The following is a 115,343-nucleotide window of genomic DNA, read 5'->3' as shown; positions in this document are numbered from 1 at the left end:
ATGTCCCTCAGCTCTTTCACCAGTTCTTTTAATTCATATAATGTTTGATTTTCAAAAAAATGTTCGTATATAACAGCGTCTTCATTTTCCTTGAGATTCATAATATCCCGGGCACGGCCTGTCAATTCCTGAGGCGGTATTTTTTTGCCCATGCCAAGCACGGCACCTTGTCCCAATTTGATTTCAATCATGTCAGCTCTCATGATTTCGGACTCATCCTTTGCCCAATTGGCTTTGGCAAACTGTAAGATATACTTTCCGGCGGCATCTAATTCCTCCGGCAGGATGCCGCCTTCTCCGGAATTAATAGCCGTTCCAGATTTGCTTGCCGCTTTAGCCAAGGCGATTCTTGCCTGCTCACTGACTCCTACTCCATATCCCATTCCGCTGATAAGAAGAGGAATCTTAAGTTCTAAGGGTTTTTTTGCTTTTGGGCCAATGGTTACCTTCATATCCACTTCTTGCTCGCCATCAATTGGAAAAGGCGTCGTTTGCGCAGGAATAAAAGTAATGGGATCTAAATGGGGCCATTTAATATAAGAGCTGACAAGCGGACGATAAATTACTTTACCGCTTGAAGCCCGCAAGCTATTTTCAATGACATTCTGAATGCCTATATGTCGAAGTCCAGGCATTAATTCCATAATATTTTCCTGGTAGCTGTCCGTTAAGATGATTTTCCCTGTCATTTGTACGATTTTTTTCACAATCCAGCGCCAGCCAATGACAATGATTAGCACAACTAAAAGCATAAGCAATAACATCGCTATGGTCAGATAGAATAATAAAAAGTGCATATGTCACTTCTCCGCTAAAAATTTATTTCTCATTTACCCATGAATCAAATGTATAAGGGATTCCAAGAATTTGCGCAGTTATCTCATCATAAGACACGATATCCTTTTTGGATAATTCCTTTAAAGAGCGTTTCCCCATGGCTCTTAAGGCTAATTTCATTTCCTCCGAGCTTGATTTTAAAAATTGCTCCGCAGCTTTTGCACCTTCTTCTATTTTAAATTGACTTTTGAACTTCCCCTCATTCCAAACCACCTGAGTAGGAGGTTCAAAGGGAAGGGCTTTCAGTGATTGCGAATTTGAAACGGCAAAAAGTATGGCTGAACCGACATAAACAGCATCAGCACCAAGCGCCAGCATTTTCAAAAAATGTCCGGGAATTAACAGCCCCCCTGAAGCGATTAAGCTGACTTGATCTTTCATACCTCGTTTATCAAGGTGTTCAACTGCTCGGGGAATGGCATGTAAGGTTGGGATGCCCATATCATCGGAAAGAATTGGCGGGGTACCATGAGTAGCTGCCTGCCCCCCATCGATAGCGATATAATCAATTCCCATTTCAAGGACATGGTCAATATCTTCTTCAATTTTTCCGCCTGCCCCGATTTTTACACCGATCGGTACACCGCCCGTTAAATCTCGGAGCTGAACAACCAGTTCACGCAATTCCTTAAGAGTCTGGTTTTCGAAAAAATTATCATAAATCACAGCTGTTTCATTTTCTTTCAGACCCATAACTTCACGAGCGCGGCCGGTGAGATTTTCAGGAGAAATTCTTCCTCCAATTCCAAACAAAGCTCCTTGCCCCAGCTTAACCTCAATCATATTTGCCCGCCTAAACAATTCCTCTTCCTTTGACCATTCCGTCTTGGAAAATTGTAAAATATATTTACCTGCTATATTCAGCTCTTCCTGCATCACGCCGCCCTCTCCCGAGTTAATAGCCGTCCCCGCAAGGCTAGCAGCCTGGGCCAGGGCCAGCCTCGCTTCTTCACTGAGTGCGATTCCATAGGCCATCCCGCTAATCATGATGGGGATTTCGATCTCCATAGGCTTTTTGGCTTTTGGCCCTATCGTTACGGAAATATCCACTTCTTCCTCGCTATCTACTGGAAATGGACTTGTCTGCGCAGGGATAAAAGTAATGGGATCCAAATGCGGCCATTTTCGTCCGGAGCCAAGCGGCCGATGCAGTACGTCACCTGTTTCCGAGCGCAGGCTGTTTTCCAACAAATCTGCTACCCCAATATGCCGTATCCCCGGGAGCAGCTCAGAAATATTTTCATCATAGGAATCTGACATCGCTATTTTTCCATATTTCCTTACCATTAGCTTTGCAATTAGACGCCAGCCCAAAAGGATAGCAAAGAACAGAACAAACATAATTGTTACCAATATAAAAGTCATATAATAAAAGAAGATTTCCATATTTTCCTCTGCTCCAATATAGGGATCATATCCTCATTGTTGCCAAAAATTTACTTTAATACCAAAAAGGGAATAAAATTGTTCTACGCCTGCAAACTAATTATGAAAAATAATTCGGAAGGTGCTGCTATTGAAGATCTTGCAGGATATCGCTCATCGCCCTTGGCCCCTGCCATCAAGCCTCTGGAACATGCAGCAAAAATGGAGAAATCTATTATTTTGCCATTGGCCAATTTCTCCAGACATACTTAGACCGTTTATTCCTTCGTCATTGCAGCTTGACACTTTTAATCAATGGGCTTGGATCGGAATCATTGTGTTTAAAATGGAAGGAATCTATTTGCGGGGAATGCCAATCATATCTGTTGTTCCTGGGTTTGCCGAAATTAATGTGCGGACATATGTTCAATATAATGGAAAGCCAGGGATTTTCTTTTTATCGCTTGATGTAGGAGACTGGGCATCATTACATATCGCCAAAAGATGGTATCACCTGCCCTATCAGGCTTCAGACGTCATCTTCCGAACGGAAAGTCCATTGCATTATTGCCAAAGCAAGCGAAGAAGGGAACAGTCCATTCCAGCTGAGTTTAAAGTGAAATATGCACCTAATTCAGATATATTTATTCCGAAGCAAGGAACCATTGATCACTTTCTTACTGAGCGCTACTGTCTTTACAGCACAGATCTGCAAGGGAATCTCTATAGCGGGGAAATACATCATCAAGCCTGGCCGCTCCAGCATGCGGAGGCAGAAATAAGCAGCAGCACACTTTTATCCCCTTTTGGGATTAGCATTACTGATGTATTGCCCCTTTTCCATTTCTCCAAAGGTGTCAATACACTATTCTGGAATATTAAGAAACTTTCAACTTAACCATATTTTTTTGGACAAGAAAAAACCCCTTACCAAACGGCAAGGGGACATCTGTTATCCATTTATAGCTCTGGCATTTCCAAAGCGAGGAGTCCTCTTTTTTTTGGTTATGTCATGTTTTTCATCAAGCCGTTTCTCAATCATTTCCAGCTGATCACGATCTCTCAGAAGCTCTTCTTTATTCTGTTTAATTAAGTCAGTTAATGTTAATCTTTTTCTTTTCATTGTTAGCTCTCCCTTGTTGTCAATTCTGATAAGTTTTATTCAAACACAATTGTCTTATTTCCATGGACAAGAACACGGTCATCCACATGCCAGGACACTGCTTCTGCAAGAACACTTCTTTCCACATGTCTGCCGGCAACTTTTAAATCTTCAGCCGTATAGCGGTGGTTGACGCGCAAAACATCCTGCTGAATAATTGGGCCTTCATCAAGGTCATTTGTTACATAGTGAGCGGTCGCTCCAATTAGCTTTACCCCCCGGTTAAATGCTCTTACATATGGGTTGGCGCCAACAAAGGCAGGTAAAAAGGAATGGTGAATATTGATAATCCGATTCTCATATTGGGCAATAAAACTAGGCGACAGTATTTGCATATACCTTGCCAAAACAATAAAGTCGACCTTCCCATCCATTAACTCTATTGCCCTCTGTTCAGCCTCTTCCTTCGTATCATGGGTTAATGGAATATGATAATACGGGAGTCCGTAGCTTTCAACCTCATCCGAAAGATTGGGATGATTACTGATTACCATTGGAATATCGACCGGAAGCTCCTTGGATTTCCATCTCCATATCAGCTCAAGAAGGCAATGATCCATTTTTGAAACAAGAATGGCCATTCTTTTTCTCTTTTTCGTACTGCTTAATTTCCAATCCATCGAATAAATCTCTGCAATTTCATGCAGATCCTGTTCAAGCTGGTCATATGATTGATCGAAATCCTCAAGGAAAAATTCAATTCTCAAAAAGAATCTGCCTGCAAACGGATCGGTTGTATGCTGATCAAAATGAACAATGTTTGCTTTATGTTCTACTAAAAAGTTTGAAATAATGGATATCAATCCAGCCTTTTCAGGACAGGAAATTAGTAATACAGCTCTATTTTTTTTATCATTTAATACCATACACATACCACCATTCTTCGAAATATTCATGAATAGCGTTCCCATCAGCAGCCGCAAGAATGCCTTCTGCTGTCATCTGCATGCGGCCTTTGGAAATAATAAATTGAAAAGCAGCAGATACGGCAACGTTTCTCCAATAAAAAAAAGGACAGAAAAGGATAATAATTATTACCCTTTCTCTGTCCTTTTACCTGAGAGTTTAAACCCACCTAAATGGGTCCCCGTTGGTGTCGTATCAGATACGATCTCTCCAGAGACGCGTCCTGTTGTGGTTCCTCTACCTGAGAGATTTGTTCCATGGGTCTTTTCAGGAACTTGCTCCTTCGGTGGCTACTGTTTTGCACTCTCCCACAACCGTCAACCGCCCATATTGAATTTTCATTAAATTTAGAATACTAGTTAATCGGCAAAATGTCAACCTAAAAACCAAAGTTTGTGTTAAAATTCACAAATTGTTCATTATTCAGGGGGCTTTCTAATCGATTATATTAATGTTGTAGTGTTTAAGCCATATATTTATTTGCACCAGATGGGCAATTAACTGAGGACCTGTCATGAGCTGGCCAAACCATGGCACTTTGAAGGATGACCCGTCAGAATCCAGTATCTCTTCTGCCTTTTGTTTTGAAACCAGTTCAAGAATGGGGTTGCTTTTATCGTTTAGAACATTTTTTAGCATCTTCTTTACGGCAATTAAATATTCGGGGTTATGTGTTTTTGGATATGGACTTTTCTTGCGGTATAAAACATCATGCGGTAATATGCCTTCCATGGCTTTGCGCAGTACTCCTTTTTCGCGTCCATTGAGCATTTTCATCTCCCATGGAATATTCCACACATATTCAACCAGTCGATGATCTGCAAATGGAACACGAACTTCTAAGCTTGCTCCCATACTCATTCGGTCCTTTCGCTCCAGCAATGTGGACATGAACCAGATCATATTTAAATAAAACATTTCCCGACGGCGTTTTTCTAAAGTCCCTTCCCCTATTAAATGCGGTACCTCAGCTAATGTATCCATGTACCGCCCGCTGACATATCCTTTTAAATCAAGCTTTTTCTGCCAATGCGGCAAAAGCAGCTGATTTCTTTCTTCTTCAGACTTCATCCAAGGGAAAGAATTTGCTTGCAGGAGTTCTTTCCGGTAAAACCAGGGGTATCCGCCGAAAATTTCATCTGCACATTCCCCAGATAAAGCTACTGTATAGTTTTGTTTAATTTGCTCAGAAAACCATAATAATGACGAATCAACATCAGCCATCCCCGGTAAATCCCGCGCCTTAACGGCATCCTCCAAGCGTACCGCGAGAAGAGCATTATCCATATACTCAAAGTGATGCTGCACCTGTAAAAATTCAGCAACCTTTTTAATCCACGGCCCATCTGCATCAGGCTGGAATAAGCTAGTTTTAAAAAATACATCATTTTGCTTGTAATCAATGGAATACGTATGCAGGATCTCTTTTCCTTTTTCCTTGAAGTCATTGGCAGCAATGGCACTAATGGCGCTTGAGTCTATGCCCCCTGAAAGAAACGTGCACACAGGAACATCTGCCGCTGTCTGTCTAATGACAGCATCTTTTACGAGGTATTTTACCTGTTCAATGGTCTCTTCAAGTGTATACAGGTGTGTTTTACTTTCAACATTCCAGTACCTTCTGATTTTCAATCCATTTCGGTCATACCTCAATATATGTGCCGGACGCAGCTCCTTAAGCCCTCTAAAAACACCGTGGCCTGGTGTCCGGGAAGGTCCCAGCCCAAAGACTTCCTGCAGCCCTTCCCGATCAATTTCGGCCAATACATCTGGATGTTCCAAGATCGCCTTAATTTCCGAACCAAACAAGAGCGATGACCCATGCTCCTTGAAAAATAATGGTTTGACACCAAGGCGGTCTCTAGCCATAAAAAGACTTTCATGCTGATGATTCCATATGGCAAAGGCAAAAATCCCATTTAAGTGTTCCACACACTTCTCATCCCATTCGATAAAGGATTTTAATAAAACCTCTGTATCTGAATGAGATTGAAATGAATGTCCTTTGCTTGCTAATTCCAGGCGTATTTCTTCTGTATTATATAACTCGCCATTATATACAATGGTATAGACTTGCCCATCCGTCGACCTTGTCATTGGCTGGGCACCTCCAGCGGGGTCGACAACAATTAGTCTCGTATGCCCCAGCAGAGCATGCCGGGCACTAAATACATTTGCTGCATCTGGACCCCGCTTTGCCAGCGTTTGCGCCATCCTTTTAACCACAGGTACTTGCTGATGTAAATCTTGATGCCAGTCAATCCAGCCTGTAATACCGCACACGTAACATCACTCTTTCATTGGGAATTTTCCTCTGGCTTTAAGAGTCTAATATTTTAATAAAGGGTCATATACTGTTCCCTTTCCCATGGATGTACTTGGGTTCTGAAGACATCCCACTCAATTTCTTTCGCCTCAACAAAGCGATTTAGGATGTGTCCTCCTAATGCTTTTGTGATGACCTCATCGGTCTTTAAGTTTTCTATGGCATGAGCTAATGTGGACGGCAGGTCGTAAATACCATTTTCAAGCCGTTCTTTTTTTGCCATTTCGTAAATATTTCGATCAATTGGCTCTGGAGGGGTTAACTTATTTTTGATTCCGTCTAAACCTGCAGCAAGCTGAACAGCCATTGCTAAATAGGGATTCGCTGACGGATCGACACTTCGCACTTCAATCCTGGTGCTTAAGCCTCTAGATGCGGGGATTCGGATAAGCGGACTTCTATTGCTGGCAGACCATGCAATATAACAGGGTGCCTCATAGCCCGGAACTAAACGTTTGTAGGAATTTACTGTTGGATTTGTTATTGCGGTAAAATTAGGGACATGTGCTAGGATTCCCGCCATAAAATATCTTGCTGTATCGCTGAGCTGCAAATCACTGTTTTGATCAAAAAAGGCATTTTCTCCGCCTTTGAACAAGGACAAGTTACAATGCATGCCTGAGCCGTTTACGCCAAATAACGGCTTAGCCATAAAGGTTGCGTGCAGTCCATGCTTGCGGGCAATGGTTTTTACAACAAGCTTAAATGTTTGAATATCATCACACGCTTTCAAAACATTTTGATATTTAAAGTCAATTTCGTGCTGTCCTGGAGCAACCTCGTGATGTGACGCTTCAATATCAAAGCCCATTTCTTCAAGTTCTAGTACAATATCCCGGCGGCAATTTTCGCCAAGATCAGTGGGGGCTAAATCAAAATACCCGCCATTATCATTTAATTCCAGAGTCGGCTGGCCGCTTTCATTCAGCTTAAAAAGGAAAAACTCTGGTTCTGGCCCAACATTAAAGTCAGTAAATCCCAGATCATTCATTTCTTTTAGCACCCTTTTTAGGTTATTGCGCGGATCTCCTTCAAACGGTGACCCATCAGGATGATGGATATCGCAAATAAGACGGGCAACCTTCCCCTTTTCAGCCGTCCAGGGGAAAATGACAAATGTATCTAAGTCAGGAAACAAATACATATCCGATTCATCGATACGGACAAATCCCTCGATGGAGGAGCCATCGAACATCATTTTATTATTCAGTGCCTTTTCCAGCTGGCTCACTGGGATTTCAACATTTTTAATAGCTCCAAAAAGGTCAGTAAATTGCAGGCGGATAAACCGTACATTATGCTCCTTTACTAATTCAAAGATACTCTCTCTCGTATAAGACTTTTTCATAATAACTCCCCCTAATCATTTTTTGTTTAAGATAAAATCCCCATTACATATATAAGCTGCTTCGCCTCTTTTCCAAACACGGTTGTTTTTATCCCATGTTACCGTCAAATCTCCCCCTGGAAGATGAACAGTGATAGGAGCATGTTTGTCAATCAGGTTATTTAACGTTGAAGCCACCACGGCAGCACATGCTCCCGACCCGCAAGCCATGGTAATTCCTGAGCCTCTTTCCCACACACGGTATTCAATTTCCCGGCGGTTTTTCACATGAACGATTCCGACATTAACCCTATCCGGAAATAAATCAGCGTGTTCAATTACTGGGCCAATTTTCTCTAAAGGCACCCCTTTAATGTCATCTGTGAACAGGATGGCGTGCGGGTTGCCCATTGAAACACAAGTCAGATGATAGCTTTCACCTCCTATCGTTAAGGCCTCATTGATGGATGTGGAACTAGGATCACCCAGCATCGGGATTTCCCCCTTTAAAAGCTTTGGCTCTCCCATATCAACGGTCACAAACCGGACCTCACGCGTCCCATTTCCCTCAACCATAACGGTTGCGTTACCTGCCAGTGTTTCAATGTCAAAGGCAGATAAATCAGTGTACATATGATCAGATAAATATTTAGCGACACAGCGTAAACCATTGCCGCAAGTTTTTCCTTCTGACCCATCCGCATTAAAGATTCTCATTTTAAAATCAGCTGACTTAGAGGGACAAATGAGAATAATCCCATCCGAACCAATCCCGAAATTTTTATCTGAGATTTGCTTAGAAAGCTCCGAGAAGTCAATGTCCTCCATCGGTTCTTCTAATAAGTTGAAGAAAATATAGTTATTGCCTAGACCTTGCATTTTTGTGAATTGCATCTTATTCATCTCCATTTAAAAAATAAAGTCTGTTCTGCTGAGTCTAGCTTTCACCTCCTCCATAATCTGCTTTTCCTCTTCGATCCCATCAGCCTCAAAGGTAACGGAAAATCGGACATAGCGTCCTGTCTCATCCCATGGCACAGTAGATATCAAATGTTCCAGGATTAAGAATTGGCTGAATTCCTCTGCTGAGGTAAAGCCTGGGCCGTCTTTGACACCAATTGGGGCCTTTGTATATAAGAAGAAAGATCCTTTCGGTTTTACTGCATCAAAGCCGCATTCCGATAATGTCTGTGCCAGCATTTCATGCCGTCTTGCATACTTTTCTGCTGTCTGTTGAGTTATTTCTGGGTGAGACAGGGCAAATGCCGCGGCCTTTTGAATAGCCATAAACTGCCCTGAATCATTGTTGTCTTTAACTGTTGCAAACGCCTTGACCAGCTTTTCATTCCCTGCAATAAATCCAATCCTCCATCCAGTCATATTGAAGGATTTTGACAGAGAATGAAGCTCTATGCCAACCTCCTTTGCTCCCGGAATTGATAGAAAGCTAAGAGGCTTTTCGCCATCAAAAACTAAAGCAGCATAAGCAGCATCATGAACGACTAATAATCTATTTTTCTTCGCAAACCTGACTGTCTTCTCGAAGAACTCTCTGTTTGCAACAGCCCCAGTGGGGTTATTTGGATAATTTAAATAGAGCAGTTTGGCTTTTCCAAGAACTTCAGCACTCAATGAATCAAGGTCTGGCAGAAAGCCATTTTCCTCTAAAAGTGGCAAATCAATAATTTCTCCGCCAAAATACTTCGTATGTGTAGCCAAAACTGGATAACAAGGAGCTGGCATCAAGGTGACATCTCCAGGGTTAATAAAAGCGGCCGGCAGCATAGCCAAAGCTGTTTTCGACCCAATCACATGATTGATTTCTGTTTCCGGATTAAGACCGCTTACCCCGAATACCTCTTTCATATATGACGCCGCAGCATGGTTAAATTCAGCTATCCCATTGTCAGCATAAAAGCGATTTTCCTTTTTTCTAGCTTCTTCTGCCAGCTTTTCTACAACGCTCCTTGCCGCCATTTCATCCGGTTCCCCTACTCCAAGGTCAATTAATCTTACATTCGGGTTCTTTTTTACTGCCGCCCTCTTTGCCCTTTTAATCTTTTCGAATTTATAAATTGCTTCTTTTAATCCAAACTCAGCCCCGCCAATCCGATCTGCAAACAGCTGTTGGATATAATCATTTTCTGCCATATTAACTAGATCCTTTCGTTAAAGAGTTTCCTAGACTTTGCTGCAAAATTCGCTGATATTCTTTCGGTATCACTTTGACCCATTTAGACAAGTTCTCATTCCAATGATTAAGGATATAGGCTGCACGGGTACTTTCTGTATAATCATAGTGATTTTGAATGAGCTCACTAATCTTTGAAATATCCCCCTCTTCAATGATTGGTTCGATTTCAATCAGCTCATGATTGCAATGCTTATAAAATTGCTTTAGGTCATCTGCAAATACATAAGCAACGCCGCCTGACATTCCTGCAGCAAAATTTCTGCCGACCGAACCAAGTACAACCACACATCCTCCAGTCATATACTCGCATCCATGGTCCCCTACTCCTTCAACAACAGCTTGGATTCCGCTGTTTCTTACACAGAAGCGTTCACCGGCAAGACCGCGAATATAAGCTTCACCCGAGGTTGCACCATAAAATGCCACATTGCCTATAATCGTATTTTCTTCAGGAATAAATATTGACTTTTTCGATGGAGAAACAATTACCTTGCCTCCAGATAGACCTTTCCCAACATAATCATTTGCGTCGCCCTCAAGGGTGAGTGTTACCCCTTTTGGCAAGAAAGAACCAAAACTTTGCCCCGCTGAACCATTAAATTGAAGATGAATGGTATCCTTGGGGAGCCCCTGACCGCCATATCTTTTTGAAATTTCACTGCCTAAGATGGTCCCCACTGTCCGATGAGTATTTTGAATGGAAAAGCTTGCGGTTACCTTTTGTCCGCTGTCAAGTGCCGGCATGCAAACCTCTAATAATTCTTTTCTATCAAAAGAGTTCTCAAGCCTATGTTCCTGCACCTTCCGATTGTACAAGCCTGTATTTTCGGAAATAGTAGGCTTATAAAGTATCTTTGATAAATCGAGGTATTTTGCTTTCCAGTGTGACTCCGCTTTTTCGCTGACTGTGAGCAAATCCGCCCGTCCTACCATCTCATTAATTGTTCTAAAACCTAACTGGGCCATGATTTCACGTACATCCTGGGCAATGAACCGCATGAACGTCTCAACATGCTCGGGCTTTCCCATGAACTTTTTCCGAAGCTCAGGATCCTGTGTGGCTATGCCAACCGGACATGTGTTGAGGTGACATTGCCGAACGAGAACACATCCCAATACAACTAAGGCAGCTGTTGCAAAACCATATTCTTCTGCCCCCAATAATGTCGCCATAACAATATCCCTGCCGGTCATCATCTTTCCATCGGCTTCGAGTACGACCCGGTCACGCAATCCATTCAATACGAGTGTCTGCTGGGTTTCCGCTAAGCCAATCTCCCATGGAATCCCGGCATGCTTGATGCTTGACCTTGGCGCTGCCCCGGTTCCACCGTCATAACCGCTGATTAAAATAACGTCAGCTAACCCTTTGGCAACACCTGCCGCGATTGTTCCCACACCTGCTTTTGAAACAAGCTTTACGCTAATTCGTGCTTTCGAATTGGCATTTTTCAGATCGTAAATCAGCTGGGCCAGATCCTCAATGGAATAAATATCATGGTGTGGCGGCGGGGAAATTAAACCAACGCCTGGCGTTGACCCGCGAACTTCCGCAATCCATGGGTAAACCTTATGCCCCGGAAGCTGACCGCCTTCACCCGGCTTCGCTCCTTGAGCCATTTTGATTTGAATTTCATCCGCACTCACTAAATAATGACTGGTTACTCCAAATCTTCCTGAAGCGACCTGCTTGATTTTGCTGCGCTTTGAATCGCCATTGGCATCTGGGACAAAACGATCCGGGTGTTCTCCGCCTTCTCCGCTGTTGCTCTTCCCTCCGAGACGATTCATAGCTATCGCTAATGTCTCATGGGCTTCCTGGCTTAAAGAACCATAGGACATCGCCCCTGTTTTAAATCGCCGAACAATGGAATCAACAGATTCAACTTTATCGATAGGAATACTCGGATTATCAGATGTCTTTTTAAAGGCAAATAAGTCACGGATAAATATAGGCTGATTCTCATTTGCTTTTTCTGTGTATTTTTTAAATAGCTCATAATCATTTGTTTGGCAGGCGATTTTCAGCAACCGGTTTATTTCTGGATTAAAGGCATGGGCTTCGCCGCTTTTCCGATATTGGAATTCACTTCCTGGTGTAAGCGGCACCTCTTTTGCAGCAAAAGCTACCCGGTGTCGCATTAGTGTTTCTTCTGCAATGGTATCAAGCTTGATACCGCCAATAGCAGACACAGTTCCCGAAAAATATTTGTCAATGACTGTTTGATCAATGCCTATGGCTTCAAAAATTTGTGCTCCCTTATAGCTTTGAATTGTGGAAATCCCCATTTTAGAGAGAATCTTGACAATTCCATCTGAAGCTGCCTTCACATAGTTTTTAACGGCAGCCATTGAGTCCAGCTCTACTCCAAGTTCCCCATTTTCAGCCATCTCTTCAATGCTTGCTAATGCAAGATAAGGATTAATTGCATCAGCTCCATATCCTACAAGCATGGATAACTGATGAACATCACGAGCCTCACCGGTTTCAACAATAATACTTGCTTTTGTCCGTATCCCTTTACTAATTAAATAATGATGGAGACCGCTGAGCGCAAGCATTGCTGGAATGGCAGCCAAATCCTTGTTTATGCCCTTATCAGATAAGATGATTAAAGGTACGCCGCTGGCAATAGCTTTTTCCACATTTTTAAATAGCTGCTCTAATGCCCTTTCTAAAGCATTTTCCCTATTATCTGCTGGAAAAAGTATTGGAAATGTCTTTGCTTTAAATGGTTCGGTATTATATTCGCGAATCTTTGCCAATTCCTGATTGGAGATAATCGGGGTATCCAATTTTAACCTTCTGCAGCTTTGTGCCTTTGCTTCAAGAAGGTTTTCCTCATTCCCAAGAAAAGTTAAGGATGAGGTGACAAACTGTTCACGGATAGCATCAATAGGCGGATTTGTTACTTGTGCAAATAACTGTTTAAAATAGCTATATAAAAGCTGTGAATGGTTAGAAAGGACAGCTAATGGCGAATCATATCCCATTGAATGAATGGGCTCCTTTCCATCAGCAGCCATGGCTCCAATTACTTTCTTTAATTCTTCTACCGTATAGCCAAATGCTTGCTGATATTGGGATATAGGCAGACCATCATTCCCTTGTGCAGGCTGATGACTCTGTAATTGGTTAATATGAACAGTGTTTTCATCTAGCCATTCGCGATATGGATGTTCATGCGATAATTTGCTTTTCACTTCTTCATCTGGTATCATTCGCCCTTCTTTCAGATCAACAAGGAGCATTTTTCCTGGGCTTAATCTTCCCTTTTCTAAAATCCGATCCGGTTCAATATCAATGACACCTGCTTCAGAAGCAAATATAATCGTTCCATCAACAGTGACATAATAGCGTGCTGGGCGAAGACCATTGCGGTCCTGCATCGCACCAATCTGCAGACCATCTGTAAAGACAAAAGCTGCAGGTCCATCCCACGGCTCCATTAATTGACTGTTAAATTCATAAAAGGCTTTTAATGAATCATCCATGGAGTCATCTTTTTCCCATGCCTCCGGGACCATCATCAGCGCTGCCTGTGCAAGCGACCGCCCTGAACGGGTTAGGAACTCCAGGCAATTATCAAATGCAGATGAATCACTCCCATTTGCATCGATAATTGGCATAAGGCTTTTTAGTTTTTTACCAAAAACAGATGATTCCATCCTATGTTCCCGAGCGCGCAGCCAATTTATATTGCCGTTCACTGTATTAATCTCACCATTATGAATCAGCATGCGGTTTGGGTGGGCCCTTTCCCAGCTTGGAAATGTATTAGTACTGTAACGGGAATGAACAAGCGCAAATGATGATTGAAAAGCCTCATCCTGCAGATCTAGGTAAAATTCCTGTAATTGCTGCGGAGTAAGCATTCCCTTATATACGATTGTTCTTGCAGATAGACTTGAAACATAAAAGTTCTCATCCCTAGCAAGCTTTTTTTCTTTAATTCTCTTCTCGGCTAATTTCCGAATCAAATACAGCTTCCTTTCAAAGGACTCCTCATCTCTTATTTCCTTGCTTCTGCCTATAAATACTTGCCGGATAAAGGGCTGGCTTTCCTTTGCATTTTTCCCAATACAATTATTATTTACAGGAACGTTCCGCCATGTTAAAACCTCTTGGCCTTCTTCATGAATAATGTGATTTACCGCCTCTTCACATTCCTGTCTTGCCTTACAGTTTTGCGGCAAGAATAGCATTCCAACCCCGTAGCTCCCCTGTTCCTTAGCTTTCATCTCCTTACAAGCTTTTTGAAAAAATATGTGCGGAAGCTGCGTCAGAATTCCCGCTCCGTCACCCGTATCCGAATCACCAGACTGTGCTCCCCGGTGATCTAATCGGCAAAGCATCGAAATCCCCTGCTTTACTGTTTGGTTTGAAGCACCTTGATTTAAATCAGCAATAAATCCAATTCCACAGGCATCATGTTCAAATGCTGGATCGTAGAGTCCCTGTTTATTCGGTATTTTATTTCGCTGCATTCTTACACCCTTTCTCTCCGCTCCTGCGGAATAATTTTTTAATCAATCCCAATAGTCAAAATTTTTAGGGCGAAATTTGAAAGTTCTTATGGATTTTATTGTATTCGTTCGTATCCAATCTGAACAATATCGATTTTTCATAAAACCAATCTATTTTTGATATCAATAATTTTGTAACCGTTCACATTTTTGAATAATTCATCTTAAAAAAGTGATTTCATAACTGGGATGGACATTTTTAAAGAGGTAAAAGAACCATTACTGTCCTTGTATTATTTTCCCAAACCCAACTGCTGCTATTTCTGGTATAATAGATAAGCTTTTAATTCAAGCCGTGGTTCGAAAACATCCCACGATAAAAAACTAAGGAGAGAGGTTTATGAATATAAGGACTTTAGCGGGGAACGGCATACTTGCTGCGCTATATATCGCTGTTTCCATGCTCATTCAGCCGTTTGGGTTTACACAGATCCAGTTTCGTGTATCGGAAATGTTTAATCATCTTGTTGTTTTTAACAAAAAATATATTTTTGGTATGATATTAGGCGTATTCTTAACGAATTTATTTTTTTCACCGATGGTCGCCTATGATCTTATCTTCGGCGTCGGGCAATCACTTCTTTCGCTGTTAATTACCATTCTGTGCTGCAGATTTATTAAAAACCTTTGGCTGCGAATGGCTGTGAACACACTTGTGTTTACTTTTACGATGTTTTTGATCGCCTTTGAGCTCAAGCTGGCCTTTGGTTTACCATTTATGTTTTCATGGCTTACTACCGCCATTGGCGAATTTGTTGTCATGGCTGTTGGAATGCCTGTTATGTATGCATTAAATAAACGAGTGAAGTTTGAAAAATTAATATAAAAAAAATCTGATGCATCAAAAGTATGCATCAGATTTTTTGGTTATCGCATAATTACTATTTTATTGAACGGTTACTTTTGCAAAAAACTCATTATAGAGCGCTTGAACAGCCTTTTTCTCATCTACTTCTTTCACGCCAAACATCATGCTGACTTCGGATGATCCCTGGTTAATCATTTCAATATTAACGTGGGAATCGGCTAATGCCTTCGAAGCTCTGGCGGTTGTACCAATGTTATGGCGCATGCCTTCTCCAACCACCATGATTAATGCAAGACTATGCTCGATCACCACATGATCTGGATCCAGCTCGTTTTGTATGCGGGCAATAATCTCCTCTTCCACACCTTGACCAAACTGATCTTCTTTTAAAATAATAGAAAGGTCGTCAATACCTGAAGGAATATGCTCGTACGAAAGTCCATAGTCTTCCAAGATGGCTAGAAGCTTTCTGCCATAACCAATTTCCCTGTTCATCAAGTATTTGCTTACATAAATACTGCAAAAACCTTCGTCGCTGGCAATTCCAACAACCGGCCCATTTGTATTATCACGCTGATTAACAATTCTAGTACCCTGGGCAGAGGGGTTGTTCGTATTCTTAATATGTACCGGAATCCCCGCACGAAACGCTGGCACAAGTGCTTCATCATGCAAAACTGTAAACCCGGCGTAGGAAAGCTCACGCATTTCCCGATACGTTAATTCCTTAATTTCCTTAGGCTTTTCAACAATAAATGGATTAACTGTATAAACTGCATCTACATCAGTAAAATTTTCATATAAATCGGCTTTCACTCCATTAGCTAGAATGGAACCTGTAACATCTGACCCGCTTCGAGAGAAAGTGTATACTTCACCATCCCGGCTATAGCCAAAGAATCCCGGGAAAACAATGATTCCTGATTTTTCACGCAAAGAAAATAGCTGTTCATACGATTCAGGCAGCACCTGTGCATTGCCTGGTTCAGGAGTAACAATAAGACCGGCATCCTTAGGATTTACATACTGGGCTTCCACCCCCATCTTCCTAAAGAAGGCCGCTACTAATTTTGCATTATTGTCTTCCCCGCTAGCCTTAATTAAATCCATAAATCTGTCAGGATTACTTTTATCTGATGCAAATCTTTCTTGCAAATCCTGCTTGATTTCATCAATAATCTCATTTGGAATATCTAATTCTTCAGCAATTAATGCATACCGTTCCAGTACTGCATTTATCTTATCTTGAGGATTTTTATTCTTTAAAGCAAGCTCAGCACCTTCAATTAATAAGTCTGTTACTTTTTCATCATTTGAAAATCTTTTTCCTGGCGCGGATACGACAACAACCCTTCTCCCAGGATCAGATACAACAATCTGGAAGACCTTTTCGAGTTGCTTACCAGATGCTAAAGAAGATCCGCCAAACTTAACGACTTTCATCCTGACACTCCTAACTGTTAGATAACCAGCCTATTAGCTAGCTGTACTCATGCTAAATACTCGGCTTCCCCTAACTCCAAAATTTTTAAAATTATTTAACTTTGCCTAAATATATCCTCATTTTACTCCTATTCTGAAAATAATCAAGAGTTTTTCCCTCAGGTATAGACAGTTGTTCACCCATAAAAGACAAAATAGACCAAAAGGCCCGTTATAAGCACCCTTCATATGAACCAGATTTCCTTACCTATTTAGAATATGCTTATTCCTAACAACTTTGCCTAATTTTAAAATATAATAAAAGTATGTATGCCTTGATTTAACATCTGCAGATTAAAAAATTCGGATTAAATTAGCCATTGCATATTAGATTTAGCAGCTAGTTTAGGAAAGGGGGCTAATCATGGGAATTATCATTGTAGACGACAACCCGACAAACATCTTTGTCATTGAAAATATACTTAAACGCGCCGGTTATAAGGAATTTATTTCCTTCACCTCCGCAATAGATTTATTTACATATTTTGATAACAAGCCTCCGATGCAAATCGGCAGGCAAACAGATATTATACTTATGGATATCATGATGCCGGGGATGGATGGCATCGAAGCCTGCAGGCAGCTTCAGGAATTCCCCCATTTAAGGGACATTCCTGTTATATTTGTGACGGCATTAGAGGATACAAATAAAGTGGTTGAAGCACTCGATGCCGGAGGAATGGATTATGTAACAAAGCCAATTAACAAAACGGAGCTTTTAGCTCGTATTCGGGTAGCCCTAAGGCTAAAATATGAAAAGGATTGGCATATAGAGCAGGATGAGAAGATCCGGACTGAACTAGAACTCTCCATGCAGGTCCAAACAAGTCTATTAAGCGAGCCGGTCTATCAAAACAATGTCATATTAAAAGCTTCCTATTTGCCCGCTTATAAGCTTGCCGGCGATATGTATTATTGGCATAAAATTGATAACCACCGCTTTGCGGCTATCCAGCTTGACATGATGGGCCATGGCATATCAGCTTCATTAGTCTGTATGTTTATTTCATCCATTTTAAGAGATACAATCAGTCATTGCCCTGATCCGGAATATGTCATTAAAGAATTGAACCGATGGATGGATTCACTGAATTCAAGAAATAAGAAAATTCCTTATTACTTTACAGCAATTTATTTAGTCCTTGATACAAAGAATAAAACTTTGGAATATATTAATGCCGGCCACCCCAGCGGCTATGCCCTGCTAAATGGCAAAGAGCTGATAGAAATGCCAAGCAATACATGTGCTATCGGTTTTTTTGAAGACATTCGCATGGAAAAAACTATCATTCCGTATGACGACTCCATCCAGCTGCTCCTTTGCACAGACGGGGTTGCTGAGGCAGTCGAAAAAACTGACCAAAATGTCTCCCAATTCCTTAAGGAAAAAGCAGCACTATTTTGGGAGGACGCCAGGAATAAACAGCCCATTGATTACCTTCTAACCAAACAGCAGCAGATTAATGCTGATGATGACATGTGCATTGTCCTCATTCAGGCCAAATAAAAAAAAGGAAGCAAAGCGCCTATCTAGACGTTATGCTTCCTTTTTCTGTACCATTTTTCTATAAGGTTGAAGTCGTTAAAAATACCTTGTTCCGTTCTAATGGTTTCCTTGCTTCCAAGCCCGAGGAATCCCCCAGGCGTGAGGCTTTCATTGAATAATTGAATAACCCGTTTTTGGAGGTCGACATTAAAATAAATAAGCACATTCCGGCAAACAATCATATGAAATTCATTAAAGGAGCGATCTGTGACTAAATTATGCTGAGCAAAAATAACATTATCAAGCAAGTCCTCATTTAAATAGGCCGCTTCACAGTCAGCGGTATAATATTCAGAAAAGGAGCTTTTCCCGCCTGCCAGCAGGTAATTCTTTGTGTACAGCTGCATTTTTTGCAAGGGAAGCTGCCCCTTTTCCGCCTTTTTTAGGACTAGTTCATTCATATCTGTCGCATAAATTTTTATCCGGTTGCCAAGCCCCTCCTCATTCATCAGAATAGCCATGGAATATACCTCTTCCCCAGTGGAGCAGCCTGCATGCCAAATTCTGATTTCCGGCAGTTCCCTTAATAAAGGAATAATATCCTCCCTTATCGTTTTAAAAAAAGTTGGGTCACGAAACATTTCCGTTACATTGATAGAAAAGTCACTAAGCATCTTTTTTAGATATTCCTCATCATGAATGACTTTTTCCGTCAAGGCTGTGATGCTTGGAAGACGCTCCTGGTTCAAACGGTTTTGTACCCGCCTCATAATGGAGGATTTCATATACTGCCGGAAATCATAGCCAGAAACACGAAAAATAGCTAACAATAAAAGTTCGAGCTCGATATCTTCCTTATTTATTTTTAACACCCTTCATCAATCCCAATAAAAAGTTATGAAAGCCATACACGCATAACAGACAATAACTGATCTAGCTTCAATGGCTTACTGATATAATCGGAAGCTCCAGAAACTAAACATTTCTTCCGATCATAATTCATCGCTTTTGCGGTTAAAGCTATTATAGGTATTTCCTTGTATTGTTCAGTTGCACGGATTCGTTCCATCGTTTCATACCCGTCCATGACAGGCATCATGATATCCATTAATACGATGTCAATTTCTTCGTCCTTCCCCATCACTTCAAGACAGTCCATGCCATTTTCTGCAGTCAGCACCTTCATGCCTTCTTTTTCTAAGGCATTTTTTGTAGCATAAATATTCCGGTGATCATCATCTACTACAAGAACTTTTTTATTATAAAGAACTGAAAACGGATTCTTCTGCTCTTGTTCATCACCTTTATCACCTGATGCGGACTCCTCCTTAAGGGGCCTTAGATCTAATTCAACTGCAGAAGCTGCTTCATTGTTCAGCTTTTCTTTGGCCTTTTCCGGCACCCCTTCAGGGAGGCTTGGTATCAATAAGGTAAAGGAGCTTCCCAATCCTTCCTTGCTTTCTACTTTACATACCCCTCCGAGAAGAGCGGCAAACTCTTTTGTTATGGAAAGTCCGAGTCCTGTTCCTCCATATTTCCGCATTGTCGCACCATCTACCTGCTGAAACGCCTGGAAGATTTCCTCGTATTTATCGGGCGGAATGCCAATGCCTGTATCGGAGACAACCACTTTTAGCCATGCATCAGAGATCCCCGCTTGAGGCAGTTGGGCAAGATCCTCTTCTCCCGCCCTATTGAACCTGAGTGATACAGAACCCTTTTCTGTAAATTTAAAAGCATTTGACAGCAGATTTTTGATCATTTGCTTCAACCGCTGTTCATCTGTAAAAATGACTTCAGGCGTATTTTCATCAGCTGTAACTGTGAAATTAAGCTCTTTCTGTTTGGCGATAGGAATAAAGTTTCGATCAATGAGACTTGCAAACTCAGAAATAACAACCTTCTCAAAAATAATTTCAAGCTTACCAACTTCGACCTTTGATAGATCTAGAATATCATTGATCAAATTGAGCAAATCTTGCCCTGAAGAGTGAATCATCTTTGTAAATTCGATTTGTTCCTCGCTTAGACCATGATTCGGATCATCTGACAGCATCTCCGAAAGCAACAAGATACTATTCAGTGGTGTCCGAAGCTCATGAGACATATTTGCAAGAAATTCTGTCTTATATTTTGAGCTTTGGATCAGCTCTTTGGCCTTTTCCTCGAGAGCCTCCTTCGCTGCTTTAAGCTCTTCTGACTTTAGCTCAGCATCATTTGTTCTTTCTTCCAGCTGTTCATTAATCATGCGGAGCTCTTCAGCTTGTGTCTGCAATTCTTCTGATTGGGATTGCAATTCTTCTGATTGAGTCTGCAGCTCTTCTGACTGCATCTGGAGTTCCTCAGTTTTAGCTTGTGATTCCTCTAATAAATGGGCGATTTCCATTCTTCCTAATATATTTGTAACAGCAATGCCCAGTGTATCTAAGACCTCTTCCAAAAGCTTAGTCTGTACAGGGGTAAATGGTTCCAGACTGGCTAATTCTATTACTGCACTTACATCGTCTTTCATCAACACAGGCGCCATCAGTATGCTCTTTGGTTTGATATGGCCAAGTCCTGTTGAGATCACATGATATTCTTCTGGAACATCATTCAGAATAAAAATCTTCTTATCTTTGGCACATTGGCCGACAAGTCCCTCGCCAAGTTCGAAGATATCTCTTCCCGCCTCTCCTGTCTCATTAGCATAAGAGGCAGTCTTTTTAAAAATAGTTCTTCCTTCAAATTGTTCTTTCAAATAAAAGACACCCAAGCTTGCCTTCGTCACATAGGCAAGCTTATAAATAAAGTCTTTAGCAAGCCCATCAATTTCTACATGCTGGCTGTATAAATGAACAATATCTGCTGAATGTGACTGAATCCAATTCTGCTCTGAAATCTCAGCCATATATTCTGTCTCTTTTTCAACATAAGTTTCAATGGACGCAGCCATGGAATTAAAGGCTTTGGCAATATTGCCAAACTCATCCTCCGTCTTCACATCCAGCCTTGGCAGATCTAAAAGATTGTTTCCGTAATCAATTTTCTTTAATCCGTTTGTAATGGAGTAGATGCTTCTGCTTGTATCACGGATCAGCCACAGTGTCACACTCACAATTAATAATAGCGCAATGCAGACCGCCGCAATGAGCAGGATCACCAAATTGGCATGTGTATCCGTTGCCCTTTGCAGAGATTCATCCATCAATGATTCCTGATGTTTGATGAATTCTTCTAAATAAATTAATAATTGATCACGATTCGGCCTTTCCGCATCGTACAGAGGCCTTAATTCTTCTTTATCGCTAGTGGAAAGTTTGCTGAGAAATTCCCGCTCCATTTTATTATAGGAGGCGTAAGAATTCTCCACCTGTCTTAATAGCTGTCTCCCTTTGTCTGTAGTGACCGTTTTTTCCAGTTCAAGAAAACTTAGCTGTATCTGTTCTTCGTTTCCCTTAAGCGATTGTGTAATATATTCAGGCTGAACTTCCTCATTTATAATTAATATTCTAAGCAGCTGGCGGTCTGTTACATCAAAAATCCGTCTTATTTCAGAAGCCTGATTTACTTTATAGTAACGGTCCTTTACGAATTCAATCATATTAGCTTTCATAATCCCAGACATATATAAAATAACGCTCATGAGCAGAAGCATAAAGAACACAGTCAGCCCAAGTCCAAGGAATTGCTTCCTCTTAAAAGTCACCCAATCGCCCCCCTTCTTCTTTTTCTCGCAGATTTTAGCTTTGCAGCATCAGACATATTGAATATCTGTCTTTTGATTCGTCATCCATTCCTGCTGACGGAGCCTGATTTGGAAAAGGGTAAGCGGGTCACGGTAATTTTCTGGATTGGTTCTAATTTCCTTCAATGCATTCTCGTTTTGCTCAATTTCTTTTTCTGATTCCTTTACAGCTTCTACCAGGGCCTCCAGCGGCTGGCTAAAGAACATGCTTATATCTCTGTCTATGGCTCTTTCGAATAATTCGAATGGTCTAAAGACTTGTTCAGCCACCACTTCAGCTACCCCGCTATAATCCTCATTTTCTATAAACTGTTTATATTTTTTATAAAGCATCGTTTGATTTTGCCTCATTCCCCCTAAGAGTTTCCCTGCACTTTTTAATAAAAATTGTGCTGGAGAAAAATGAAGAAGAATATTTATCTTATCAATTTCTATTCCTCCTCTTGTCATCCGATCGACATCCCTCCGCCAATCATCAAGCACCCTAAAATCACAGGCAAGGACTAATCTCTCCCTTTTATATAGTTCGTTGAATCCTGCACCCAGTTCATCTAAGAAGCGCTGACTTTCATCAAATTCCTTCTCTGCCTCCATCATCCAGTGATGAATACCGTTTTGAATTCTTGGGGACACAGATTCTTGCAGGTGATTTTGAATCCGTCTGTTCATTTCTTCATTGAGTTTGGCATCAAGGCTGCTAAAGTCGCTGTTCTCTGTAATCAAATCAGAACAGCCCTTAAGGACAGCAGGAATCTCTTCAATAAGCTGTTCCTTAATATCTTCCTTCACCTGGTTAAACGCCTTTTTAATCATTCTTGATTTCGTCTCATCCATATCGCGCATCTGATTAACAGCACCATTTAATTTAGTGGAGATTTCCTCATTCCATTTAATCGTATCTATATAGCCATTCTCTAGTTCAACACGTCTCTCCAGCAGATACTTAATTGTCTTTCTAATGTAATGATGTACCTTTGTCATGCGTGTTTCATTGAGATTCCGTTTATGAATAACCTTACCAAGCAGTTCAGTAAGCTCTGTTTCTTCCCCGGAAAAACTAAACAGCCCTGTGTTTGGAAAATGCCTATGAATCTTTAATTTGATTTGGTCCATCATTTCCTGATTGGTTCCGCTGCTTTGGATAAGAAAGCTAATTGGAAGCTCTGGAGCCTGCTCGCTAATTTTTTTGGCCATCTCTAATTCCTCTTCAGAAAAGGACTTTTCTGGGTGAAGAACAAATAACATGCTGTCAGCAAGCTGCAAGTATTGAAATACATCATTTCTAAATTTGTTTAAATCGACCATTCCTGGTGTTTCAATGAGAACAAAGCTGTTTTTTCGCAATAACGGCGCATTTCTCTTATATAAAACCAGTGTTTGTTTATTACTTTGGATATCAGCCATTTCAGGAATCTGTCTGATAGCTTCCTCCGTAATTTCTGTAAGCTCTGTCTCATCTTGATCCTTAAACATTACGGATGCTGCAATCGAATCCTCAAGCACCTTTTCACCAAGCAGGGCGTTAATAAATTCAGATTTCCTTGTTCCTGCCGCACCGGCAACTAATAAATAGGGTGTATGTACCTCAAGAAGCTCTTTGACCATCCATTCAAATCTTTGTCCGATCTCGATCCCGTTCTTTTTTGTCCACGCAATAATCGACTCAAAAAGCTTATATCCTTCGTCTAGCCCATCAAATGGGAAAACTGGCTGCTTCAATTGCTGCTCCGCATGATGGATAGCCGATTCTTCAATGCTTGCCGGGAAAACCTCACACCAGGCTAAAATCGAAGAGGATGCGGCCAATTTTAACTTCGAATCAGCAATTTTCATCCAGTTCACTAAATGATTAGGTATTAAATGTGAAATATCCCGGATTAAATATTTGCCGCTGATTAATTCTAAATAAGCATCCTGATATACGGCAGACAGCTTCTTCCATTCATGCGCACTGCCGCCTTCCATTTGCAAAAGGATATGGTTAATTTCTTTTATCCAGGCAAAATATAAATCACTTGATTTATAACTGCCCCATAGAGAGACCGTTAGACTTTCAAACTTGGCCATGTCCCGTTTAAATAGGGCAGCCAATGCTTCATTAAAATAATTGGGTTCAAATTTCTTTACCTTCCCTTGTTCAACATAGGACTGAAGAGCATCAAACCACAGCAAATCCTTTGTGCGGACACCTTCGGCAACTGCAAGCTCAACGGCGTTCTTCCAATCCTGATACTCTTCGAAAAACACCTTAGCTTTTTCCGTAACATCCTCATAATCCGGGTTAAGCGAGATCGCCTCCTTAATTACATCAACGGCAGAATCCAGCTTGCCAAGGGAAACATACAATGAAAACAATTTAAGAAGGACTTCTATTTTCAGCACAGCTGAATCTGTTTGAATAGATTGATAGATCTCCTCTGCTGTTGTCAAAATCCCTAGCTCATAATAGGCGTCTGCCGTATTTTTCTTTGCCCACGGGGCAAGCTCATTGGTTAAATTCTCCCATTTAAAGATGGCTGTTTCAAAGTCACGTGCATGGAAATAAACCTCTCCCTGAGCAAAACGGATATAGGATAAGTCCGGAATCTCCTTTTGCTGTTCAGCCATGTACAGATCCCCAAGAATATTGATCGGGTGGGTACTCCGATCCCCTTCAATAAGCAATTCATGATACGTTTTATTTATTAATTCATTTTCTTTTTTCATCATGCTTCCTCCGCTGAATATTTTTTCACCGAAATGGCAATAAAAGAACTACCTTAAATGACCATTACTTATTCTTAAATTCTAATATATACTCCTATCCTTGTATTCTATCAAAATATTCTCTATAACAAGTGTTTCATTTTTAATACATTATTTGTATTCCTATTCCGTCTGTTTCATTATGGTAAAATTGCATTAAGACTTTTATTCTATAAATACCAATAAATGTACCCAAATAAACCATTCGGAGGATAAATAATTTTTATGCTCCTAAAAGGTAAAAAAAGGATTGCCATAAACCCTTTTTCGCTGTTAATTGAGTTAATTGATTTACATGGGTATTACAAGTAAAATAAGAAATAACTACATATTAAGAAAGGCTGATTCCGTTTTGGAACAAAATTCATCAAATTTTATTAAAAGTATCATGATTGACGATTTGGAGTCAGGAAAGCATAAAAAAATTATTACACGCTTTCCTCCAGAGCCGAACGGGTATCTTCATATCGGACATGCCAAATCCATTGTTATCAACTTTGGATTAGCAGACGAATTTAATGGAAAGACACATTTACGCTTTGACGACACAAATCCATTAAAGGAAGACCAGGAGTACGTTGATTCCATTAAAGAAGATGTGAAGTGGCTTGGCTATGAATGGGATGAACTTAGATATGCTTCAGATTATTTTGAAGAAATGTATAACCGTGCCGTTCTGCTTATTAAAAATGGTAAAGCCTATGTCGATGACTTGTCACAAGAACAAATCCGCGAATATCGCGGCACACTAACAGAGCCAGGGAAGGAAAGTCCTTACAGAAATCGTTCCATTGAAGAGAACCTCGACCTGTTTGAACGGATGCGGAGCGGAGAATTTGAAAACGGCAGCAAGGTGCTGCGCGCAAAAATCGATATGGCTTCTCCAAACCTTAACCTGAGGGATCCTGTTATTTACCGAATTGCTCATGCGTCGCATCATAACACAGGTGACAAATGGTGCATTTACCCAATGTATGCCTTTGCTCACCCGCTTGAAGATGCGATCGAACATGTAACACATTCCCTTTGTACAACTGAATTTGAGGACCAGCGTCCATTATACAATTGGGTTGTAGAAGAATGTGAAATGGAAAGCAAACCGCAGCAAATCGAGTTTGGCCGATTAAATATCACCAATACGGTCATGAGCAAGCGCAAATTAAAGCAGCTGGTAGAAGAAGGCTTCGTTGATGGCTGGGATGATCCGCGCATGCCGACAATTTCTGGATTAAGAAGAAAAGGATTTACACCTGGAGCCATCAGGGAATTTGTTAAGGCTACTGGTGTCTCCAAGGGATCTGGAGCAGTCGATGAAGCCATGCTTGAGCATTTTGTCAGAGAAGACTTGAAGCTTACTGCCCCTCGGACAATGGGCGTGCTAAATCCGCTTAAGGTAGTTATTACAAACTATCCGGAAGATCAGGTGGAAATGCTTGATGCGGAAATTAACCCTGAGAATCCGGAAATGGGTACAAGACAAATTCCTTTTTCAAGAGAAATCTATATTGAACAAGAAGACTTTATGGAAGACCCGCCGAAAAAGTATTTCCGTCTGTTCCCCGGTAATGAGGTTCGCTTAAAGCATGCTTACTTTATTAAATGCAATGAAGTCATTAAAGATGAACAGGGGAATGTCGTTGAGATTCATTGCACCTATGACCCTGAAACAAAGAGCGGAACTGGCTTTACAGGAAGAAAGGTAAAAGGAACCATTCACTGGGTAGAGGCAAAAAGCGCTATTCCTGCTGATTTCCGCTTATACGAACCACTAATTCTTGATGAAGAATTAGAAGCAAATGCTAAAGAAGAAGGTTCAGAGGAAAAAACCTTCCTTGACTATGTCAATGCCCATTCACTTGAAATTGTTCAAGGTTTCATTGAATCAAATATGAAGGATGTCAAACCGCAGGATAAGTTCCAATTTTTCCGTCATGGCTACTTCAATGTCGATCCAAAGTATTCGACAGCAGAAAAACCAGTCTTCAACAGAATCGTATCGCTGAAGAGCTCGTTTAAATTATAATTGGTAAAAAGGAGACTTAAGAATGGATACTCAACATAATAATCAAGAATTGCCAGAAAAGACTTGCTCGATCGAACGCCTTGTTACCCTCCCAGAGGACGTAGAAAAGGTAATCGCAGGAAAGAAAACAGCTACACGCCGAAACGGACGCTATGCGGATGTCGGCGAAATCATGGATCTCAATGGCCATAAATTTGTCGTTGAAAAGGTCTATTCCCAATCTCTTGGAGAATTAACAGATGAAGATGCCAAGCGAGAAGGATATGCATCCCTTGAGGAATACAAAAACTCCATTTTGTCCCTTCATCCTGGCATGCCATGGGTGCCTAAAATGAGAGTATGGGTACATGAGTTCCGCCCTGTTACGGAATAAGACCCGTTCTTTATGGACTTATTGTACCGATTTATCCTTTATCTTCATGTAGGCAGTGCTGTTTTATCGATCGGGCCATTTGTCATTTTAATTCTTATCGTTAAAAAGCTGCATTCCGCTAAGTATGATGTGCAGAATGCCTACCTGGAGATTATTCATTTTTCAGTCCGGCTTGTGAAACATGCCGGACACGTTCTTGTTGCGAGCGGTGCCCTGCTGATTTTGATGGGACACTGGAGATGGAATACACCCTTTATTATCGCTACATTAGCTGTCATGTTCGGTTCTGTCTTTTTTCTGGCACGTGCCTTTACACCTACAATAAAAAAGTTCCACCTTCCAGGGCAAAACCAGACAGAGCTGATCAAAAAACTTTCTGCAGCAACCTGGCTTTATCTTATACTTCTATTACTAATGCTTTGGTTTATGGTTGCTAAGCCCCCGCTATGGCAGGGACTCACCTTCTAACAAGCCAGCTCCAATGAAAGAGCTGGCTTGTTTTCATTTTTTAAGATAAGAGTTCGTTATTCCTTTCAAGTGAATTATTTTCCCATGTGCTTTATAATAGTAATTAAAGAATGTTTTTTAGAATTTTCAAAAACGATTGGAGTGTATATTGTGGGTGTAACTTTACGAAAAGGCCAAAAGGTTGATTTAACAAAATCCCATCCAGGTCTTCAGACCGTTGTTGTTGGATTAGGCTGGGATGTCAGCCAGGGCCAATCAAATTATGACCTAGATGCTTCAGCCTTTTTAACTGGCCCTTCCGGAAAAGTACAAAGTGACCTTGATTTTATTTTTTATAATAATCCTTCAGGAGCAAACGGCTCTGTCATTTACAGCGGAGATAACCGTACAGGCTCAGGAGATGCAGATGATGAGCAAATCAAAATTGAACTAACTAAGGTGCCGTCTTCCATTCACCGGATTGCTTTCAGCATTACCATCCATGATGCAGATAGAAAAGGCCAAAACTTTGGACATATTTCAAATGCCTATGTACGAATTTTTAATGCGATGACAAATGAAGAATTGATTCGATTCGATCTTGGCCGTGACTTTACAGTGGAAACAGCCATTGTTGCTGCTGAGCTTTACCGCCATAATGGCGAGTGGAAATTTAATGCCATAGCAAGCGGATTCCAAGGTGGCCTTGCTGCACTTTGCCGTAACTTTGGTGTCAATATTGACGACGAACCGCAGCCGCAGATTTCTCATCAGCCAAGCCAGCCCTACGGCGGATCTCAGGCAGCATTTGGCAGTCAGCCTTCTTATGGACATGCCCAGCAGCCTGGAGCCTCTGCTTACCAGCAGCCAAGCTATAGCCAAACACAGCCGCAAAGTCCAGCCCCTAGCCAAGGCGGATTTGGCCAAAACGGATCCTATACTTCCTACCAGCAGCCATCTTTTGGGCAGCCGGTACAGCAAACAAGCTTTAATCAGCCGTCCTTTGGACAGCCACAGTCTGCTTCCCCATCCTATGGAAATGGAGAAATTTCTTGTACACGCTGCGGATCACCAAATGTACGCACAGGCGAAAAGGGGTTTGGGCTTGGCAAGGCAGCCATCGGCGGACTAATTTTAGGCCCCGTTGGCTTACTAGGCGGATTCATCGGGAAAAACCAGCTGAAATTCACATGTAATAGCTGCGGAAATTCCTGGTCACCTAATCAGACCGATTATGCCCAATGGGCGAATGACCAAAAAAGAAAAGCTCAAGAATTATTTACGCGCTACAAAAGCCAGGATGTGCTGGATGCAATTGTTGCAGGCTGTGCCCTTGTCTCTTTGGCTGACGGAAGACTTGACCCGTCCGAGCGTCAAAAAATGATGGAATTTGTGAATCAGAGCGACGAATTAAGAGTATTTGATACGAACAAGGTTATTCAGCAATTTAATCTTTTTGTAAGCAAAATTGAACGTGATTCCATTCTTGGACGTGCGGAAGCCTTCAAAGCGTTAGGCCGTGTTAGAACTAAGCCTGAAGTTGCCCGGCTGATTGCCCGGTACTGTATTGCTATCGGCTATGCTGATGGACATTTTGATCCATCTGAAAAGCAAACCATTTCAGAAATTTGCTTTGAGCTAGGCTTAAATCCAAATGAATTTTTATCATAACGATTGAAGGCATGAGAGGGAGACAAAATGAGCAGCAGAAAGATTATTATTACCCAAGACCTGGACCAAGTCTTAATTGATTTAGTAAATGAAAATGCACCCGGGTGCGAATTGATCATCGGCAAGAATAGGGAAATATGGGGAGATCATGTGAAAGATGCTGAGATTATTGCGGGCTGGAAGGGGAAAATCGCGAAAGACCTGCTTTCAGGAAATGGATTTCCCTCTGATACCAAGCTTCGCTGGGTTCAGTCATGGACGGCAGGGATTAACAGCCTGCCTTTAAAAGAGTTAAAAGAAAGCGGTATTCTTTTAACAACAGCAAATGGCGTGCACTCCTTCCCTATTTCAGAAACAATCTTTGCATTCATGCTTGGGCTGACACGGAAAATCCCGGCATATATAAGAAATCAGCAATCTAAAACATGGAATCATTCGGGATTAAAACATGAGATACATGGAAAAACTATTGGCATTTTCGGGGTTGGCTCTATTGGAAAAGAAACAGCCAAACTTTCCAAGGCCTTTGGCATGAAGGTTTTAGGTTTTCGCCGATCAGGGAAACCAGAAGAATATGTCGATCAAATGTATACACTACAGGAAATGAACGAAGTATTGCCTGAATGTGATTATGTCGTTGTCACATTGCCGCTGACACCGGAAACCCATCAGCTTTTTGGAGCCAAACAATTTACGCTAATGAAGCCCTCTGCCTTCTTTATTAATATTGGCCGCGGTGACATTGCTGTTGAAAGTGAATTGGTTGAAGCACTTCAAAGCAAAACCATTGCCGGTGCAGGTTTGGACGTCTTTGAACAGGAGCCGCTTAGCGAGAACAGCCCATTATGGGACCTTGATAATGTCATCATTACTCCTCACACCTCAGGCTCCACCGAATACTATGACAAACGTGTCATTGAGGATATCTTTATCCCAAATCTGCGGAGCTACTTGAAGGGAGAAACATTGCCTATTAATCTGGTAGATTATGATAAGGGTTATTAATTAAATGGAACGAGGCTCGGATTCGAGCCTCTTTTCTTATTGTAATGGAGGGATGGCTACTGTGAACGAGGCTTCACGCACTGATATGAACTGGTAAGGGGGAAATTGCTTGCTTACTGTCCGAAGTTACCCTTGCTTCGGACTGCTCCAGCTAGTTTTCTTGCCTCTCTGTCCGAAGTTACACCTTCTTCGGACTGCTCCAGCTAGTTTTCTTGCTTCTCTGTCTGAAGTTGCACCTTCTTCGGAATACCCAGGCTAGTTTTCGATTACTTCTCTGTCCGAAGTTGCACCTTCTTTGGAATGCTCCAGCTAGTTTTCTCGCTTCTCTGTCCGAAGTTGCACCTTCTTCAGAATACCCAGGCTAGTTTTCTTGCTTCTCTGTCCGAAGTTGCACCTTTTTCAGAATGCTCCAGCTGATTTCTTACATCTTTGTCTGAAGTTAAAAATGATGTGTATGCCCATACTTTCTTTCCCGGCGTCTTCTATGAATCAATTCTTCAATGGCTCCTGATCCAAGCAGAACCCCCGAGATAATTAGTATTAATCCAGCAAGATGATAAATCTTAATCACCTCACTAAGTAAAAGAGCAGAGCCGACCAAGGCGAAAAAAGGATTTAAATTTAAAAAGATTGATGACTCAGCAGGACCGATTTTTTTAATAGCAGAATTATAGACCATATGACCTAGAGCTGTAGAGATAATTGCCGAGCAAAGAAAAGCTGCCCAGATGGACATTGGTGCATGAAAAATTCCGTTAAGACCGGCAGGCTCTTCCCATATGCCAATGACAAACAATAGAAGGCTTCCGATCACAAGCATGTATCCTGTCAATAGACGTGGATCCAATGTTTTTGAAGCCTTGCTGATCACGATGAAGCTGATCGCCTGTGACAGGATGGATATAAAGATATATAAGTCCCCGAACGATAAGCCCGAAACCCCTCCGTCATTGGAAAGAACAATAAACATTACGCCTGCGCTTCCTAGCAAGAATCCCAGCACTTGGATGATTGTCGGCATTTTTCTAAGAATAATACTAGACAGAATAGCTGTTAATATGGGTCCCGTCCCTAAAATTAATCCTCCATTTGTTCCAGATGTAGATGTTAGGCCGACAGATAAAAAATAGTGATGGCCAGCAACACTCGTAATGCTGCCTAATAAAATATACTTCCATTCTTTTATACTAGGCTTTCTAATTTTCTTCATCGCCGCCAAAATAATAAAAACAGTTATTCCGGCTGTAAAAATACGCAAATAGGTAATAGTAATGGGGGGAAAATGCTGAACAAGGACCTTGATGATTGGAACGTTAAACCCCCAGGAAAGCATAACACCTATTAGAAGCAAATAGGTTTGAATATTTTTCAACACAAATCCTTCTTTCCCAAAGTACAAATTAATTAAAACCTATTGTAACACCTTTAAGAATGTATGTATCTACCAAATTATTTAGAATATTAAAAAAGGGGCGCTCAACGCTGAGCGGCCCCCCTTAATGCGGTTTATTTTAAAACATCGTGATCAACGTAACGCTCGCCATTTAGCTCACTGATAATATTGATAGCGACCTTTGCGCCGTCTCCGGCAGTAATAATGGTATGCATGCTGACTCCAGCAACAGTTCCAGCTGCCCACACGCCTTCAACATTGGTTTTTCCAGCAGCATCCACATCAAGAATTGTTTTAATGCGCGGTTCTGTGCCTGGCTTTGTATTCAGGCCAGCCTTTTCTGCAAGATCCGTTGACATGCCAGTAGCAACAATAACATGCTTAGCTTCATAGCTTTGCTCTGAAGTTTGCACCGTTAAGCCTGAATCAGACTTTTCAATATTTTCAACAGTTGCAGTAACAAACTCTGCACCAAACTTTTCAGCCTGCTTCTTTCCTGTTTCAACAAGGTCAGGACCAGAAATTTCCGATACTCCATAATGGTTTTCAAGCCATGCACGTTTTGTTACACTTTTATCATTATCGACAACTAATACCTTTTTACCTGCCTTAGCTGCAAAAATAGCTGCACTTCCTCCAGCAGGTCCGCTTCCAATAATTAAAATATCATACATTCCCATTTCCTCCTTTATTTTCAATCTAAATTAGAGTTTATATCATTTAAGTATTAGTGTAAAATATTTTGATTTTTATTAAAAGACAAACACTTACAGTATTGCCTGATCAGAATATCTTCAAACAAAAAAACTCTCTTAATCAAACGTTTGATTAAGAGAGTTTTTTTACTTTTACCCCTTCATTTCAATAAGTTTTTTCCTTAGGTCATTTTCCATTGCTGTTAACTCATTTTCTGCATTTTGGCGTTTTTGCCGTCCTTCTTCCTGAATTCTTAACGTTTCTTCAAGAGTGGAGATCAGATTTTCCTGTGTCCTTTTCAATGTTTCAATATCCACGATTCCGCGTTCATTTTCCCGGGCTGTTTCGATCGTGTTTGTTTTCAGCATTTCGGCATTTTTTAATAATAGTTCATTGGTTGTTTTTGATACCTGCTTTTGGGCTTCAACTGCATGACGCTGCCTGATTAGCGTCAAGGCGATGGCTACCTGGTTTTTCCACAGCGGTATCGCCGTCATGATTGACGATTGAATTTTTTCAACTAATGCTTGGTTTGTATTTTGTATTAAGCGGATTTGCGGCGCGCTTTGAATCGTAATTTCCCTGCTTAATTTCAAATCATATAGGCGCTTATCCAGCCGGTCGGCAAATTGAATCATATCATTAACTTCCTGGAACTTCATTTGATCATTTGATTCCTCTGCTGCCTTTTTCAGCACTGGAATGGTTTTCTCATGCAGCTCTTCAAGCTTTAGCTCACCTGCTGCAATATAAACATTCAGTGCATGAAAATATTCTTTATTATTTTCATACAATTTTTCAAGCATGCCAATGTCTGATAATAGCGCATTTTTGCTGCGTTCCAGCTTGACACTGATCCGGTCGATTTGCGCTCCAGTTTTTTGATACTTAGACAGAGTTTCCTGTATGGAATTAGAAATTCTGCCAAACATACGGGCAAAAAACGATGATTTTTCTGGCTTTAAATCATCTGGATTGACCTCACTAAACCGCGCCATGAGATCGCTAATGATCTCCCCTACCTCACCAAGGTCCTGCTTTTGAACATGCTCAAGCATGGTATTGGAAAAGGACAGCAATTTTGATTGTGCTGGCGTTCCATACGAAATCATAGCTTGATGATTTTTAGGATCAATTTGGCCGGCAAGCTGGTAGGCTTTTTGCCTGTTTTCTTCGGGAATGACATCAATAAGCCGAACCTTTTTCTCCTCATTAACGGAAACCGATGGCATGGCTTGATCTTCGCCGAACGGGTTAGCAAGGAGATCATCCATTAAGTTTGCCTGACTCGCTTTGTCTAACAGGGATGGGTTGTTTTCGTTCATTTTAATCGCCTGCTTTCATCTTCAATTCGAGAATCCTTAATCATTTTTATGCGATGCTTGGCAACATCAATTTCAAAGTTCAGCTGATCAATGTCGTCAGAAATGACTTTATACAGATCCTCTTCAATCAGGCCTTTCATCTCCTCCAGCGTTTTTCGAGTATCAAACAATGAACGGTCAAGTTCGAGTGTTTTCTTTGGCTGATTGGAAAGAAACACATATTTTTCGGAAAGCTCAAGAGCAGAATCAAGGTGGGAGAAGTAGAACTGCTCCGCCTTATAAAATCGTTTCGGCTCTTTCTTTGTCAACTGATAGATTTTTCTCGCCGTTTTTGCCATTTCCATCCTTTGCTTGATGGAAGGGAAATGACGAATAGAAAACAGCGCCTTATGCAAACGTCTGATTTTATGATTGGCTTCATCAATATTCTTCTTAATGTATTGGTACTCTTTTCTTGATAGCTGCTGGCTTTTCAAAAAGCGGCGATTTTGCACGGCTTCGGTTATATAATAAGTCAATGCACCGCCGGCTAAAGCAATTCCGCCTGAAAGAAAAAATGTTTGTTCAAAAGCGATATAGCTTGTTAACCAAACAATCGAAGCTGCGGGTACCGATATTAAGATCCTAACAAGAAAAGCTAAAAATTGATTCATCATCCCATCGACTCCTGAATGAAATCTTTAATATATATACGTATGAACTTAAAGCTGGTTTCATCTTTAAAAAAACATTTTTTATCTAAAATAACAATATCATAAAGGACACGGTCCCTTCCATAGACTATAACCGTAAATCTAATTAGGACCTGAGACGTAGATGAATCCTATTAATCAAACGTTTGATTAATAGGAAGACATAAAAAAACGAACCAATTGCTTTGAATTGGTTCGTTTTTTGCATATTACTTTTTCATTCTAACAACAAGTACGTCACATTTGGCAGTTCTGGTAATGCTTTCAGCCACGCTTCCAATAATTAAACGTTCCAATGCATGCAGTCCTTCGGCACCGCAAACAATTAAATCAGCTTTGACCCTTTTTGCAATATTTTTAGTAATCTCCACCTTTGGAGAGCCAAATTCCAGAATAGTGTCAACGTTTTCGAGACCCTGTTCCAGAGCCAATTTCTTATATTTCTCCATAAGCTCTAATCCAAAGTGTTCAGCCGTCTTTTTAATGGAAGAAGTTTCTGCACCAGGATATGTTCTAATATGAGTATCAAGAATATGGACCAGATGCAATACAGCATTATTTCGTTTTGCCATTTCAACAGCCTTGTTAAATGCCCATTTTGCCTCTTCTGACCCATCGATTGCAGCAATGATATTTTTATAAACTAACCCCATCTCAAGCCCTCCCCTTTACCAAATATTAGCACAGTTTAAGTGGCTGAATTTTGTAAAAATGGTGAACTATATGACAGGTTTTTGAACTTTGTTAAACATCGTAAAACGTCCCCTGAAAGCGAAGCCCTCTCGCTGCAATCATCGGATATATTTTATAGAACTAAAAAAAGCCTCAGAAACATCTGAGGCTTGTAAAGATCTATTTCTTTTTCACCGTAATGGTCCAGGCAGCTTCGCTTAGCTGTTCAAAATTTGTTACAGCGTGGCCTTCTTCTGCAGCCCAGCGCGGGATGCTTTCTGTTGCCTGTGTACAGTCAAATTGGATGACTAATTCGTCTCCTGAATGTAAGTCTTCCATTTCTTTCTTTGCTTCAACTAATGGGAACGGGCATACCATACCCATAACTTCTAATGTTTTTTGCATTATTTATTCCTCCTATGCAGTAGTAACGTTTACAGCTGCAGATTTTTTTCTCACGGTCGGACGAACAAAAATAAAGTAAGATGCTGTCCATGTTCCTAAAATAATAAATAATAGACCAATCCAGCCCTGCCATGTCATCATAGCTGTCATGACTAAACCATTGCCAATGGAACATCCCCCAGCAATGCTTGCGCCAAACCCCATTAGGTTTCCTCCAATGAAGCTTCTGATTCCAGTTTTAGTATCTGGCATCCGAAAACGGAACTCACGGCTTGCTTTGGCTGCAATAAAGGAGCCTAGGAAAATACCCAGTACAAGGAAAACGCCCCAATTCAGAATGCTCAGATCTCCATTAACCAAAAATTGAAGAATGTTTGCTGAAGGTGTTGTAATACCAAGGCCAAACACTCTTCCAGTAGCAGCACTCAATGGCCAAGCAAGAAGTGCAATTAATCCTACAAGCACAGCAGTGAAAAATGGGTGCCAGCGTTTTTCAAATAATAAATGAGCTAGACCTTTGCGTTTTGGCTTCATTGCTGGAATCGCAACCTTTGGCTTTCTTTGCTCACGAACAACAACCCAGAGAACAATCACCGCTAAAAGTACAATAAACACCCATACAGATAGGCCAGTTGATTCAGCAATGGAATTTTTCCCAGCCTGCACGGATTGTATCGATTGATTCAGACCTGCTAATGGACCTGATTTCATGATCGCACTCATGACCATGTAGCCAAACAGGGCTATCCAGCTTCCAATTAGCCCTTCCCCGGCACGATACCATGTTCCGGTTGCACAGCCTCCGGCAAGAACAATGCCAATACCAAAAACAAATGAACCGGCAATCGTTCCAAGCCATGAGAAGGCTCCTGCCGAGTATTCAATGACTCCTGCCTGTATTAAGGCATACACGCCAATACTCTGAATAATAATTGCAATTAATAATGCATAAAACATGCGGTTGTCTTTTGCTATATACATATCTCTAAATCCGCCAGTCAGGCAGAAACGTCCTCGTTGCATAACAAATCCAAGCAAACCACCACAAAGTATCCCCGTTAGGATCATTTGTAACATATTTTTGCTCCTTTCAATAACCAAGTAATATTATAGGATTAATATTAATTACTCCACCCCTTTCTGTCAAATGAAATTCTTCCCAGTTCCATATTCCCAGCCTTATAAAATTTATTTGGATAACCATGTTTTCTACGGTAAAATAAATTGGTAGAAATATTTTTTCACGATTATATAATAATAGAGGAATATTTTTTCTCTCATGAATGGACAAATTAATAAAATAAGAAATTACGGTATTCTAAAGGAGATTAACATTCAATGGTTCATACATCCTATTATTTAGGCGTTGACATTGGGACAACCAGTACAAAAGCCGTTCTATTTGGGGAAAAGGGAACTGTTATCAGCATGCATCATGTTGAATATCCTTTATATAGCCCCGCTCCCTCGATTGCTGAGCAGGACCCAGACGAAATCTTTCAAGCTGTGATTAAAGCTATTAAAGGGGCTATGGTAAAAGGCGCAGCAGATCCAGCCAAGCTGGAGCTCGTTTCATTTAGTTCCGCTATGCATAGCCTTATCCCAGTAGATGAGCACGGCATGCCCTTAGCCAAGTGTATTACATGGGCAGACAGCAGGGCTTCCGATTGGGCTGATAAAATTAAAAATGAATTAAACGGGCTTGAAATATACAGAAGAACGGGTACCCCCATTCATCCAATGTCCCCTCTTGCAAAGATTGCCTGGCTGAGATCGGACTTTCCGGAACTCTTTCAAAAGACAAGCAAATTTATTGGAATTAAAGAGTATGTTTTCTTTAAACTTTTCGGTGAATATGTCGTCGATTATTCAATTGCATCAGCCACAGGCATGTTTCATTTGGAACAGCTTGTTTGGGATAAAGAAGCGCTTCAGGTGGCGGGGATTACAGATAACCAGTTATCTAAGCCTGTTCCTACCACCTTTTATTTAAAAGGCTTGAAACCTGAATACAGTCATGAACTCGGCCTTACATCAGACATTCCATTTATTATTGGCGCCAGTGACGGGGTACTTTCCAATTTAGGAGTCAACGCCATTGACCCAGGTGTCATCGCAGTGACAATCGGTACAAGCGGAGCCATTCGCACTGTAACAGACCGGCCAGTAACGGACCCAAAAGGCAGAATCTTTTGCTATGCACTTACTGAGAATCACTGGGTTGTTGGCGGACCGGTTAATAACGGGGGTATGACATTCAGATGGGTTCGTGACGAGCTTGCTTCTTCAGAAGTTGAAACAGCTAAACGGCTTGGTGTCGATCCTTATGAGATATTAACAGATATCGCTTCACGTGTTAGTCCTGGCTCCGACGGGCTTATCTTCCATCCCTATTTAGCAGGAGAACGGGCACCGCTTTGGAATTCACATGCCAAAGGTTCATTTTTCGGTCTCGGACTGCATCATAAAAAGGAACATATGATCAGAGCTGTATTGGAAGGTGTTATATTAAACTTATACACCGTCCTGCTTGCACTTCAGGAAGTGATTGGCGTACCGAAGAAAATCCAGGCAACAGGCGGCTTTGCAAGGTCTGAACTGTGGCGGCAAATGATGGCTGATATTTTCAATCAAGAGGTTGTCGTGCCAGAAAGCTTTGAGAGCTCTTGTCTAGGTGCGATTGTTCTAGGCATGTATGCGCTTGGAAAAATTGATGACTTTTCCATAATCTCTGATTGGGTTGGAACTACACATTCACACAAGCCTGAAGAAGAAAATACAGAGATTTACAAAGAGTTAATTCCGATTTATATTCGTGTGTCCAGACTATTGGAGAATGAATACGAGGAAATTACAAAATTCCAGGAAAAGTGGGTTAAATAGAAGAATACAAAAAACCAAGCCACTCAAAAGATTGGCTTGGTTTTTCTTCTATCATCAGTTTTTCTCTACACTATGACCGCCGAATTCATTTCTTAAAGCTGCTACCACCTTACCGGTAAAGGTATCCTCTTCCAAAGAACGATATCTCATCATCAAAGCAAGGCTGATAACAGGAACCGGTACTTGCAGGTCTAACGCTTCCTCCACTGTCCATTTCCCTTCGCCAGATGAATGCATAACACCTTTAATACCTTCCAGATTTGCGTCCTTTGAGAAAGCATTCTCTGTAAGCTCCATCAGCCATGAACGAATGACGGATCCATTATTCCAGTTCCGTGCAACTTTCTCGTAATCATAGTCAAAATCGCTCTTATTCAATACCTCAAAACCTTCTGCAATGGATTGCATCATGCCATATTCAATTCCATTGTGGACCATTTTAAGATAATGCCCGCTTCCGGTTTTTCCTGTATATAAATATCCGTTCTCCACGCATATATCTTGAAAGATCGATTCAATCGTCTGGAAAACTTCTTTGTCTCCGCCTATCATCATGCAAGCACCACTTCTTGCTCCAGATGTTCCCCCGCTTGTACCTACATCGAAAAAGTGAATTCCCTGTTCACTCAATTGGTCCGCTCTTTGGATTGAATCCTTATAATGGGAATTTCCCCCTTCAATGACTATATCGCCTGGTTCAAGAATTCCATTTAATTCAGCTATTACATCATTAGTAATAGCGCCAGCGGGCACCATGACCCAAATAATTCTTGGACTGGCTAATTCTAATACCAGTTCTTTGATGGAGTGGACACTCTTCCCTCCTGCTTCGTTAAGTTTATCTGCTGCTTCTTTATTAACATCATAGGCAATAACCTCATGCTGATGATCTATTAAATTTAAAGCCAGGTTAAATCCCATCTTCCCTAAGCCAATCAATCCTATATTCACAATAAAACCCCTTTTCGAAAAAAAATTTCTTTCCAGCTCATATTATACGAAAAAAATTTCGATAATAAAAGTTAATGAAAAAATATTTTTTCATTTGATATACTATACCTATCATTCTTATTGGAGATGAGACTCTAATGTCGCAGAATTGTCTTGGGAAAATCAGATCTTACTATGCTCGTTTAAGTGAAAAAGAGAAAAAAATTGCTGATTATATTTTAAGTAACCCTGAAGGAATTATTCACAGCACCATCAATGGAGTCGCTGAAGATTTAAATGTTGCAGATGCTACTGTTTTTCGCTTCTGCAAAAGAATTGGTTTCAAAGGTTACCAATCCATGAAAATTGCTCTTGCCTCAGAGGTTATCACGCCAATTCAGCAAATACATGAAGAAATTAACGAAACAGATGATGAAAAGACGATTACTAAAAAAATTTTTCAATCAAACATTCAAACCCTGGAAAATACATTACATCTATTAGATGGCTCATCCATAAAAAATGCGGTAAATCTGCTCACCCAGGCTAATAAGATTGAATTCTATGGCACCGGGGGATCATCGGTTAGCGCAATGGATGCCTTCCACAAGTTCATCCGAACCGGCACCAGAGTGTTTGCCTTTATTGATTCGCATTTCCAGTTAATGTCTGCCTCCCAGCTGACAGAAAAGGATGTTGCTGTTGTCATTTCTCATTCTGGAACTAACAAAGATACCATCAATATTTTAAAAACAGCCAAAAGAAATGGGGCAAAAACCATTGGCATTACAGGTTACCCAAAATCGCCGCTGGGACAGGACGCAGACGTGTCTTTATATACCAGTTCAGAAGAAACAGAATACCGCTCGGAAGCACTTTCTTCAAGAATTGCCCAATTAAGCATTATAGATGCCCTGTATGTTAATGTCATGATTATGAAAAAAGAACAAGCCAAACATTCCCTAGAGCGTGTCAGAGACGCCATTTCAGAAACGAGAATGTAAAAAGACTCTCTTTTTATTGGGAGTCTTTTTACATTCAAATCTACTTTGGAGCCTGCTAGAGTTAAACAAAAATATCAAGAATGAGCGCACCGGCAAAGGCGGTGAAGGATAGGACAGTTTCCAGCACAGTCCACGTCTTAAAGGTTTCGTTAATGGATAGCCCCAAGTATTCCTTCACCATCCAGAAACCCGCGTCATTCACATGCGAGAACATCAATGAACCAGCACCTGTGGCAATAACAAGCAATTCAAGATTAACCCCAGACATATTTGCAATAATTGGCGAAACAATCCCAGCGGCTGTTGTCAATGCTACAGTTGCCGAACCTGTCGCAATCCTGATTAATCCGGCAATTAAAAACGCGAGAATAAGCGGAGATAGCGCTATATTTTCTGACATATTGGCAATCGTATCTCCAACACCGCTATCAATTAAAACCTGCTTAAAGCCCCCGCCAGCACCAATAATTAAAATAATGGATCCGACCGGCAAAATACATTCCTCTGTAAAATCCTTGATCTTTTGTTTTGTCATGCCTTGACGGAAGCCAAGGAAATAAAACGCAAGGAAACAGGAAATGAGTAAAGCAATCAGAGGACTTCCAATAAAAGTTAAAAACGATTGCCCCCCAGCTGGAAGCGGCAGATATGGTGCAGCTGTTCCAAGTATCATCAAAATAACCGGCATAAGGATAGAGAGAAAGGATACACCTGTTCCAGGAATAGAATTCTTGTCCGATGTGTCCTCTACCTTAACAAGCTCTGGCTCGCCTTCAGGTATCACCCGTTTGTGAATCCAATTGGCAAAAAGCGGTCCGCCAATAATGCCTGCAGGAAGAGCAATAATTAACGAATATAGCAGTACATGCCCAAGATTGGCCCCATATATGCCTATGGCTGCAATGGCACCTGGATGAGGCGGCACCAGCCCATGTACAATGGAAAGCCCTGCAATTGCAGGCAAAGCAATTAATAAAATATTTTTCTTGGTTGCTTTTTGAACGGAAATCACCAATGGCAGCAGAATCAAAATTCCAACTTCAAAAAACACCGGAATGCCGATAATAAATCCAGAGAAAAACATAGCCCAAGGAACGCGTTTTTCACCAAATACCCTGACAAAATAGTTGGCAATTTGTAAACCTGCCCCAGATTCCGAGAGCATTTTTCCTAAAATAGTCCCCAGCGCTAAAATTCCAACCAGGTGTCCTAAAACACCGCCGACACCGGTTTCATACGCGCCGACAATTTTATCCCAGGACATTCCCGCGAGAATCGCTAAGAATAGACTTGCAACAGTTAAACTAATAAACGCATGCCACTTAAACCAGGATACACCTAATATAACGATGACAATTGATAATAGCGTAATCAATAATAAATATGCGTCCACGAAAATGCCGCCCTTCTTGTTAGTATTTTATTTCATCCATATAATGAAAGCACTTTCAGCACCAATAATTATACGAAAAAATATTTCTTAATACAATGTAATTTTAGAAAAAAAAATTCACCCACTGCCTGCATCCTCTCTTTTTTCTATTTAACCTGCCCAATTGAATGGGATACCTTGCGTATCTGCAAGAAGGATTAATTAAATTTGGCAAAAAAAATAAATCCACCCTAGAAAATGGATGAATTCATTCTTAAAGCTTTATATTAATGAACTGTTAATTGCCTGCTCAAATGCAGAAATAATGTCTTGTTCATGTTCAATACCGACTGAGATTCTAACAACCTCCATGGTAATGCCAAGCGCTTCGCTTGTCTCTTTTGGCAGTGCCCGGTGCGAAGTGGTCAATGGATGAGAAACTGAAGTTTCAACCCCTGCAAGCGTCGGAACAATCTTTACCCATGAAAGGTTTTTAAAAAATTGGCTGACATCAACCGTGTTTGCAAGCCTGATGGTTACCATTGCACCGTAGCCTGACTCTGTTTCGTTAAATGGATAGTAAACCTTTTCAATATGAGAATTATCGTTTAAAGCTTCAGCTAATATCCTAGCATTTGAGGACTGGACTTTCATTCTTAAAGCAAGTGTCTTTAATCCGCGGCATGTCAGCCAGGCTTCAAATGGGCTTACATTTGCACCAAGGTTGACAATTTTGGCTTTGGCCTTTGCTACTAAGCTTTCGCTGCCAACAACGACCCCTGCGGTAATATCACTGTGTCCCCCAATATACTTCGTTGCACTGTGAACAACTAAATCAACGCCAGTAAGATATGGAGTACAATGGAATGGTGTAGCAAATGTATTATCAACAATTGTAGCAAGGCTATACTTTTTAGCTAATTGAACGACAGACTCTATGTCTTCCACCCGCAAAAGCGGATTGGTAATGGATTCGGTATAAAGGAGTTTTGTATTTTTTTGAATCGCCTGCTCGATTTGCTGAAGGTCAGCAAATGAAACAAATGACGAGGAGATGCCGAACTGTTCAAGTTCTTCCTGAAGCATATGGAAGCTGCCTCCATAAATATCATCTGCAGCAACGATATGATCACCGCTTTTTACAACGGAAAGAATCGCAGCCATAATTGCCGAAAGTCCTGATGAGGCTGCAGCTCCGGCTGGCGCCCCTTCAATCGCAGCAACAGCTTGTCCGAGTTCATCCGTATTCGGATTCCCTACACGTGAATATAAATAATTGCCTTCCCCATGATAATAGGCTTCCATATCATCAAGGTCCTCAAAGGTAAATGCAGAGGTTTGATAAATTGGCGTCACTTTGCTCTTAATGGGCTTTTTATGTTTTAAGCCGCTGTGTAAAACCATTGTTTCAAATCTTTTTTCCAAAATAAGCACCTTCTTTGTGTTATTAGCTATGGAGAATACAACTTATTTTAACTCAAAATGCACAATATTCCTATAAGTATTATAAGTTAAATATATTCAGGAAAATTCTTGACAAAAAAAGGTTCGTTCTTTAATATTTCCTATAAAACCAATCGGAATTAGAAGGGTGAATCCACAGGAGGGATCTACGTGCTTCAATTATTTATAAATACAGATTTTCAAAAAGCCTGGCTGGAAAAATTATTTGAAAAAGAGGCGTCATTCAAAGAAAGAGCACCTGAAATTGATGAACATGCCGTCTTTCCTAAACAAAATATTCAGGAGCTTATCGATATGGGATACACAAAGCTTACACTTCCGCAATCTTACGGCGGTGATGGAGCGAGAGTGACCGATATGATTCTCTTTCAGGAAACATTAGCAAGCTTTGATGCTAATACAGCGCTATCCATTGGATGGCACCTTGGCGGTACAGGAGATATTTTTGAAGAAAAGCTATGGAAGGAAGAGAGCTTACGCTTTTTTGCTGATGAAGTCCTTAAAGGAGCCCTTGTCAACCGGGCTGTCAGCGAAGCACAAACTGGAAGCCCAACAAGAGGCGGGCGCCCTGGTACACAGGCCATCCGCAGGAACGGGACCTGGGTCATCTCCGGCCGGAAAAATTTCACCACCATGTCGCCTGCGCTAACGTATTTCTTAACCTCTGCATGGATTGAAGAAAAGCAATCAATTGGATTTTTCCTCATTCATAAAGATTCAGAAGGACTTTCCATTGAGGAAACATGGGATGTTATTTCCATGAGAGGTACTGGAAGTCATGATCTTGTACTTGAAGATGTGGCCGTAGAGGATGAAATGCTTGTAGAAATTCCCGATGGTGCAAGGGGAAACAAACCAAATGGCTGGATATTGCATATACCTGCAGCTTATTTAGGCATCGCTCAGGCTGCAAGAGATTATGCCATAAAGTTTGCCAATGAACATTCTCCCAACAGCATAAAAGGCCCTATCAGCCAGTTGCCGAATGTCCAGCATCACATAGGTGAAATCGATTTAGAATTAATGCGCGCTAGGCACTTTATTTACAGTGTAGCGCAAGCCTATGACGACCCAGCAAGAAGGCCATTTATTACAAATGAGCTCGGTGCCGTTAAGCATACTGTCACCAATGCAGCCATCAATATTGTTGATAAGGCTATGAGACTTGTAGGTGCAAAGAGCCTGCAGCGGACGAACCCGCTGCAGATGTATTACAGAAATGTAAGGGCAGGCCTTCATAATCCGCCGATGGATGATATGACCATCAGCAAATTGGCCATGACAGCAATCGAGCAAGCGAAAAACAAATAATAACTTTTTTCGGAGCATACAGCTGTAAGGCTGATGCTCTTTTTTTTATGATTTTACTATTTTTATCTTATAAATTTTCAAAATTGGTTGACATCCTAAGGGCACGAGACTATTATAATTAATAACCAATTTAACCAAGTGAAATACTATGAATTAAAATTATTAGATAAGGAGATTGGTATACATGAAAAGAACAAGATTTTTCAAATTTGCTGCAGCAGGTTTAACGGTTTTAACTCTGCTGGCAGGGTGCGGGTCAAGCGATACTTCTAGCTCAAGCTCGACTGGTGATGACGGCACAGATGTCAGAAAAGTAAAAATTGCCTACGACCAGGCCTCAAAGCCAATTTCCTGGCTGGATGAAAGCGGCAATCCAACGGGATATGACGTGGAAGTGATGAAGCTTGTTGATGAAATGCTTCCAGAATATGAATTCGAATATGTCGGCACAACAAGCGATGATCTTCTCATCGGTGTTCAGCAGGGCAAATATCAAGCAGGTGTAAAAAATGCCTTCTGGACAGAGGAAAGAACGAAAAACTTTATCTACCCTAAAGAGTTCCTAGGACTTAGCAGCATTGGGCTTGTCTTAAAAAAGGAAAATGAGAACATTAAAACTCTTGAGGACTTTGCATCAGCTGGATTAACATTAGCGCCAATTGCCGCAAACAATGCCCAATATACGGTTATTGATGAATACAATCAGAAAAACCCTGACAACCCTGTAAAACTTCAAGCCGGAGATCAGTTCTCTGTAGACGTTGTTCAATGGGTTAATGAAGGACGTGTAGATGGCGGTGTACAGATTGAAGGTCCTTTTAAGAAACAGGTACTTGATGAAGAGGGCCCCTATCATAACCTCGCTGGCGAAGTTGTCTATAACGAGTTTAACGTAATAAAAACATGGCCTCTATTCAATAAAAAAGAACAGGAATTTGCAGATGCTTATGATGAAGCGATCAAAAAGCTAAAAGAAGAGAAAAAGACAAATGAATTAAGCGTTGAGTTTTATGGCAGAGATTTATTCGAAGTTTTGGATAAAGTCTCTAGATAAAATAGGTGGAGATGTAAATGGAGAAGTACTTCGATGCGTCCTATATTTTTGAAGCACTGCCGATGCTAATCCCCTTCCTAAAGGTAACCTTTTACGTTACTGTTTTATCCGTACTTTTCGGATCGATCATAGGGCTAATACTCGCCATTATGAAACTTGGAAAAAATAAGATTGGCCAAAAGATTGCTAATGGCTATACAACGATTCTGAGATGTACACCATCTATCGTTCTCTTATTTCTTGTTTATTATGGCGTTCCAGCCCTTGCCGGAAGCTTTGGCATTGACCTGAATTCCTTAGACACATCTGTATTTGTTATCATCACCTTCTCCCTGCAATTTGGGGCCTATATGTCAGAAGTGATCAGAAGTGCCTATGAATCTATTGATAAAGGACAATATGAAGCTGCTGTAAGCGTTGGACTAAGCCCTGTTCAAGCTTACTGGAGAATTATTTTTCCACAGGCTTTTGTCGTTGCCCTGCCAAACTTCGGCAACAGCCTGCTGGAATTAATGAAAGAAGGATCTTTGGCATACACGATTGGTTTAATTGATGTCATGGGTAAAGCCAATCTCATTATTGCTGGCAACATCAATGCCCATGCTCTGGAAATCTATATTGCGCTTTCCTTAATTTATTGGGTTCTATCGATTGCCATTGAACAATTCTTCTTTAGATTAGAAAAGTTATTTAGTAAAGGAAAGCAAGTGATTAAAACGACATAAGGTGGTAAAAAAACATGTCGGATGGTCTGGATTTTGAATTTTTAATTGATACATTTTTCGTAGCTCTATCGGGAGTGCCTATCGCCTTATTGATTACGGTTGTTTCCTTGCTGATTGCACTCCCTCTCGGCTTTTTGCTTGCGTTAACGAGAATTAACAAGATACCTGTTTTAAACCGATTTGCCCAAGTATATGTTTCTTTTGTCAGAGGAACGCCTGTCATCGTGCAAATTTTCATTATTTACAACAGTGTTCCCCTATTGCTGTCTTCTATTTTTAAAGAGTACGGCATCAACATAAATGTATACGAAATTAATCCCATTTGGTACGCGTTTATCGTTTTTTCGTTAAATACAACGGCTATTCTAATCGAGGTCTTTCGTTCCTCCATTAGTACGGTCAGCAAAGGGCAATTGGAAGCAGCCCAGTCAGTCGGTCTGACAAATGTGCAGGCCTTCAGAAGAATTATTATACCGCAGACACTGGTTGTGGCCTTGCCAAATATTTGTACGGCTACAGTTAACCTCATTAAAGCAACATCATTAGGGTATGCCCTATCGCTTCATGAAATTACACTGCGTGCCCAAGTAGCGGCAAATGCCAGCTACAATTATGTTGAAGCCTATTTGGATATATTTATCGTCTATTTGATTATTTGCAGTTTAGTAGAGTACTTATTTAAAGTTTATGAAAAAAGGCTGACAAAATATAAAGCAGCGGCTGCCTAAGAAGGGAGTTGAAAACATGCTGGAAATTAAAGATATCCGAAAATCCTTCGGGAAGAATGAAATTTTAAAAGGGGTAGATTTAAAGATTGATAAAGGAGATGTGGTTGTTATCCTTGGTCCGAGCGGCTCAGGAAAAACCACCTTGCTCCGGTGTATTAACTTCCTTGAAAAGGCTGATTCCGGCAGTGCCCTCTTTGGTGAAACGGAGGTCAATCTCGGGTCAGCTTCGAAAAAACAAATCTATCAAATCAGAAAAAAAATCGCCTTTGTGTTCCAGAACTATAATTTATTTAATAACAAGACTGCTTTGGAAAATGTAACCGAGGGATTAATCATCGGGAGAAAAGTTCCAAAAAACGATGCAATTGAAATCGGCAAGAAGGCATTGGATAAAGTCGGGCTTTCAGAGAAATACGATGCCTATCCAAGCGAGCTTTCCGGCGGACAGCAGCAACGGGTTGGCATCGCCAGGGCGGTTGCTTTAAACCCGGATATCATTCTCTTTGATGAACCTACCTCTGCCTTGGACCCGGAACTTGTCGGCGAAGTTTTAGAGGTTATGAAGAATATCGCCAAAGAAGGAACAACGATGCTGGTTGTTACCCATGAAATGTCCTTTGCCAAGGATGTCGCCAATCGCGTGATTTTTATGGACGGAGGAGTCGTTGTCGAGGAAGGAACACCGCAGGAAATTTTCGTCACTCCAAAGGAAGAGCGAACACAGAAGTTTTTAAAAAGAGTACTGCCGGAGGATTATACGTTTTATATTTAATGTAGAACTGCCCGCTTTCAGCGGGCAGTTTTTGTTTCATTTTATTCTTATCTGTTTTTTCACTGGTCGGGCATCGTTCTGCCTCTTCGATTCCCTCATCCTCTGTTTTTTCGATGGTGTGGGCATCGTTCTGACTCTTCGATTCCCTCATCCGCTGTTTTTCTGCTGGCGGGGGCATCGTTTTGACACTTCGATTCCCTCATCCGCTGTTTTTCTGCTGGCGGGGGATCGTTCTGCCCCATCAATTCCGTTACCCTCCAGAAGCTATTATTAGATAATGCCCAAGGTCCCTAAAAAGACCACGATAATAGTAATCGGGACAATCCACTTCATAAGAAAACTCCATGTCTGAAATAAACCTAGAGGCAAAGAGTTGCTTAAGGTGAATTCCTCTTTTACCAGCTGTTTGTTCATTCTTAAAGAGATAAATAACGCTATCAGCAGGCAGCCTAATGGGAGCATGATGTTGCTGACAAGAAAATCTGTTGCATCAAATACTGTTTTGTCAAAGAGCTTAAAGTTCTCCAGCAGGCTGAACGAAAGAGCTGCCGGAATGCCGGCGACAAAAACAATAATGCCGGACATCCATGTAATCTGCTTTCTTGAATATCGTCGGCTTTCTGTAAATGCTGAAACAATGATTTCCAGCAAACTGAAAGATGAAGTTAGAGTAGCAAATAGGAATAACACTAAAAAGATAGCCAAAAAGAATTCGCCGAACGGCATCTGTGAAAAAACGGCTGGCAGAACGATAAACAATAGTCCAGGTCCTTCCGTCGGTTCAAATCCGAAGGCAAATACGACTGGAAAAATAGCAAGCCCTGCAAGAAACGATACAAAAATATTCATGGCGACCACGGTTCCCGCAGAAGATGGAATGCTGACATTTTTCTCTAAATAGGAGCTGTATGTAACCATACAGGAAAACCCTACAGCCAGAGCAAAAAAGGATTGCCCCAAAGCATATAAAGCCGACTCGCCTGTCATTTTCGACAAATCTGGGGTTAGAAAAAACTTAATCCCTTCCATGGCTCCGTCAAGGGAAACAGATCGTATCACAAGAACGATAAAGAAAATAAACAGAAGCGGCATCATATATTTATTAGCCTTTTCAATTCCATTCTGAATTCCAAAAGAAATGACAACGACATTAATCAGGAGAAACGCAGCTAGACCAATTAAAGTTATATAAGGTGTTGCTGTAATGCTGCCAAATAAATCAGGATAGCTGGTATTGGCCTGAATAACCGTTCCTCCAACGGCCATGATGCTGTATATCAATACCCAGCCGCCGACAACAGCATAAAAGGACAAAAGCAGAAAACAGCCAATGACCCCTAACGGGCCAGTAATGACCCAAATACTGTTCGGAGCAAGCTTTTTATAAGCTGAAACCGCCTCCTTCTGTGCTCCGCGGCCGATAATAAACTCAGACACCAGCATAGGAAAACCAATTAAAATCGTAAAAATAACAAAAAGAAGAAAAAACGCTCCTCCCCCGCTCATCCCTGTCACATAGGGAAACTTCCAAATGGCCCCCAGGCCAATCGCTGCTCCCGCAGAAGACATAATAAAACCAAACTTCGATGACCAATGATCTCTCTCATTGTCCAAAAAAACCCCCCCTTACCTAAAAAAATGCTCCTTACCACATTAACGCGTTACCATATCGAGGGCCTGACCCCCATCGCGTTAATGCGGTGCCGCGTCGGGGGTCAGGCCCCCAGTGCGTTAATGCAGTGACACGTTTACTTTTTATACCAATTGGCGTTTTTGTCCATATGCAGGAATGGAATATCGGTGTCGATTTCTCCTATTATCCGGTTTTGTTCCAGGTTTTGTCCTTGCAGCCAGCTGGCAAAGGCGAATTCAGTTGGCTCCCTGTCTCCGCCTAAGGAAATCCATGCCTTCATTTCTTTTGGCAAATAGGCAGTTGTGTGAATGGTTCCTGCCCAGCTGCCGTAAAGGTCGGAAAAGACACCTTTGTCAGTGTCATTCAACAAGCGAAATGCCTGGTAAGCTTCCTTAACGGTTTCCTGATGATCTTGTAAAATACCTAGCCTGCGTTCTGAATCACCTAAATGATTTCGGTTTTCGTGCTTCATAATTTCAAAGTGGTTGGTGCACGCAATAGTCTGCCGCACTTCAACCCCTCTTGGCGAAGCCTCAACGGCATAGGCTTTTCCACTTTTGTCATAGACGACGTATGTAAAGGAATGCCTGTGCGGAATTTCCTTTAGCATTTCTGAAGCTTCGTCGATATTTGCACATGACTCAAGAATCAGCCGGCCAATCATGCAGCAAATAAAGCCAATTCCCGGGTTTTTCCGATGCATGAAGTTATATCCGATCACAAGCCCCTTCTCATTCATTCCATCCATTCGTCCAGTCACCCTTTGACTTGGTCCAATAATGGCATATCCTTGATCTGAAGGCTGAAAGAAAACATAGCGTCCCTCATAGGTCTTCGGGTGATAATCATAATTGCGAATTAAATAATTTTCCCCTGTTAGTATCGAGCACCCTGAGCGGACATAATTCAAACGATAACCGCCAAACTCCTTTAATACCCTTTCCATTGGCCATTCCAACGCATCCTGAAGTCCAATCAATTCATCCCAAACCCCAGGGGCAAATCGGGTAATGGCTTCCTTAGCTTCATTTATATCGATTGAAAACCTAGGTTTTCTTACCTTCCATTGATCCTCACGGTTTCTCACTGAAAGGGAATCCCGTAATATCTCCCCTTGCAAATAGCCGAAGTCATAATGTGTCCCGCGAAATTGTATAATATCACTGTAAATCTGTTTCAAAATAAACTCCCTCTTTTTTACTGAGTAATATGTTAAGAATACTTAAATGAAGGAAAAAAATAAAGCCAAAGAAAAAAAGGCCCGCCCGGACAATGCCAGGAAAGCCTTCATCAGTTATTATTTTGTCATCCAGTCAGGTTTGCCGAATCCTTTAAATTCTTCGTCAATCACCTTTTCAAATCCCTCTGATTCAACAACTTCTTTAATATCCTTGGATAGCTGTGAATCCTTGTTAGCTGTTTTTACAGCAACAACATTTCGGTATTTATCATCCATATCCTCAAGGGCAAGTGCGCTAAGCAGGTCCATTTTCGCTGCTAGTGCAAAGTTTCCTGGAACAGCAGCTAAGTCTGCACTTTCTACGGAACGTGGCAGCTGTCCTGCTTCAATTGGCTGAAATACTAGGTTTTTCTTATTTTCAGCAATGTCCTTTTCAGAAACAGTTAGCGGATCTGCACCTTCATCTAATTTAATTAATCCTTGATCTTCAAGTGTATTAAATGCACGTGCAGCGTTTGTTGGATCGTTAGGTACAGTAATTGTCGCACCATCTTCTATTTCATCTATAGACTTATAAGTGTTAGAGTAAATTCCCATTGGAGCAGTTGGGACCGAAATTAATCCTGTTAAATCCATCTTATTTTCTTTTGCAAAGTTTTCTAGGTAAATGGTGTGCTGGAACAGGTTTGCCTGAATGTCGCCATTATCCAGTGCTTTGTTTGGCTGGATATAATCACTAAATTCAATGACTTCCACTTTATAGCCTTTTTCCTCAAGTCCAGGAATGATTGCCTTTTTAAGCATGTCACTGTATGGGCCGGCTGTTGCACCCAGTTTAATTTCCTTTGATTCTTCACCTGTTGCACCTTCACTTGATTGATCCTTGCTGTCAGAGCCGCCGCAAGCTGCTAATGCGCCCACAGCCAATAATAAAATAATTGCTAAAAACCATTTTTTCATGTTAACTCCCTCTTTCCTATTTATCGTTTATCTACTATTTTGGCAACGAGGTCACCAATAATCTGAATAGCTTGTACTAAAATTATTAATATAAGAACAGTTGCAAACATAATGGTATTATCGTAGCGATAGTACCCAAAGCGAATGGCCAAGTCACCAATTCCGCCGCCGCCGACTGTACCCGCCATTGCGGAGAAGCCAACTAAACTAATAAGAGTTAATGTTATTCCTGAAATAATCCCGGATCTTGACTCAAGAAGGAGTACATCCTTAATAATCATCCACGGAGTCGCACCGGCAGCAATTGCCGCTTCAATGACACCTTTATCAATTTCGCGCAAGGCTGTTTCAACGATTCGGGCAAAAAATGGAACAGCAGCTACCGATAGAGATACACTTGCTGCAGTCGGTCCAATCGTTGTCCCAACCAAGAAATTCGTTAAAGGAATTAAAGCAACAAGTAAAATAATAAACGGAATCGAACGAACCAGGTTAACAACAAAACCAAGTATATTCTTGACTGCACGGTTTTCCATAAAAAGCCCTTTATCGGTAACATATAAAGCAATGCCGATTGGAAGGCCGATAACCACGGCAATGATTAAAGAAATTGTAATCATATAGATGGTTTGAATGAAAGCAGTATTGATATCAGGAAGCAGTTCCATTAAATGATTGAAATCAATCCCCATTTCCTAACACCTCCACATGCGCCTCCCGATTTTCGATATAATCAAGTGCTTTATTAATTTCTTCCCTTTGGCCTCTTAGTTCCATAATAAAGATGCCAAGGGGCACATCCTGAATGTATTCAATAGAACCATGCAGAAAATTGCCTTTTACATTGTATTGCTGGAGCATGTCAGAAATAATCCCTTCCCCTGCCACTCTTCCTCTAAACATTACTTTCACAATTGGGCCTTCACAGCGATTTAAGATCGCTTCAGGGATATCAAAAGAAACAACACTAGCAATAAATTCCTTTGTTAAATCAGCCTTAGGGCTGGCAAAGATATCATAAACAGGACCTTCCTCGATAACCTTCCCATCCTGCATGATGGCCATTCGGTGGCAAATTTCTTTTACGACATCCATTTCATGTGTAATTAACACAATCGTAATACTCAGCTCTTTGTTAATTTTCTTCAAAAGATTTAAAATGGACTTGGTTGTTGTCGGGTCTAGCGCAGATGTAGCTTCGTCACATAATAGAACCGACGGATTGTTGGCCAGGGCTCTTGCAATCGCGACTCGCTGCTTTTGGCCCCCGCTCAGCTGTGAAGGGTAGACATCCCTTTTATCAGCTAAACCGACCATATCGAGAAGATTCTCTACCCTTTTTTTAATTTGATCGGAGGGAATTTTTGCCGCTTTCAAGGCAAACGCAATATTTTCAAATACTGTTTTTTGGCTGATTAAATAAAAGTGCTGAAAAATCATGCCGATTTTCAACCGGGCCTTACGCAGGCCCTCGCCATTTAGTGAAGTTAAGTCAACTCCATCAACTGTAATGGTCCCTGATGTCGGTCTTTCCAATAAATTAATGCAGCGAAGCAATGAGCTTTTCCCTGCGCCAGAATATCCGACAATTCCGTAGATTTCCCCTTCCTGAACAGTAAGAGAGACATTGTCGACACCTTTTACTTCTCTGTTTTTCGCAGTATATATTTTTGAAAGGTTCTTAATTTCAATCATGGTTTTCACCCCTTTAAGTAAAACAAAATACCCCTTTTCATCTGAAAGGGGCATCGAAATGTTCATTATCTCGACTTATCTTTCAGAATGAAATCATTCTGCAGGAATTAGCACCTTCCCAAAAAGGGGGTTGCCGGACATCATAGGGCCTAGTCCCTCAGTCTCTCTGGATAAGCAATATTTTATTTAATAAAATAGCACAATATTCATAGTACAAATCGATTAACATTTTGTCAATATAGTAAATTTTGGGCCATTTCAAATAAAACGCTTACACACCCTGCAAGATAGCCATTAGGAAAAATTTTTTTACTAGACAATTGCCTTAAAAAACTATAAAATTTGAAATTAACTCGTACAAAATTGTTGAAGGTGGATTACATGGAATATTCAGACCGTTTAAAAAATTTACCAGTCCAATTTTTCGCAAGCCTTATTGAAAAAGTGAGCAAAGCCAGCGCAGAGGGCAGAGATATCATTAACTTAGGCCAAGGCAATCCAGACCAGCCTACACCTCCGCATATCGTTAAAGCATTGCAAACTGCAGCAGAGGATCCCAGAACACATAGATACTCTCCATTTAGAGGCATTCAAGAACTTAAAGACGCTGCAGCGGAATTTTATAAAAAGCAATATCATGTTGACATTGATCCAAAGACTGAAGTTGCTGTGTTATTTGGAACAAAAGCAGGGCTTGTAGAATTGCCGATATGCCTGTTAAATGAAGGCGAGCTTATGCTTTTGCCAGACCCTGGATATCCCGACTATTTATCCGGCGTTACATTAGCAAATGTGCAATATAAAACATTCCCATTATTAGCGGAAAATAATTTCTTGCCTGATTATGATTCCATTTCAGACGAGGATAAATCTTCAGCAAAATTAATGTACCTTAACTATCCGAACAATCCAACTGGTGCTATGGCAGACCTCGACTTTTTCGAAGAAACCGTTGCTTTTGCTAAGAAAAATAACATCACTGTCTTGCATGATTTCGCTTACGGAGCTATTGGATTCGACGGAAAAAAACCTGTTAGTTTTCTGCAAGCTGAAGGCGCTAAGGAACTTGGGGTTGAAATGTATACGCTATCCAAAACCTATAATATGGCTGGATGGCGGGTCGGCTTTGCTGTTGGTAATCCAGTCATTATTGAAGCAATAAATTTAATTCAAGATCATTTATATTGCAGTCTCTTTCCTGCGGTCCAATTGGCAGCTGCAGAGGCACTCACTGGTGATCAGTCCTGTGTTGATGAACTGGTGGCTCGTTATGAAAGCCGCAGAAATGCGTTAATTAACGCTTGCAAAGAAATCGGCTGGAGTGTTACGGCTCCAAGCGGATCGTTTTTTGCCTGGCTCCCTGTGCCAAGCGGATTCACAAGTGAAGAATTCGCTGACTATCTGCTGGAAAAAGCCGATGTTGCTGTTGCAGCTGGCAACGGATTTGGAGAATTCGGAAAAGGCTATATCCGCGTCGGCCTCCTAGTAGACGAAGATCAGCTAAGAGAAGCAGTCAACAGAATAGGAAAATTGAACCTCTTTTAATATGCAAAAAAAATCGCCGTATTCGGCGATTTTTTTTTATAGAGATAGTGTGACAATGACGGCTAATAAGAAAATAATAGTTACATAATTGACAGAATAGAGAAAGGCCATTCGCGCCCATTTTTGGTTATCTTTTGCCATAAACCCGCTTATGCTAACAACGATCCATCCGATATTAAGCAAGGTGGCAATGATTAAAAATACTAGACCAAGCTGCGGGATAAGAAAAGGCAGCGGAATTAAACAGGCAGAATACACAAAGAACTGTCTCTTCGTGATGTCAAATCCATGAACAACAGGGAGCATGGCCACTCCTGCTGCTTTATACTCATCATATTTGCGAATGGCAATAGCGAACGTATGCGGCATTTGCCAAATAAACAAAATAAGAAATAACACAATCGGAACAATATGGAAGCCGGAGGAGATGGCTGTCCAGCCAATCAATGGCGTAACCGCTCCGGAAATACTGCCAATCACAGTATTAAGAGTATATCTGCGTTTTGACCACATCGTATATAAAATTACATAAGTAAACCAGCCAATAAAAGCGTAAATAGCTGATTCAACTGAGATAAATAGCAAAATGATCATTCCAAGTACTGAAAAAGCAATACCCAATGATAGGACAGTCTTTAAAGAAAAATGGCCAGTAACCGTTGGTCGTTTCTTCGTTCTTTCCATAATTGTATCAATATCAACATCGTACCAATTATTTATAACAAGTGCCCCTGCCATCACCAGTGTACTGCCAATCATGGTCAGCACAAAAACATCCCAATTAGCCATAAAAGAATCATTGGCAAAATAAATAGCCAGCCAAAATCCAGTAAATACAGGCAAGACATTAGCTACTAAAACATATGCTTTAAATAGAGATTTTAGATCTTCTAAAAGAGATATATGATCAGTCCCAACCTTCTGCAGAGAAGGTGCCCCCTCTTTATTCATCTATTTACCTCCTCTAAGAAATGGTCCAATAATATTATAGAGCTTTCATTTCAGACGCTCTTTCAATCTGCATCTTTTTGCTACCCCTTATATTAACATAGTTTCAATGATTATTTCCTATCCAAAGTCTACAAAATTGCGAACTTTATGGGAAACCATATTTTCAACGAAAAAAAGAGAGATTTGTCACAGCAAACCTCTCCAGCAATTGATATACTATTTATTTAAATGTATAATTGGCCGGTGATTTCCGCTCCAATCAACTAAGTGGTTAGAATTAACATTTGAATTATGCTTGATTAAGATAATGTTCTTCTCAAGAATTCTTTTGTCCGTTCTTGAACTGGATGATTAAATATTTGCTCTGGGCTTCCCTCTTCAGCAATGACACCTTTGTCCATGAATACGACGCGGTCTGAGACCTCTTTGGCAAAGCCCATTTCATGGGTTACGATTAACATGGTTAGCCCGCTCTCTGCAAGCTCCTTCATAACCTTCAGAACCTCTCCAACCATTTCCGGGTCAAGTGCAGATGTTGGCTCATCGAATAAAAGCACATCAGGTTCCATTGATAGTGCTCTTGCAATGGCTACACGCTGTTTTTGTCCTCCAGACAGCTGCTTTGGTTTGGCATGAACAAATTTGTCCATTCCCACTACTTTTAAATATTTCATTGCTACCTGTTCTGCTTCTTTACGTGAGCGTTTTAGCACCTTTACTTGGCCAACCACACAATTGCTTAGGACATCATGGTTATTAAAAAGGTTAAATTGCTGAAAAACCATTCCAAGCTTTGTGCGATAGGCTGCAATATCGTGGTTATCATCAAGGATATTCTCGCCTTTATAGATGATTTGACCGCCGCTTGGCTTTTCCAATAAATTGATGCAGCGGAGAAGAGTTGATTTGCCGGAACCCGATGAGCCAATGATACAGACTACCTCTCCCTTGTTCACTGAAAAATCAATATCCTTAAGCACTTCATGCGTACCAAAGGATTTACTTAGATGCTGAACTTCTATTACCTTTTCCATCCTCTCGCTCCTTTGGACTATTAGTGATCTTTTTTCTTCAATATATCGTCTGGTGTCTCTACCTGCATTTGGTTAGCATACATGCTGTAATTTTCCGGTCCATCTAGTTTCTTTTCAATGTATTGTAAAATCCTGGTTACTGTAAAAGTCATGATAAAATATAACACACAGGCAACAAAGAAGGATTCAAAATATCTGAAATTATTTCCAGCGATTGATTTCGTTTGGAAGAACAGTTCAGAAACGGAGATAACACTAAGTACAGACGTATCTTTAATGTTGATGACAAATTCGTTTCCTGTTGCTGGCAGTATGTTTCGGATGGCCTGCGGCAGCACCACATTATACATTGTTTGGAAGTGATTCATTCCTATTGCTTGAGCGGCCTCATACTGCCCTTTATCAATAGAGATAATCCCGCCGCGGATAATTTCTGACATATAGGCACCTGTGTTAATGGAAACAATAAGAATAGCTGCGAAAATACGGTCCATGTCTAAACCAAAGGCTAGAGCAGCCCCATAAAAAATAACCATTGCTTGAACAATCATCGGTGTACCGCGGAATATTTCAATATAGGCAGAAAGAAGTGCGTTGATTATTTTGAGGATCACTTTCTTTATCCCGCGTTCAGGCACGGGAATTGTGCGAACGACTGAAACAATTAGCCCTATAAGGAAGCCAATGATGGTTCCAATGATGGATATGAATAAAGTAATTCCAGCACCGCGCAAGAACATTGGCCAATTGTTTGAAACAATATCAATAACCCATTCTAGAGTCATAGTGTACCTCCTTTTAACAAAAAAGGGGACTGCCCAAAGGAAAGCCCCCTTTCGATTTTATTATTTAGCAGCTGGCTGATTTTTAATAGCAGCATCCATAATGCTTGAGCGTTCTTCTTCAGGGATACCTGCCAAGATTTCATTGATTTTCTCTGTTAATTCACTGTCTTTTGCCACACCAACGGCGATGGCTGTATCATCGTCAGATGTCTTAAATCCATCTGTAAATTCTACCATTTTAAAGTTTTCGTTAGCTGATTCAGCACTTACGCCTTCCGGACGTTCAGATACATATCCATCAATAACACCAGACTCCAGTGCAACCCTCATTGCCGGGAAGTTATCCATTGCTGGCTGTTTGCTAACCCCTTCGATTTGGTCGATCACTGAATAGTGGAAAGTATTTAGCTGCGCTGTTACTTTTGCACCGCTGAAATCTTTAATGGATGATGCTCCATCGTATTTTCCGCCTTTTTTAACAACCATGACTAAATCTGATTTATAATAGATATCTGAGAAATCAATGGACTTTTTGCGTTCTTCTGTTGGTGACATCCCAGCAATAATAGCGTCAATTTTCCCAGAAGCTAATGCTGGAACAAGTCCGTCCCATTCCGTTTTAACGATGACCAATTCCTTGCCTAAGCCTTCTGCAATTTTCTTTGCAATCTCAACATCGTAACCGCCTGCATATTCGGCGCTTCCGTCAATTTTCACTCCGCCATTAGAATCGTCGTTTTGTGTCCAGTTGAATGGCGCATACCCCGCTTCAAGGCCTACCTTAAAAGTACCTTTTTCCTCAGACGCTGCCCCATCAGAATTGTCTGAGCCGCTTTTGCTGTCACTAGTACCACAGCCTGCTAGTAACAATGCCAATGATAATGATAGTGCTAAAAGCAATGATAATTTTTTTAACATAACATTTCTCGCCCCTTTTTTTATTATTTCACAATATCGAGTATACAATTCGAACTATTTAGGTAATTCGAAAAATCAAAAAAGACCTGAGGTGAACTCAGGTCTTGTCTTGTCATCATTACCCAAATTTCATCTTCTTTCCCAAATGAGATAGCTCAACTCAATAAACCCGGGATTGTCTATTGAGACAGTCCTGCAGTTATTCACTGCAGACCCAGCCCGCAATACTGAGTATATTGCAAGCTTCGGCGATATTTCCTTCTCCCTAGCATCATTGTTTCTCAAGCTCCGCTAGAGACTAATAAACATCGCACCTCTACCTCACCTACAAAAAGATGAGGTCATATTTAATTTATTTGTAGTCTACAATATCATGTCCTATATGTCAATCGGACTATTAACCAATTTTGATAGAATAATAAATTGGTGAGTTTGGAATAAAAAACCTGACTCATTTAGAATCAGGTTTTTTAAGTTATCAATTCTCAGCTAATTTCGCTGTCATTTTTTTTTCCGTTTTTTCCTCTAATGGATCTGATGCTGGTTTCGCCCGTTTCATAAAGAAGGAAAGAATGAGTGCGACACAGATAATACCAGTTGCCACAAAGAAGGAGAAGTTAATTCCCTCTAACATAGACTTCATCATAATTTCTTGCTTCATTGCAGCGATTGCTGCCTCTGTTGGCTGTCCAGCCATGTTTTTCATGGCATCTTTAGCAAGGTCAGCTGCTGCAGACTCAGTCCTAGTGGACATTAAGGTTACTAGAAGTGCTGTACCAATCGCACCTGATACCTGGTTTAACGTGTTGTTCATAGCTGTTCCATGCGGATAGAAGCGTCTTGGCAATTGATTCAATCCATTAGTCGAAACAGGCATCATAACCATTGACATTCCAAAAGCACGGACAGAATAGACAATCATTAAATTGGCATAGGTTGTTTCCAATGTCAATTTGCTGAAAAGATAGGTTGTTACAGCCATAATGGCTAGACCCATTATCGCCAAAATACGGCCGCCAAATTTGTCAAATAATTTGCCGTTCACCGGTGACATAAACGCCATTATTAATGCTCCAGGAAGCAAGAGAAGCCCTGCATCCATCGGAGAAATCCCTCTAAGGGTCTGAACATATATAGGGAGTAAAATCATCCCTGAAAAGAGAGCCATGTTTACAATCATTGTGATCGCTGATGATAAGGCAAACATTGGATACTTATAAACACCAAAGTTTAACATCGGCCGTTCTTTCTTGGATTGGAGAACAATGAAGATAACTAAACTAATAGCCCCTAAAATGATTGTTCCGTAAACGAGAGGGCTATCCCATCCTTTATTCCCCGCTGAACTAAATCCATATAGAATACCGCCAAACCCGATACTTGATAAGGTGAGCGAGAAAACATCCAGGCGGATATTCACTTTTTCCTTTTTATCTTTAAGCATGAAGAACCCGATCAATAATACTACTATGGCAATAGGAGTAATAAAGTGGAAAAGCATTCTCCAGTCATAGTGCTCAATGATCCAGCCAGATAATGTTGGACCAATGGCTGGCGCAAACATGAGGATTAATCCAAAAACCCCCATGGCTGCCCCTCTTTTTTCCACTGGGAAACTGACAAGCATCACGTTCATTAAGAGCGGCATAAGAATGGCTGAGCCTGAAGCCTGAAGCATACGCCCTGTTAATAAAGTTGGGAAAATGTGGGCAGTACCAGCAAGTATGGTTCCTGCAGAAAATAAAATCATTGCTGATAAAAAGATTCGTCTGACTGAATATTTTTCAATTAAAAAGGCTGTTGCCGGGATTAAAATACCGTTCACAAGCATGAATCCAGTTGCAAGCCATTGAACCGTCGTTTCTTTAATATTCAGGTCCAACATAATTGAAGGCAAAGCAATATTTAATAATGTATTATTTAAAAAAGCAATAAAGGCTCCGATCATTAGAATAGCTATAATGCCATACGGCGGACGTGCCTGATTTTTTATATCGTCACCCATGTATATACCCCCTATACTTTCGGTTCATTATTTTATACTGTTATTTCACAGATTCATATCATATACCATTAGTTCAAAATTTGCAATCAAAAAATTACATGATTTATAAACGATTGTGCTGAACCTGAAAATAATATAAGATATAATTTGTACCAACGGTTCAATTACGTATTAACGGTTCAATTCCTATTAAAGGTGATTTTATGAATGATAGAAAACAGCACGTCATTACTATGGCCCATCAGCTATTTATTGAAAAAGGCTTCCAGGCGACGTCTATTCAAGATATTTTAGATTACAGCGGAATTTCAAAGGGTACATTTTATAATTATTTTGCTTCGAAAAACGAGCTGCTAATCGCCCTTATTAAAACCTTACTAAAAGAGGTTGAAAAAAAACGGGATGAATTGCTTATTGGTCAGGATCCTTCTAATATAGAAGTTTTTAGTAAACAGCTTGAATTACAATTTAAGGTGAATAGAAGAAATAAGCTATTATCCCTTTTTGAAGAGGTCATTTCGTTAAACGATGCAGATCTTAATAAATTTATTCGGCGCGGTCATTTTCAATATCTCCACTGGCTCTATGTCCGATTTCTAGATCTCTTCGGAGAAAGCAAGAAGCCTTATTTGCTTGATTGTGCCATTATGTTCATGGGTATTTTGCACCAAAATATTAAATATAGAGAGATGGAGCTTAAATCTCAGGCAAACATCCATGAAATTGTCAGTTATAGTGTAAAACGGCTGGTAAAGATGGTAGAGGATGTGTCAGAATCAGGAGACCAGCTAGTCTCGCCAGAACTTCTAGAGAAATGGCGGCCGGCATACAGCAATGACGAAATAGATGCACAAAAGAAAATAAATAAGACCATATTAATCCTAAAAAAAAGGCTTACACACAAAAGCGACCAGTCCAGATACTTTGAATTACTGGACTTTATCCAGGAAGAGCTTCTGCATTCCAAAGAACCGAGAACCTACCTGATCGAAAGCACCTTAGCAGCCTTAAAAAAGCGCAGCGATCTATTCGACCAGAATGAAATTGAAAAACTCGAACAGCTCGCTAAGATACTTTAGCACTTTAAACAATCGGGGGTCAGTCCCCCATCGCTTTAACGCGATGAGGGACTGACCCCGTTTTTATTTGCTAGTTTTAAGATCTTGTTTTCGTAGTAGCGTGCTTTCTTTTTGTTATGGTTGGCATTGAAAAAGGCAATGACATCGAGCATAGCATTTTCATACAGCTCCTGATCCCCGGCCTGTTCAAGATAGCGGAGTCCATTTTCGTAATGCATGCCCGCCTGCGCCTTATTTGGCTTTTCCTTATGTTCTAAGCAATACGCATACTGCATATAGATCATTCCCAGTTTCCTGTTCGTTATACCGTGATCTTTATCTTTATGGTAGATCGCTATCGCCTGTTCATAGAATGGTAGGGCTTCATTAATCTTGCCTAAATCAAAACTGATATACCCTAATTCTGTTAGGACTTCGGCATGAATCAGCGTATCTTTCAAAACGGAGTCTGCTAAAAGGATTAGAGCATTAGTTAGATAAACCGCAGCTTCTTTGCCTTTTTCAATCTTCCCATAAATGGCGCCAAGTGCTGCCAGCATATGTATGCTTGCTTCTTCCTGATCCCCGGCTAACTCAAGGCCTTTCTCCAAATAACCAATCGCCTCTTCATTCCTGTCAAGATTGGCCGATAACATTCCAAGTTTAAAATACAAAATTGGAAGCATCTTAAGATCTTCTTTCTGATCCTCATTCATACAGGAAATGGCCCGCTGATAGTATTTAATGGCCCTTGGCAGTTTTTCCAGCTTTTCTTCCGCTTCAGCAAGCAAAAGGAAAGTCTTTTTCATTATTAAATCTGAAACATCATCTTTTCCCTCAAATTTATTTGCTGTTTCGGACACGATTCTTCGCGCCAATTTCAAATCTATCTGTATAGTCAATTCGCCTAGAAAAAGCAGTTTTTCGTAATCATCTTCTGCGATGAGCGGATAAAGCTCCTGTATGCACCTGCGGGCATTTTCCCGCATTCCCATTTGAAGATAGCTCACAAGCTCTAAAAAAAGAAGCTCTTTCATCATTTCCCCATGGTTTAATGTCTTTTTTGCCAGCTCAATTGAACCAATGGCATCAGAATACCTTTCCTCTTGAAAAGATTCCAATACATTCTGTATATCCTTGTTATCCGCATAATTCCTTAACAAATCCAGCGATGGATTCAAATCAAACTCCTGTAATCCTTCCATACAATCTCCTCCCTCCTTATACATTATAGATAAATAGAATACACCTTAAACATTTTTCCGCTTTAAAGCAATGGGGGTCAGTCCCCCGCCGCTTTAAAGCGGCATAGGGACTGACCCTTTTTTTTCTTCCATTGGCAATTAAGTTATTGAGTTTTAAATTTGTTTATCATTATCAGCAATTCTTCAGACATCGCAGATAAGGATGCGGCAAAGGAAAAGATTTCTTCAATTGATGCAGTCTGTTCTTCTGTGGATGCAGATACTTCCTGTGTCCCTGAAGATGTTTCTTCTGCAGCTTCAGAAATAAACTTCATCGTTTGTACGACCTGCTCAGCGCCGGCGGCCATTTGCTCAACAGCAACTGTCACCTCTTGAATTTGCGAAGTTACTTCATTAATCGCAGTTTCTATCTGTGAAAAAGACTCTCCTGCCTGATTAACTAAACCTATTCCCGCAGCTACTTCACCTGTTACTTCGTCCATAGCCTGAACAACATTTCTGGTTTCGTTTTGCATGGACCCCACCAAATGCGATATTTCCTTCGCTGAATGGGCTGATTGTTCGGCGAGTTTACGAACCTCATCGGCAACAACCGCAAAGCCTTTTCCATGCTCCCCAGCCCTGGCCGCTTCTATTGCAGCATTTAAAGCTAGTAAATTGGTCTGTTCAGCTATTCCTGTAATCACCTCAATAATTTTTCCAATCTCACTTGACCGGTTGCCTAATTCCTGTACCTCCGTTGACAAACGCGTGAATTTTTCATTAATAAAATTCATCTGCTCTATAGCTGTATGTACAGAGTCATTACCAGATAGCGCTTTGTTTGAAGCTTCCATCGACAGCGATGAAACATTACCTGTACGATCAGCAATTTGCTGTACGCCAATGGACATTTCATCTATCGTCTGGAAAGTCTCCTCTATATTTTGAACTTGATGGTCCACACCCATGGCAACCTGATTCATTGTTACGGCGATTTGCTTAGATACAAAATTCGTCTTCTCTGCGCTTTCAGTCAGCTGTCCGGCTGAAAATGCAAGCTTATTCGCATTTGAAGAAACTTGAAGAATAATGGCTTTAAGATTTTCAGCCATAAAATTTAGCGTATGGGCTAAGTCGCCAATCTCATCCTTATTTTTAACCTTTATGTTCTCAACAGATAAATCGCCATCAGCAACCTTTTTGGCAAACTTTATTAAAGTTGTTAACGGCTTTGTTTTTCTTCTAATAATCCAAATCGTAATGGCACAAGCAATCAGCATTGGCAAAAGTCCAAGCAGGAAACTATCCTTTACTGATGCAAAAGTTCTTTCACTAACAATTTTTGCATCAAAATCAATGGCATTTAGCGCAATGATTTCTTTATTCGGATCATGATCCTTAAAGATAGGTGCATATCCTGTAATTCTCTTCATCCCGCCGAACTCATAAATCTCTGAATACTGCGGGTGCTTTGTTTCTTTAATGGCTTTTATGACGTCATCATTAATTGGAAATTTGTCTCCAGGCTTAAATCCCTGTTCTTTCATATTCTTATCTCCAGTCAAAAACGTTCCGTCAAGAAGCAGTATGTATTGTCCTTCAAAAATTTGCTTATGCTCGGTTGTCCAATTTAACGTTTCCTGAAGTTCTATAGGATTCTTTTCCCCATTAATCATCTTCTCAATTTCTTTAGGATCAATTAATCCCGTCGTAATGTTTGCACATCCAACAGCCTCTATGCCAGCTGCCTCATATGTTTTGTCATAGCTGACGCGGTAGTTTGAAACAGATGTAATGATCATCGAAGCGAAAATGACCGCTACAATGATAATCCCCAGCTGCCCTGCAATAGTTTTCCTCAAATTTCTTTTCCCCCTGGATTTTCTAATCTATTTACCTTCTATATAGTAATAATTACCTGCATATTATATCAAAAATCACTTTTACTTTTGACGAACTTTTTGAATAAAAAATGAATTAATCTGTATTTTTTAACCAAAAGATTATAATAATGATATATGAAATCGTAAGGGGAAGATTTAATTGCATATTTATTCAAGCCAGCAAATAAAGGAGATTGATCAAGGCGCGACTGAGAAAGGGATGTCTTTATTTTCGCTTATGGAAAATGCGGGAAGCGGTTTGTTTAGAGAAATCTATCCGCTGCTTCAAAAGTCAAATACGATATTGATTCTTTCAGGGAAAGGAAATAACGGCGGGGATGGGATTGTACTTGCACGGTATTTAAAAAATTATGGCTTTCAGGCTGAGTTAGCCTTTCCTTTAGGTATGCCTCAGACAAAGACGGCACAAGAACACCTGGACTACTACCTTTCATGCGGTTACAAAATAAGCGAGTTTTCGCAGGATTGTCAGGCAGATTGGGTAATTGACGCCCTATTAGGTGTCGGGAGCACCCTTCCGTTAAGGCCTGGCGCAGCACAATTAACAAAATGGATGAATGAACAAAAAGGAAAAACGATCTCAATTGATGTGCCAACCGGTGTTTCCTCGGATGATGGAAATATAGATGAACATTGTGTAGTGGCAGACTATACCTTCTGTCTTCATGGCTATAAGCCTTCTGCCTTTCTCTTCCCTTCTTCGGATTACTATGGGGTAACATCAGCTGTCGATATAGGTCTTGCGCAAACGAGCAGCTAGAGAGTCTTGAAAGAGGAGGATGTACGGGGGGCTTGGCCAAAAAGGACAGGGAATACTCATAAAGGAACATTTGGGACAGCTTTATTACTTGCGGGCAGCGATGAAATGCCAGGAAGTGCGGCACTGGCTGCCATTGGCGCACTCCGTTTTGGAACTGGCAAGCTGGCGATTGCCACAAGCAGACATGCGGCTGCGATTATTGGCACATTTGTACCTGAAGCTACTTTTCTCTATAATTTTCATTCTTCCGAAATGACGGCCGGATACTCATGCATTGGAATCGGACCAGGTCTTCTTCCCAATACAGAGCTTGAAAAGCAGATTTCTACTATACTCAACTATTCGGTTCCCGTTGTCCTGGATGCTGGTGCATTAAGCAATAGAACATACATGAAAAGAGATGATGCTACTATTCTTACACCACATCCCGGTGAATTTAGCCGGATGATTGGAAAGTCCACAAGGGATATCCAGCGAAATAGAATATTATATGCCTCCCAATATGCCAAAGAAAATCATGTAACAGTCGTTTTAAAAGGCAAATATACTGTGATCGCTTTTCCCGATGGATCTGGCTTGATAAATCCAACCGGTAATAGAGCCCTGTCCAAGGGAGGTACAGGCGACACCCTAACAGGCATGCTCACAGCCAGCGTCGGCACCTGCAAAAACATCAAGGATGCCGTTGCCAATGCAGTTTACATACACGGCCTATGTGCAGACGAATGGCTAAAAACCAACGGTGAACAAACCATGCTTGCACACGACTTCAACCAGCTCCTGCCAAAAATCACAGCCGCTTTAGCGCAGTAAAATGATGGGGGACAGTCCCCCAATGCTTTAAAGCGGCGGGGGACTGTCCCCCGCCGCTTTAAAGTGCAAAAGAAATGATCCCTATTTTCAGTAGCTTGAGGATTCTCCATTGTTTTTTCCGCCGAAGTGAAATCCGAATTGGCCGCCGTATTTTCCAATATTGCCGCCTAACTGGGCTCCGACTCCTTTGCCGCCGCCTAATTGGCCGCCTGCCTGAACTCCAAGCCCTTTTTTCCCGCCTAGATGCCCCCCTGCATAAGCACCCAAACCATGTCCGCCTCCTAAATGGCCGCCTGCTTCAGCACCAAGGCCATATTTGCCGCCAAATGAACCGCCTGCATGCATACCAAGTCCATGGCTGCCGCCTAGCTGGCCACCTGCTTGAACACCAAGGCCATATTTACCTCCGAGCGATCCGCCCGCATGCATACCTAATACTTGACCGCCTCCTAGCTGCCCGCCAGTATATACACCAAGACCGTGCGTACCCAACATGTGACCTCCAAGATTTAACCCTGCCCCGCTGCCTGCCCCAAAGTTTCCGCCTGCATAAAGACCGCCTAGCTGTCCGCCGAGCTTCCAATATCCAGGAGGATAACTTGTATAATAAGACATAGGGTATGGATAAGTATATTGATAGTATGAAGGAGAACGGGGATCAGTTCTATAATGATGAGGACCTAATGCCATTTCCAAAACCTCCAATCAGATTGATGCTTTAGTTTATGCATCTATAGGGGGGCATGACACTTGGCCAATATGATGAAAAAGGCCAGATATGAAGCTGTATCGTTTTTAATCACATATTTTTTAAGAATATTGTCCTAATATTTCTAAATATTCATATAATTAAGCAAAACACACAGCATTGTTCATTAAAAGAAACAACATCTCTCCTAGTACAGCAAAACCTATTGGAGGTGATTATTAAAAATACGGCCCCTTCAACTTCATTTACTGTGGTGCACCGGTTTAATACCTTATAACTGCGCACGCGGGGAGGAATGTGTATGGAAAAACAGCTGGGTTTTTGGAAACTTGGAACCTTTGGTCTGCAGCACGTCTTAGCAATGTATGGCGGAGCCGTCGTTGTTCCACTCATCGTCGGTCCGGCTATCGGACTAACCGAAGCAGAAGTTGCTTATTTAATCTCCATTGACCTTTTCACATGCGGTATCGCAACATTTTTGCAAGTTGTCGGCAACAAGTATTTTGGCATACGAATGCCCATTATTATGGGGGTAGCCTTTCAGGCAGTTGGGCCAATGATTGCCATTGGTACGATGCAGGGGGTGCCCTCGATTTTTGGTGCGATCATAGCTGCTGGTGCCATTGTCATATTCCTGGCACAATTTATGGATAAGATCATCCCCTTTTTCCCGCCGGTTGTTACTGGTTCAGTTGTTGTCATCATAGGTACATCCTTAATTGGAGCCGCAATGGGAAATATAACCGGGCAGCCGAATGATCCCGGCTTTGGCAGTCTGACCAATTTATTTCTGGCTGGATTAACCCTTCTGATCATCGTCATCTTAAATCGCTTTTTCACCGGCTTTATGAAAGCGATTTCAATACTCATGTCCTTAGTAATAGGAACAGTTGTAGCCGCATTTATGGGGATGGTTGATTTTTCTTCTGTAGGTGAAGCCTCCTGGTTCCATATGGTCACGCCATTCCGTTTTGGGCCGCCTGAATTTCACTTAAGCGCTATTCTCAGCATGACACTTGTCGGCATTGTCAGCATGATGGAAGCTACAGGAGTGTATTTCGCTCTAGCAGAGGTTATTGATAAAAAAATTAATGGAAATGACGTTAAAAAGGGACTTCGTGCTGAAGGTCTTGCACAAATCATCGGTGGTATCTTCCAGGCATTTCCTTATACAACGTTTTCACAGAACGTCGGCCTTATCGCCTTAACTGGCGTCAAGCAGCGGAAAGTCGTTGTTGCCTCCGGGGTGATCTTAGTAACTCTTGGACTGTTGCCAAAGGTTGCTGCCTTGACATTGATTATTCCAAATCCTGTTCTTGGCGGCGCCATGATTGCCATGTTTGGTATGGTTATGGCATCAGGGATTCGCCAGCTATCACATGTAGATTTCCGCAAAACAGAAAATCAGCTTATCGTAGCACTTTCTGTTGGCCTAGGTTTAGGTGTTTCGATTGCTCCAGATGTATTTGCGAATGTTCCGCAAAGTATCCGTATTCTCGTAGAAAATGGTATTGTAACAGGCGGTTTCGCCGCAGTGGCCCTTAACCTTATCCTAAATGGCGTCAAAAGCGGCAGTGGAAGAGATTTGGCCAAAGAGGGTTCTGCACATATTTAGTTATACAGCAAAAACCCCATCTAAGCGATGGGGTTTAATTTTCATTTAAAACATACTAAGATCATAATTTCGCGATAATAACTCCAGGAGTCTAATCCCAGCAATACTGTTGCCTTTGTCATCTAGTGCTGGACCAAAAATGCCTATGCCAAACTTGCCGGGAACCGCTCCCATGATTCCGCCTGACACGCCGCTTTTGGCGGGAATCCCAATTTTTATGGCAAATTCTCCAGATGCATTATACATTCCGCAGGTCACCATAAATGTTTTACAAATTCGCGCAATCTTTTCTGGCATAATCTGCTTCCCATTCACAGGGTCAATCCCGTCCATCGCAAAAATCATCCCGATCCTTGCCAAATCCAAACAATTCATTTCCACCGCACATTGCTTTGTATATAAGTCCAGTAATGACTCAACATCCTCATTAATGGTTTTATGCTGCTTGAGAAAATAGCATAAAGCCCTGTTTAAGTCCGCGGTTTCAAATTCTGATGAAGCTACTTTTTCGTTATATCCAGTATGGGTATTGCCCGTCAATTCCCGGATAAAGCCTAATAACCGATTGAATCGCTCCTCCACCGAATTCCCTGCAATCATATGGGTGACCACAAGGGCCCCTGCATTAATCATCGGGTTGAGCGGTTTGGCCGGAGTCATTGTTTCCAATTTGGCAATCGAGTTAAATGGATCACCTGTAGGCTCCATGCCAACCCGTTTAAATACATAGGGAAAGCCCCTATCCTTCAATACAAGCGCTAAGCTGATAACCTTGGAGATACTCTGTAAAGTAAACTTTTTATTAATATCCCCTGCAGATATACATTTTCCATCAGGATAATAAATAGCTATCGATAAATCACTGGAATTGGCTTTGCCCAATTCAGGAATATAGTCGGCTACCTTTCCTTCCTTTGCACAGTTCCTTGCTTCATTCACTAATATTTTCAGTTCATTACTTGATTGACATGGCATTCATCATCACCATTTATAGTATGGGCGAATCTGATGCCAGTCATTCGAAATGAATAGATTATTAGCTTTGTGCTGACTCACTTTTTGAAAAAAGCTTTGCAATGGAAAATTGTTTGCTTCCATTAACAGCTAAGAATAATGCCATTGCTAAGAATGCCAGGTCTAACTCATATCCCGCTCCTTGTCCATTGCCTAAGAAGCCAGCTGCTAATTTCACCTTAATAATTGCTCCAGCCATAACCAGTACAAACAAGGATGCTACCACTCTTGTTCCTAGACCAAGCACTAATGCAATTCCGCCAACTAATTCTATAACTGCCACAACATAGGCCATAAATCCAGGTATGCCGATGCTGTCAAACCATCCAGCTGTATTTTCAATTCCTCCTTGAAATTTAGCCAGTCCATGTATAAAGAATGTCACTCCTAAAACTACTTGTAATATAATTGCACCAATTTCACTTTTTAAGTTCATTATATTTCTCTCCTTTTTATAAATCTCAATTTCCTATATTTTTAATTCAAGATATAAACCAAAAATTTTTAACTAATTAATTTATTAACCAAACTGCCAAACACTGTGACTTAAATTTCCATATCTAAAACTTCGATGCAGCAACGATGCTTTACGGCTATCATCTGCAGCTCCCATAGCATAGAAAATAGGAATAAAGTGCTCTGAACCATATGGCGGAACTGCGATTTCTGCATGTGGTGCCAAAGAATCGTATTTAAATAAGGATGGCAGATCCCATTTTTGCAGATGAAAGGCTAGCCAGCTATCAAATTCAAGTGCCCATGGATCAGCCTCGCCATGGTCAACCCATTTTATTGCTCTAAGGTTATGCACTGTACCTCCGCTGCCAATAATTAGTACATCCTTTTCCCGTAACACGGTTAAAGCTTTGCCAATGCTGTATTGCTCTTCAGGTGTTAGCCTGGAATTCACTGACATTGAAATGACTGGAATATCTGCGTCCGGATAGAGTAAACGCAGAACAACCCATGCTCCATGGTCTAACCCTCGCTGTGTCTCAATTTCATAAGGTATATTGCTCTCTGCAAATAAACCCTCAATTTCTTTAGAAATTTCCTGATCCCCTTGTGCAGGATATTGGATTTTGTATAAGGCTTCATCAAAGCCGCCAAAATCATAAATGGTGCTATATTGGTCAACCCGGCTTACTTTTTGCGCTCCAGATTCCCAATGGGCACTAAATAACACAATGGCCTTTGGCCTAGGCATTGTTTTGCCTAATTGAGCTAAAAATTGTGTATACTCATTATTTTCAATAGCAAGCAATGGTGCACCATGGGCAATAAATAATGATGGCATCATTTTGCATACCTCCTTGTCTTTTTGTTTATCTTTTTACATCCTCTATGAGCCATTTACGAAAATCTAGATAATTATTTTCAGATACAGTATGTCCAACAGGATAATTTTTAAAGGTAACAGGAAAACCTAATTTTGAAAAATATTCGCTGTTTTCCTTCCCCCAGTCAAATGGCAGAACTTGATCGTATTCTCCGTGTGAAATAAATACAGCTAACATTCCACCTGGATGAATCTCATATTCTTCCTTTACAAACAAGGGGATATATCCGCTTAGCGCAACTACACCCTTTATTGCAGGAAGCGTTAATGCAAGCGACATGGACATAATGGCCCCTTGGCTAAATCCCATCAGATAAAATTGACTTTCATCAATGGGATAATTTTGTGAAGCATACTCAATAAATTGGGTTAATCTATACATTCCCTCGTCAAATACGTCCCGGTGCGGTTTCCCATAGCCCTGAATGGTAAAAAAAGCGTATCCAGGCCCTTGGGTCAGATGGCCCCTTATACTGAAAATATAAAAGGATTCCTCTAAACCATTCACCAGCGAAAGCATGTCTTGTTCATTGCTTCCCATCCCATGCATAACAAACAATGCTGGATACTTCTTACCAGGAATAGCATTCTTTGGGGATCGAAGTTCATAGATCATTGAGGCTTCCATTATGGTGTCCCTCCTTTTTTACTGCGTATTTTATCTAAAAGATTGAATTTTATTTATATAAACAAATGTTTCATACCAAGAAACAAAAACTCAAAAAAAATAAACCGTTGTTTCTAAATATGAATCTTTGTTCTTTTTGAGAATACCACCTTAACTCTAGCATGTCAATTATTTATTTGTTAATATGAAATTAAGTTTTTAAATAAGAAACTTTAGAGGTGCTAAACATGGATATTGGATCTAAGATACGAACGATCAGAAATAGAAAAAAAATTACGATTGCACAAATGTGTGAGGCTACTGGCCTGTCAAAAGGGTTTATCAGCAATGTTGAAAATAACAATACTTCCCCGTCTATCAGCACATTACAAACCATTGCTAATTTCCTGAAAGTTCCATTGCCGTATTTACTGTTAGAAAAAGATGAACATATGACCGTTATTCGAAAAGAAGAAAGGGAATTTACTATCTCAAAAGAACCAGATTTAAAGGTTGAGCATTTAGCAACGAGAGGCGGTCTAAGCTTAAGACTAGTTGAATTTCCCCCTGGCTACTCGACAGGTGAACGAAAAGCACATGAGGGCGAGGAATGTCACTTAGTCCTAAAAGGGAAAATACTTGCAGAACAAGGTGAAGACTCCTATATCCTCGAAGAAGGGGACACCTTCAGCTGGTGTGCAAGCGTCCCCCACTTTGTTAAAAATATCGGGGATGAGACTGCAGAAGTGCTGATTGCGGTTTATACAGAAAGCTAAAATGCCAGGTATCGGGTATGTACCGATGACCTTGTTTCGCGGAATGTCCATTAATATAATAGTGAGTTAAATTTTTACAAAAATTCTTTACTTTGGAATTAAAAGCATTTACAATATATTGTAGTTCGTAATGAACAATATTTTCCAAGGGGGTATGTATGATGAAAAGATTTCAAAAGCTTTACAACATAAATTTCATAGTACAGCCCATGGGAAAAATGTGAGTCTTGTCTTTTATATTTGTGAGATTGTAGCATATATCCATTTTATTATTTGTTCATTCACAACCATGGGCTGCCATTTATCAGTCGATGGTTTTTTATTTCTAGAATGAATGTGTTCTTTGAAAAAATAAACCGTATTCGAGGCGGTTTATTTTTTTTACATTAAAATTGGAGGCGCTGCAATTGGATTTACAAATATTAGGCTGGAATTCATTTTTTGAAGAGGGCTTTAAAGAATACAAACAACAGGGATTTGAGGTTGCCAGAGTTGCTTTAGAGCATAAAAGGCTATATAGAGTTTTATCTGAACACGGAGAGTTATTGGCGGAGGTGTCCGGCAAGCTGCGGTTTCATGCATCAGAACGGCAGGATTTTCCGGCTGTCGGAGATTGGGTTGTGATTAGCGCAAGACCAGATGAACAAAAAGCAACCATTCATGGCATTTTGCCGCGAAAAAGCAAGTTTTCCAGAAAAGCGGCGGGTGATACAACCGAGGAACAAATCGTAGCCGCAAATATTGATACCATTTTTCTTGTTAATGCATTAAATGCTGACTTTAACGTTCGCCGCATTGAAAGATATGTGTTAACTGCCTGGGAAAGCGGAGCGAATCCGGTGATTATTTTAAGCAAAGCTGATTTGTGTGATGATGTACAACAAATGATTCAGCAAGTTGAGTCAGTCGCATTTGGTGTACCCATACACGCCATAAGTGCTGAAAAAAATATCGGAATGGAACAGCTTACCCCCTATTTAGACGGCGGGAAGACCATTGCGCTGCTGGGATCTTCAGGAGTGGGAAAGTCGACAATTACCAATGCTTTTTTAGGCCGAGATAAACAAGAAGTGAAAACCATTCGTGAGGGCGACGACCGCGGCCGGCATACAACAACCCATCGCGAGTTAATCGTCTTAGACAGCGGCGGAATTTTAATTGATACACCCGGAATGCGCGAGCTGCAGCTCTGGGATGCTAATGAGGGCTTGCATCAAAGCTTCTCCGATATTGAAGGACTATTCGAAAACTGCCGGTTTCGAGACTGCTCACATACAAAGGAACCTGGATGTGCTGTTCAGAAGGCACTTTCTGAAGGAATACTGGATGAGAGCAGATATGCAAGCTATGTGAAACTACAAAAGGAGCTTGCTTTTTTGGAACGAAAAAGCAACCAGCGGGCTGCACTAGCTGAAAAAGCCAAATGGAAGCAAATCTCCGGCTTCCAAAAAAAGATTAAGAAAAATAGGTAATTAGCTAAAACAAGTCAGGTCCTCAGTGCATGAAGGCACTGGGGGACTGACTGCTAAACCACGATGATTTAGTTCAATCTAGACCTTTTCATGCTGATAAATATGCTCCACTAATTCTTCATACACTTTCATTGATAACTCCGGATCTGGATCTACGCCTGGTTTCTTCGGAATATTAAACTTAGATAAATCGAAATGATACTTAGGCTTAACATCATGCCTAGCTAACGAAGCCTTACAGCATGATAGAGGACATCCATCAATAGCAATGATATCCCGTCCTGATTTTGCTGTCCTCACAAGCGGTTTAACATCTCCCCCAACACCTGCGATACAAGACATTTCAGCTAATTTTTCCCGGTCCATTTTAATAGCAATCATATTGGCAGATTGTGCTGCCGAAGAGCATCCTGAACATGAGTATACGATAGGTAAATCCGACTTTTTCACTGTGAAGACTCCCTTCCCCCATTTAGAAAATCTGCATTACAAACATCTTGGAGTGATTAACCTCTACTTTACTTGGTTTATTTTCAGAATTCTGTGAAATAAGTCACGATACCTATACATCGCCTAATTTTTCTTGTGTCACAGTGTTATATTTAAAAAATGAAGAAATCAATTTGAGTGTTCGCCTATCTGGGCAATTTGGTCTGACTCATAAATGTGGATTCCGGAGAGCCCGTTTGAGGCTGCGCGGACCATTGCCTTTGCTACAGTTTTGGCATGGATAGGTTTGTATCTCCGAAGCGGTCCCATAAATATAGGCAGAAATTTAGAAACGGATGCTGCTAACCATTCACCAAACCGAAATTCTTGACGGTTTCCAAGCAGCAGTGAAGGGTGGAAGATTTTAAGCGCGGAAAGCCCTTGTGCTACAAGCGATTCCTCAATTTCTCCCTTTACTTTTGTATAGAAAGTACGCGATTTAGAATTTGCCCCCATCGATGTTATAATTAAAAACTCCCTGGTCCCCTGTTCCTTTGCCATTCTTCCCAGTGTTAATGGATAATGGTAATCAACTTTCCGAAAAACTTCCTGGCTTCCCGCCTTTTTTATCGTCGTTCCAAGGGTGCAATACACAACTGCCCCGTTCATATTCACATCGGTTTGCTCCAACTGGTCGAAGTCAATGATAGTTTCCTGAAGTTTTGGATGCTTAATCCCCGTTGACCGACGCACAATGATAGTGACCTCACTGTATGATTGATCATCCAGCAGCAGCTGGACAAGCTCCTTGCCTACTAAACCGGAAGCACCGGCTACAACGGCCTTGTTCACTTGTCAAACACCATCACAATATTCACTAACCCCATCTTTCTTGCAGCCCCTTTCAAAAATTATTAGGTTATTAGGTTAACAAAATTTTATAATATACATATGGTCTATTATTAGTACACACTATTTATATCAAATAAAAAACAGGTGGTCCCATGCATATATTATTCTTCGCTCCCTATTTTAATCAGCCTCGAGGCAATTCAACTACCATAAAGAGGCTTGTTCACTTTTTGCAGCATAAAAATATTAGTACATCCGTCATTCCCTACCTTGAAGATGATAACTGGCATCTTTCCGAAGCAGATATCTTTCATATCTTACATGCTACCCGATTTTTACAATGGGCAAAAGAAAATAATTTCCGGATAAATCGCCCCTACCTTGTGACGATGGGTGGCACAGATATTAACATTGATCTGCAGACAAGGTTAGATGATGATATGTTTTCCTTTTTAAATGATGCTTCTTTTATTACAGTCTTTACAGAGGACGCAAAAGAAAAGGTAAAGCATCTGTTCCCGGGATGGGCAAATAAGACGATTGTGATACCTCAGGGAATTTGGATGCCCTGGACAATATCGCCAATGGTAGACCAACTCTCTCCACACATTCTGCTGCCTGCCGGGTTACGACCTGTTAAGGATGTTTTGCATGTACTTCCCGCACTTGATGGGTTAGCTTCCTATTATCCTGATATGAGTTTCACGATTCTTGGTGCCAAGCTAGATGAAAGTGTCTATCAGCAAGTGCAAAAAAAGATCGAACGATTCCATTGGATGGACTATGCAGGCGTTGTTCCCTATGAAGTGATGAAAGTATGGTACGAAAAAGCACAAATCGTCATTAACACATCTCTTTCTGAAGGCCAATCACTAGCACTGATGGAAGCTATGGCAGCGGAAAGGCCTGTGATTGCTCGTAAAAATGAAGCAAATCTCCAACTGATTCGCCACGGTCAGACAGGCTGGCTATATGAAACGATGGACGAGTTCCAAGATGCTGTTCATACTATAGTCCATCAAGCTGAGTTCCGGAAAAAAGTTATTCAGCAAGCAAGGAATTGGATGTCAGAACATCATTCACCAGAAACAGAAACACTTGCCTATATCCACTTGTATAAACAATTAAATAATGCACTCCGATAAAAACAAAAAGTGATCATCCAATTTTCTTTAGATGATCACTTTTTGTTTAAATAGGCGTTATTGATTGCAATAATTTAAATCCCCTTAGTTATTTTTTAAAGGGATATTTTACTGATCTTCCTATTGCTGCCCTTTCATCATTACGCCGCCGGATCCAGGCATACCATCATGATTGTTCTCAATATTGTCATTTATATTGTCGTGGGGGTTATCGTCACTTTCAAAATAACCACGATTGTTTCTGTTATTATCTATGCCATGATTAACGTTATTGCCGTTTTGGTTCATATCTTGTCTCCCATTCATTAGTCCATTGTTATTATTTTGATTCTCATAACGGACTGGAGAGTAGTTCGTGTTTTGATTTTGCGGTTCATTCATACGATTATTGTCAACACCACATGCAGTCATAAGACCAAGTGAAAGGCCCGCAGTAAGAACTGAAATAACTACCCTGTTTTTCATAAAATTCCCCTCCTGTTGAGTTTTGGTGCAGCAAATTTATTATGCTCCAATTCCTCTTTACATAACTGAATTAAAATAAGGGTGTTATTCCAAATCAGCTTGGATAAGGGAATTTCAGGTTATTCAAGATTATTAAGGAATTTCAATATATAGGAATAACTTCTAGGTATTCAGTTATAAACTGAGGTATAAAGGTATTTTTGTTTCTTTAAACAAAGCAATGGAGGTCATAAATCATTGAAGAAACTAGCTCAATCAATTAAAGAAAAAAAAGTAATTCTATTTGTTGGTTCCGGAGTCTCAAAAAACCTAGGATTACCCACTTATAATGAGTTAGTTGAAGAAATGGCTAAAAAATTGGGATATAGCGCTGAGTTATTTACTGCTTGGGGAAATAATGATTTCTTAATTTTAGCGGAATACTATATGCTTGAAAAAGGCTCTTTAGGTGGACTTAGAAGTTGGATGGACAGGATGTGGCATGATCAAAATATTGATATCGGCCAATCGGAAATCTATAAGCTCATTGTAGACCTTGATTTCCCCTTAATTTATACAACAAACTTTGATAGATGGTTAGAATATGCGTATGACTATTACCAAAAGAATTACATAAAGATAACAAATGTCGGTGACATTGCCAGATCAAAACCTAATGTTCCTCAAATAGTAAAATTTCATGGAGATTTTGATGACGATTCATCCATTGTTTTAACTGAATCCAGTTATTTTAACAGACTGGATTTTGAAAGCTCCCTTGACATAAAATTGCGTGCTGATTCATTAGAAAAGTCCATCCTTTTTATCGGGTACAGTCTGTCAGACATTAATATAAGATATATGCTGCATAAACTGCATAATCAATGGAAGTATTCTAAGAAGGAGAATATACGTCCAAAATCTTATATTTTTTTAGTCGATCCTAATCCCATTAAAGAAAGGATTTTACGCGAAAGAGGTATTATTCCTATCATCTATCATAAAGAAGAAGACCCTGGGATGGCACTGACAAAATTTCTTAGAGATTTATCTGTTTTGGTGGACAGAAGTGAGCCTTATTAAGTCACAACCCTTACATTTTTTTGTTAATCCCCCAATCCAACACCGTATATCAACAAAAAGCACCCCCCGATATGATGAACCCATCATACTTAGGAGGTGCCTTTTTACATATTGAGACAGCCACTCACATGGTGCTGATATCAATAACGAATCGATATTTCACATCTGAAGCTAATACCCGTTCATAGGCTTCATCAATTTGATCGGCTGAAATGACTTCAATCATTGGAGCGATATTATGTTTCGCACAGAAATCCAACATTTCCTGGGTCTCGCGGATTCCTCCAATCAATGATCCTGCAAATGAGCGGCGATGGCCGATTAAATTTCCCACTCTAAGTGATAACGGTTCTGCAGGAGCACCTACGTTGACAAGAGTGCCATCAAGAGTGAGCAGTCCTAAATAGGCATTTAGGTTAATCTTTGCACTTACCGTGTTAATAATTAAATCAAAGTTTCTGGCAAGCTTCTCGAATGTTTCAGGGTCACTCGTCGCATAGTAATGATCAGCGCCTAATTTCAGACCATCATCCTTTTTCTTCAATGTTTGTGATAAAACGGTAACCTCTGCGCCCATGGCATGTGCAATTTGGACAGCCATATGCCCAAGACCGCCCATACCAACAATCGCTACTTTCTTACCCTGACCCGCTCCCCAATGATTTAATGGAGAGTATGTCGTAATGCCTGCACAAAGTAATGGTGCGGCATAGTCAAGCTCAATGTTATCAGGAATACTAAGTACGAAATCTTCTTGTACAACAATATGGGTAGAATAGCCGCCTTGAGTAGGTTCTCCGTATTTGTCAACACCAGCATAGGTTTGGATATTTCCTTTGAGACAGTATTGTTCTTCTCCTTTACGGCAATTCTCACATTCACCGCAGGAGTCAACCATACATCCAACCCCCACCCGGTCACCGACCTTATGTTTTGTTACATTTGGTCCAACAGCTGTAACAATTCCAGCAATCTCGTGCCCAGGTACGAGCGGATAGTTCACGGGACCCCATTCACCGTGAGCTGTATGGATATCTGAATGACATATGCCAGCAAATTTAATCTCAATTAAAACATCATGCAGATCAAGATCGCGTCTTTTAATTTCAGCTGCACGAAACGGTTTATCTGGACCGTCGACAGCACGTGCTTTAGCAGTCACCATAAAAAAACCTCCATTAATTTAAACTTTTCAAGAGAATTTACTTTCTGCAGGGAAACAAAGAAATACTAATGTTTTAATTTTATCCCTTCATTTCTCTTGTAAAACAATGTTAATCCTTATAGTTAACTCGAGGTCAAGCGATTAACTTATCTAATTTTAAACTAAGCAATTACCTTGAAAAAATCGTCTCATAATATTAGAGTTAACTCTAGGTCTATATCTTTCATTAAGAAAGGAGATAAATGGTGAAGACATATTCTATCAGCGAAGCTGCTAAAGAATTGAATCTTACTGTCTATACCTTGCGTTACTACGATAAAGAGGGTCTTATGCCTTTTGTAGAACGTACAGCCGGCGGAACACGAGTTTTTAAAGAATCAGATATCAGCTCTTTAAAAATCATTGAATGTTTGAAATCTACTGGGATGCCTATTAAGGAAATTAAACATTTCATTGATTGGTGTTCAGAAGGCGATTCCACACTGCAGCAAAGATTAGACATGTTTATGGAAAGAAAAGCAAATGTGGAAGCACAAATGGAAGAACTAAAAAAGACAATTGAAATCATCGAGCACAAATGCTTATATTATAAGACTGCGCTGGAAGCTGGAACAGAAGATATTCATAAAAACAAAATATCCATTACTAATTAACATAAAGCATCCTATAAGTTCTATTACTGTTCCCCACGCCATGAGGAGTACCTGGATTTGAGCATTATCTGTGTAGTGGATGTTCAACTTTAAATGTCATCCAGCCTTCTTTATAGTCTGCACAGATACCTCCACCATGCTGCTCCACAATCCTTTTTGCAATCGCAAGTCCAAGTCCTGTTCCTTGATTTTCCTTCCTCAAGTTTTTTTACAAAAAAAGAAATGAACCCTAAATATAGGTTCATTTCTCTTCAGTAAGTTAGGTAGTATTTTACATAACCTTGGATAACCCAATTGTTTTTTCAATAATTATTAAAGCTATGATCGAAATAGCAATAAATATTACAGATATGGCATTTACACTTGGATCAAAAGTTTGCTCTATATAACTGAATGTACGAACGGGCACCGTAACTGTGGATGGTGAGGAAATAAATAAACTAATTGAAATTTCCCCGAAGGATGTAACAGTTGAAAAGACTGCACCAGCAATAATCCCCGGTTTAATTAATGGGAGTGTAACGTTAAAAAACGTTTGAACCGGATTTGCCCCAAGATTCATAGAAGCCAGCTCTAACCGTGGATCCAAATTTGACACACTTACGGCCACTGTTCTTACTACATACGGAAAACAGATAATAATATGACCAATTGCTAAAGCCGTAATGCTTCCATTGATTCCCATCATATTAAATATATATAACAGCGCAATTCCCAGGACAATTTGTGGAATCATTAATGGAGATAACACAAATGATTGAATAGCTTCCTTCCCTCTGAATTGCAGTCTTGCCAATGCATAGGCAGCCATTGTTCCCAGAATAACGGTAAGCGGGGTAACAATAACAAGCAGAATCCCACTTGTAGTTAAAGAGTCCATCCATTGAGGATTTTCAAAAACTGCATAAAACCAATTTAAAGAAAACTCTTTTGGCGGAAATTCCGGGTAGGCCTTTGGACTAAAAGCCGAAAGCCCAATAACAAAAACCGGTAATATCAAAAATAGGTATACTAATATCCCTACCGTCCAAATACAAAAATCAAGCCATTTCAATGGTTTTTTACGATGATTGTTAGCCATGCATTCTCGTCTCCCATCGTTTTAAAACAAGTCCCAGTATTCCTACAAAAATAAAAACTATGACCAATAAACTGATCGACATAGCTGCAGCAAGAGGCAAATTAAATACCTGCATGACTTGTTGGTAAATCGATAAAGGCAAAATTGGCTGCATCCGTCCACCAACCAACAATGGAGTAATATAGCTGCCTGCGGCTAAAGAGAACACAATGATTGCACCAGTGATCATCCCAGGAATCGTCAATGGAAGAGTTACCTTAAAAAAGCTTTGAATACGTCCTGCTCCAAGACTCATAGACGCATTCCGCAAATTAGGGTTTAAATCACTTAAGGAAGTTGCAATCGGGAGAACGGCAAATGGAAGCATCACTTGCACATAGGCGATTATGACAGCTCTCATATTCCATAAAAGAGATAGTGGTTCCCCTATAATATTTAACTTAATTAATATTTCATTGATTAATCCATTTTGTGCTAACAGGACAATCCAGGCAAATGTACGGATAACCACACTAGTTAGAAGGGGTGAAACTAGCATAATATAAAATAGTGCCCTTAGTTTTCTATTAGGTGCTCTTACTAGCAAATAAGCAGCAGGATAGGCAAGTACTAGACAAAGTAAAGTTGTAATTAATGCCATCCAAATGGTAGATATAATTGTTTTTACATAGATTTTAGAAGAGAAAACTTCTATATAATGTGAGAAGCTATAAGTATTGAGAACGGTTAACATACTATCGACATCTCGAAAACTAAGTACAATTAAAAAAATCAATGGCGCTACAAGGAATACACCTAAAAATAATAGAGTTGGAAGAAGCAACAGCCAATGGAAAAGTTGGTTTTTCTTTTTGGAAGATTTCCTCATGCTACTCTCCTGCTTCCAGTGGAATAATGTCTTCTGAATTCCAATAAATGTAGAAAGCATCGCCAGGTTTCGGCAGTTCATTGAACACTGGGTCCGGGGTATGAATGGTGAGCTCTCTGCTGCCTAGTTCAACATTTAGACGTAATGCATTCCCAATATAACTAATTTCTTTTAATTGAACTTTAGCATTATTGACCGTGCGTTCTAACGGGATAAAAGAAATATGAATTCTTTCTGGCCGAAGCATAAACAAGGTTTCACTATCAGATTCAGCTTCAACTTCCAATTGAAGAGGTCTATTTTTAGCTGCCTCAAACTCTTCCGCTTCATATAATACTTTGCCTTCAGGAGCCTCGCTTTGACTGACACTCTTCTTCGCTTTAATTAAATTGACTTGCCCAATAAATTCGGCAACAAATCGGTTTGCCGGGCGACGATACACTTCTAATGGACTTCCTACTTGCTGCAGATGGCCTTTTCCTAATATACCAATCCTGTCGGAAAGACTTAATGCCTCCTCTTGGTCATGAGTAACAAGAATGGTTGTAATCCCGACACGTTGCTGTATATTTCTTAGCTCAAATTGCATTTCCTTTCGCAGCTTTGCATCCAAATTACTTAATGGCTCGTCAAGTAAAAGGACAGATGGCTGAATGGCTATCGCACGGGCGATCGCAACACGCTGTTGTTGTCCCCCGCTCAACTGATGTGGCCTTCTTTCAGCAAATGAAGAAAGCTGGACAAGTGATAGAGCTTCGGTAACTCTTTCCTTGATTTCATTTCGGGAAAGTTTTTTAATTTTTAATCCATATGCAACATTCTCAAAAACAGTCAAATGCGGGAAAAGAGCATAATTCTGAAAAACCATTCCGAGATTCCTTCGATAAGCAGGAAGGCCTGTTACATCATTTCCGCCAATATAAACTGATCCAGATGTAGGCTCCAAAAATCCAGCAATGATGTTTAGGAGCGTCGATTTTCCGCAGCCACTAGGGCCAAGAAGGGAGAAGAACTCCCCTTCCTGAACTTCTAAATTAACTTCTGCAAGCGCCACATTCTCATCAAAATGACGACTTACTTGATCAATTTTAATTTTGCTCATTACTTGCCACCAAGTTCCTGTGTCCAGCGATTTGTCCAATCATTTAATTGTGGGGTAGCCGTTTCATAATCAACCCATTTTAATTGACTATACGCTTGCTCTCCTGTTTGAACTTTTCCCTTTAGAACTTCACTGTATTCAACATTTTTGTTAGTCATTCCATAATAAGACTGCTTCGAAAACTCTCCTTGTACTTCAGGGCTGATAAGATAATTCAGCAATTTATATGCATTTGCTTCATTCGGGCTTCCTTTTGTTATCGCCCAGCTAGCAGCAGCTGCAACCGCCCCTTCCTCTGGGTAAACAAAACCTAAATCCAGACCAGACTCTTGGAGTGCGAAAACACGCCCATCCCAGAAAGGAACGACCCAAGCTTCTCCTCTTTCAAGCAATGTTTGTATAGTTCCGGGATTATCGGGGTATGCCACAATGCTTGGCTTTAACTCATTAAGCTTAGTAAAAGCTGCTTCAACATCTTCTGCATTTTTTTCTTCTCCTCCCAGGGCATTTACAAGACCTGAGAAAAATTGCAGCCCGGCAGAATAACTTGGTGAAGAAATAGCTACATGTCCCTTATATTCAGGGTTCCATAAATCTAACCACTTTGTAGGCTCAACTGGAACAAGGTCTTTCCGGTAAGCAAGCCCAAGCTGTCCCATACTAAACCCAGCTGCATATTGTTTATCATTATATGTCAAACGGTCCTGCACTGAAGGATAAAGATCCGCTAAGTTTGGAACCTTTTCCTCATCAAGCGGAAGGAGCAAATCGGCAGCAACAGCACGTTGGATGGTATCTGGCTGCAAAATCAATAAATCATACTGTGGATTTTTGCCGTTTGAAGCTCGTAACTTTGTAAACCACTCAGCATCTGCTCCAGCTACAACTTCCACACTTACCCCAGTTTCTTCTTTGAATTTTTCAAGGCTTGGACGAATCTGTTCTTCCCAAGCACCCCCATATACACCGACAACTACTTGATCTGTTTCTTTTGGTTCTTCGCTATTGTTAGCAGACTCATTCTCGTTTCCAGCACCTCCGCAAGCTGTCAGTAAAAGCGCCATTACGATTGAAATAATCAAAGCTAATGAAAGTTTATTCTTTTTCATTGTCACTCACCCCATCAATGTCTGTTAATTTTAAAAAGATTTTCTCTACTGTTTCACGGCTAAGTTCCTGATCAGCATCAGCAAAATACTGATGAATTAAGTGTTTATAATGAGAGCGCTGATTGGCCGGAAGCCTTAAGAGCAATTTAGCCAAAATCGTGCTTGCTTCTGGTGACCACACAGCTTCATATCTTTCTCTTGCCGAACCAAAATCCCAGCCAGACTGTTTTTCTTTTGCCATCGTTTTACGCAAATTTTCTGTTTCATCTTTATTCAATTTAAATGTCCCAGCCGAAGTTACCATGATGACTACACCGTATTGTTTTTTAGCTAGATCAATACTTAACAATCCTGATTTTACTTCTTCTACGACAAGTTCAGGAACCCGTTCAAGAGGATTTCCCCATCCTCCCCCGCCTGGAGAAGTAATGCTAACAACTTGTCCTTTTTCAGGACGCAAAATCTCAATTTTCGGCAACTGTCTTTCATTCTCTGTATCTGGGTTAAGTCTTACGTATCCATGAGATCCTGCTTGTCCTCCTGCCAGCCCCCACGGTTGGAAGCGAATTCTTTCCATTCCACGAGCTGTTACGATGGATTCAGGTTTAACGATTTCAAAATCGAGCTGAATCGCATGACCGCCCCGATGTAATCCCGCTCCAGCAGTGTCCTTCAAAATTTCGTATTTTTTTACAAAGATGTCTATATGCTGTTCAAGACTTTCAATTGGGGTATTTTTTAAAAAGCCTGAAGCATGGTCGATTCCATCAACACCATCCATATCAAACTGGCCTCCGCCACCGCCGCCCATTGGTTCAACCACAGCTATTTTTCTTGAACCAGTTGATTCATCAGGTGTGGATAAGACGACTATCGCAGACTGACCGGCACCAGCGGCAGGAACCATATCCGGTAAAGCTTTGGCTAATGCACCTAAAATGACATTATACATTCTCATAGTGATCGAATGACGGATCCCGACTGCAGCTGGATATTCCGGATTAACTAATGTTCCTTTTGGGGCAATTACCTCTATCGGCCTTGTTATCCCACCATTTACTGGAATAAATGGATCTGTACTAATGATATAGTTAATTAACCCTTGATATAGAAAGGAATGTTTACTTCCATTTGTGACAAGATTAAAGGCTGTTTCAACCTGGGGATCACAATCAGAAAAATCTAAAGTGATTTTTCGATCCTTAATAGTGACGGTGACCGCAAGACGAATGGGAACATCAGAAACCATATCATCATCCAAATAATCAGCAAAAGAGTAAGTTCCATCAGGGATATCACGAATAATATTCCCAGCTCTCATCTCCGCTTGTTCAAGCAGGTCCTCCATCCCATCCTTTACTGCACCAACGCCAAATTTCTCCACCATATCCAGCAAGCGAATTTCCGCAGTGTTCACTGCAGCAATCATCGCATTGATATCCCCATAATTTAAGTGGGGTACTCGGCTATTGGCATTTAAAAAGGCTACAACCTCTTTATTCTCCTTTCCTGCTTTATATATTTTTACAGGAGGAATTCTTAGCCCTTCTTGGTGAACATCTGTTGCAGTAGGTGAAATGCTGGCAGGGACAAGTCCACCGACATCACTTACGTGAACAAACGCCCATGCGTAGCTAATGATTTCGCCACCTTTAAATATAGGTTTAAAAACATGAACATCAGGTAAATGTGTCGCTAACCCATCCGTTGTATAAGGATCATTTGTTATAACAATATCACCCGGTTCAAAAGGTCCGCATGCTTCAATTGCACGTTTTAAGCTTAGGCCCATAAAAATGGTTACTCCAACCGTTTTAGGATATACATAAAATTCCCCATCTGGAGTTGCTAAAGCAGTGGCAAAGTCTGCTGACTCTTTAACAAAAGTCGTAAAAGAGGTCCGTTCAATAACATGCCCCATTCCAGAAGCAATTGCATTAAAATAACTTCTTATTATTTCTAATTGTGCGGGATCCGTGCGCATTATTGTTCACTCTCCATTCGCGCGATGATTAAGTTTCCTGCAGCATCTATTTCTCCAAACCAATCAGGGAGAATGACAACTGTTGTATCATCCTGTTCTACGATAGCAGGACCTGCCACACGCTGTCCGTATGCTAAATCTGTTCGCAAATAAATTCCAGCAACATATTCTTTTCCTTTAATCATAATTTTTCTATTTGAGGTAACAGCTGGTACTGTAGTCTCTTCCTTTAATGATTCCCTAAATTCTGGTTTCGGTGTATGACCAATAATCCGGACACGTAAGTTTATAATTTCTATACTTGTTTTTGGATCACTGTGTCCATACTGCTTCTGGTGAATTTGATGGAATGCATCCTTTATTTCTTGAAAACCTTGCTGGTCAAGCCACGAAATCGAAATTGGCAACTCAATTTCGTAAGCTTGTCCTTTGTATCTTGCATCCAATGAGTAATAAATAGATGTCCCTTCTAATATAGAAAGTTCTTGCTGCTTTATCCATCGTTCAGCATCTATTGAGAGGCGAGTAAAATCTGCTTTTAACTCGTCCGCTGTTAGTTCTTCAAGTAGATCCTGACGGGATGAAACAGCATCATAAATGAAATCCGAAGTTAATGATCCTAGCGCACATAAGGTACCCGGACTTGGCGGGACAAGAATATTCTTCGCTTGAATTTCTACCGCTAGGAAGTTAGCGATCACAGGTCCAGCTCCGCCGAATGCCAGCAAGCTAAATTCCCGCGGGTCAAAGCCTTGCTGTTCCATCACACTGCTAAGCTCTGTATACATATTCGCTACAGCAACTTGAATGATCCTATCTGCCGCTTCCTGAACACCGGTTTTTAAATACTCTGCAATTTGGCCAAGTGCCTTTTCGGATTTTTCCGGGTACAGTGGAAGATTTCCAGCAGCAAAACGATCCGGATTCAAGTATTGACAAACAAGAAATGCATCTGTTAAAGCTGCTTGATTTCCTTCACCATAGCATGCTGGTCCAGGACTTGAACCCACTGACTCTGGGCCAACCTTAAGCATTCCACCATTATCAATCCATGCGATAGAACCTCCACCGGCACCGATTGAATAGATGGCAACGGATGGAATCATAATTGGTATGCCAGCAATTTCATTTGTTTGAGTAAATGTTGCCTTTCCTTGCTGAATAATCGAGATATCGGCACTTGTTCCACCAACATCAAACGTAATAACGTTCTCAAAACCTGCAGATTCAGCAACCCTAATAGACCCAATTACCCCTGCGGCTGGTCCAGAAAATAATGTTCGCACAGGAGCAGCCCCCGCTGTTTCAATATCCATCAGTCCCCCGTTAGATTGGGTGATAAACGGGATGGCTTTAAGTCCTTCCTTGGAAAGCCTTTCTTTCAATGTATCAAAGTATTTTTTCACATTTGGCTGAATATAAAGATTAGCTGATGCCATAACCGTGCGCTCAAACTCACGCATTTGTGCCCATAGTGCAGATGCCATAATAACATCTAACTCTGGGGCCCTTTCCTTTACTCTTTCAAAAGCCATTTTTTCATGAATTGGGTTTTTATAGCTGTGCAGAAACGAAATGACAATCCCCTGAATTCCTTCCGAGACCGCTTGATCCACTGCTGTATCAATTCCTTCTAAATCTAAAGGCATTCGCTCTGATCCATCATGAAGCATTCGTTCTTTGATTGGAAAAGTATACTTTCTTGGTATTAATGGCTCTGGCAGCCTCGAGCGAAAATCATATGGGACTGGCAGTCTCAGTCTTTGCAGTGAGAGAATATCTCTAAACCCTTCTGTTACAAATAAAGCTATTTTTGCTCCTTTTCGTTGAAGCAAAGTATTTAATCCTATGGTCATTCCATGAACAAAATAGGATATCTGTGCCGGTTCTATCCCATCTTTATTCAATAGGGCCAGCCCATTTGAAATCCCTTGAGCAGGGTCATGTGGGACAGTCGGAGTTTTATAATTAAAAAATTTGCCGGTCTCCGCATTTAACAAAGTTAAATCAGTAAAGGTTCCTCCAATGTCTATACCTAACCGGTATTGATTTTTACTCACGTAAATTGCTCCTAACTTTTGTAATTTTTTATTCTGAATTTTGAACGTATTTAATTATACTATACCGATAGGATTAATTATAGTCTAAATTCAATCGGTTCTGAAACCAATAATTAGGTGGTAGTGGCCGCAAGTTTTTTGCAAAAAAAAAAAGAAATGAACCCTAAATAATAGGCTCATTTCTTTTCAGTAAGTTAGGTGGATTAAATTAACCTTACTTTCACCATTCCTTCAATCTGATTGATATTTTGCTCTAGGGAAGAAGCTACTTCCTGGTATACAGCATTATCAATATCAATAATTGTGTAGGCATAATCGCCGCGGCTTCTGTTTACCATGTCTGCGATGTTTAGGTGATAACTAGATATTGCAGATGTAATTTTTCCAACCATATGTGGAATGTTTTGATGGAAAGCCGTAACACGTTTTTTCCCTGTATATGGAATGGCAGCATTCGGGAAGTTCACAGAGTTTTTGATGTTACCTGTCTCAAGGAATTCCTTTACTTGGTGAGCTGCCATGATCGCGCAATTTTCCTCAGATTCAACTGTAGAAGCTCCGAGGTGCGGAGTTGGGATGACGTTTTTCATCTTCAGTACATTTTCATTTGGGAAATCTGTCATATACTTGCCTACTTTTCCACTTTCAAGTGCAGCAGCCATATCGTTTTCATTCACTAATTCACCGCGAGAAAAGTTCAAGATATAAACATCATCCTTCATTAAGCTAAAAGTCGCTTCATTAAACATCCCTCTTGTATCATCTGTTAATGGAACATGGACAGTTATATAATCAGATTCAGCAAATAGCTGTTCGATGGTCATCGCCCGCTGGACTTTACGAGATAGCTTCCAGGCAGTATCAACAGAGATAAATGGGTCAAATCCAATGACATCCATATCTAACTCTATCGCATCATTCGCTACAAGAGCTCCAATGGCTCCTAATCCAATAACGCCTAGAGTTTTACCCTTAATTTCCTTTCCAACAAATTGCTTTTTGCCAGCTTCAACAAGCTTTGGAACTTGATCACCTTCGCCCTCTAACGTCTTAACCCAGCTTACTCCGGCAAAAAGGTTGCGAGAGGCTGCCATTAATGAAGTCAGTACCAATTCTTTTACTGCGTTGGCATTGGCACCTGGGGTATTAAATACAACAATTCCTTGCTCCGTGCATTTTTCGACTGGAATATTATTCACGCCCGCTCCTGCCCGGGCAATGGCCTTTAGTTGATTGCCAAATTCCATTGCATGCATATTAAAGCTGCGTACAACAATGGCATCAGGGTTCTCACTGTCATTATCGATGGCGAAGTTGTCTGTTTTAAAAACTTTTAAACCGCTTTCTGCAATGTTATTTAAAGTCTTTATCGTTTTTATTTTATTTACCGTTGTTGTGCTCATTTTCATTCTCCTCGTTATCGTATATTTTCAAATTAGGAATCTAACAAAAATAAAAAGAGACTGGTGTTCACCAATCTCATCAAAAAACAAATAAAATAACAAATAAAATAATAAATTTGTTATTCTTCTGTCCTTTTGCCTGAGATTTTGAACCCTTCGGCGCTGCAGTTAACCTGCAGTCTCTCCAGAAGCCGCTCCTGTCATAGTGTGACCCATAACATTCAAAGCCTTCTTCATATTTAGTTTAAAATAATGTAAGAATATTAATAATAAAATAATTACGAAAATCTGTACTTATACAATAATCCAATTTTATCACTTTATCAACCATTAATTTTGCAGCCATCCCCTCCAATAAACAGAAAGAGGCAAGGGATAAATCCCTTACCTCTGCCCAGGCGAACGGCTAATCGATACTATGTGCTCCCCCACGGTTATCCGTTTTCGCCAGTTACACATAGCCTTTAAATTGATTTCATCATATCAGATTATTTATAAATCTTCAACCAAAAATTTTTGCAAATACGCGGAGATCTCTTGTTTTGGAATAATCGGGCATCATATTTTTATAATACTTTTAAAACCTTTATCCTATCTGACTTATATAATTCTTTAGAAACATCTTTGTTCTTAAGTTTTTCGTATTGGTGAAAAATTCATCCGGGGTTCCTTCTTCGATGATTTTGCCGTCTGCCATGAAGATGATGCGATCTGCTACATTCCTGGCAAACGCCATTTCATGTGTTACGACGATCATTGTCGTATTTTTCTTAGCCAATTCCTTCATGACATGTAACACTTCTTCAACTAATTCCGGATCTAATGAAGAAGTTGGTTCATCGAATAAAATAACATAGGGGTCTAACGCAAGTGCCCGAGCAATACCTACTCGCTGCTGCTGGCCACCGGAAAGAGAAGCAGGATAGCTATTTTCTTTGTTAGATAGCCCGACCTCAGCAAGAAGGTTTTTCCCAATTTCCTTGGCTTCGTCTTTTTTCATTTTTCTTGTAACAACGAGTCCTTCCGTCACATTTTCTAATGCCGTTCTATGTTTAAAAAGATTATAGTGCTGAAAAACCATTGCTGTTTTCTTTCTTAGCGAAAAAACATCCTTATTGTTGAGATTTTCAGCATCTACTTTTGTACCATCAATTTGAATCACACCTTTTTGAGGCTGTTCGAGAAAATTTAGACAGCGTAAGAAAGTAGATTTCCCTGACCCAGAGGGGCCGAGAATCGCAATCACTTCTCCCTGATTGATCTCAAGATTAATCCCTTTTAAGACGGCATTTTCCCCATAGCTTTTGTAAAGATTTTCAATTCTAATCATTGCCATCCTCCTATCTATAAGGCTTTTCAACTTGCCATTCTACTTTGGATTGGATATAGGTGAAAATAATGGTTGCCGCCCAATATATGAGCCCGACTGCTAAAAATGCTTCTAAAAACTTATAGGTAGCCGCTGCTTCAAGCTTTGCATGTGCTAACATATCCGTTACACCTATCGTGAAGGCAAGTGATGTTTCCTTAAATAGAATGATAAAATAGTTGCCTGTTGGCGGTATGGCAATTCGGGTTGCCTGTGGAAGAACAACCCTAGTAAAAGTTTGCCAGCGTGTCATACTCACAGAAATCGCTGCTTCAGTTTGCCCTTTATCCACTGCAGTAAAGGCCGAACGGAAAACTTCAGATAGATAGGCTGCATTTCTTACACTCAATGCTAATATCACTGCCGTTACTGCATCCATCGTACTCATGGAAGGGAAAAGCTGTGGGAGTCCGAAATAAAAAATAAAGATTTGGATTAATGAAGGGACCCCTCTAAAATAGGAAATAAGCATAAGGGAAACTGGATAGAGCACTTTGACTTTATTTTTAATAATAATGGCAAACAACACACCTATTACTATTGCAAGAATAAAGGAAAAAACCGTCATATATAGAACGATTGGCAAATATTTAAGTATACTGGGAATCAGTTCTACCATATAACTAAAATCAAAATTCATGTTGACACCACCACCAATTTCTCCCGATCTTTTTTTAAATTAATAACCGATAGTTTCATAACTTATGGAGTTGTAAAATCAATTTCACTCCACTTATCTGAAATTTCCTTTAACTTCCCTGAATCTTTTAATTCCTGAAGTGCTTTATTAAACTCTTCAATAAATGCTTTGTTCTCCTCAGTTTTTACAAATGGAAAGGCATGGTCTGTAGAAAAAACAGGTTCATCCGAAGCAAGCTTTAAAGGCAAACCCTCCTTATCTATTCTAGAAACTGCTGTAATTTTGCTATCAACAAAGGCATCCAATCTGCCTAATGCCACTTCACTATATGTGCCGCTTACATCCTGATATGGTTTGATGTTTATTTCATTGCCATTCTCTTCATTCCATTTCTGTACAAATTCGTGCATATTATTTCCAAGTAAGACCCCTGCATTTTTTCCCTTCATGTCTTCAAGTGATTGGATATCATTTCGGTCATCTTTCACAACTAAGGTAACCCCAGAATATGCATATGGATCAGTAAAATCATACTTAGCTGAGCGTGTCTCCGTGATCGCAATTAAGTTTGCAATTGTATCAATTTTGCCATTATCCATCATTCCAAATAAACCAGCAAACTCAGCAACGGTCCATTCTACTTTATAGCCTAATTTTTCCCCTACTGTTTCTAACACCTCAACATCATAGCCTTCTAAATTTCCATCTTTGCCTTTAGAGACAAATGGCGGATAAATACCTGATGTTCCTACTCTTAAAACCTTCTCTTCACTAGACTTATCACTAGATCCATCTTTTGAAGTTGCAGCTGTGTCGTCATTCCCGCATGCAGCAAGTAAAAACAGTGTCAATAGTAAAAATAAATTAAGGGCATTGAATCGATTTTTTTTCATTTTTCTCAGTCACCTATCCTTCAAATTTTGTTTTAAAAAAGATCACTTTTTTCAGCGTCAAGAGGTATCACTAAATATAGATTTTCCAATCAAATTACTTGGATTTATTCCCTAAAAAAAAAGCGTTTTATTTACAGTAATCCCATCATTTAAATAGGGTTTATATGTAAAAATAAAAACATTCCTTCCACATTCAGAATGCATGAATTAATGTTTATACCCTTGTCTATGATGTAAATTACCTGCCAGTCTCTTGGCACCAACTCCTTCGGGCGATAGCTGAGACTATTTCGTGCCAATCCCACATCCCTTATGAAAAAGAAATTTTCCTCATAATTATCCGACTTTATTGAAAATTATTTGTATTTAGGATAGTACAAAATTAAAGATTGTGCAACAAATAATTTTGGAAGATCTTAGTGAGGATGCCTAGAATCGTGATATCAAATGAAAAGGCTCGAAATTAGATCGAGCAAATAAAATATAAACTTGTATTTACAATTTGTGCTTCACTTATAAATGATCGTTTAATTAACATACCCCTCCTGCAAATTACCCGTGTATTTATTCCTGATACATACAAATTTACCAATTCTAAAGATAAGTATAATTAATCAATTTACAACCAAGGACCGAAATCTCTATTCCTATTTACCTGGTATTCAAAAAATTTACACTATCTTAAAATTTATTTTGCTATATTTTTTTAGAAGCTATTACAAAAAAATATAGAAGGATGCGTGTTAAATGAAATTTAGAATCAGAAACAGGGGCAAGAAAATATTGTCCAGTACACTTGCAATTACTGTGTTAGCCACGCCATTTTTGTCTGGGAATGCCATGGCTGCAACTCCATCTAAAGGCAAGGTCCAATCACAAGTTGAGCTTCGCATCATGGAAACAACTGATGTTCATACAAATCTATTAAGCTTTGATTACTACAAAAATAGTGCAGCTCCCAAACTTGGATTGGCTAAAACTGCAACTCTAGTTAAAGAAGCAAGAGCAGAAGCAAAAAACTCTGTACTTGTGGATAATGGTGATCTTATACAAGGGAATCCTCTTGGTACATACAAAGCCAAAATTGATCCTTTAGAGGAAGGAGAGATACATCCGGCTATCAGTGCCATGAATTTAATGGGCTATGATATGGCGACACTTGGAAATCATGAGTTCAACTACGGGTTGGAGTATCTAGACGAAGTATATGATGATGCCAACTTCTCTTTTGTAAATGCAAATGTATATGTAGATGATCACGATAATGACCCAACTAATGATATTAATAAATATACCCCTTACAAAATTGTGAATAAAAAAGTTAAGGATGAATCTGGGAAAACAAATGTCATTAAAATTGGATATATCGGATTTGTTCCTCCGCAAATTAATGAGTGGGATAAATCTAATCTTGATGGAAAGGTCATAACTAAAGGCATCGTGGAAACAGCTAAAAACTATATTCCTGTGATGAAGGAAGCAGGAGCAGACGTCATTATTGCATTAGCCCACTCAGGTTTTAGCGGAAATGAAGCAAATACCGAAGATACAGTCTATGCTTTAAGTAAAGTACCGGGTATTGATGCGATTACATTTTCACACACTCACAAAATCTTTCCAGCAAATAATATAGACAGTCTAGATACATTATTCAAAGGTGCGGACGGACAGCCTCTCCCTGGAGTAGATAACGAAAAAGGAACGATTAACGGTGTTGCTGCTGTACAAGCTGGATTTGGCGGCGGATCATTAGGAATTATTGATCTTTCCTTACAAAAAGTAAAAGGAAAATGGTCTGTTTCTCATTCCCAATCCTCCACAAGACAAATAGAATCGGTTCAACCTGACCAAGCAATTGTTAATGCTGTAAAAGAGGATCATGAAGCTACATTAGAATATGTTAATACACCAATTGGAACGACAACGGATGACATCTATAGCTATTTCGCGCTTGTACAAGATGATCCATCCATTCAAGTAGTTACAAACGCACAAAAATGGTATGTCGAAAAATATATCGAGTTAAATAAGCCAGAATTAAAGGATCTTCCAATTTTATCAGCTGGTGCCCCTTTTAAAGCCGGCCGTAACGGTGTTGATGAATATACAGAAATCAAAAAAGGTGATTTGACGATTCGCAGTGCTGGTGACTTATATCTTTATGACAACACTTTAAAAGCCATTAAAGTTAAAGGTTCGGATGTTAAAGAATGGCTTGAAATGTCTGCCGGTCAATACAACACCATTGATCCTTCAAAAACAACGGAACAGCCGCTAATAAACCCTAGCTTTCCAGTATATAATTTTGATGTCATTGATGGTGTAGAATATCAAATTGATGTAACAAAGCCTGCTAAATATGCACCAAATGGGACACTTTTAAACCCGGATTCAAGCAGAATTGTGAATCTTACCTATAATGGGGAACCAATCGATCCTGAGCAAGAGTTTATAGTGGTGACTAATAATTATCGTGCTGGCGGCGGAGGGAATTTCCCTGGAGTAAAGGGCAGTGAATTAGTAGTCGATTCAGCCGATGAAAACCGTCAAATTTTAATGAACTATATTTCTGAGCTTAAAGAAATTACCCCGACAGCAGATGGAAACTGGTCTATTGCTCCAATCTCCGGAAATGTGAATGTTACGTTTACGACTTCACCAAAGGCAGAGCAATATATTATGGAAGAAAGCTCATTCTCTTACACTGGAAAAACTGATTCAAAAGGCTTTGGAATCTTTCATTTTAACTTGAATAGCCAATCGGACAACGATCCATTAAAGGTTCAGCTTTTAGGAGTCAATGATTTACACGGACAGTTAGATACGGTTACAAAGGTTGGAGATTTATCGGCTGGGCATATTGAGTACTTAGCAGCGGCATTAAAACAAGAAGAAGCCACAAATCCTCATACACTTCTTTTACATTCAGGCGATATGATTGGCGGAAGCCCATTAATTTCTGCTCTTTTCCAGGATGAGCCTACCGTTGAAGTATTAGAGAATATCGGTTTTGATGCAGGCACATTCGGAAATCATGAATTTGATGAAGGGATTGATGAACTGCTCCGTATGATGAACGGTGGAGATCATCCAAACGGAACAGCTGGCTATGATGGAATGAACTTCCCGCTTGTGGCAGCAAATGCTTATGATACAAGAAGCGGAAATTTAATTGCGGATCCTTACACCGTATTCACAATTGAAGGTGAAAAAATTGGTGTGATCGGAGTGGTAACTCAGGAAACGCCTAATATGATTGTTAGAAAAGGAAACGAAACATTAAAGATTACAGACGAAGTGGAATCCATTAACAGGTATACGGAAGAATTAAAGGGACTAGGCATTGAAGCCATCATCGTCCTGGCACATAATCCAGCTATCCAAACAGGTTATACTGATTCATTCGATGCAAGCAGAATTGCCGAACAAATTGATGATGAAGTAGATGTTATCTTTTCTGCACACAATCATGTAAAGGTAAATCGAGTGGTGGACAACAAATTAATAGTCCAAGCCTATTCTTATGGATCTGCTTTTTCTGATGTAGAGGTTGAAATTGACCGCGTTACTGGGGATATTATTAATAAATCAGCAGAGATTAAAACAGTTTACCAAAAGGACTATACGCCAGATCCAGAAGTTGCAGCGATTATGAAAAAATATACAGATAAGGCCGAGCCAATTAAAGCAACCGTTGTTGGGCAATCTTCCTCTACCCTTGAAAAAAGTTATCCCACAACAGCTAATGAAATCGGGGATTTCGCTCTTGGAAATCTCATTGCAGATGGTATGAAAGCTGCGATGAACGCAGATTTCGCTATGATGAACGGCGGCGGTGTAAGATCTCCATTAGAAGCTGGTGAAGTTACATTTGGTGATTTATTTGCCATTCAGCCGTTTGGTAATGTGTTAAATAAAGTAAAACTTAGCGGAGCAGATATAGAAACAGTGTTAAATAACCAGATTACAGATAGAGGTCTTGACTTCCATATCGCTGGCTTTAAATACACTTATACTTATGACAGCACAGCTAAAACAGGCAAGGTTGCAGACATCTTCTTACCAGATGGAAGCAAGATTGATAAAGCGAAGGAATACACGGTGGTTGTCAACAACTATATGACCGGAAACCTTAAATATGGGATTGGAGCTCTTTCTGCTGATATAGAAGTTGGTCCAGTTGATGTAGATGCAACCGTTGATTTTGTAAAATCATTACCTTCTCCTTTTGAATATAAGTCTGAAGGAAGAATTCAAAAAGTTAATTAATGAACAGAGAACGGGGCTGTCTAGAAAGTAAGTATCGACTAACTTTCTAGACAGCCCCCTTTTTTATTTTTTGCGCTGTTTAATTTGGCCGTTGATTTCAGCGCCAATCAACTAAGCGGTTAAATTCAACATTAAGCTTTAACACAGCCGTTATATATAGAATTGGTTTAAGAATTCGACGATATACCTATTAACATCTTCATTGGCCTCTTGTTGTACATAATGCCCTGAACCTGGAATAATAATTTTATCCTTAATATTGGGTACATATTGGTTCATCGCCTCTAGGCCTCGTTTATTGAATCTTGTAGCAGTGTCTAATTCTCCGCCAATAAAAAGAGTAGGCTGTATTACTTTTCTTTGACTCTCTTTCTCCAAATCTGCCCAATCATAATCTACATTTCTATACCGATTTAAAGCTCCAGTAAAACCGGTTAGTTTAAAATTATTAACAAAATAGGTTAAATCTTCTTTCTGTAACCACTTCGGCAAGGATTGAGGGTCGGGAATAGGATCTAATAATGTCGAGTCTTTCGGCAATTGCGCTACTAACTTGGCTGGCAATTCGTCAGGTGCATCACCTGAAAGTCCATAATAAATACGTCGCAACGAAGTTTCTATATCATTTTCTAATTCTGATTCTGCAATACCCTCTTCTTGAAAATACATAAGCCAGTTAAAAGAAGACGAGTTCTTTTTAATCAGCTCTGTTAATGGCATAGGGGGTCTTGGAGAAAATGGCACACTCAATGTTATTAATACATTGAATCTTTCAGGGTGCATTTGTGCACAAGTCCAAGCAATATTAGCACCCCAATCATGCCCAACAAGTGCAACTCGATCTAAATTTAATTCATTCAATAATTGAACAATATCCTCCACCATGTTTCTCATACTATAAGAACGTACATTTTCAGGGACGCTTGATTGTCCGTATCCTCTTAAATCAACAGCAATAGCCCGATAACCAGACTCAGCTAAATATGGTAATTGATATCTCCATGAATACCATAATTCTGGGAAACCGTGTAAAAACAGTACAGGCTTTCCCTTTCCATATTCTACAATATGCAAATCAATGCCATTCGCATGTACAATGCGTTCTAACATTTTATTCATAAGACGATAACCCCTATTTCAGCTATATTTTATAAAAATAGTAAGATGAATCACTATTTACTTTTAAGCAGATTCTCATGCTTTGAAAGAATGACCCATTCAACAATCGCCATATTCAGTACAAGACCTGCCCATATGTTTATATTTAGAACCTCGTCGATCATCAAATCTCTTCCACCTGGCAATATGAATCTATTAAAAGCGGCATATCCCAGAAGAAGAACTGGGACTAGTAAACGAGCACTCACCGCAACCAAAGTGATGCCAAAGCTTCGTATTATCCATTTTCGATGTTCATTAAAACGCCTTTTTACAGCTGCGTGATAAGCCTTCCAAGTTGTAAATAACCACAATACTGTTAACACGAAAAAAGCCATCGCCTTTGTAAAACTTTCAGTATAAAAGAACAAAACCAGCCCAAGAATTCCGCTAATGAAAATGCTAATGACGTATATTCTTCCAATATTCCGATGAACCCCTGGATGGCTAAGACGAATATGGTCTATAAACTGAAAAAATCCAGTTATTAAAGCAATAAAGGCAAATATAATATGCGCAACAAGTGCCGGATATTGAATAGCGGTTGATGTAATGTCCACACGACTTTTAACTGGATCTAAAGTGAAATAAGGATACATAAAAGGAACCATAACCCCCATTGAAACAATGGCCAAAATCCACCAGCTCTTTTTCTGCTTGATCATTTATTTTTAATCTCCTTGTTATCCCACACTATGTTTTTCGAAAAAGTGATGGCTGTTCCTAAATACTAGTGTTCCAATGTATACTGTCTAGGACTTTTCACTGGATCTTTTTTTACCTTTTAGTGTCTCTTTAATTTCGTAAAACTCTTCACCTGTAATTTCTCCTCTTGCTAGTCGGCTTTCAAGGATAGTAAGAGCATCACTTTGATTGTGATAACACATTCCTCCCCTTTTTCTCCAAAAAATCATGTTTGTAATAAAAAATCCTATTATTATTAAAAAGAAAACTAAGCCAAATGGAAAGAAATATCCCCAATGGTACATATTAAATCATCTCCTTCATTATTTTAAAATCTCGTTTACCAGGTACAGCTCTATAACATCGGAACCCAGAATAGGGAATGGGCTTTTGCCCTTGCCACTACTTTTACTATAACCAAGGAAAATGAACTCCTTCTAAAGGATGTATAAACAATCTATAAACTAATATAACCTTCCCATTAACAGCCACAATTAAAAAACACCCAATCTTTTTAGACTGAGTGTTTTGATCAATGAAGATAAGAATCCATGGACATTTTATCCCTTAAAACGATATCCTGACCCCCAAATTGTTTGAATGTACTGTGGGTTGGCTGTATCTTTTTCTATCTTTTTACGAATCTTTTTCACATGAACAGTAACTGTGGCATTATCACCTACAGAGTCAAGCCCCCATATCCTTTCAAATAATTCCTCTTTTGAAAATACTTGATTTGGATGTTTCGCAAAAAATGATAGTAAATCAAATTCTTTTGTTGTCAGGATAACTTCCTTCCCATCAATAAAGACCTGCCTTGATGCCATGTTTATTTGAAGCCCTCTTACATGAATTTCATCTTTCGAAGGATCCGCCTGGGTTAATCGCTCATACCTGTCAATATGGGCTTTTACTCTGGCTACTAATTCACTTGGGCTGAAAGGTTTCACAATATAATCATCTGCACCTAAGCCAAATCCGCGTACTTTATCAATATCTTCATATTTAGCAGTAACCATCAGAATGGGAATATTCGTCTCTTTTCTGACCTGTCTGCAAATTTCAAATCCATTTATATTTGGAACCATCAAATCAAGTAAAATCAGATCAAACTGCCGATGTAATGCAGCATCAAGACCTAGGCTTCCATCCGCAGCAATTTCCACCTGAAAGCCCTCAATCTCAAGATAATCTCTTTCTAAAGCAGCAATACTTTGATCATCTTCAATAATCAATACTTTTTTGTTCATCCTTTTCATCCTTTTGTTTTTTTAAGGGTAAAGTGAACACAAAGTCCGCCTGTTGATAGATTTTCCGCCCAAATTTCTCCCCCATGTTCCTTAATTATTTGTGAGGCAATAGCAAGTCCTAGTCCGCTTCCTGCTGTACTCCGCGATGGGTCTGTCCGATAAAATCGATTAAAAATCGTTGAAATTTCATCTTCTGAAACACCAGGTCCATTATCACTTATGCTTACTTTAACCTTTTTTTCTTGTTCAATTTATAGAAATCGTTATCTTTCCAAATTCATTATTCATATATTTAACACTGTTAAAAATGATATTTTCCACTACACGAACTATTTTAATTCGATCTATGCAAACTGTGACATGCCTTTCATCTTTATCAAAGACAACTTGAACATCCTTCTCACTTAATTCGTCATTAATATCATTCAAATAATCCTGTATAAATGCAAAAATATCGACAGATTCAAAATGGAAAGGGAGTTTCTTTACATCTAGTTTCGAATATAAGGATAGCTCTTCTATTAATCGATTTACATATAATGCCTTAGAGTGGACGGTAGCCAAATACTCCTTTTGCTTCTCAGCAGTGCTTGCTACTCCATCCTGAATCCCTTCTACATAGCCAAGGATTGATGTTATAGGTGTTTTTAAATCATGGGAAATGTTAGCAATCAATTCTTTTCGATTATGTTCATATTTATCTCGCAGCTCTAATGATTCTTTTAGTTGTTCTCTCATCGAATCGAATGAGTTCACAAGCTTCCCAAGTTCATCACGGCTTTTTGACTTGATATGGAAATTTAGATTTCCACTTCTAATTTGTCCAGCTGCGTCAGATAAAAGGCGAACAGGCCGTAAAATACTTCTGGAAACAAGAGTGGATAGCAAAATATTTGTAAGTATAAAGACAAGGATTAATCCAATAAATAGAACTGGAAAAAATGATCTCGCAAAATTCACAAACGATGCAGATGGTTCTAAAAGAAATATTGAACCTTTTGATGAATCATTGAAATAGAAATCATACTGTATCATTGAATAATTTCCATCACCAACCCATGATGCAGCCGGATAATTTCCTTTGTACCCGAAAGCAGGGAGATGATTATTCAGAATAGTCATCTGCTGAGTAGATGTAAATAATAGTTCATTGTCTTTTCGGATAATCACTTCTGCTTTTTCTTCATTCAGCCGTTCCTTTAAGGATTTTACATATTGCTCATCATAAAACTTATCTGGATCAAGTGATGCTGTTTTTTGCAGTTCATTATATACCCCTGTTAATTCCCCATCTGTTCTTTGCCAATTTTGCTTAAAGCCACTGCCAAATCCATTAAAAAATACAATATTGAGTAAAAATATAATGAATACGATAGCTATTATCGGCATCACAATCATAGCAGCATTTGCAAAAAAAAGGCGTTTCTTAATAGACATGAAAATCTCCTTTAAAAATATGTTTGGCCTAAACTAAATTATCTCCAAAATAAATAAACAAACCATAAATCAATTATAAAAGTTTTATAAATTGCAAGGGAATTCCTTTAAATATGGTGCCCAGCCCAAAAAATCTTGTTTCACAAACCTATTTATTCCACAGGAGTTTAAACACAAAAAAAGAGCCGATCTTTTTACGGATACTTGGCTCTTTAGAAACATTCAATCCTATCTTCATATGGACTTTGCCGAAAACTGCCTGACTCCTGCCTTTAACCACTTCGCTGTCATCGTCTCTGCATTTAACATCTCTTCTGGTGTACCTTCAAATATAATTTGTCCTCCTTGTTTTCCTCCTCCCGGACCCAATTCAATGACCCAATCACTCGCTGCTATAAAATATAGTTTGTGTTCGATTATTATGACGGAATTTCCTCTGTTTACAAGACTTTGAAATACATCTAAGAGTTTTTCATTATCTTCTGAGTGCAGTCCTAAGGAGGGCTCGTCCAAAAGATAGATTTGGCCCTCTTTTTGTAAGTGGCTAGCGAGTTTGAGACGTTGAATTTCTCCACCGCTTAGGGAACTTGTCGTTTGTCCTAAGGTCAAATATCCTAATCCTACATCTTTTAGCGTATGGACTCTTTTTATGATTTTTGGCGCTTTAAAATAATTTATTGCCTCGTCTATTGTTAAATCTAAAATTTCCACTATATTTTTATCTTGATATCTATAGACAAGCGCTTCGTCTGAATATCTCGTACCGCCACATGCCTCACAAGGAATCGTCACTGGATCTGCAAATGCAACCTCTGGCGTTAGGACTCCTTTTCCTTTGCAGACAGGACATGCTCCTAAGGAGTTAAAGCTAAACATTCCTCCAGGTTGTCCTGTTGCTTTTGAAAATATTGCGCGAATATCATCCATTATTCCCATATATGTAGCCATGGTCGAACGATTGGAGATTCCTATCCCGCCATGTCCCACCGTTATGGATTCTGGATACTTTTTCGTGAAAGCTTCCAATATTAAGGAGCTTTTACCTGAACCAGATACTCCGCATACAGAGACTAAAGCACTTTTAGGAATATCTGTGCTTATATTTTTTAAGTTATTGTTACTTGCTCTTTTTATTGTAAAATAACTTTTAATATCCCTTGGATTTTTATTTATTTTTAGCGTGTGCTTTAAGGCTGTTCCTGTAGGAGAGTTGTTTAGTCCTTCTAATTTTCCTTGATAGACAACTTGTCCTCCATTTACACCTGCTCCTGGTCCCATCTCGATGATTTCATCCGCTGCTTTGATTACTGAAAGGTCGTGTTCGATTACGATTACGGAATTATGATGTTCTTTTATCCTTCTAAGCATCTGAATTAACATATTCACTTCTTCTGGGTGGAGCCCCGCACTTGGTTCGTCGAAAATATAAGTAATATTGTTTAAACTGCTCCCTAAGTGACGGGCAATTTTTACCCTTTGAGCTTCACCGCCGGAAAGGGTGCCCATTTTTCTTGACAGACTCAAGTATCCTAGCCCCATGTCGACTAATTGTTTTACATATGGAATTGCTTGTTTAGCGATCGATTCTCCCATAGGGTCTTTTATCTTCTTTAATTCTTCTAATATTTCTGGGAGCTCTAATTGGTCGTATTCTGCAATATTTAGGCCATTTATTTTACACTCTAATACCTTGGGGTTCAGGCCCGAACCTTGACATGTTGGGCATAAAGAATGTGTTGACACGGCTAAGACGTCATCTTGGGATACTTGTTTTAGTTTTGAGATGTCTCTATTGATATAAAGACGCGTAAATCTAGGCAATAACCCATCCCACTCTGCATTATGGGGTCCATTTTTTGTATGAAATGGCGCATAGGCTCTTTCGCCGTCTCGGGGACCATATAACAGCAGGCGGAGGTCTTCTTCTGAGTAGTCCTTTAGCGGTTTATCCGGATCGAATAATCCGCAGGTCATCATCCATTGACCTTGCCAGCCTGAAGGCGATAATGGTTTAGATTTAACTGCGTATTCTCGAAGTGACTTATCGTAATCAATCATCTTATCAAGATCTGGTGCAATTACTTTCCCATATCCGCCACATTCAGGACATCGGCCAAAAGAGCTTTGGCTTGAAAAATCAGTGGCAGCACCTATCGGTGGATTTCCTACTCTTGAGAACAAAAGTCTAATTAATGGTTCAATATCCATATAAGTTCCTACTGTTGAACGGGAATTGCCTCCTGCAGGTCTTTGTTCTACTACTACAACCGGACTTAAGTTTTGCATAAGGTCGGCATGGGGCCGTTCGTACCTTGGCATTTGATTTCTAACATAGAGGGGATAGTTCAAAGTCATTTGTCTTCTGCTTTCAGTCGCTAGTGTATCAAAAACCACTGAGCTTTTTCCCGAGCCTGAAAGACCTGTAAATACAATGATTTCTTCTTTTGGTATGTTTAAATCTACATTTTTTAAATTATTTTCTTTAAGCCCTCTTAAAATGATTTCATCTTTTTTTCCAGACATATCATCACCCTTTAAGGTATTTTATCTAATAAGGAATCTGGACACAAAAAATTCCCGGATTTTATTGAAAAACCCGAGAAATGATTGGATTCAGAAAAGGCCATATCATTTCTACGGTCTTTCCAATTGCATCAAGCATGGCACCACTTCATCTATAGACTCTGTGCTCATTATTCATTTTGAAAGCTGAAGCCATTTAGACTATTTTCTTTTTAAATACTCTTTATTAAGGATAAGTACTTTCCCGTTTTCAGCGCTTTCGTATTTTCTTAACATATATTTATAATGTTCAATTACAATATTCCCCAAAGTATAAAAGGATAAAGCAGTGAATAGAAGAACAGGAACTTGATATGCAATTTTACTCATATCCTCTATAATATAAATCGTCATTAGCATATAAGCTAAAAAAGAGGGGATAAAGATAAAAAGCATATTACATAGATGGAAAGTGGCAATCGCCTTTTTCTCTTTATATTTCCGCTTTCTTTCAGGGTTAAAATAAAGGGATAGAAAAACAAATGCCGCAATTATAAACACTGTCACCGTATATGTAAGGACAAGGTTCACTTTCCTTCTCTCCTTTCTCCAAACACTATCATATCCTTATTATAAAGGTGTTTTGACTGTTTCATCACCTTTATTTATCATTATATTGTGAAAAGAGCATAAATTCCACACAGCTCGGATTTCTCATCCCTGCATTACTTATTCTCTACCTTTCACTAGGAATCTGTACTGGCCAAAGTAAAAAAGTCTATAAAGAAAGCGAACAGTGTTAGGCACTGTTCGCTTTTTTCCAATCATTATCCCCTGTATTGAATCGCTAGCCCTTTTAAGAAGTTTCTTGCGAATTTATCTCCGCATTCTTTATAATTCTTATGCCCTTCTCTTCTTAATAAAGCCCCAAGCTCCCCTTTTGTTACCGTTATTCCAGCATTTTCGAATATTTCGAGCATATCTTCAGCTGTTAATGCTAAGGCTATTTTCACCTTCTTTAACAGCAGGTTATTGATGTTTGCACTTTTCGTCTGAACTGGTTCCGGTGTTTCTTGCTGTCCTGGTTTGGGCTCTTGTTTGCCTCTTTTAAAAATAATCAGGCCATTTAAAAATGAATCTAACATACTGTTATTGCATTTAATTTGATAATTATCGTACTCATCTTCATCCTCATCGGATTTTGTAAGGATCCTGATTACCTCTGGTACTGTGACTTCTACGCCGCCAAGCTTAAATATCTCAGCCATTTCTTTATTCTTTATCTCCAGCGCATATCTCAGGCGTATTAATATATCATTATTATCCATCAATAAACCCCCTTTTTATATAAACTAGTGCCTATTATCTTGAGCCACTATAATTCAATCTATCTGAGCTTAATCAAACGTTTGATTAAGGCCCATGTTTGTATTTTTAATCCAAAGAAGCTATAACCTATTTGACTCCTGCTTCTTTAAATTCCAAATGCGCGACACACTCCACATGCATCGTCTGCGGAAACATATCAACAGGCTGTACCTCAACTGTCTGATATCCGCCATCTTCTAATATGCGCAGGTCTCTTGCCAGGGTTCCCGGGTTGCAGGAAACATACACGACTTTCTGCGGTTTCATTTCAATGATGGTTTTTAAAAGGGCTTCATCGCAGCCTTTACGCGGCGGGTCAACTACAAGGACATCAGCGGTATTTCCATCTTCATTCCATTTTGGAATGACCATTTCCGCCTCCCCGACAGCAAATTCTGCATTGGTAATTCCATTTAATTCTGCGTTGCGCTTGGCATCCTCAATAGCTTCTGGAACGATTTCCACACCGAAGACTTTCTTAGCCTTCTGTGCTAAAAATAAGGAAATAGTGCCGATTCCGCAGTAAGCATCAATGACGCTTTCATTGCCGCTCAAACCGGCGTATTCAAGAGCTTTTTCATACAGCACTTTTGTTTGCTCAGGGTTAACCTGATAAAAGGAACGGGCGGAGATAGCAAATTTAATATCACCGATAAAGTCGTAAATGACCTCTTCTCCCCAGAGAACCTTTGTTTTATCGCCAAAAATCACGTTTGTTTTCTGCTTATTAATATTTTGAACAATTGATTTAATCCCTTTGATCTGCTCCGTAATTTCTTTAATAATCTCATTTTGATGCGGCAATTCATTTGTTCTTGTAATAAGGACAACCATGACTTCTCCCGTAGTTAATCCATAGCGAGCCATGACGTGGCGGAGATCACCCTTATGGGTATTTTCATCATAGGCAGTAACCCCATAGCGGCTGCAAATCTCAATGACTGCCTGAACAACCTCATCATTTTTTTCCTGTTGGATGATACATTCCTTCATATCAATGATTTTATGACTCCGCTGCTGGTAAAATCCGCCGATTAACCCGCCTTCCTGCTCGCCGACAGGTACCTGGGCCTTATTCCGATAGCGCCATGGCTCTTTCATTCCAAGTACCGGGTGGACGTCAATATTTTCCAGTCGGCCGATCCGCTGCAAGACATCTCTTACTTGCTTTTCCTTTGCTTTCAGCTGGCCTTCGTAGCTTAAATGCTGCAGCTGGCAGCCGCCGCACTCTTTATAAATCGGACACTGCGGTTCCACCCTGTAAGGACTTTTTTCATATAGCTCGATAAGCCGGCCAAATCCGTAGCCTTTGTTTACTTTTAACACCTTGATTTTAGCTTTTTCCCCAGGGAGTCCGTTCGGAACAAATATCGGATAGCCCTCCACTTTGGCCACCCCTGCGCCATCATGGGTTAAATCTTCAAACCTTGCGTCTATATAATCGTTTTTTTGAACTGGTAACGTTCTGCTCATTTATGTGTATCTTCCTTTTTAATTGAATTCCTTTTGACTGACAAAATTGTACCATAGATGGAGCTGGAAACGAAAAAGGAAGTGTAGAAATTCACGGTTCAGACTGATAAATGCCGGAGTTGCTTGTTCCAGTCTAAAGGTTACCTTGTTGATTCAGAATGATTTGCTAAGAAAACACATATCCGGTGTCTGAAGACTGCCTAGGTTTAGACACCTTGACAGAAAATTTACTCGCCTTTGTCCGAAGTTCATCACACTTCGGACTTTTCTGCACTGAAGCCGCTTCCCTCTGTCCGAAGTTCACCATACTTCGGACTTTTCTGCACTGAAACCGCTTCCCTCTGTCCGAAGTTCATCACACTTCGGACTTTTCTACACTGAAGTCGCTTCCCTCTGTCCGAAGTTCACCATACTTCGGACTTTTCTGCACTGAAGTCTCTTTCCTCTGTCCGAAGTTCATCACACTTCGGACTTTCAGCCTGCCATTGACCTCGTTGCAGTCTGAACCTTACCCTACTTCAGACTCTTTAGCATACCAACCGCTTCCCTCTGTCCGAAGGCCAATCTTCTTCAGACTATAGCCTCAAAATTCATATCACCGGTGTCTGTTTTCTTCCTCCTTATTCAAACTGCCAATCCCAAAAAGACACAAAACCCGCTCCTCATTCGGAACGGGCCTCGCATTCATCTTCACTTTCATCTTCAGCAACCGTAACATCACTTTTCCAATTAACAGGAAGGTCCTCTTTACGGATTTTTTCCAATGGGACGTAAACCTCAAGATGACGATAGAGATTAACGAATTCTGCCGGCAGCAAGCCGCCAAATTCACCGTCTAAATTAAGCTGCATTTTTTCCCTTGACTGCACTTTAATGCGATTTGCCTGCGTGTAAATCACATGAGAATCATGAATATGCTCACCGCGAACAGCCAATGTGGCAATACGAATAAAATCGGCAAGATTCGTTTTCTTTAAAATTAACAGCGAGAACATTCCATCATTAATGGAAGAATCCGGAGCAAGCTTTTCAAAGCCGCCAACGGAGTTCGTCAGCCCAACAAGAAAAAGCATGGCTTCACCTTCAAACAGCTTCCCATCATACTCTATTCTAACATCTGTGGAGCGAATCGAAGGAAGCATTTCAATCCCTTTTAAATAATAGGCCAGCTGACCGATCATCGTTTTTAATTTACTCGGAACTTCATAGGTCAGCTCTGTCAGTCTGCCGCCTCCGGCAATATTGATAAAATATTTTTCATTCATTCTTCCAATATCAACGGGGATTGTCTCGCCCTTTAGGATAATATTAATGGCCTCATCCACATCCCTTGGAATATGAAGGGCCCTGGCAAAATCATTCGTTGTTCCCATTGGGACGATTCCAAGCTTTGGACGATATTCCTGTTCTGCCAGTCCATTGACTACTTCATTAATCGTTCCATCGCCACCAGAAGCGATCACAAGGTCATATTTCCGTTCAACAGCAATTCTGGCTGCTTTGGTTGCATCTCCCTCGCCTGTGGTAGCATGACAAGATGCCTCATAGCCCGCCATCTCAAGCTTTTGCAATACATCCGGCAAATGCCTTTTAAAAAGCTCCCGGCCAGAAGTTGGATTATAAATAATTCTTGCTCTCTTCATATCAAACCATCCTAATAGTTTCGCTTAATATTTCATATGCTTAATTAGTTTGAAACGTTTACATTATATCCTCTAACATCATAACCAAAAGGCACAAACTTAGCAATTTTTACGACATCTTCAAATATCCGTTTATCCTGCTCCACAAAAATGCCCATAGAAGGTATTATGGGCATTTTTCTTAAATCAAAAACAATATTCTCTATTCATTTACTGTATTACACTAAGATTTGATGATAATTTTTCTTGCTGGATAGAATTGTCGATTCCATCAATCTCCAGTTTGACCTCCTTAGGTACTAACAGAGTAGCCGATAAAGTGGAATATCTATCAAATGGTCCCAATGAATCATTTGGCAATCCCTTTACATGAATATACAGCGTATCGCCCTTTTCCCTAACAGCTACATAATCTTGTGTTTTAGAAATTAGTTTTTCATTTTCCCTAAGCAGCGCCCGGTAAGTTCCAAAAATGGATACTTCCTCTCCGCTTGTTCTTTCAACACTAAGCGGATAGTTATTTGTATTAACAACCACTCGCTTTACATCGCTATCTACCGCTTGCGCAAGATCAGGCAGGTCCAATGTTTGTTCTTGCCGGCTTAATACTTCATCCACTTTTTCCAAAATGCCTATGGAGCTTAAAATGGAAACGCCAATACCTGCAGTACCAATAATACCCACAAAGAAAATACTTAGAAAATCATATTTTAAATATGGCTTTTCCTTTCGCGATAAAAACAAAAATACCAAAATTTCTATACCAAGTACGACCAAAATGACCGGCCACCACGAGGTCATAACATATAGTAAATCAAAACTGAAAAATTGCGATAATAATAGAAAAATACCAAGAAAAAGGAGCGAGGCTCCCATTGAAAAAGTACCAACCCGCCAGGTTCTCATCTTTATCTCTTCCTCTCTTTTTATTCAGTCGGCTGCTCTAAGCGTTTTTCCTTTTTCCCCATAAGGAGCTTTAAACCGCCGCCAATGAGAAGAATACATACGACAGCCATTTGGAAATATCGTTCAAACCAGTAGCCTACATCAATATCAACCAAGTCATATAGCATCGGTGAAACAATTGGCAGCAGGATATTGGTGGTTAAGTAATATAGCCCCAAGAGAACTAAGCCAATTCCAAGCCACTTTTGGTGATTGATAAGATAAGCAATAATTGGTGTATCCTCTAAAGGTTCGCTGCCATATTTCGATGCCTTTTGCAGTCCATCAAAAAAGCTGTAAAACCAGATAATCGGAATCAGGAATAAAAAGATTCCCAGACGCAGGGCATCTAAAATATAAATAGAAAATAAAAATGCCGCCATTAATTGAATGCCTCTTCGCTGCAAGCCAAGATATAAATGGCCAGCCCCTGGAAAAATAGAAAGGAAGGTAGCAATGGCTCTGCTTTTCTTTCCATCCTCTCTCCTTGTTTCAAAATCCTCGAGAATCGTTTGATCAATCAGTTCTTCTCCGCGCTGTTTCCGGTTTAGCTGCTGGATCGCATCAAAAAATCCATACACCCATATCACAGGCAAAATCGCCCAAAACACTAGAAATTCAGTAGTATTGGTTAAGACTGCAACAAATACAACCATGACCCCAATCCCTAAGAATGATGCCAAAAGGGTTAAGCCACGATTCATTAATCCAAGCTGAAAGTGGCCAATTCCCGGAATAAACGATAATAAAATGGTTCGAAACCTTTCGAGTTCCTGGTCACTTGTTTTTTCCGGATTAGAATCTTCAAGCTTTTGCTTATTTTGATAGAGCTTTGATCCGGATATTGCTGTATCGACAATGTTGACGATATAAAGAAAAATACCAGCAAAGAAAGGAATCAAAGCAACTTCATCGACCCCGTTTGCTACGCTGAATATGGTCAGTGCTATGAAGAAGAATTCCCCTGTCATATACCCAAATCCCCGCAATATCTTTCCTAGATATAATAATCCTCCACCTGGGAAGAAACTAAGCAAAAAGGCAATCATTGGGTTTTTCATTATTTCCTCTCCTCCTTATTTTTCATTTCTAAAGAGTCCATCCAAGTAAAGGTTTTATCAACGATTTTTTCAGTCATCGACACACTCTTCCCCTGGAATCCCATATTCTGAAGTTCAGAAGTGTATTGAGCAATAGACTGGAATACTCCAGTTCCCATTAATACCAGTGTCATAGCTGCTGCAATAGAATAATGGAATAAAGAGGACTGAAGGAACCGTTTTTTCTTGCTTTGCCGTTGTTTGTCCTCTGTGATTAATGCCATGATAGAATCGGTAAATTCAGCTTCATCAGACATGACCGGAAGTATAGTTTCCGCTTCCGCCACTGCCTGAAGATAGATATCCAAGCATTGGTCACATTGATATAAATGGGTTTCATACTGCACCCTAAGGTCTTGGCCCAATTCATCATTCACGTACTTTTTCCACTCATCCATTGAATAATGCTTCATGAAAAATCGTCCTCCTTCCAATGCTTTTTCATCCAGCTTCGCGCTCTATACAGCTTCATCTCAATTGTCTTAACCTGCACCTTCTGTTCTTCTGCCATTTGCTGGTACGTTTTTTCGGCAAAATAAAAATCATAAATGACATTACGATAGTTTTCTGGAAGCTCATGCAATTTCTCACGTACCTGCTTTAACGTTTCTTTATTAATAATCTCAATGTCAACACTTTCACCCGGCGAACGAATGGCATCATATACGACTTCATCCATGACTTCTTCCTGTCTTCTTTCCCGCTTTCTTTTCACATCTATGGCATGGTTGACAGCAATCCTTGTGATCCATGTTTTAAAGCCCTGATTTTCATATTGGGGGAGAGAGGTGTAAATCTTTAAAAATACTTCTTGTGCGGCATCTTCTGCTTCCTTTTGGTCCCGTAAAACAGCAAAGATCGTTCGAAATAGATCATTTCGGTATTTTTCAACCAAAAGACGGAAGGCGTGATCATTGCCGGCCATTATTTTTTGGATAAGAACTTGGTCGCTAATCCCTCTCCCCTCCTTTCTGAGATGCTTCCACCCTAATAGACGAAGGAATGGGACACAATCCCTACACAAAAATGAATATTTTTTATAAAGCTCTTTTTCAAGAAACAAAAAACGCTCGGAAATAGCTTATCCAAGCGCAATTAAACATATATTTAAATATGTCCCAAAGATTTCTGAATTTAGTGTAAAATAACAATAAAAAAAGAAAGGGTGAGGATTATTCTAATCCTGCTTATTGCTTATTTGCTAGGCTCGATCCCTTCAGCCCTTCTAGTTGGGAAATTTGTCTTTAATATTGATATTCGCAGACACGGGAGCAATAATCCAGGCACCATCAATACCCTGAGAGTCCTTGGCAAAAAGGCCGCTATTGCTGTATTGCTTGTCGATGCAGGGAAGGGAGCTCTTGCTGCTCTGCTGCCAGCCTTGCTAAGTTCTGATATGGACCCTCTTTTAGCAGGACTTGCCGCTGTAATTGGCCATTGCTTCCCTATTTTCGCTGGCTTTCGCGGCGGAAAAGCCATTGCTACAACAGCCGGTGTGCTGCTGGCAACAAATGTGACAATGTTTATCATTGCCTATCTCGCTTTTTTTGGTGTGATGTTTATAACCAAATATGTGTTTTACGGTTCCATTTCGGTCGGTCTTGCACTTCTTATTTACTCATTTTTCACACCCGGACGGGAACATGAACTTATCTTTTCTATTTTTCTTTTACTTTTAATCTTCCTGCATCGATCCAATATTATGAATTACATTCACAACAAGGAACCAAAAATCACTGACAAGAATCTGAAAAATGACCGTATCCCTCCAAAAACGAGTGCCTAAATGCTAAAAGGAACTGCCCGCTTTCAATCAGCTTTAGGAAAGAGCGGGCTAATCTTCCTTTTTCCATTTAAAAGCCCCGCGATATTTCGCCTCCCGCAGTTCAAGAGCATAGGCCTCTATATTCGGCATTCCCATACCTCTGGCAATGGCGATTTCTTTCTCCACATCATAGGGAACGCGGACAATTTCAATAGAAAATGGGGCTAAGCTTTCTGATAAATACTCTCCGTGCAAAATCGTATAGGTTGCCTGCGGCAGATCTAATGAATTTCCAACGCTTCCCGCATTGAAGAGGATCATTTGCGGCTCAACGGGTTCGATTAAGGCTGCGTGAATGTCCCCGTACCCAACCACATCCGGTTTTCGGCCTTTCTCTAAAGGAGTGATGGCCTCTGTATTCTCAAACATAGCAGTTTTTTCCTCATTTGAATCTTTCATCGGGATGACCCGATGATAGACGCTTTTTGCGGAGGCATGATAGAGTCTGATATATTTTCCGCTCATATAAAAATCGTGATTATATGGCAGGGCGTTCAAATAGGAAAATGAATCTTGGCTAAGCTGATCACGATGCCACTCGATTTCTGTAAATTCGGTTGGCCTTTGAATGAAGTCATCCCAATTGCCCAGAACGACGGTCTCGCAAACCTCCCTGATGATTTCCACTGACTTTTCCGATCGAGGCCCTTTTCCGATGAGATCACCCAAACAAAAGATGGTTTGAATGCCTCGTGCTTTTATATTAGCTAAAACTGCCTCAAGGGCAGTAAGATTTCCATGGATATCCGAAATAACCGCGATGCTTGCCATATTGAGTTCCCTCCTGCATTTTTATAGTAATATCTTCTCCGGCCTTTCAACTATCCCCTCTAATTTCTTGAAAAAACAACAGGGCCCTTAATTTTTTTCATAAAAGTTGATTTTTTCCTTTATTCTATATATGGTAAAATTACTACAGGCTTTTCTTGCCGTTAATCTATTTAGTTGAGGAGAAGGATTATGTCAAAAGTATTTATATTTGGTCATAAAAACCCGGACACAGATTCCATTTGTTCTGCACTTGCTTATGCGGAATTAAAATCAAAATTAGGCGTTGACGCTGAGCCAATCCGCTTAGGACAGGTGAATGCAGAAACCCAATATGCCTTAGAATATTTCAAAGCAGAGGCTCCTCGTCTTGTTGAGGAAGTTTCCAAAGAGGTTAGTGACGTCATTCTGGTTGACCATAACGAATTCCAGCAAAGTGCTAATGATATCCGTAATGTAAAGATTCTTGAAGTCATCGACCACCACCGCATCGCCAATTTTGAAACAAGCGATCCTTTATACTATCGTGCAGAACCAGTTGGATGTACAGCAACTATTCTAAACAAGATGTATAAGGAAAATTCAGCAGAAATCAGTAAAGCAACAGCAGGCTTAATGCTTTCCGCTATCATTTCTGACTCCCTGTTATTTAAATCGCCAACATGCACGGAGGAAGACATCGCTGCAGCCAAGGAACTTGCTGAAATTGCTGGTGTCAACGCTGAAGAATATGGACTGGCTATGCTTAAGGCTGGTGCAGATCTAGGTGATAAAACAATTGATGACCTGATTTCTCTTGATGCAAAGGAATTTCAAATGGGCAGCTACAAAGCAGAAATTGCTCAGGTGAATGCTGTTGATTTGAACGACGTTCTTAGCCGCAAAGAGGAGCTTGAAAATAAGCTTTCTGAAGTGATTAAACAAAAAGAGCTTGATTTATTCCTGTTCGTTCTTACCGACATTCTAAATAATGATTCTGTTGTCATTGCTTCCGGCAACGAAACAAAAGCCGTTGAAGAGGCATATGGCGTTACTCTAGAAGACAACCAAGCATTGCTAAGAGGCGTTGTATCACGCAAAAAGCAAATTGTCCCAGGATTGACAAAGGTACTTTCTGAAAAATAAAGAGAAAAAGGGAGCAGCACTCATTGGCTGCTCCTTTTTAATAGGATCAGGACTTACTTAATATGTGATCGGTATCCCGGACTAGTTTTTCCATTAAATCTTTAACTTTCGTCATTTCTGCCAATCGGATGCCTTGGCCGCTCCAAAGGGACATATACTCCCCATTTTTTGACTTTGCCGCTTGCTTTCGCATTGGCCCTGTTACATCATTTTGATTTGGAAACGGGAGAAGAATAGTCTCGTAGGATTCCATTTCTTTAATGAAACGATTGCTGATTCCTCTGGCAAACCTGCCGGAAAAAGCTTTAGTAAACACGGTCTGATCTTCTGAGTGGCTTAACAGTGCCTCTTTCCAGACTTGATTTGCCCCGCTTTCTTCACAGGTTAAGAAAGCTGTTCCGAGCTGAACCCCTTGAGCTCCCAGTATCATCGCTGCAGCAATTCCTCTGCCATCCATAATTCCGCCAGCTGCAATGACTGGTACATTCACGGCGTCTGCCATTTGCGGAATGAGTGCCATTGATCCGATAAATCCGGTCTCTTCTTCATGAAAAGTTCCACGATGCCCTCCTGCCTCACTCCCTTGGGCAACAATCAGATCCATGCCAGCCTTCTCAAGCTCAAGCGCTTCATTGACATTGGTAGCTGTTCCAATAACGATACTCCCCTGCTTTTTCAATTCTTTAATGACCGTATCCTCTGGAATGCCGAAGGTAAAACTGCAAACTGGAATATTAGATTGAAATACTTCCTCAAGCTGCATTTCATACAGCTTTTGATAATCTTTTTGAACCGGCTCTGATCCAGAGGAAAGGCCTAATTCCCCTGCAACCCCGTTTACAACATCCTGAATCCTTGAAAAGTCTTCTTTCCCAAAGGATGAACGGCTGTCCGGAACAAATAAATTAATCCCGAACGGCTTATCTGTTAACCTTCTAATCTTGTTAACAGTTTCCCGTATATCAGCTGCCTCCATATAACCGGCCCCTATATTTCCAAGTCCCCCGCTGTTTGATGCTTCACTGACCAATTCTGGTGTTGTAACTCCTGCCATTGGCGCTTGAAAAATAGGATAGGAGATGCCCAGCATCTCCGCAGCTTTATTATGTTTCCAATCCATAATAAGCACATCCTTTATTTGATTATGATGAGAACAAATTACTCCCAATTTCGAGAATGGCTGGCTTTTGATGCCATTCGCTTCTCTTATTTGGTTAGTCTATCAATGATACTTTCTGCAACGGTGTGCCAAAGTCCTTCATCATCTAAATAGGAAGCTTTAAACTTTTTATACATATTCATTTGCAGCTCTTTGAAATTCGGATCATCCTGTGAAGGCAGCTTGCTTCTTTCTTCATCAACCATATCCTGAATTGCCTTTGCTCTTGGACCCCAAACAGCCTGTTCTTCTCCATCCTTGTTGATAAAAACAAAAATTGGAATGGAACGGGAAGTTCCGTTGGTTAAATACTGATCCATTAATTCAAGATTTTCATCGCGCAATACAAAGCGAACGTCCATGTTGATTTCTTCGGCGATTTTTAATAAAACAGGATTATTAATCAATGCATCCCCGCACCAGTCCTCTGTTAGAACAATTGCTCGAAGCCCCTTTTCCTTAAGAGGAGCAAGGCGATCTTTTTCAGCTTGAGAAAGTTCAAACTGATTATAAATTTGTTTTGTTTCAGCCTGATTTACTTTCATGCCGGAAATATACTG

The 115,343-nt window shown here is 40.2% G+C and carries 101 protein-coding genes, 2 pseudogenes and 7 riboswitches (2 of these 110 running past the window's edge); of the genes and pseudogenes, 29 read left to right on the top strand and 74 right to left on the bottom strand.

All coding sequences use genetic code 11. From position 1 onward, the window contains the following. A protein-coding gene (locus AC1Q59_RS09530) for an FMN-binding glutamate synthase family protein (RefSeq protein ID WP_492365578.1) crosses the window boundary here: on the bottom strand, positions 1-797 show its 5' portion. It extends 610 nt beyond the left edge of the window; the window shows 797 of its 1,407 coding nt (coding positions 1-797); it begins with the start codon at positions 795-797; its stop codon lies off the left edge, out of view. A 22-nt stretch (positions 798-819) separates the two neighbouring features. Further along, entirely contained in the window at positions 820-2,223 is a 1,404-nt protein-coding gene (locus AC1Q59_RS09525) for an FMN-binding glutamate synthase family protein (protein WP_492365577.1), read from the bottom strand. Between the two features lie 130 nt (positions 2,224-2,353). Between AC1Q59_RS09525 and AC1Q59_RS09520 the strand changes: the two genes are divergently transcribed. Then, complete coding sequence (locus tag AC1Q59_RS09520; RefSeq protein ID WP_492365576.1) at positions 2,354-3,100, top strand: YqjF family protein; 747 nt, start codon at positions 2,354-2,356, stop codon at positions 3,098-3,100. A gap of 54 nt (positions 3,101-3,154) precedes the next feature. Here the strand turns inward: AC1Q59_RS09520 and AC1Q59_RS09515 are convergent, their stop codons facing one another. Together AC1Q59_RS09515 and purU are read right to left on the bottom strand one after the other, a co-directional pair. Next, the gene (locus tag AC1Q59_RS09515; protein ID WP_492365575.1) at positions 3,155-3,325 is read right to left on the bottom strand and encodes an FbpB family small basic protein; all 171 of its coding nucleotides are present in this window, start codon (positions 3,323-3,325) and stop codon (positions 3,155-3,157) included. A gap of 35 nt (positions 3,326-3,360) precedes the next feature. Continuing rightward, on the bottom strand, positions 3,361-4,230 hold the full coding sequence (purU, locus tag AC1Q59_RS09510) for a formyltetrahydrofolate deformylase (RefSeq protein WP_492365574.1): 870 nt from the start codon (positions 4,228-4,230) through the stop codon (positions 3,361-3,363). 176 nt (positions 4,231-4,406) lie between these two features. Beyond that, positions 4,407-4,487, bottom strand: a riboswitch (glycine riboswitch). A 2-nt stretch (positions 4,488-4,489) separates the two neighbouring features. Then, positions 4,490-4,591, bottom strand: a riboswitch (glycine riboswitch). On the opposite strand from purU, the pseudogene AC1Q59_RS09505 reads away from it, so the two are divergent. Next, positions 4,561-4,629: pseudogene (locus tag AC1Q59_RS09505) on the top strand (hypothetical protein); the annotation flags it as partial. It overlaps the preceding riboswitch by 31 nt. A 76-nt stretch (positions 4,630-4,705) precedes the next feature. On the opposite strand, the gene asnB reads toward AC1Q59_RS09505, so the two are convergent. Genes asnB through gltB form a run of 5 tightly spaced genes read right to left on the bottom strand, consistent with a single transcriptional unit; the run spans position 4,706 to position 14,605 of the window. Continuing rightward, entirely contained in the window at positions 4,706-6,553 is a 1,848-nt protein-coding gene (asnB, locus tag AC1Q59_RS09500; RefSeq protein WP_492365573.1) for an asparagine synthase (glutamine-hydrolyzing), read from the bottom strand. Positions 6,554-6,606: 53 nt separating this feature from the next. Next, positions 6,607-7,944: a type I glutamate--ammonia ligase gene (glnA, locus tag AC1Q59_RS09495; RefSeq protein WP_492365572.1), complete on the bottom strand. Its 1,338-nt coding sequence runs from the start codon at positions 7,942-7,944 to the stop codon at positions 6,607-6,609. Between the two features lie 15 nt (positions 7,945-7,959). After that, entirely contained in the window at positions 7,960-8,817 is an 858-nt protein-coding gene (dapF, locus tag AC1Q59_RS09490; RefSeq protein ID WP_492365571.1) for a diaminopimelate epimerase, read from the bottom strand. 15 nt (positions 8,818-8,832) lie between these two features. Next, positions 8,833-10,074 carry an LL-diaminopimelate aminotransferase gene (locus AC1Q59_RS09485; RefSeq protein WP_492365570.1) on the bottom strand — a complete coding sequence of 414 codons (1,242 nt, stop codon included), beginning with the start codon at positions 10,072-10,074 and terminating at the stop codon, positions 8,833-8,835. Between the two features lies 1 nt (position 10,075). After that, entirely contained in the window at positions 10,076-14,605 is a 4,530-nt protein-coding gene (gltB, locus tag AC1Q59_RS09480; RefSeq protein WP_492365569.1) for a glutamate synthase large subunit, read from the bottom strand. A gap of 328 nt (positions 14,606-14,933) precedes the next feature. After that, a riboswitch (PreQ1 riboswitch) is annotated at positions 14,934-14,978 on the top strand. Between the two features lie 6 nt (positions 14,979-14,984). Between gltB and AC1Q59_RS09475 the strand changes: the two genes are divergently transcribed. Then, entirely contained in the window at positions 14,985-15,470 is a 486-nt protein-coding gene (locus AC1Q59_RS09475) for a QueT transporter family protein (RefSeq protein WP_492365568.1), read from the top strand. Positions 15,471-15,530: 60 nt separating this feature from the next. Here the strand turns inward: AC1Q59_RS09475 and AC1Q59_RS09470 are convergent, their stop codons facing one another. Then, positions 15,531-16,895, bottom strand: coding sequence for an aspartate kinase (locus AC1Q59_RS09470; protein ID WP_492365567.1), 1,365 nt, complete (start codon positions 16,893-16,895; stop codon positions 15,531-15,533). Between the two features lie 403 nt (positions 16,896-17,298). On the opposite strand from AC1Q59_RS09470, the gene AC1Q59_RS09465 reads away from it, so the two are divergent. Beyond that, a complete protein-coding gene (locus AC1Q59_RS09465; protein ID WP_492365566.1) occupies positions 17,299-18,441 on the top strand; it encodes a SpoIIE family protein phosphatase in 1,143 nt (380 codons plus the stop codon). A gap of 23 nt (positions 18,442-18,464) precedes the next feature. Here the strand turns inward: AC1Q59_RS09465 and AC1Q59_RS09460 are convergent, their stop codons facing one another. From AC1Q59_RS09460 to AC1Q59_RS09450, 3 genes are read right to left on the bottom strand one after another with little or no spacing between them, the layout of a single operon-like run. Next, a complete protein-coding gene (locus tag AC1Q59_RS09460) occupies positions 18,465-19,283 on the bottom strand; it encodes a CheR family methyltransferase (protein WP_492365738.1) in 819 nt (272 codons plus the stop codon). A gap of 32 nt (positions 19,284-19,315) precedes the next feature. Further along, positions 19,316-22,108, bottom strand: coding sequence for a response regulator (locus AC1Q59_RS09455; RefSeq protein ID WP_492365565.1), 2,793 nt, complete (start codon positions 22,106-22,108; stop codon positions 19,316-19,318). 48 nt (positions 22,109-22,156) lie between these two features. Continuing rightward, positions 22,157-24,856, bottom strand: a complete 2,700-nt coding sequence (locus AC1Q59_RS09450) for a GTP-binding protein (protein ID WP_492365564.1) — start codon at positions 24,854-24,856, stop codon at positions 22,157-22,159. 388 nt (positions 24,857-25,244) lie between these two features. On the opposite strand from AC1Q59_RS09450, the gene AC1Q59_RS09445 reads away from it, so the two are divergent. The 5 genes from AC1Q59_RS09445 (at position 25,245) to AC1Q59_RS09425 (ending at position 30,411) form a co-directional block, all read left to right on the top strand. Next, complete coding sequence (locus AC1Q59_RS09445) at positions 25,245-26,915, top strand: glutamine--tRNA ligase/YqeY domain fusion protein (protein ID WP_492365563.1); 1,671 nt, start codon at positions 25,245-25,247, stop codon at positions 26,913-26,915. A gap of 22 nt (positions 26,916-26,937) precedes the next feature. Beyond that, complete coding sequence (locus tag AC1Q59_RS09440) at positions 26,938-27,288, top strand: ASCH domain-containing protein (protein ID WP_492365562.1); 351 nt, start codon at positions 26,938-26,940, stop codon at positions 27,286-27,288. A 12-nt stretch (positions 27,289-27,300) separates the two neighbouring features. Continuing rightward, on the top strand, positions 27,301-27,756 hold the full coding sequence (locus AC1Q59_RS09435; protein ID WP_492365561.1) for a hypothetical protein: 456 nt from the start codon (positions 27,301-27,303) through the stop codon (positions 27,754-27,756). A 150-nt stretch (positions 27,757-27,906) separates the two neighbouring features. Beyond that, positions 27,907-29,406 carry a TerD family protein gene (locus tag AC1Q59_RS09430; RefSeq protein ID WP_492365560.1) on the top strand — a complete coding sequence of 500 codons (1,500 nt, stop codon included), beginning with the start codon at positions 27,907-27,909 and terminating at the stop codon, positions 29,404-29,406. A gap of 27 nt (positions 29,407-29,433) precedes the next feature. Next, positions 29,434-30,411 (top strand): D-2-hydroxyacid dehydrogenase, encoded by a 978-nt coding sequence (locus tag AC1Q59_RS09425; protein ID WP_492365559.1) that lies wholly within the window; start codon positions 29,434-29,436, stop codon positions 30,409-30,411. A 439-nt stretch (positions 30,412-30,850) separates the two neighbouring features. Here the strand turns inward: AC1Q59_RS09425 and AC1Q59_RS09420 are convergent, their stop codons facing one another. The 7 genes from AC1Q59_RS09420 to AC1Q59_RS09390 form a co-directional block, all read right to left on the bottom strand. After that, positions 30,851-31,786, bottom strand: a complete 936-nt coding sequence (locus tag AC1Q59_RS09420; protein ID WP_492365558.1) for a DMT family transporter — start codon at positions 31,784-31,786, stop codon at positions 30,851-30,853. Between the two features lie 131 nt (positions 31,787-31,917). Continuing rightward, positions 31,918-32,478, bottom strand: coding sequence for an NAD(P)/FAD-dependent oxidoreductase (locus AC1Q59_RS09415; RefSeq protein ID WP_492365557.1), 561 nt, complete (start codon positions 32,476-32,478; stop codon positions 31,918-31,920). A gap of 174 nt (positions 32,479-32,652) precedes the next feature. Beyond that, positions 32,653-33,825, bottom strand: a complete 1,173-nt coding sequence (locus AC1Q59_RS09410) for a toxic anion resistance protein (protein ID WP_492365556.1) — start codon at positions 33,823-33,825, stop codon at positions 32,653-32,655. Beyond that, the gene (locus AC1Q59_RS09405) at positions 33,822-34,481 is read right to left on the bottom strand and encodes a 5-bromo-4-chloroindolyl phosphate hydrolysis family protein (RefSeq protein ID WP_492365555.1); all 660 of its coding nucleotides are present in this window, start codon (positions 34,479-34,481) and stop codon (positions 33,822-33,824) included. The genes AC1Q59_RS09410 and AC1Q59_RS09405 overlap by 4 nt, the downstream gene beginning before the upstream one ends. A gap of 245 nt (positions 34,482-34,726) precedes the next feature. Further along, positions 34,727-35,170, bottom strand: a complete 444-nt coding sequence (locus AC1Q59_RS09400) for a universal stress protein (RefSeq protein ID WP_492365554.1) — start codon at positions 35,168-35,170, stop codon at positions 34,727-34,729. Between the two features lie 199 nt (positions 35,171-35,369). Further along, positions 35,370-35,594: a sulfurtransferase TusA family protein gene (locus AC1Q59_RS09395; RefSeq protein WP_492365553.1), complete on the bottom strand. Its 225-nt coding sequence runs from the start codon at positions 35,592-35,594 to the stop codon at positions 35,370-35,372. Positions 35,595-35,606: 12 nt separating this feature from the next. Further along, positions 35,607-36,671, bottom strand: a complete 1,065-nt coding sequence (locus AC1Q59_RS09390) for a YeeE/YedE thiosulfate transporter family protein (protein ID WP_492365552.1) — start codon at positions 36,669-36,671, stop codon at positions 35,607-35,609. Between the two features lie 261 nt (positions 36,672-36,932). Here AC1Q59_RS09390 and gntK point away from each other — a divergent pair, with 261 nt between their 5' ends. Next, positions 36,933-38,477 (top strand): gluconokinase, encoded by a 1,545-nt coding sequence (gene gntK, locus AC1Q59_RS09385; protein WP_492365551.1) that lies wholly within the window; start codon positions 36,933-36,935, stop codon positions 38,475-38,477. 54 nt (positions 38,478-38,531) lie between these two features. Here gntK and gnd read toward each other — a convergent pair whose 3' ends face one another. Then, positions 38,532-39,428 carry a phosphogluconate dehydrogenase (NAD(+)-dependent, decarboxylating) gene (gene gnd / locus AC1Q59_RS09380; RefSeq protein WP_492365550.1) on the bottom strand — a complete coding sequence of 299 codons (897 nt, stop codon included), beginning with the start codon at positions 39,426-39,428 and terminating at the stop codon, positions 38,532-38,534. A 137-nt stretch (positions 39,429-39,565) separates the two neighbouring features. On the opposite strand from gnd, the gene AC1Q59_RS09375 reads away from it, so the two are divergent. Next, positions 39,566-40,411, top strand: coding sequence for a MurR/RpiR family transcriptional regulator (locus tag AC1Q59_RS09375; protein WP_492365549.1), 846 nt, complete (start codon positions 39,566-39,568; stop codon positions 40,409-40,411). Between the two features lie 61 nt (positions 40,412-40,472). Here AC1Q59_RS09375 and AC1Q59_RS09370 read toward each other — a convergent pair whose 3' ends face one another. Together AC1Q59_RS09370 and AC1Q59_RS09365 are read right to left on the bottom strand one after the other, a co-directional pair. Further along, positions 40,473-41,804 carry a GntT/GntP/DsdX family permease gene (locus AC1Q59_RS09370; RefSeq protein ID WP_492365548.1) on the bottom strand — a complete coding sequence of 444 codons (1,332 nt, stop codon included), beginning with the start codon at positions 41,802-41,804 and terminating at the stop codon, positions 40,473-40,475. A 261-nt stretch (positions 41,805-42,065) separates the two neighbouring features. Further along, a complete protein-coding gene (locus tag AC1Q59_RS09365) occupies positions 42,066-43,208 on the bottom strand; it encodes a trans-sulfuration enzyme family protein (RefSeq protein ID WP_492365547.1) in 1,143 nt (380 codons plus the stop codon). A 189-nt stretch (positions 43,209-43,397) separates the two neighbouring features. Between AC1Q59_RS09365 and AC1Q59_RS09360 the strand changes: the two genes are divergently transcribed. The 5 genes from AC1Q59_RS09360 (at position 43,398) to AC1Q59_RS09340 (ending at position 47,837) form a co-directional block, all read left to right on the top strand. Then, a complete protein-coding gene (locus AC1Q59_RS09360; protein WP_492365546.1) occupies positions 43,398-44,558 on the top strand; it encodes an acyl-CoA dehydrogenase family protein in 1,161 nt (386 codons plus the stop codon). A 184-nt stretch (positions 44,559-44,742) separates the two neighbouring features. Beyond that, positions 44,743-45,612: a transporter substrate-binding domain-containing protein gene (locus AC1Q59_RS09355; protein ID WP_492365545.1), complete on the top strand. Its 870-nt coding sequence runs from the start codon at positions 44,743-44,745 to the stop codon at positions 45,610-45,612. Between the two features lie 17 nt (positions 45,613-45,629). After that, positions 45,630-46,337 carry an amino acid ABC transporter permease gene (locus AC1Q59_RS09350; protein WP_492365544.1) on the top strand — a complete coding sequence of 236 codons (708 nt, stop codon included), beginning with the start codon at positions 45,630-45,632 and terminating at the stop codon, positions 46,335-46,337. A 14-nt stretch (positions 46,338-46,351) separates the two neighbouring features. Then, on the top strand, positions 46,352-47,065 hold the full coding sequence (locus AC1Q59_RS09345; RefSeq protein ID WP_492365543.1) for an amino acid ABC transporter permease: 714 nt from the start codon (positions 46,352-46,354) through the stop codon (positions 47,063-47,065). A 16-nt stretch (positions 47,066-47,081) separates the two neighbouring features. Then, complete coding sequence (locus AC1Q59_RS09340; RefSeq protein WP_492365542.1) at positions 47,082-47,837, top strand: amino acid ABC transporter ATP-binding protein; 756 nt, start codon at positions 47,082-47,084, stop codon at positions 47,835-47,837. 95 nt (positions 47,838-47,932) lie between these two features. On the opposite strand, the gene AC1Q59_RS09335 is transcribed toward AC1Q59_RS09340, so the two are convergent. The 6 genes from AC1Q59_RS09335 to AC1Q59_RS09310 all read right to left on the bottom strand — a co-directional run bounded on the left by AC1Q59_RS09335 (position 47,933) and on the right by AC1Q59_RS09310 (position 53,305). After that, the gene (locus AC1Q59_RS09335) at positions 47,933-48,082 is read right to left on the bottom strand and encodes a hypothetical protein (protein WP_492365541.1); all 150 of its coding nucleotides are present in this window, start codon (positions 48,080-48,082) and stop codon (positions 47,933-47,935) included. 25 nt (positions 48,083-48,107) lie between these two features. Next, positions 48,108-49,451 (bottom strand): sodium-dependent transporter, encoded by a 1,344-nt coding sequence (locus AC1Q59_RS09330; RefSeq protein ID WP_492365540.1) that lies wholly within the window; start codon positions 49,449-49,451, stop codon positions 48,108-48,110. A gap of 134 nt (positions 49,452-49,585) precedes the next feature. Then, positions 49,586-50,650 (bottom strand): C45 family autoproteolytic acyltransferase/hydrolase, encoded by a 1,065-nt coding sequence (locus AC1Q59_RS09325; protein ID WP_492365539.1) that lies wholly within the window; start codon positions 50,648-50,650, stop codon positions 49,586-49,588. Positions 50,651-50,767: 117 nt separating this feature from the next. Beyond that, on the bottom strand, positions 50,768-51,610 hold the full coding sequence (locus AC1Q59_RS09320) for a MetQ/NlpA family ABC transporter substrate-binding protein (protein ID WP_492365538.1): 843 nt from the start codon (positions 51,608-51,610) through the stop codon (positions 50,768-50,770). A 20-nt stretch (positions 51,611-51,630) separates the two neighbouring features. Further along, positions 51,631-52,302, bottom strand: a complete 672-nt coding sequence (locus AC1Q59_RS09315) for a methionine ABC transporter permease (RefSeq protein ID WP_492365537.1) — start codon at positions 52,300-52,302, stop codon at positions 51,631-51,633. Then, a complete protein-coding gene (locus AC1Q59_RS09310) occupies positions 52,292-53,305 on the bottom strand; it encodes a methionine ABC transporter ATP-binding protein (RefSeq protein WP_492365536.1) in 1,014 nt (337 codons plus the stop codon). Before AC1Q59_RS09310 ends, AC1Q59_RS09315 begins: the two co-directional genes overlap by 11 nt. A gap of 72 nt (positions 53,306-53,377) precedes the next feature. After that, a riboswitch (SAM riboswitch) is annotated at positions 53,378-53,482 on the bottom strand. A gap of 204 nt (positions 53,483-53,686) precedes the next feature. On the opposite strand from AC1Q59_RS09310, the gene AC1Q59_RS09305 reads away from it, so the two are divergent. Continuing rightward, positions 53,687-54,850, top strand: a complete 1,164-nt coding sequence (locus AC1Q59_RS09305; protein ID WP_492365535.1) for a pyridoxal phosphate-dependent aminotransferase — start codon at positions 53,687-53,689, stop codon at positions 54,848-54,850. A gap of 36 nt (positions 54,851-54,886) precedes the next feature. Here the strand turns inward: AC1Q59_RS09305 and cyoE are convergent, their stop codons facing one another. The 5 genes from cyoE to AC1Q59_RS09280 form a co-directional block, all read right to left on the bottom strand. Next, entirely contained in the window at positions 54,887-55,801 is a 915-nt protein-coding gene (cyoE, locus tag AC1Q59_RS09300) for a heme o synthase (RefSeq protein ID WP_492365534.1), read from the bottom strand. 299 nt (positions 55,802-56,100) lie between these two features. Next, positions 56,101-56,835 carry an amino acid ABC transporter ATP-binding protein gene (locus AC1Q59_RS09295; protein ID WP_492365533.1) on the bottom strand — a complete coding sequence of 245 codons (735 nt, stop codon included), beginning with the start codon at positions 56,833-56,835 and terminating at the stop codon, positions 56,101-56,103. A 20-nt stretch (positions 56,836-56,855) separates the two neighbouring features. After that, positions 56,856-57,620 carry an amino acid ABC transporter permease gene (locus AC1Q59_RS09290; RefSeq protein ID WP_492365532.1) on the bottom strand — a complete coding sequence of 255 codons (765 nt, stop codon included), beginning with the start codon at positions 57,618-57,620 and terminating at the stop codon, positions 56,856-56,858. Positions 57,621-57,680: 60 nt separating this feature from the next. Beyond that, entirely contained in the window at positions 57,681-58,538 is an 858-nt protein-coding gene (locus AC1Q59_RS09285; RefSeq protein WP_492365531.1) for a transporter substrate-binding domain-containing protein, read from the bottom strand. Positions 58,539-58,681: 143 nt separating this feature from the next. Beyond that, positions 58,682-58,865: riboswitch (Lysine riboswitch) on the bottom strand. A gap of 151 nt (positions 58,866-59,016) precedes the next feature. Further along, entirely contained in the window at positions 59,017-60,543 is a 1,527-nt protein-coding gene (locus AC1Q59_RS09280) for a DHA2 family efflux MFS transporter permease subunit (RefSeq protein ID WP_492365530.1), read from the bottom strand. Positions 60,544-60,746: 203 nt separating this feature from the next. On the opposite strand from AC1Q59_RS09280, the gene AC1Q59_RS09275 reads away from it, so the two are divergent. Next, the gene (locus AC1Q59_RS09275) at positions 60,747-61,622 is read left to right on the top strand and encodes a TetR/AcrR family transcriptional regulator (protein WP_492365529.1); all 876 of its coding nucleotides are present in this window, start codon (positions 60,747-60,749) and stop codon (positions 61,620-61,622) included. A 35-nt stretch (positions 61,623-61,657) separates the two neighbouring features. Here AC1Q59_RS09275 and AC1Q59_RS09270 read toward each other — a convergent pair whose 3' ends face one another. Together AC1Q59_RS09270 and AC1Q59_RS09265 are read right to left on the bottom strand one after the other, a co-directional pair. Then, positions 61,658-62,806 carry a tetratricopeptide repeat protein gene (locus AC1Q59_RS09270; protein WP_492365528.1) on the bottom strand — a complete coding sequence of 383 codons (1,149 nt, stop codon included), beginning with the start codon at positions 62,804-62,806 and terminating at the stop codon, positions 61,658-61,660. A 143-nt stretch (positions 62,807-62,949) separates the two neighbouring features. Further along, positions 62,950-64,650 (bottom strand): methyl-accepting chemotaxis protein, encoded by a 1,701-nt coding sequence (locus tag AC1Q59_RS09265; RefSeq protein ID WP_492365527.1) that lies wholly within the window; start codon positions 64,648-64,650, stop codon positions 62,950-62,952. 181 nt (positions 64,651-64,831) lie between these two features. On the opposite strand from AC1Q59_RS09265, the gene AC1Q59_RS09260 reads away from it, so the two are divergent. Next, on the top strand, positions 64,832-65,452 hold the full coding sequence (locus AC1Q59_RS09260) for an NAD(P)H-hydrate epimerase (RefSeq protein ID WP_492365526.1): 621 nt from the start codon (positions 64,832-64,834) through the stop codon (positions 65,450-65,452). Positions 65,453-65,458: 6 nt separating this feature from the next. Further along, entirely contained in the window at positions 65,459-66,265 is an 807-nt protein-coding gene (locus tag AC1Q59_RS09255; RefSeq protein WP_492365525.1) for an NAD(P)H-hydrate dehydratase, read from the top strand. An 87-nt stretch (positions 66,266-66,352) separates the two neighbouring features. Here AC1Q59_RS09255 and AC1Q59_RS09250 read toward each other — a convergent pair whose 3' ends face one another. Next, a complete protein-coding gene (locus tag AC1Q59_RS09250; RefSeq protein ID WP_492365524.1) occupies positions 66,353-66,955 on the bottom strand; it encodes a hypothetical protein in 603 nt (200 codons plus the stop codon). Between the two features lie 320 nt (positions 66,956-67,275). Here AC1Q59_RS09250 and AC1Q59_RS09245 point away from each other — a divergent pair, with 320 nt between their 5' ends. Then, positions 67,276-68,589, top strand: coding sequence for a nucleobase:cation symporter-2 family protein (locus tag AC1Q59_RS09245; protein ID WP_492365523.1), 1,314 nt, complete (start codon positions 67,276-67,278; stop codon positions 68,587-68,589). Between the two features lie 45 nt (positions 68,590-68,634). Here the strand turns inward: AC1Q59_RS09245 and glsA are convergent, their stop codons facing one another. The 4 genes from glsA to AC1Q59_RS09225 all read right to left on the bottom strand — a co-directional run bounded on the left by glsA (position 68,635) and on the right by AC1Q59_RS09225 (position 71,570). Next, on the bottom strand, positions 68,635-69,564 hold the full coding sequence (gene glsA / locus AC1Q59_RS09240; RefSeq protein ID WP_492365522.1) for a glutaminase A: 930 nt from the start codon (positions 69,562-69,564) through the stop codon (positions 68,635-68,637). 61 nt (positions 69,565-69,625) lie between these two features. Then, positions 69,626-70,039, bottom strand: coding sequence for a DoxX family protein (locus AC1Q59_RS09235; RefSeq protein ID WP_492365521.1), 414 nt, complete (start codon positions 70,037-70,039; stop codon positions 69,626-69,628). An 84-nt stretch (positions 70,040-70,123) separates the two neighbouring features. Next, positions 70,124-70,903, bottom strand: coding sequence for a dioxygenase family protein (locus AC1Q59_RS09230; RefSeq protein WP_492365520.1), 780 nt, complete (start codon positions 70,901-70,903; stop codon positions 70,124-70,126). 25 nt (positions 70,904-70,928) lie between these two features. After that, positions 70,929-71,570: an alpha/beta hydrolase gene (locus AC1Q59_RS09225; RefSeq protein ID WP_492365519.1), complete on the bottom strand. Its 642-nt coding sequence runs from the start codon at positions 71,568-71,570 to the stop codon at positions 70,929-70,931. Positions 71,571-71,797: 227 nt separating this feature from the next. On the opposite strand from AC1Q59_RS09225, the gene AC1Q59_RS09220 reads away from it, so the two are divergent. Next, positions 71,798-72,325, top strand: coding sequence for a helix-turn-helix domain-containing protein (locus tag AC1Q59_RS09220; RefSeq protein ID WP_492365518.1), 528 nt, complete (start codon positions 71,798-71,800; stop codon positions 72,323-72,325). A gap of 407 nt (positions 72,326-72,732) precedes the next feature. Continuing rightward, positions 72,733-73,797: a ribosome small subunit-dependent GTPase A gene (rsgA, locus tag AC1Q59_RS09215; protein ID WP_492365517.1), complete on the top strand. Its 1,065-nt coding sequence runs from the start codon at positions 72,733-72,735 to the stop codon at positions 73,795-73,797. A 78-nt stretch (positions 73,798-73,875) separates the two neighbouring features. Here rsgA and AC1Q59_RS09210 read toward each other — a convergent pair whose 3' ends face one another. Further along, on the bottom strand, positions 73,876-74,247 hold the full coding sequence (locus AC1Q59_RS09210) for a putative zinc-binding protein (RefSeq protein ID WP_492365516.1): 372 nt from the start codon (positions 74,245-74,247) through the stop codon (positions 73,876-73,878). Positions 74,248-74,415: 168 nt separating this feature from the next. After that, positions 74,416-75,078: an oxidoreductase gene (locus tag AC1Q59_RS09205; protein ID WP_492365515.1), complete on the bottom strand. Its 663-nt coding sequence runs from the start codon at positions 75,076-75,078 to the stop codon at positions 74,416-74,418. 230 nt (positions 75,079-75,308) lie between these two features. Here AC1Q59_RS09205 and AC1Q59_RS09200 point away from each other — a divergent pair, with 230 nt between their 5' ends. Beyond that, complete coding sequence (locus AC1Q59_RS09200; protein WP_492365514.1) at positions 75,309-76,223, top strand: glycosyltransferase; 915 nt, start codon at positions 75,309-75,311, stop codon at positions 76,221-76,223. A gap of 120 nt (positions 76,224-76,343) precedes the next feature. On the opposite strand, the gene AC1Q59_RS09195 is transcribed toward AC1Q59_RS09200, so the two are convergent. Beyond that, on the bottom strand, positions 76,344-76,688 hold the full coding sequence (locus tag AC1Q59_RS09195) for a hypothetical protein (RefSeq protein ID WP_492365513.1): 345 nt from the start codon (positions 76,686-76,688) through the stop codon (positions 76,344-76,346). A 237-nt stretch (positions 76,689-76,925) separates the two neighbouring features. Here AC1Q59_RS09195 and AC1Q59_RS09190 point away from each other — a divergent pair, with 237 nt between their 5' ends. After that, a complete protein-coding gene (locus tag AC1Q59_RS09190; RefSeq protein WP_492365512.1) occupies positions 76,926-77,750 on the top strand; it encodes an SIR2 family protein in 825 nt (274 codons plus the stop codon). A gap of 124 nt (positions 77,751-77,874) precedes the next feature. Here the strand turns inward: AC1Q59_RS09190 and AC1Q59_RS09185 are convergent, their stop codons facing one another. Next, the gene (locus AC1Q59_RS09185) at positions 77,875-78,915 is read right to left on the bottom strand and encodes an NAD(P)-dependent alcohol dehydrogenase (RefSeq protein ID WP_492365511.1); all 1,041 of its coding nucleotides are present in this window, start codon (positions 78,913-78,915) and stop codon (positions 77,875-77,877) included. A 245-nt stretch (positions 78,916-79,160) separates the two neighbouring features. Here AC1Q59_RS09185 and AC1Q59_RS09180 point away from each other — a divergent pair, with 245 nt between their 5' ends. Beyond that, complete coding sequence (locus tag AC1Q59_RS09180) at positions 79,161-79,568, top strand: MerR family transcriptional regulator (protein WP_492365737.1); 408 nt, start codon at positions 79,161-79,163, stop codon at positions 79,566-79,568. Positions 79,569-79,632: 64 nt separating this feature from the next. On the opposite strand, the pseudogene AC1Q59_RS09175 reads toward AC1Q59_RS09180, so the two are convergent. The 11 genes and pseudogenes from AC1Q59_RS09175 to AC1Q59_RS09125 all read right to left on the bottom strand — a co-directional run. Beyond that, a pseudogene (locus tag AC1Q59_RS09175) lies at positions 79,633-79,767 on the bottom strand (ATP-binding protein); the annotation flags it as partial. 72 nt (positions 79,768-79,839) lie between these two features. Next, complete coding sequence (locus tag AC1Q59_RS09170; protein WP_492365510.1) at positions 79,840-80,649, bottom strand: ABC transporter permease; 810 nt, start codon at positions 80,647-80,649, stop codon at positions 79,840-79,842. After that, on the bottom strand, positions 80,642-81,517 hold the full coding sequence (locus AC1Q59_RS09165; RefSeq protein ID WP_492365509.1) for an ABC transporter permease: 876 nt from the start codon (positions 81,515-81,517) through the stop codon (positions 80,642-80,644). The genes AC1Q59_RS09170 and AC1Q59_RS09165 overlap by 8 nt, the downstream gene beginning before the upstream one ends. Position 81,518: 1 nt before the next feature. Continuing rightward, on the bottom strand, positions 81,519-82,619 hold the full coding sequence (locus AC1Q59_RS09160) for an ABC transporter ATP-binding protein (RefSeq protein ID WP_492365508.1): 1,101 nt from the start codon (positions 82,617-82,619) through the stop codon (positions 81,519-81,521). Continuing rightward, positions 82,619-83,728, bottom strand: a complete 1,110-nt coding sequence (locus tag AC1Q59_RS09155) for an ABC transporter substrate-binding protein (protein WP_492365507.1) — start codon at positions 83,726-83,728, stop codon at positions 82,619-82,621. The genes AC1Q59_RS09160 and AC1Q59_RS09155 overlap by 1 nt, the downstream gene beginning before the upstream one ends. Continuing rightward, complete coding sequence (locus AC1Q59_RS09150; protein ID WP_492365506.1) at positions 83,715-85,712, bottom strand: hydantoinase B/oxoprolinase family protein; 1,998 nt, start codon at positions 85,710-85,712, stop codon at positions 83,715-83,717. The genes AC1Q59_RS09155 and AC1Q59_RS09150 overlap by 14 nt, the downstream gene beginning before the upstream one ends. Next, positions 85,712-87,772, bottom strand: coding sequence for a hydantoinase/oxoprolinase family protein (locus tag AC1Q59_RS09145; RefSeq protein ID WP_492365505.1), 2,061 nt, complete (start codon positions 87,770-87,772; stop codon positions 85,712-85,714). The genes AC1Q59_RS09150 and AC1Q59_RS09145 overlap by 1 nt, the downstream gene beginning before the upstream one ends. Positions 87,773-87,975: 203 nt before the next feature. Next, a complete protein-coding gene (locus tag AC1Q59_RS09140; protein ID WP_492365504.1) occupies positions 87,976-89,175 on the bottom strand; it encodes a phosphoglycerate dehydrogenase in 1,200 nt (399 codons plus the stop codon). 117 nt (positions 89,176-89,292) lie between these two features. Further along, positions 89,293-89,373, bottom strand: a riboswitch (glycine riboswitch). Positions 89,374-89,560: 187 nt separating this feature from the next. Then, positions 89,561-89,640: riboswitch (ZMP/ZTP riboswitch) on the bottom strand. A 121-nt stretch (positions 89,641-89,761) separates the two neighbouring features. After that, complete coding sequence (locus AC1Q59_RS09135) at positions 89,762-90,505, bottom strand: amino acid ABC transporter ATP-binding protein (protein ID WP_492365503.1); 744 nt, start codon at positions 90,503-90,505, stop codon at positions 89,762-89,764. Positions 90,506-90,515: 10 nt separating this feature from the next. After that, the gene (locus AC1Q59_RS09130; protein WP_492365502.1) at positions 90,516-91,184 is read right to left on the bottom strand and encodes an amino acid ABC transporter permease; all 669 of its coding nucleotides are present in this window, start codon (positions 91,182-91,184) and stop codon (positions 90,516-90,518) included. A 62-nt stretch (positions 91,185-91,246) separates the two neighbouring features. Then, complete coding sequence (locus AC1Q59_RS09125) at positions 91,247-92,077, bottom strand: transporter substrate-binding domain-containing protein (RefSeq protein WP_492365501.1); 831 nt, start codon at positions 92,075-92,077, stop codon at positions 91,247-91,249. 747 nt (positions 92,078-92,824) lie between these two features. Here AC1Q59_RS09125 and AC1Q59_RS09120 point away from each other — a divergent pair. Then, positions 92,825-96,346 carry a bifunctional 2',3'-cyclic-nucleotide 2'-phosphodiesterase/3'-nucleotidase gene (locus AC1Q59_RS09120; protein ID WP_492365500.1) on the top strand — a complete coding sequence of 1,174 codons (3,522 nt, stop codon included), beginning with the start codon at positions 92,825-92,827 and terminating at the stop codon, positions 96,344-96,346. 150 nt (positions 96,347-96,496) lie between these two features. Here the strand turns inward: AC1Q59_RS09120 and AC1Q59_RS09115 are convergent, their stop codons facing one another. The 15 genes from AC1Q59_RS09115 to AC1Q59_RS09045 form a co-directional block, all read right to left on the bottom strand. Next, the gene (locus tag AC1Q59_RS09115; RefSeq protein ID WP_492365499.1) at positions 96,497-97,465 is read right to left on the bottom strand and encodes an alpha/beta fold hydrolase; all 969 of its coding nucleotides are present in this window, start codon (positions 97,463-97,465) and stop codon (positions 96,497-96,499) included. Between the two features lie 53 nt (positions 97,466-97,518). Beyond that, positions 97,519-98,169, bottom strand: a complete 651-nt coding sequence (locus AC1Q59_RS09110) for a DUF2306 domain-containing protein (protein ID WP_492365498.1) — start codon at positions 98,167-98,169, stop codon at positions 97,519-97,521. An 87-nt stretch (positions 98,170-98,256) separates the two neighbouring features. Continuing rightward, positions 98,257-98,493, bottom strand: a complete 237-nt coding sequence (locus AC1Q59_RS09105) for an SHOCT domain-containing protein (protein WP_492365497.1) — start codon at positions 98,491-98,493, stop codon at positions 98,257-98,259. A 255-nt stretch (positions 98,494-98,748) separates the two neighbouring features. Further along, entirely contained in the window at positions 98,749-99,447 is a 699-nt protein-coding gene (locus AC1Q59_RS09100) for a response regulator transcription factor (protein ID WP_492365496.1), read from the bottom strand. After that, positions 99,444-99,689, bottom strand: coding sequence for a sensor histidine kinase (locus AC1Q59_RS09095; RefSeq protein ID WP_492365736.1), 246 nt, complete (start codon positions 99,687-99,689; stop codon positions 99,444-99,446). Before AC1Q59_RS09095 ends, AC1Q59_RS09100 begins: the two co-directional genes overlap by 4 nt. Next, positions 99,685-100,875 carry a sensor histidine kinase gene (locus AC1Q59_RS09090; protein ID WP_492365495.1) on the bottom strand — a complete coding sequence of 397 codons (1,191 nt, stop codon included), beginning with the start codon at positions 100,873-100,875 and terminating at the stop codon, positions 99,685-99,687. Before AC1Q59_RS09090 ends, AC1Q59_RS09095 begins: the two co-directional genes overlap by 5 nt. A gap of 234 nt (positions 100,876-101,109) precedes the next feature. Further along, positions 101,110-103,398, bottom strand: coding sequence for an ATP-binding cassette domain-containing protein (locus AC1Q59_RS09085; protein ID WP_492365494.1), 2,289 nt, complete (start codon positions 103,396-103,398; stop codon positions 101,110-101,112). Positions 103,399-103,599: 201 nt separating this feature from the next. Then, entirely contained in the window at positions 103,600-103,968 is a 369-nt protein-coding gene (locus AC1Q59_RS09080; RefSeq protein WP_492365493.1) for a hypothetical protein, read from the bottom strand. A 236-nt stretch (positions 103,969-104,204) separates the two neighbouring features. After that, positions 104,205-104,705, bottom strand: coding sequence for a YehS family protein (locus tag AC1Q59_RS09075; RefSeq protein ID WP_492365492.1), 501 nt, complete (start codon positions 104,703-104,705; stop codon positions 104,205-104,207). Between the two features lie 127 nt (positions 104,706-104,832). Continuing rightward, positions 104,833-106,218, bottom strand: coding sequence for a 23S rRNA (uracil(1939)-C(5))-methyltransferase RlmD (gene rlmD, locus AC1Q59_RS09070; RefSeq protein ID WP_492365491.1), 1,386 nt, complete (start codon positions 106,216-106,218; stop codon positions 104,833-104,835). Positions 106,219-106,880: 662 nt separating this feature from the next. Then, entirely contained in the window at positions 106,881-107,861 is a 981-nt protein-coding gene (locus AC1Q59_RS09065) for a diacylglycerol kinase (RefSeq protein ID WP_492365490.1), read from the bottom strand. Positions 107,862-108,071: 210 nt separating this feature from the next. Further along, positions 108,072-108,767: a LiaI-LiaF-like domain-containing protein gene (locus tag AC1Q59_RS09060; RefSeq protein ID WP_492365489.1), complete on the bottom strand. Its 696-nt coding sequence runs from the start codon at positions 108,765-108,767 to the stop codon at positions 108,072-108,074. A 20-nt stretch (positions 108,768-108,787) separates the two neighbouring features. Next, on the bottom strand, positions 108,788-109,870 hold the full coding sequence (locus tag AC1Q59_RS09055) for a hypothetical protein (protein ID WP_492365735.1): 1,083 nt from the start codon (positions 109,868-109,870) through the stop codon (positions 108,788-108,790). Continuing rightward, complete coding sequence (locus AC1Q59_RS09050) at positions 109,867-110,319, bottom strand: hypothetical protein (RefSeq protein WP_492365488.1); 453 nt, start codon at positions 110,317-110,319, stop codon at positions 109,867-109,869. Before AC1Q59_RS09050 ends, AC1Q59_RS09055 begins: the two co-directional genes overlap by 4 nt. Further along, positions 110,316-110,831: an RNA polymerase sigma factor gene (locus AC1Q59_RS09045; protein WP_492365487.1), complete on the bottom strand. Its 516-nt coding sequence runs from the start codon at positions 110,829-110,831 to the stop codon at positions 110,316-110,318. The genes AC1Q59_RS09050 and AC1Q59_RS09045 overlap by 4 nt, the downstream gene beginning before the upstream one ends. Before the next feature lie 246 nt (positions 110,832-111,077). Here AC1Q59_RS09045 and plsY point away from each other — a divergent pair, with 246 nt between their 5' ends. Next, positions 111,078-111,692: a glycerol-3-phosphate 1-O-acyltransferase PlsY gene (plsY, locus tag AC1Q59_RS09040; RefSeq protein WP_492365734.1), complete on the top strand. Its 615-nt coding sequence runs from the start codon at positions 111,078-111,080 to the stop codon at positions 111,690-111,692. A 48-nt stretch (positions 111,693-111,740) separates the two neighbouring features. Here plsY and AC1Q59_RS09035 read toward each other — a convergent pair whose 3' ends face one another. Further along, positions 111,741-112,502 carry a metallophosphoesterase family protein gene (locus tag AC1Q59_RS09035; RefSeq protein ID WP_492365486.1) on the bottom strand — a complete coding sequence of 254 codons (762 nt, stop codon included), beginning with the start codon at positions 112,500-112,502 and terminating at the stop codon, positions 111,741-111,743. A 189-nt stretch (positions 112,503-112,691) separates the two neighbouring features. Between AC1Q59_RS09035 and AC1Q59_RS09030 the strand changes: the two genes are divergently transcribed. Next, positions 112,692-113,624, top strand: coding sequence for a manganese-dependent inorganic pyrophosphatase (locus AC1Q59_RS09030; RefSeq protein WP_492365485.1), 933 nt, complete (start codon positions 112,692-112,694; stop codon positions 113,622-113,624). 46 nt (positions 113,625-113,670) lie between these two features. Here the strand turns inward: AC1Q59_RS09030 and AC1Q59_RS09025 are convergent, their stop codons facing one another. Together AC1Q59_RS09025 and AC1Q59_RS09020 are read right to left on the bottom strand one after the other, a co-directional pair. Then, a complete protein-coding gene (locus tag AC1Q59_RS09025) occupies positions 113,671-114,744 on the bottom strand; it encodes an NAD(P)H-dependent flavin oxidoreductase (RefSeq protein WP_492365484.1) in 1,074 nt (357 codons plus the stop codon). A gap of 86 nt (positions 114,745-114,830) precedes the next feature. Continuing rightward, on the bottom strand, positions 114,831-115,343 hold the 3' portion of the coding sequence (locus AC1Q59_RS09020; protein WP_492365483.1) for a thioredoxin family protein. Its footprint extends 42 nt past the window's final position; the window shows 513 of its 555 coding nt (coding positions 43-555); the start codon falls outside the window, past its right edge; its stop codon occupies positions 114,831-114,833.

It is taken from the genome of Cytobacillus sp. MT66 (genome assembly GCF_058792595.1).
Note: the sequence above shows the minus strand (reverse complement) of the source record. Positions and strands in the feature narration are given on the sequence as shown.

Bases quoted from the DNA above. Each gene is read 5' to 3' on its own strand.
- AC1Q59_RS09525 (WP_492365577.1), bottom strand. From the start codon at position 2,223: ATGGAAATCTTCTTTTATTATATGACTTTTATATTGGTAACAATTATG.
- AC1Q59_RS09515 (WP_492365575.1), bottom strand. From the start codon at position 3,325: ATGAAAAGAAAAAGATTAACATTAACTGACTTAATTAAACAGAATAAA.
- purU (WP_492365574.1), bottom strand. From the start codon at position 4,230: ATGGTATTAAATGATAAAAAAAATAGAGCTGTATTACTAATTTCCTGT.
- glnA (WP_492365572.1), bottom strand. From the start codon at position 7,944: ATGAAAAAGTCTTATACGAGAGAGAGTATCTTTGAATTAGTAAAGGAG.
- dapF (WP_492365571.1), bottom strand. From the start codon at position 8,817: ATGCAATTCACAAAAATGCAAGGTCTAGGCAATAACTATATTTTCTTC.
- AC1Q59_RS09485 (WP_492365570.1), bottom strand. From the start codon at position 10,074: ATGGCAGAAAATGATTATATCCAACAGCTGTTTGCAGATCGGATTGGC.
- gltB (WP_492365569.1), bottom strand. From the start codon at position 14,605: ATGCAGCGAAATAAAATACCGAATAAACAGGGACTCTACGATCCAGCA.
- AC1Q59_RS09475 (WP_492365568.1), top strand. From the start codon at position 14,985: ATGAATATAAGGACTTTAGCGGGGAACGGCATACTTGCTGCGCTATAT.
- AC1Q59_RS09470 (WP_492365567.1), bottom strand. From the start codon at position 16,895: ATGAAAGTCGTTAAGTTTGGCGGATCTTCTTTAGCATCTGGTAAGCAA.
- AC1Q59_RS09465 (WP_492365566.1), top strand. From the start codon at position 17,299: ATGGGAATTATCATTGTAGACGACAACCCGACAAACATCTTTGTCATT.
- AC1Q59_RS09450 (WP_492365564.1), bottom strand. From the start codon at position 24,856: ATGATGAAAAAAGAAAATGAATTAATAAATAAAACGTATCATGAATTG.
- AC1Q59_RS09440 (WP_492365562.1), top strand. From the start codon at position 26,938: ATGGATACTCAACATAATAATCAAGAATTGCCAGAAAAGACTTGCTCG.
- AC1Q59_RS09435 (WP_492365561.1), top strand. From the start codon at position 27,301: ATGGACTTATTGTACCGATTTATCCTTTATCTTCATGTAGGCAGTGCT.
- AC1Q59_RS09425 (WP_492365559.1), top strand. From the start codon at position 29,434: ATGAGCAGCAGAAAGATTATTATTACCCAAGACCTGGACCAAGTCTTA.
- AC1Q59_RS09415 (WP_492365557.1), bottom strand. From the start codon at position 32,478: ATGTATGATATTTTAATTATTGGAAGCGGACCTGCTGGAGGAAGTGCA.
- AC1Q59_RS09410 (WP_492365556.1), bottom strand. From the start codon at position 33,825: ATGAACGAAAACAACCCATCCCTGTTAGACAAAGCGAGTCAGGCAAAC.
- AC1Q59_RS09405 (WP_492365555.1), bottom strand. From the start codon at position 34,481: ATGATGAATCAATTTTTAGCTTTTCTTGTTAGGATCTTAATATCGGTA.
- AC1Q59_RS09400 (WP_492365554.1), bottom strand. From the start codon at position 35,170: ATGGGGTTAGTTTATAAAAATATCATTGCTGCAATCGATGGGTCAGAA.
- AC1Q59_RS09395 (WP_492365553.1), bottom strand. From the start codon at position 35,594: ATGCAAAAAACATTAGAAGTTATGGGTATGGTATGCCCGTTCCCATTA.
- AC1Q59_RS09390 (WP_492365552.1), bottom strand. From the start codon at position 36,671: ATGTTACAAATGATCCTAACGGGGATACTTTGTGGTGGTTTGCTTGGA.
- gntK (WP_492365551.1), top strand. From the start codon at position 36,933: ATGGTTCATACATCCTATTATTTAGGCGTTGACATTGGGACAACCAGT.
- AC1Q59_RS09375 (WP_492365549.1), top strand. From the start codon at position 39,566: ATGTCGCAGAATTGTCTTGGGAAAATCAGATCTTACTATGCTCGTTTA.
- AC1Q59_RS09355 (WP_492365545.1), top strand. From the start codon at position 44,743: ATGAAAAGAACAAGATTTTTCAAATTTGCTGCAGCAGGTTTAACGGTT.
- AC1Q59_RS09350 (WP_492365544.1), top strand. From the start codon at position 45,630: ATGGAGAAGTACTTCGATGCGTCCTATATTTTTGAAGCACTGCCGATG.
- AC1Q59_RS09345 (WP_492365543.1), top strand. From the start codon at position 46,352: ATGTCGGATGGTCTGGATTTTGAATTTTTAATTGATACATTTTTCGTA.
- AC1Q59_RS09340 (WP_492365542.1), top strand. From the start codon at position 47,082: ATGCTGGAAATTAAAGATATCCGAAAATCCTTCGGGAAGAATGAAATT.
- AC1Q59_RS09320 (WP_492365538.1), bottom strand. From the start codon at position 51,610: ATGAAAAAATGGTTTTTAGCAATTATTTTATTATTGGCTGTGGGCGCA.
- AC1Q59_RS09315 (WP_492365537.1), bottom strand. From the start codon at position 52,302: ATGGGGATTGATTTCAATCATTTAATGGAACTGCTTCCTGATATCAAT.
- AC1Q59_RS09310 (WP_492365536.1), bottom strand. From the start codon at position 53,305: ATGATTGAAATTAAGAACCTTTCAAAAATATATACTGCGAAAAACAGA.
- AC1Q59_RS09305 (WP_492365535.1), top strand. From the start codon at position 53,687: ATGGAATATTCAGACCGTTTAAAAAATTTACCAGTCCAATTTTTCGCA.
- cyoE (WP_492365534.1), bottom strand. From the start codon at position 55,801: ATGAATAAAGAGGGGGCACCTTCTCTGCAGAAGGTTGGGACTGATCAT.
- AC1Q59_RS09295 (WP_492365533.1), bottom strand. From the start codon at position 56,835: ATGGAAAAGGTAATAGAAGTTCAGCATCTAAGTAAATCCTTTGGTACG.
- AC1Q59_RS09290 (WP_492365532.1), bottom strand. From the start codon at position 57,620: ATGACTCTAGAATGGGTTATTGATATTGTTTCAAACAATTGGCCAATG.
- AC1Q59_RS09285 (WP_492365531.1), bottom strand. From the start codon at position 58,538: ATGTTAAAAAAATTATCATTGCTTTTAGCACTATCATTATCATTGGCA.
- AC1Q59_RS09280 (WP_492365530.1), bottom strand. From the start codon at position 60,543: ATGGGTGACGATATAAAAAATCAGGCACGTCCGCCGTATGGCATTATA.
- AC1Q59_RS09275 (WP_492365529.1), top strand. From the start codon at position 60,747: ATGAATGATAGAAAACAGCACGTCATTACTATGGCCCATCAGCTATTT.
- AC1Q59_RS09270 (WP_492365528.1), bottom strand. From the start codon at position 62,806: ATGGAAGGATTACAGGAGTTTGATTTGAATCCATCGCTGGATTTGTTA.
- AC1Q59_RS09250 (WP_492365524.1), bottom strand. From the start codon at position 66,955: ATGGCATTAGGTCCTCATCATTATAGAACTGATCCCCGTTCTCCTTCA.
- AC1Q59_RS09245 (WP_492365523.1), top strand. From the start codon at position 67,276: ATGGAAAAACAGCTGGGTTTTTGGAAACTTGGAACCTTTGGTCTGCAG.
- glsA (WP_492365522.1), bottom strand. From the start codon at position 69,564: ATGCCATGTCAATCAAGTAATGAACTGAAAATATTAGTGAATGAAGCA.
- AC1Q59_RS09235 (WP_492365521.1), bottom strand. From the start codon at position 70,039: ATGAACTTAAAAAGTGAAATTGGTGCAATTATATTACAAGTAGTTTTA.
- AC1Q59_RS09230 (WP_492365520.1), bottom strand. From the start codon at position 70,903: ATGATGCCATCATTATTTATTGCCCATGGTGCACCATTGCTTGCTATT.
- AC1Q59_RS09225 (WP_492365519.1), bottom strand. From the start codon at position 71,570: ATGGAAGCCTCAATGATCTATGAACTTCGATCCCCAAAGAATGCTATT.
- AC1Q59_RS09220 (WP_492365518.1), top strand. From the start codon at position 71,798: ATGGATATTGGATCTAAGATACGAACGATCAGAAATAGAAAAAAAATT.
- AC1Q59_RS09195 (WP_492365513.1), bottom strand. From the start codon at position 76,688: ATGAAAAACAGGGTAGTTATTTCAGTTCTTACTGCGGGCCTTTCACTT.
- AC1Q59_RS09185 (WP_492365511.1), bottom strand. From the start codon at position 78,915: ATGGTGACTGCTAAAGCACGTGCTGTCGACGGTCCAGATAAACCGTTT.
- AC1Q59_RS09170 (WP_492365510.1), bottom strand. From the start codon at position 80,649: ATGGCTAACAATCATCGTAAAAAACCATTGAAATGGCTTGATTTTTGT.
- AC1Q59_RS09165 (WP_492365509.1), bottom strand. From the start codon at position 81,517: ATGAGGAAATCTTCCAAAAAGAAAAACCAACTTTTCCATTGGCTGTTG.
- AC1Q59_RS09160 (WP_492365508.1), bottom strand. From the start codon at position 82,619: ATGAGCAAAATTAAAATTGATCAAGTAAGTCGTCATTTTGATGAGAAT.
- AC1Q59_RS09155 (WP_492365507.1), bottom strand. From the start codon at position 83,728: ATGAAAAAGAATAAACTTTCATTAGCTTTGATTATTTCAATCGTAATG.
- AC1Q59_RS09150 (WP_492365506.1), bottom strand. From the start codon at position 85,712: ATGCGCACGGATCCCGCACAATTAGAAATAATAAGAAGTTATTTTAAT.
- AC1Q59_RS09140 (WP_492365504.1), bottom strand. From the start codon at position 89,175: ATGAGCACAACAACGGTAAATAAAATAAAAACGATAAAGACTTTAAAT.
- AC1Q59_RS09135 (WP_492365503.1), bottom strand. From the start codon at position 90,505: ATGATTAGAATTGAAAATCTTTACAAAAGCTATGGGGAAAATGCCGTC.
- AC1Q59_RS09130 (WP_492365502.1), bottom strand. From the start codon at position 91,184: ATGAATTTTGATTTTAGTTATATGGTAGAACTGATTCCCAGTATACTT.
- AC1Q59_RS09125 (WP_492365501.1), bottom strand. From the start codon at position 92,077: ATGAAAAAAAATCGATTCAATGCCCTTAATTTATTTTTACTATTGACA.
- AC1Q59_RS09120 (WP_492365500.1), top strand. From the start codon at position 92,825: ATGAAATTTAGAATCAGAAACAGGGGCAAGAAAATATTGTCCAGTACA.
- AC1Q59_RS09115 (WP_492365499.1), bottom strand. From the start codon at position 97,465: ATGAATAAAATGTTAGAACGCATTGTACATGCGAATGGCATTGATTTG.
- AC1Q59_RS09110 (WP_492365498.1), bottom strand. From the start codon at position 98,169: ATGATCAAGCAGAAAAAGAGCTGGTGGATTTTGGCCATTGTTTCAATG.
- AC1Q59_RS09105 (WP_492365497.1), bottom strand. From the start codon at position 98,493: ATGTACCATTGGGGATATTTCTTTCCATTTGGCTTAGTTTTCTTTTTA.
- AC1Q59_RS09100 (WP_492365496.1), bottom strand. From the start codon at position 99,447: ATGAAAAGGATGAACAAAAAAGTATTGATTATTGAAGATGATCAAAGT.
- AC1Q59_RS09090 (WP_492365495.1), bottom strand. From the start codon at position 100,875: ATGTCTATTAAGAAACGCCTTTTTTTTGCAAATGCTGCTATGATTGTG.
- AC1Q59_RS09085 (WP_492365494.1), bottom strand. From the start codon at position 103,398: ATGTCTGGAAAAAAAGATGAAATCATTTTAAGAGGGCTTAAAGAAAAT.
- AC1Q59_RS09075 (WP_492365492.1), bottom strand. From the start codon at position 104,705: ATGGATAATAATGATATATTAATACGCCTGAGATATGCGCTGGAGATA.
- rlmD (WP_492365491.1), bottom strand. From the start codon at position 106,218: ATGAGCAGAACGTTACCAGTTCAAAAAAACGATTATATAGACGCAAGG.
- AC1Q59_RS09065 (WP_492365490.1), bottom strand. From the start codon at position 107,861: ATGAAGAGAGCAAGAATTATTTATAATCCAACTTCTGGCCGGGAGCTT.
- AC1Q59_RS09060 (WP_492365489.1), bottom strand. From the start codon at position 108,767: ATGAGAACCTGGCGGGTTGGTACTTTTTCAATGGGAGCCTCGCTCCTT.
- AC1Q59_RS09050 (WP_492365488.1), bottom strand. From the start codon at position 110,319: ATGAAGCATTATTCAATGGATGAGTGGAAAAAGTACGTGAATGATGAA.
- AC1Q59_RS09045 (WP_492365487.1), bottom strand. From the start codon at position 110,831: ATGGCCGGCAATGATCACGCCTTCCGTCTTTTGGTTGAAAAATACCGA.
- AC1Q59_RS09035 (WP_492365486.1), bottom strand. From the start codon at position 112,502: ATGGCAAGCATCGCGGTTATTTCGGATATCCATGGAAATCTTACTGCC.
- AC1Q59_RS09030 (WP_492365485.1), top strand. From the start codon at position 112,692: ATGTCAAAAGTATTTATATTTGGTCATAAAAACCCGGACACAGATTCC.
- AC1Q59_RS09025 (WP_492365484.1), bottom strand. From the start codon at position 114,744: ATGGATTGGAAACATAATAAAGCTGCGGAGATGCTGGGCATCTCCTAT.